This window comes from Limnovirga soli (genome assembly GCF_013106755.1).
Lineage (GTDB): Bacteria > Bacteroidota > Bacteroidia > Chitinophagales > Chitinophagaceae > Limnovirga > Limnovirga soli.
The window spans coordinates 1-115343 of the sequence record NZ_WHPF01000005.1 but is presented as its reverse complement, the minus strand read 5'-3'; the positions used below and the strand labels follow the sequence as shown (position 1 = coordinate 115343).

The following is a 115343-nucleotide window of genomic DNA, read 5'->3' as shown; positions in this document are numbered from 1 at the left end:
ATGATACCATCGTACATAATCAGGGGAACATCTTTACCAAATTTTAGTTTAAAGCGGTACAATTTACCTATCCGCCCCTGCATGGTTGCCCGCTGATGCTTGCGGGTAAGCGTATTGTCGTGTATGTATATGTCGTGCGAATAAGGATTGTATAAACTATCGGTAATAGGATTCTCTGTCATAAAATAACTTACAATAACAACCCCGCCTGTTCGGTTATTGGTAATTGCATTATTAAATACTTCTACCTGTTGGGCTGCCAGCAATAACATACCGGTACCTAATGGCACTTTTGCTACAATATTGCCTTTGGGTGCAAAATTGGGATGGTTATTATCGTGAATATTATTATTAAATACCCTTGCCTGCGTACCTGTTTTTACAGGAAGATCGGGTAAATCGAAAACGAGAATGCCACCGGTATTTTCCCATGCTTCATTATCGTACACATCTGCATAAGAAGAGTTTTCTATTTCTATTCCTGCTACATTATGGTAAGCTTTACTGTTGCGCACAATAATGTATTTCGACTGGCCTACATAAATGCCAGCATCAGAAGCGCCAATTGCGGTACAACCGTCTATTAACACATTTTGGCATTGTACCGGATAAAGTGCATACCCCCCGTTTTTGCTGGAGGGCTTGCCGGTCCACTCGGTAGTAATATTTTTAAAACTAATACCATTTACCTGTTGCGCTTTAATACAGTCGCCTTTAGCATCCTGTACGGTAAAATTGGAAAGGGTAATATGTTTGCTATTGCTTATTTTAATGCCTTCGGCACCGGTTACCTGGTTTTTAAACGAGAGTATGGTTTTGCCCATTCCGGCACCATTAATAACTATGTTTTCTTTGCCTTCGAGCGATAAACTGCCGGGCATCGTAAACACACCTTCGGGCAGGGTAATGGTATCGCCATTGGCTGCTTCTATCATTTTTGTTTGCAATTGTTTATACATGCTTTGCTGCGCATGACTGGAACATGCTATACAACAGGAAAGAAAAATAAGAAAATACCTCATGGCTGGTTAGATGTTTGAAGATAAATGTACAAATTAGTTTTCTTTTTGGCCCAGCACTATATGGATGACATTTGATGCCATGAAAGAGGAACCCTGAACCGAGCGTGGCAAGAGTAGCTCCATAGACGTACTATTGCTTGTTCAATAACAATGATTTGGCATAGTAACCCGTTATGTTTACGGCACAAGGTGCCAATTTAAATTATATTTATGCTTTAATTTTTACTATGCTTTGTGTTAGTGCTTTGTATATATACCCGGTAAAATCATTAGGTGGCATTGCTTTGCAGGAAGCCCGTTTGGAAGCACGTGGACTGGCCCTTGACAGGCGTTGGATGCTGGTTGATGCAGCTAATAATTTTATGTCGCAACGCGAAATACCGGCATTGGCATTACTTACAGTAAGGTTGGAAAAAGAAGGCTTATTAATTACCCATATAACATCTGGCCTGCAATTGCTGGCCCCCTATATACCAACCACCGAAAATTTTATGCAAGTTACTGTATGGGAAGATACCTGCCTTGCACAACAGGTAAGTCCATATGCCGATGAATGGTTTAGTGATTTGCTACACTGCCCTTGCAAGCTCGTGTATATGCCTGATCATTCAACCAGATGGGTAGAAGAAAAATATGCAATTGCTGCAGATATTACCAGCTTTTCTGATGGCTATCCTAATTTGTTAATAGGCCAGGCATCGTTAGATGATTTGAACAACAAACTAGCCAAACCCATTACCATGCAACGCTTTAGACCCAATATTGTGTTTACAGGCGGAATGCCTTTTGAAGAAGATAATTTGGCACATTTTACCATTAACGATATTTCCTTTTATGGGGTAAAGCGCTGTGCCCGTTGTGTGGTTACCACCATTAACCCTGATACTGCTGAAAAAGAAAAAGAACCCTTACGCACATTGGCTTCTTACCGGTTATGGGATAATAAAATTTATTTTGGCCAAAACCTATTACACAAAGGCCTGGGCAGTATACATGTTGGCGATGAGCTGAAAGTGCTGCAAAGAAAATAAAGAACAGATTGTTTTGATATTAATACCGGCAATGCCGGTTTTTTTATGCTGATACTTTTCCAGTGCTAACAAAACTTTAAGAAAAATAGACCAATTCTAAAAATCCATACAAGCGCTGCCGCCGTATTTGTTTTTGTTGATTATATGTATCAATCAGTAAATTTTTTAAAAAAACAAACAATTATCAAACCGGCCTGCTATTGGCAGGCAAAAATTTTACATCTATGAAATTAGTAAAAGTATTCGCCCTTGTTTTAGTAGCATTTGTAATGGTAAATACCGCACAGGCGCAGGAAAAAACAGTTACAGTTGGTGGTGCAGCCATGTATCCTTCTAAAAACATTATTGAAAATGCTGTTAACTCTAAAGAGCATACTACACTGGTAGCTGCGGTTAAAGCTGCCGGACTGGTAGAAACATTACAGGGAGCAGGCCCCTTTACCGTATTTGCACCAACCAATGCGGCATTTGATAAATTACCAAAAGGTACAGTGGAAAGTTTATTACAACCCGAGAACAAAGCCACATTAACCAAAATTCTCAAATATCATGTTGTTGCAGGCAAATACGATGCAAAAGCAATTGCAGGGTTGATTAAAAAAGGTGACGGCAAAGCCGTATTAAACACGGTTAGTGGTGGCACTTTAACCGCAACAATGAAAGGAGATGATTTAATGTTAACCGATGAAAATGGTGGTATGGCCATGGTAACCATTAAAAATGTATACCAAAGCAATGGTGTGATACATGTAATAGATACCGTAGTATTACCTAAATAAAAACACCTGAAAAACACCATTAAAAAAGCACCCATTATTGGGTGCTTTTTCTTTATTATTAGCCCGGCTGAAACTTATTTATTGTGCTTTACTTGCGTCGCACACTTGTACGTTCATAACAGGTGGCGGCAAAATACAATGATTAATTAAAGCCTTAAACTACTTGCCCCATTAAAGGGTCGGTAAAACTAGGCTTACCATTTTCTATATGGCCGGCATACCTTTTCTCAAAACCATTATTTCCCTCAATGGTTATTGAAAAATCGTACCAGCCATGGCTTGCATTTACATCTAGTGCAGACAGATGCTGGCTTTTAGCCTGCAAAACAATATTGCGGTCGGCATTTTTATAGGCATTGTCTTTAACAAGTAATTTTAAAACGGTGTTGCCGTTATTGCTAATTGCAAATGCCACGTGAAGCGAATCACCAGGTTTATTTCCATTTGCGGTTTGATACAGGCATTTTATATCTATGTCCGCATCATTGGCATCGCCCCTGAACAAACGATAAAATCCGTTTGGGCCATAAACGCTTAAACAATATTGCTGATGTTCAAAATTGGGTATCAGCCATTGATCGCTTACATTGGTGCCGGGTGCAAGTGCATAAGAACGGTTATGTAATGGTTCATACCCTTTTTTATCGGCTTGTAAATAATTCCCCATGGCATATATGGTAAAGGGTGCACCAGCTGCATTGCTAATAAGGGTATTTCCCGCTTTTAAATCGATGCTAAACTGGTTTTTGGCTGCATTAATATTACCATCTGCATACAATTCATATGGCAATGCACAGGCTGGCCTGATGCCCTTTTCCTGTTGCGGCATATAGGGCGAATCACCAGGGTTTTTATTAATAAGTGCAATTTCCTGTTGTGTTAGGTTTTTAAAATTATCCGGTACATTTTTAAATTTTGATTGGTGTACCATCGTAATAAAAGCATCTTTTTCCAAAGCAACAGGCAAATCAATTTGCTCGCCTTTATAGGGCCTGAAAGTACTGGTAAGGTCTCCGCAAACTGTTCTGCGCCATTTGCTGATATTTGTTTCTGCTACTTTTTGTTTGCTTTTAATATTGATAAATTGTTCTAAAAATTGCAGTGAACTGGTATGGTCAAATACCTCAGAACAAACCCAGCCACCCCGGCTCCAGGGCGATGCAATAATTAAAGGCACCCGATAGCCTAAGCCAATGGGCCCTTCCCTTGCTTCCTCTTTTGTATGTTCTTTTAGTTCCTGTTCCATCGTTACAAATTCATCGGCAGTGTCAATGCCTGCAGAAGCTATGCCGCTATTGGTTTGTAAGGGGTGTGGCGGCACAAAGGGCGGTACATGGTCAAAACAACCATCATTCTCATCGTAGGTAATTATAAAAATGGTCTTTTTCCATACTTCAGGGTTTTGGGTAAGTATATCCATCACTTCCGAAACATACCAGGCGCCATACCATGGCGAAGTAGGATGATCAGAAAAATTTTCCGGAGCTACCAGCCAGGATACCACCGGTAATTCCCCATTTTTAACATCGGTTCTAAACTGATGCAATACATCCCCTTTTGGAACGGCAATTTTTTCTTCCTTGCCTTCATGTGCATAGCTAATAGTATCGAGTTTATGAAAATCCGGATCATTACTATTGGTGGTAAAAGCCTTATCGTGAATATTTTTCTCAATTGCAGATAGCTGATTATATTTTTCGGTAGTATATATTTTTTGCTCTTTTTTTAATTGCTCAGCTATTGCTTTTAGCCCGGCGAGCTCTTTTTGCAGTTGTGTTTTATCTGTTCCCGATGCCCCTTTTAGTTTTTCTTTCAGCGCTTTAATTTTGGGCTGGTAAATACTGGCCGCTTTTTGCAAAAACGCAATATATCCTTTGGATAGTTTTACATGGTATTGAGAAAACCATTCAATAGGGTTATCAGTAAAATTACCCAGCCAGGCATCTTCTTCCCCTTCAAATCCTACCCCAACACTCAATTCATTCTGGTATATTTTCCACGAAATCTGTGCTTCTTCCAAACGTTCCGGAAATGTTTTCCAACCGGCTTCTGCAGTACCATAGTCTGTATCAGCATTTCTTACCCTAGCCTTTGCTGTAGCATCCTCCCTTAATTTGCCGGTCCAAAAGTATAAACGGTTAGGGGTAGTACCTGTAAGTGAGGAGCAAAAGTGCTGGTCGCAAACTGTAAACGCATCGGCCATGGCATAGTAAAAGGGAATGTCTTCACGGGTATAATAACCCATTGTCATGGGTATTTTTTCATAGGGCTTCCCTGGTTTTTTGGCATCCAGCCACTGATTGAATTTGCCACCATTACGGGCATCTACCTGATTGGCCCAGGAATGTGGTAGTGAGCTCATCCAGGTAGCTTTGGTATCTTTTATATTTAACCTGAAAGGAGCAAAGGTTTCACCTGCTTTATTGGTTTGTAACCACACACTGTTTTTGTTTGGCTGTTGCAACACACGGGGGTCATTAAAACCACGCACACCTCTTAAACTGCCAAAACAATGATCAAAAGAACGGTTTTCCTGCATCAGCAATACCACATGTTCAGCATCCTGCCAGGTACTGCCAGGGGCCGGGTTAATGGCCAAGGCCTTTTGTACCGATGGGGGCAACATATTTATTAATCCGGCACCACCCGAAAGCATCGCTGCCTTTTTTAAAAAGTCTCTCCTGTTTTCCATTGCTATAATGATATAATTAATTCAAAAAGGTAAGGTAACTTTTTCTCTTTTGTTCCTGGTACGCAAACGGTTTATCAATTTATTATCTATAACCAGGCTGTAGCAGGCCCATAAATACCAAAACCCATAATTACCTTCTGCAAAATAGAAAAAATGTCCACGATATGGACAAATTAATGGTTTGCCAAATAACAAATAAAAAATTATATATATGATATTCAATAAGTTACAACAGTTTTAACAAATTGGCACAGTAGTTGAAAATAATAAAACTATAAAACCTAATTACTATGATGATCATCACACTAACTATTGTAACTGTATTTATTTACAAATCTGTACAGGCAATCAATACGGCAGCAAACAGTGTTCAAGCCATTAAGGTGATAAACACACACAACAATAACCAGTATTAATATTTTGCAGCGTAACTGTAACTTACTAATACTCCTAACCTAAACAAAAACAGTAAACTGTTTATAAGCGTATAACAACTCTTTTTAATTGTTTTACGTATCTATTTACACGACTGTTTTAAACACTTAAAAAACACGTTATGACAGTCATAAACAATGTATTTGAAATTGGCGACATAGTGTATTTAAAAACCGATGTACAGCATTTGCAAAGAATAGTATTTGCCATTGTATTTTATAAGCATGGCGATATTACATATAAACTGGCCAGTGGTACTACCATTTCAGAACACTATGAATTTGAAATAACAAAAGATAGGGCCGAATTAAAAAAGGAATATTTTATACCAAGGGCGGTATCAGAAAGAGATAATTGAATTAATAATATAAAGTTTTTCATATAGGGTGTACAAAAAAGGGAAAAATCCGGTATTACTAGTAAAACAGGTTGCTTAAAACAACTAAAAATTGAACGGTGAAAAAAGCCGTTCTTTTTTTTGCCCCTATATTAAGGTGCCAGGCTTTGGCACTGGTAAACAGCTTTACTTGCGTCGCACTCTTGTACGGCTATATCATTATGCAGCTTTTCCCGTGGTATAGTGGTAGCGTGGCACTAATCATAAAAAATCGCTATAAAAAATCAAGCAATGCAACGGCTAATACTAATTTATTGTCAGGGGTTAAATTGCATTTAATTATGAAAATCAGCATCCTCATACTTTGTTTATTCCTAATGGCTGTGGCATGTAAAAAAGATACCGCTTTACAAACAATGCAACAACAGGTTACCGGTAAATGGGAACTGGTGCGTTCTATTAGCGGTTGGGGTGGCACCAGAGAATTTGAAGCCGGCAATGGCAATACCATCACTTTTACGGGTAATAATTTTACACAGCAGGTCATCGGTACTGATACCATTTACAATTTCGAAGGCACTTTTACTATTTACACCGCTAAACCCTGCGATTTTGCTGCCGAAACCACCCTCATCAATTTTTCTGGTTTATTTCTCGATACCTACCCCCAGCAAATTAATTTTACTGATAATGGCGAACTCTCCTTTGGTGCTACAGAATGTATAGCCGATGGCGGCACCAGCTTCTATAAGAAAATTAGATAAGACAATTTATATGTTCTAATAATGTTAGGTATAGCCAGCATTTGCAACATGCATATGCTGGCTATTTTATGGTATCAGTAGTTATGCAACAAACTGCACCAGTTTTATACAGCCAATCCTTTCCCCTGGATAATAATATACTATTTTACCCAAAAGTTTCAGTTGCCATTTATTGGTGGCGTACAGGTGTGCGACGCAAGTAAAGCCCCATAGCTTTGTTTTGCCGGCTCCACAAAAAGTATTAAAAAATGCACTAAACTTGTGTGCCCTATTGTTGTTGTACACCATAAATTATTTATTATGAAATACCTGCCGCTGCTGTTGATAGTAATTGCCTTTGCCTGCAACTCAGGCACGCCACAAAACAATGGAATTACTGTAGAAACATATTTTGCCCATACGGATAGCGGGGTTCAAACAGCCGGTATTAAAATGATACCCATTGCCACACCTGTGGGTACTTTTAAAGTGTGGACTAAAACTATTGGCAATAATCCCCGAATTAAAGTGTTGCTGCTACATGGCGGGCCAGCTATGACCCACGAATATTTGGAATGCTTTGAGAGCTTTTTCCCTAAAGAAGGGTTTGAAATGATTGAGTACGACCAACTGGGTTCTTTTTATAGCGACCAACCCACCGATAGCAGTTTATGGACTACCGAACGTTTTGTAGAAGAAGTAGAACAGGTGCGCATAGCCCTGGGTTTGGATAAGGATAATTTTTACCTGCTGGGTAATTCCTGGGGCGGAATTCTTGGGTATGAATATGCCTTAAAGTACCAGCAACACCTTAAAGGACTGATTATTTGTAACATGATGGCTAGTGCACCAGATTATGCTAAGTATAACCTGGTATTACAAAGCCAGATGGATAAAAAAATAGTGGATAGTATTAACCAGATGCAGTCCGCCGGCGATGTGGCCAACCCACGCTATACAGCTTTACTGGAAGGCTATTATAACGAACACCTATGCCGCATTATTCCAAACCCCGACCCCGTACAAAGGGCATTTAAACATCTTAACCCGGTAATTTATACCATGATGCAGGGCCCCAGCGAATTTGGTATCTCGGGCAGATTAGCCAACTGGGATATTAAAGACCGCCTGAAGGAAATTGCCATTCCTGTTTTAAACGTAGGCGCCAAATTTGATACCATGGATCCAGAACATATGAAATGGGAAAGTACACAGGTACAACAAGGCCGTTACCTGTATTGCCCCAATGGCAGTCACCTGGCTATGTGGGATGATCAGGCACATTTTTACCCTGGCGTTATACAGTTTATAAAAGACGTGGATGCCGGTACTTTTACCGCCGATAAACATGAATAGCTGCAGCCAACTTTTTTCTATGATACCTTAACCATACAGGATGATAAAAAAAATCAGTCGTGAAAGGACTTACCAGTTGTATAAAAAATTTCCTTCCAGTTTTTATATCAGCGATCAGTTTACCTATCCGGATTTATTTGAAACCTATGTGCTTACCACGGCTTCAAAATCTGTAAGGGGCCATGCCACCAATATGGCAAAAGCCACGCAGCAATTATATACCGTTTTGCAAATACCATCTCTTATTTTCCTGGGCGATACAAAAGTGCCCTGGCTATCGCAAAACAATGCTTATCCGCCGGTACAGCGGGCCATGCAGTTTTTGGCAACAGGAAAATTGGGTACTGCATTTAATGGGGGCTTGCAGGTAGCCACAAAGGATGTATCAGCTTTTTTTGTACACTTGTTTTGGCTGGTGCGTTGTAATGCTGCCCTCCCCATTTTTTACTGGATGAATGAGGAGCAAACCATATTGGCCAATCTTTGCCAGTATGGTAATATACACCTGTCTACACTTACTGCTGCGGCAGATGCACAATTGCAGGCGGCCATTCCCGCAACCAATCTATATGTTTACGAAGGAGCTTATTGCCAGGAAGCATGGGGTGCCGCTAATAAAATTGGTGGCAGGTCATTAATAGTATAAGCTTAATAAATCATAGCCAACAAAACCTGCCAGGCGGCATCTATCTTGCCGGCATCAAGTAAGCTGGCAGCATATATATGCAATTCCCTTTCCATTTCTTCGGGGTTAAGGGAATAGTAAATAACTATATGTTTTAGCGTGTCATCCTCAAAATTGGGGTCAATATCAGGTATACCCGTAACATTGGCAAGCATACCCAGGTTATTACCCGTTAATACCTTACTATTACGAATATTATCGGGCAGCCCGTCAACACCAATGCCCACTTTGGTATTTGGCTTTGGCACTTTAAAAAGGCTTTGTGCATTCACCACACTATACCAATCGCCACCCAGCCGGGCAATATGTTGTAGTTTGGTTTGGTCAATCATGGTGCGGGTTTCGTTTAAAACACTATCATCAATATGCATGCAAATAACTTCTGCAAACACCAGCTGGCCGGCCCCACCCTCATTGCCCAGACTTTTAATTTCTGTAACCCTGCATTCCAGTTTTACTTTGGCTTCTTTAACCATAGGTGGCCGTACATGTAATGCTTTTTGCTTGGTAAAACCGGCTTTAATAAATTCATCGGTACCCTGTGCAAACTCGCAGCTGCTAAGGCTGGTTTGTTGCACCATATCATAATCGCAGATATTAATTACAACTTCGGGTATGGCGGCTACATTTTGCAGGGTATGTTTGGTGGTATTATCCCTTACCCGCCGGCTGGGGCAAAAAATAACCACCGGTGGTTGGGTAGATACCATATTAAAAAAACTAAAGGGGCTCAGGTTTACATTACCTGCCGCGTCAATGGTGCTGGCCAGTGCTATGGGCCGCGGAGCAATGGCATGCTGAAGCCATTGCTGCTTTTCCATTACGGTTAAACTATGCATATCTATGCTTAGCATATCACAAATAAATTATTGAAAAAGGGTAAAACCATAATCCGGCCAATCCGTTTATTTTTTTAATGCCAGTATCGAAAAATCGCTTTCATCCCGTACAATGGTATTGCTTAGTGTACCTATCCCATCAATTTCCATATCAATGGTATCTCCTTCCTGTAACCATTGAACCTCATAGTCTGGGTTATTTAATTTGCCGGTACCATTCATTTCCAAAAAGCAGCCGGTGCCTGCTGTGCCACTGCCAATTACATCACCGGGGTACAGTGTAACGCCATAAGAGCAGCGTTCTATAATTTCAGCAAAGGTCCAGTCCATATCACCCACATTGGCATTGCTTACCTGGGTGCCATTTACAAAACAACGCATGCCCAGGTTCCAGCTTTTGCCGGTATGGTTTTCTTTGGCAGGTATTTCAAAAGCTGCCAGTTCATCCAGGGTTACAAGACAAGGCCCCAAAACAGTTGAGAAATCTTTACCCTTCGCCGGCCCCAGGTTTAGCAGCATTTCTTCTATTTGCAATCGGCGGGCACTCATATCATTCATAATCATCAAACCGCCAATATAGCTATCTGCTTCGGCAGCACTAATATTTTTGCCGCTTTTACAAATAACAATCGCCACCTCCAGTTCAAAATCCAGTTGTTCAAAATGGTCGGGCATACAAACAATATCCCCCGGCCCCTGTACACTATGGTGATTGGTAAAATAAAATATAGGGTATTGGTCAAACTCGGGTATCATGGGTACATTGCGGTTACGCCTGGCTGCTGCCACATGCTGCCTAAAAGCATAGCCATCCCGGCAACTGGTAGGGAAAGGTACCGGTGCGAGCAATTCCACTTCACTAACCGGAATGCCATTTTGTTTACCCAAACGGCCATCTTTAATAGCCGCATCTACGGCTGTGGCAATGCCAATGGTATCATCCCAATAGGTAAGCAGCATACTCATCGAGGCCGGTAATTCCGGATGCAGTTGGTCTGCATCGTATAACAGGTCATCCACCAAAAAAGCCAGCTGGTCGTGACCCTCTTTCAGGTAAGAAACTAATTTCATAACGTAGTATAGGTATTAAACGCGGTAAAAATAGGTTGTTTTTTTATGTGCCCGGCAAAAGAACCATCAGGCCGCTTTACTTGCGTCGCACTCTTGTGCGGTTGGATACTTAATTCAGCTTTTATCGCAGCGTACATTAAAGCAAAGCCTGTTGGCGGGAACGCCAACAGCGACGAAAAATGACAAACACTCGTCCCCCGAAGTATCATATTCGCCCCCCGAAGCAGCAATTGCCCCCAGCCGCCATTGTATACATCTTATCGCTACACACTTGTAGCATAAGGCTATAATTAAGTGCCGGCCCCATTTATTTTGTGGTATTTTTATGGCCTGTATTGTAAGCCATATTGCTCCATCATTTATTTATTCCTAACAAAAATGACTAACAAAATTGCCATTGTAACCGGTGCAGCAAGGGGTATAGGTCTTGCCACTACCAAACTGTTTTTAAACAATAATTGGAGCGTAGCCATGATAGACCGTGATGAGGACGAACTGGCAAATGCAGCTGCAGCATTAACCGGTGCACTACCTTTTATTTGCGATGTATCTATACCAGAAATGGTAACAACTACCATGGCAACTATATTGGAAAAATATGGCCGCATAGATGCACTGGTAAACAATGCAGGTGTGGCTATTTTTAAACCACTGGAAGAAATGGATGTTGAATGCTGGCGTACCGTAATGGCTACCAACCTGGATGGCGTATTTCTTTGTTCGCAGGCTGCCATACCTGCATTAAAAAAAACCAGGGGCGCTATTGTAAATATAGGCTCTATTTCTGCCGTTAGGGCCAGCACTTTACGGGTGGCCTATGGTACATCAAAGGCAGCAGTGGTGCACCTTACCAAACAGTTGGCCGTAGAACTGGGCGATTATGGGGTTAGGGTAAATTGTGTGTCTCCCGGCCCCGTAAAGACCAAGCTGGCTGCAGCCGTACATACCCCCGATATTATTAAAGCCTATTATGATGGTATTCCACTAAACCGATCGGCCACAGAACAGGATATTGCTGAAACCGTGGTATTTCTATGCTCAGAAAAAGCCGCCTATATTACCGGACAAATGATTGCCGTGGATGGTGGTTTTGATGCTTCGGGTATTGGCTTGCCGGCATTGCGTGCTTCAAGGCAATAATGGCGAGCGGTGGTTTACCCCCTGTAATTATAACAGGCTTTTGTGGCTGTTATCTATCGCTTTGTCTTTTGGTGCATAGTATTACCCATGTACAAGTGTGCGACGCAAGTAAAGCTGCTTTTTTTGTTTAGCCGGGAAACAAAGTGGCATTTTAAAAAACACCTGTTAGTAAGGATACCGCTTGTAAAACAGGTTTTATTGCAGCAAAAAAACACTTGCCCTGTTTTATTAAATATTTTCAAAAAAATGTGTAGGTGGTTAATTAAGATTTGTATTAACAAGGCCCTTTGTGCACAATTCCTTTATTTTGCACCTTCAAAGCAAGGTTATGAAGATGCATAATTTTAATTCGGGTCCGTCTATTTTACCAGCTACAGTATTGGAGCAGGCGGCAGCAGCTATTATTAATTACAATAATACCGGATTATCGTTATTGGAAATTGGGCATCGTGCCAAATGGTTTGAAGAGATTTTGCATGAAGCCATTGGCCTGATTAAAGAACTGATGGAATTGGGTACTGAGTATGAAGTATTGTTTTTACATGGCGGCGCTTCTACACAGTTTATGCAGGTGCCCATGAATTTACTGGATACCAATGATACAGCTGCTTATATTGATAATGGTATTTGGGGTACCAAAGCCATTAAGGAAGCCAAACTTTTTGGTAATGTGGCCGTGGTTAGCTCTACAAAAGATAAAAATCATTCCTATATAGCCAAAGATTTTACGGTACCGGCAAATGCCAAATACCTGCACTTTACTACGAATAATACAGTAGAAGGTACAGAATGGCACCAGTTACCAGCCACTGATATACCACTGGTGGCCGATATGAGCAGTGATATTTTCAGCAGGCCTTTTGCCTATAACCAACTGGGGGTAATTTATGCGGGTGCCCAAAAAAATATGGGTGCTGCAGGCGTTAACCTATTGGTAATAAGAAAGGATATGTTGGGTAAAATTAGCAGGCCCATACCAGCCATTATGGATTACCAGAATCATATTGAAGCAGGTTCGCTATTAAATACACCGCCGGTTTTTGCCGTATATGTGGCCATGCTTACCCTACGCTGGATTAAGCAGGAAGGAAGTTTGGCTGTTATGGAGCAAAGAGCTAAAGAAAGAGCCAACCTGTTTTACAATACATTGGATGCTTTGCCGTTTTATACACCGATAGTTGCCAAAGAAGACCGCAGTTTAATGAATGCTACTTTTGCCATTACTGATGCCACACTGGAAAAGGAATTTTTAGACCTGTGTAAAGAAAATGGAATGGTGGGCGTTAAGGGGCACAGAAGTGTGGGTGGTTTAAGGGTTAGCATGTACAATGCCCTTCCCTTAAGCAGTGTAGAAGCCATTTGTGATTTGATGAAAGCATTTGCAGCCAAGTATGCCTGATAAGGAAATTTGGTTGTATACCATATAGAAGTTCGTACCAATACACTTAAAAAATTAGCCTGCTAAAGGGTTTATAAAACCTGTACAGGGGAAAACACAAACAAGAGTTCATGAGTATTATTAAACCATTTAAAGCTTTACGTCCACAGGCACAATTTACCAAACAGGTAGCCAGCCGCCCTTACGATGTATTAAGCAGCGCAGAAGCAAGAATAGAGGCCAGGGGTAATCACAGTTCATTTCTGCATATTACCAAAAGCGAAATTGATCTTCCGGAAAATATAGATACCCATAGCCAGGAAGTATACGACAGGGCGAAAGAGAATTTAACTGCATTTATAAAACGCGATATCCTGTTTAGGGAAGACAAAGAATGTTTTTATGTTTATCGTTTAATAATGAATGGCCGCAGCCAAACCGGTTTGGTATGTGTAAGCAGTATTGATGACTATGAAAACGATATCATCAAAAAGCATGAATTTACCCGTCCTGAGAAAGAGCAGGATAGAATTAATCATATTAAAACAACAGGTGCCCAAACCGGTAATGTTTTTTTGGCCTATCGCAATGTGGCAGAACTGGACGATATGATTGAAAAATGTGTGCAAACCAAAACGGCTGTATACAATTTTATTGCTGATGACGATATTGAACACGCCGTTTGGATTTTGAATGATACTGATACCATTCACCAGATTGAAACTATTTTTAAAGAGCAGGTTCCCTGCACTTATATAGCCGATGGCCATCATCGGGCAGCATCGGCAGCCAAGGTTAAAAAAACCTTACCGGCTGATAAATTAACAACCGGTGCCAATTATTTTCTTACCACCTTGTTTCCAGCCAGTCAGTTGCAGATTATGGATTATAACCGCGTGGTTAAATCCCTGAATGGATTAACCCTGCCGGCATTTTTAACCGCACTTTCTGCCGATTTTGATATAGAAGAAATGGGCAATACTGCTGTAAAGCCTGCCCAATTACATGAGTTTGGTTTGTATGCAGATAAAACCTGGTATAAGTTAACTTCAAAGCCGGGTACATATACAGAAGATCCAATTGGCATTTTGGATGTAACTATTTTGCAGGATAATATTCTTGGCAAACACCTGAACATTCAAGACCAGCGCACCGATAAAAACATAGATTTTGTGGGTGGTATACGTGGCCTGGCTGAATTGGAAAAAAGAGTAAACAGCGGCGAAATGGCAGCAGCATTTAGTTTATATCCGGTAAGCATAGAACAATTATTTACCATTGCCGATACCGGCAACGTAATGCCACCAAAAAGCACCTGGTTTGAACCTAAGCTAAGAGATGGTTTATTAACGCACCTTATTTACGAATGAGATATCTGATACGCACCATAGTTGTTTGTTTTGTATGCTTGTGTGCAACCAACACTGCACATACGCAAACACAGGATCCTGCTATTTTACAGGAAACTGCAAAAAGCCTGATGCGTCAGGGCGATTATGACAATGCTTTGCAGGTATTGGATAAGGCACTTGCCGCCAAACCCGATAATATTGATATTTTAAAAGACAAAGCATTTACCTACTACCTGCAAAGAGATTTTGCCAATGCCATTGCCACCGGCAAATACATCATTTCAAAGCCCGATGCCGATGTGCAGAGTTACCAGATTCTGGGGCTGGCCTATAAAGCTATTGCAGATGATAAGGAGGGGGATAAAATGTATAAAGCTGCCCTTAAAAAATTTCCGGAAAGTGGGGTTTTATATAGTGAGTATGGCGATTTACTGGCCACAGGCAATGCTCCCGATCTTGCCATAAAGCAATGGGAAAAAGGCATTGAAGCCGATCCCAATAACAGCAGCAATTATTACTATGCATCCAAATATTATGCACAAAAGGGTAATATAATTTGGGGGCTTTTATACGGCGAGATTTTTGTAAACATCGAAAGCCTTAGTAACCGCACCAACGAAATAAAAAATATTCTTTATGGCGGTTACCAGAAACTGTTTAGCACACCGGCTATTTTAAATATTGCCAAACAGAATGGAACGCCGTTTGAAAAAATGATTGCTACCAATTTGTCTAAGCTAACATCGCAAATGCAATATGGGGTATCGGCAGAAAATCTTACTGCATTACGTACCCGTTTTATACTTAACTGGTTTAACAGCAATGCAAGGCAGTTTCCCTGTAAGTTGTTTGAGCAACAGCGGTTTTTTTTGCAGCAGGGTATGTTCGAAGCCTATAATCAATGGCTGGTGGGCCCTGTGGCCGATACGCAGCAATTTCAGCAATGGATGCAAGAGCATGCTGGTGAAGCCAAACAATTTCAACAGTTTCAGCGCAGCGTAATATTCAAAATTCCTACCGGGCAGTATTACATGCATTAATACGGTTATTTTTTTGGGCCCGGCAATTCAATCACATATCAGCTTTACTTGCGTCGCACACTTGTGCTGCATTAACTATATGACACTTTTAACAGCCTAAGTTGTTTTAATCTACCTATATATTCGCCAATATTGCCGCCATAAATGAGGAACCCTGAACCGAGCGTGGCAAGAGCAGTTACCTATTTGTTCAACAGTTGGGTACATAAAAAAGCACCAACAAAATTGTTGATGCTTTTGAAATTAGTTGGCAGTGTATTACCAGATTTTTATTCTTTTATCTTCGGGCACAAACATTTTATCTCCTTCTTTTACATTAAAGGCTTTATAAAATGGTGCAAAGTTCATTAATGGTCCATTAACCCTAAACTCGGCAGGCGAGTGTGGGTCGTTATTTATCTGGCTAATCATGGCTTCGTCTTTTTCTTTATCTCTCCATATTTGCGCCAGGGAAATGAAAAAGCGCTGGTCTGGTGTAAAGCCATCAATTTTCACGGTGTCTTTACCCTGGGCCGTCATTTTAAATGCATCATAGGCAATATTAATACCGCCAATATCTGCAATATTTTCACCCTGTGTTAAGGCACCGTTGATGTGCATAGAATCTAATACGGTAAAGCTGCTATACAGGTCTACCACCAATTTAGTTTTAGCCATAAAGCGCTCATTATCAGCAGCACTCCACCAGTTTTTAAGGTTACCATCCTTATCGTATTGTGCACCCTGATCGTCAAAACCATGTGTCATTTCATGGCCAATTACCATACCTATAGCACCGTAGTTAATGGCATCATCTGCGGTAGCATCAAAGAATGGAAACTGCAAAATACCGGCAGGAAAAACAATCTCATTAAAGGTAGGATTGTAATAGGCATTGATGGTAGAAGGCGTCATACCCCATTCAGTTTTATCAACTGGTTTGCCTACTTTACTTAGCTGGTAAGCATATTCATTTCTGGCACAAGACTGCAGGTTATCAAAGAACTTATTCTTATCAATATTCACCTTACTGTAATCTCTCCATTTATCGGTATATCCTATTTTCTTTAAAAATGCATGTAGTTTTTCTTTTGCGGTGGTTTTGGTGCTATCGCTCATCCAGTCTAGCTGGTTAATACGGTTTTCAAATGCTATTTGCAGGTTGTTTACCAATTCGTTCATGCGCTTTTTGGCATCTTCGGTAAAATATTTTTTTACATAAAGCTGGCCAAAAGCATCACCCAAATTCATATCGGTTCTTTGTACCATTCTTTCCCAACGTGGTTTTAATTCCTGCTGGCCATTGATGGCTTTACCAACATAATTAAAACGGGCATTTACAAAATCACTGCTAAGTGCAGATGCAGCATCATTAATGGTATGAAAACGCAGGTAGGCTTTCCAGGCAGTAACCGGAACTGATTTTAATAAGCCATTTAATGCCATATAAAAATCAGGCTGACCCACATTGATAGAATCAACATTTATTTGTAAAGTAGACAGTGTGTTTTTCCAGCCAAATATCGGCATTTTCTTATCCAGATCTGCCACAGCCATTTTATTGTAATTGGCCTGTGGATCTCTTAATGCCACATTGGTGCGGTGGCTGGCAGCTATTTGCTTTTCCAGGTTATATACCTGCATCATTTTGGCTGCAGCGGTAGCTGAGTCATCGCCGGTTAGGGTAAATAAATCCTGTATATACTTTTGATAGGCTTTCACCACCGATTGGGTGGCGGCATCGGTTTTAAAATAATAATCCCTATCCGGTAATCCTAAACCTCCCTGAATAAAAACCGCAATATTCATACTGCTGTTTTTTTCATCGGCAGCTACATAAAAAGGGTATAAAATATTGGTACCCTCCAGCTGGGCATTATTGGCATAAGACATTACACCTGCAGCATCAGTAATACCCTCAATTTTTTGTAATGCCGGTTGTATAGGCGTATAACCCAATTTTTCTATAGTAGTGCTATCCATACCCGAAGCATAAAAATCACCCACTTTTTGCTCTATGCTGCCTGGTTCGGTTTTGCTGGCCGCCACATCATCTAATATGGCTTTCAGGTTTACCTTGGTGCGGTTGTACAGATCCAATCCGGCACCTGCACTTGATTCAGTTGGTGGAATAACAGCCGTTTTAAGCCAGCCGCCATTCACATACAGGAAAAAATTATCACCCGGTTTTACGGATGGGTCCATCGCCGTGGTATCAATATACATTTTTTGCTGGGTACTGGCTGTTTCACTACCGGTACCACAGGCATATAGCGTTACAGACAAGGATAGTATGCCTGCAAATGCCTTTGTAACTTTATTCATATGCATTTATTTGTTGAAGTTGTAAAACTAAAAAACTTCCCGCGGAGGGAAGTTTTTAAATGATAAACAGTCCTATATCTTATTAAGTGGTTATACCAGGTTTATATCAAAGTTTACCAGTTGCACAAATTCAGACAGGCGGGTATCAATATCTGCCTTGGTAATTTCCCGTAAACGGTCCGGACCAAATTTTTCTACACAAAAGCTGGCCATGGCGCTACCCACAATAATGGCTGTTTTCATGTTCTCGAAAGAAATATCTTTTGTACGTGCCAGGTGTCCAATAAAGCCGCCTGCAAAAGTATCGCCGGCACCAGTGGGGTCAAACACATCTTCCAATGGTAGTGCGGGTGCAAAAAACACCTGTTTGCCATGAAATAATAAAGCACCATGTTCACCTTTTTTTACAATCAGGTATTTGGGGCCCATGGTTAATATTTTGTTGGCCGCCTTTACAATCGAAAATTCACCGGTTAACTGGCGTGCTTCGCTGTCGTTTACCAGTAACACATCTACCATGGTAAGCACTTCTTTCAGGTCTTCCAAAGCAATATCCATCCAAAAATTCATGGTATCGGCAACAATTAGTTTTTGCTGGCCGCTCAGTTGTTCAATTACTCTTTTTTGCAGGGATGGCATCAGGTTGCCCAGCATAACAAATTCAGCATCTTTAAAACTATCGGGAAGTATGGGATTAAAATCGGCCAGTACATTCAGGTCGGTAACCAAAGTATCGCGGCTGTTCATATCCATATGATATTTGCCACTCCAGAAAAACGATTTTTTATCGGGCACTATTTCTACACCTTCCAGGTTTACACCACGGCTTTGCAGCGATTCCATTTCTTCCTGCGGAAAATCATACCCTACAATAGATACCTGTTGCACGGGTTGCACAAAATTGCTGGCTGCATAAGCTACATAAGTGGCAGATCCGCCAATAATTTTATCCGTTTTGCCAAATGGGGTTTCTATGGCATCAAAAGCCATGGTACCAACTACTAATAAAGACATATTGCTTATTTTTTAACGGCGGCAAACCTATTGCATTTGCGCCAAACCTGTTAGATTATTTTGAGCCCGGCAGCAGTCCATTATATGGGCACCGCTTGCGTCGCACTCTTGTGCTGCAGCAACAGACGCAGCTGTTTAAAGGCATTGTTGTTTTTGCTCAGTAGCCAGAAAGCCGTACAAGAGTGCGACGCAAGTAAGCCGGATAGCAGTACTTGCGCCGGGTTAATACTATTATATCATTTCGCTTTGCAGCAAGGGATTTTTTATTTGCAGGTGTTGCTCGTTATGTTTTTTCATGGCTGCAACAAAATGCACAAATAGCGGGGCTGGTTTTTCAACAGTGCTCTTTAATTCGGGGTGGTATTGTACGCCAATAAAAAACGGATGAGATGGTATTTCCATAATTTCTACCAGGCCGGTATCGGGGTTGGTACCACTGGCCATCATACCTGCCTCTTCAAATTGCTGTAGATAATCGTTATTAAACTCAAAGCGGTGGCGGTGCCTTTCGCTGATATTGGTATCCTCGTAAATGGTATTGGCCAAGGTGCCCTGTTTAATTTCGCAAGGGTAAGTACCCAGGCGCATGGTGCCCCCCATCATTTTTATTTTTTTCTGCTCCTCCATCATATTTATAACAGGATGCGGGGTTTGTTCATTCATTTCGGTAGAATGGGCATCTTTCAGGTTAAGCACATTACGGCCAAATTCAATAACGGCCATTTGCATACCCAGACAAATACCAAAAAATGGCATGCCATTTTCCCGGGCATATTTAACCGCAATAATTTTACCTTCTATACCGCGGTTACCAAAACCGGGGGCCACCAGCAAACCATCTAAACCTTCCAGTTTTTCTGAAACATTTTCATCAGTTATATGCTCGCTATGTACATTTACCACCTGCACTTTTACTTCGTTCATAGCGCCGGCATGTATAAAGCTTTCCAAAATGGATTTATAGGCATCCTGCAGCTCAATGTATTTACCAATAAGGCCTACGGTAACCTTGCTTTTGGGGTATTTTAATTTATCTAAAAATCCTTTCCATTTTTCCAGATTAGGTTCAGGGAAAACAGCAATCCCCAGTTTACGCATAGTAATTACGTCTAATTTTTCACGTAACATGGCCAGGGGAACCTCATAAATGGTGGGGGCATCCATGGCTTCAATAACCGCTTCTGGTTTAACATTACAGAACAGGGCAATTTTGCGTTTAATATCATTACCCAGTGGTTCTTCGGTACGGGCAACAATAATATCGGGGTGTACGCCAGTTTCGCTCAGCATTTTTACACTGTGCTGGGTAGGTTTTGTTTTAAGTTCTTTTGCTGCTTTTAAATAGGGGATTAAAGTAAGGTGTATCACTACCACATCGTCTTCGGGTAGTTCCCATTGTATTTGCCTAACAGTTTCTATAAATGGTAAACTTTCTATATCGCCTACAGTACCGCCAATTTCGGTAATTACAATATCAAATTTGCCGCCTTTACCCAATAATAGCATGCGGCGTTTAATTTCATCGGTAATATGAGGCACCACCTGAACGGTTTTACCCAAAAAATCACCATTTCTTTCGCGGTTAATAACGGTTTGGTAAATACGGCCGGTAGTAACATTATTGGCCTGTGTGGTAAACGTATTTAAAAAACGTTCGTAGTGGCCAAGATCCAAATCGGTTTCTGCACCATCTTCTGTAACATAACATTCCCCATGCTCGTAGGGGTTAAGGGTTCCCGGGTCTACATTAATATAGGGGTCAAATTTCTGTATGGTTACAGTAAATCCTCTTGCCTGCAAAAGTTTTGCAAGACTTGCTGCTATAATTCCCTTACCTAAACTACTTGTTACACCACCTGTAACAAAAACGTACTTGGCCATAATTGTATGGTTAAAAATGAATATTAAAAAAATCAAAAAACCTTAACGCAAAATGTATCGACAAAAATGATTGTCCGGATAATTGGCTACAACAATTGCTGAATAGTCTTCTTTCAGACCTAAGCGGAGAAAAATAAATTCTCAGAGGTCATGCAAACCTAAAGCTATTTTCCCGCCCAAAAAAATCTGGATATACACGCTGTGAAAAAATTAATTTTTGCAGAACTATTATACTATTAATATGTTGTACTTTTTCAATCATTTTCACATCTTTTAAAACTACCTGAATGAAAAAAATTGCTTTTTTATCCATGCTTTTGCTGCCTTTTTTAAGTAGTAAAGCTCAAATGAACATGAGCTGTTGCATGCCCACCACTGCCACAGAAAAATATGCGTTAAACCTTAACGATAAGAATTTTGTAAGCGCCCATGCCGAGCCCCTGCCGTATACCTATACCGGCGCCGGTGCTGATATAAGCTATAAAGCCGCCGATGGCACAGATGCCCATGCCTGGGAAATAAAAGCCGCCAAACCAACTCCTTATTACATTTTTGTAATACACGAATGGTGGGGCTTAAACGATTATATTAAAAAGCAAAGCGAGCAATTGGCCAACGATCTTGGTGTAAATGTAATTGCACTAGACCTGTACGATAAACAAGTAGCGTCCACCCGCGAAGATGCAACTAAATATATGCAAAGCGTAAAAACCGAAAGGGCAATGGCCATTATTAAAGGCGCATACAACTATGTAGGCAGCAGCGCCAAAGTATTTACCATTGGCTGGTGTTTTGGTGGCGGATGGAGCCTGCAAACCTCAATAGAAGGGGGTAAACAGGCAGTTGGATGCATGATGTACTATGGCCAACCCGAAAAAGATGTAAACAGGTTAAAAACCATAAACTGCGATATTGTCGGATTTTTTGGTAACCTGGATCAATGGCCAAGCCCTGCAGTGGTAGACCAATTTGTAAAAGATGCAGCTGCTGCAGGCGTAAAATTATCGGTAAACCGTTACGAAGCCAATCATGCATTTGCTAATCCAAGCAACCCCAATCATAATCAGGCGGCAACTGATGATGCGTATGCCAAAGTGTTGGCATTTGTAAAGGCAAGAATGAACTAAAAGTTTATCAATATAATATAGTTTAAAGGCCATTTATTGCAGATGGCCTTTTTTTTGTGCCCGGCCAATAGCTTTGGGCAACACCGCTTGCGTCGCACTTTTTGGGGTTCTGTTATATAATGGGCAGGATAAGAACAGCAATTAAACCAGCATCAAGGTGTAATTTTTAAACCCGCAGTTTAAGTACAGAAAGCTGTATTGTTGATATTTTGTAATTAACTGTGCATACATTAACCTGACTGAGGTTTTATCTTTGCGGCCATGTCTGCAGAGAAAATAATAGGCGATTGGAAAAAAAAGGTATTTAAACCAGTGTATTGGCTGGAAGGCGAAGAGCCTTTTTTTATAGATACCGTTATAGACCATGCAGAACACCATATACTAAGCGATAGTGAGGCCGGTTTTAATCTTACCGTTTTATATGGCCGCGATACAGACTGGGCTACAGTGGTAAATGCCTGTATGCGTTATCCCATGTTTGCCGAAAGACAGGTAGTATTGCTAAAAGAAGCCCAGCATATGAAGGAAATAGATAAGCTGGAGCATTATATTACCAAACCATTATCCAGTACTATTTTGGTAATTGCCTATAAAGATAAAAAAGTAGATGGCAGAACTGCTTTTGGGAAACTGGTAAAAAAAACAGAGTATTTCTCTTTTAAAAAATTTTATGATAACCAGTTGCCCGAGTGGGTTGCCGGTATGGTTCAGCAACAAGGCCTAACCATTAATGCCAAAGCCCAGGCATTATTAATAGACCATATAGGTAACGATTTAAGCCGGTTAAGAAATGAAATTGAAAAACTTACTATTAACCTGAAAGGCAGAAAAAATATTACAGAAGACGATATTGAAACTTTTATTGGTGTAAGTAAAGAGTTTAATGTATTTGAGTTACAGGATGCTATTGCACAAAAAAACCTGCCTAAAGCTATTCGGATTATTCAATATTTTGCGGCTAACCCCAAGGCGGGGCCCATACAAATGATGTTACCTGCTCTTTACAGTTATTTTAGTAAGATTTATACCGTTTTTGGTATGGATAACCGCAGTGAACAGGCATTATTTCCGGTATTTAAAAATTCTTTTGCTGTTAGAACGGCATTGGGGGCTATCAATAATTATGGCTATACAGGAATTGAAAAAATATTATTACTGCTGCACCACTATAATTTAAGAAGTATTGGTATTAATGATGCCGCCACAGAAGATGCAGACCTGATGAAGGAGTTGGTGGTAAAAATTATGGCTTAATTGTTTGGGGGCCTTATACCTTGTTTTGCTGCCCAAAGTACCGGCAGTACAAGAGTGCGACGCAAGTAAAGCCCAATTTTTGTACTGTTAGCCGGGTACAATAGCTTAGTCCTTAGCCTGATCTAAATATTGCAGGGCAGCTAACTTATCCAAAGCCAGTTGCGCCTGTAAGGCAGGCAAGCCGTTAAATTTAACCTCGCCACGTAAATATTTTTTTAGGGATACCCTTACGGTTTTGCCATAAATATCTGCGTCAAAATCAAAAATATTTACCTCAATCATTCTTTTGGTGCCATCTACAGTTGGGCGTACACCAATATTCATCATGGCATTATGGGTAAAAAAACCATCTGCGGTGGCAAGCGTAGCGGTTACGGCATAAACACCATTACCAGGAATTAATTTTTCTTCGTTTTCTATTAATAAATTGGCCGTTGGGTAACCAATTGTGCGGCCCAGTTTATTACCTTCTACCACCATTCCTTCAAAAAAATAATCGTACCCCAGGCATTCGTTGGCGGTAACAATATCGTTTTCAAAAAGGGCTGATCTTATTTTAGTAGAGCTAACGGTAATATTATTTAATACGTGTTCGGGAATGTCTTTTACCGCAAAGCCCAGTTCTTTGCCATAGGTTTCAAGAAGCTGATAATCGCCCTGCCGGTCGCGGCCAAAACGATGGTCGTACCCAATAATTACTGTATGCGGGTGAAAACGGGCAAATAAAAAGTCTTTTACATAAGCTTCGGCAGATTGCCTTGCAAAATCGTCGTTGAATGCCACCACCACCAGGTGGTCTATACCTTTTGCCTCGAGCAGTTCAATTTTTTCTGCCAGCGTATTAAGCATAAAAATGGGCTTGCTGGCAATTACTTTACGGGGATGTGGGTGAAAAGTTATGATAACTGTTTCGCCGTTTATAGCAGCAGCTTCCTGTTTTAACTGGGCAATTATTTGCTGGTGGCCCGTATGCACGCCATCGAAAGTACCAATGGTAATAACGGCATTTTTAAATTGTGGTAAAATATCTGAAAGCTGATGAACCTGCATAAAGTGGCGCAAAACTAATGTTTACCGGCTAAATAAGAAAGTGATTGACAACGAAAGCGCTACAATTGTACATTTGCAAACAGAAACATTTTACAACCAGCAATTCAAAAGAGAATGTCATTATATTCAAAACGCGGGGTATCAGCACAAAAAGAAGAAGTACATGCAGCCATACAGAAACTGGATATGGGTTTATTTAAACATGCTTTTTGCAAAATGTACCCAGACTTTATAGGAGGCGATACGAATTTTATCAATATCATGCATGCGGATGGAGCTGGTACTAAAAGTATTTTGGCCTATCTGTACTGGAAAGAAACCGGTGATGCCAGTGTTTGGAAAGGAATTGCCCAGGATGCGGTTGCCATGAACCTGGATGATTTATTGTGTGTGGGTGTATATGATAATATCTTGTTTTCTTCTACCATCGATAGAAATAAATCTTTAATTCCTGGTGAATTACTGGAACAGGTTATAAACGGAACCCAGGAGTTTTTTGATACTTTAAAAGCTTACGGTGTACAAATTCAATACCTGGGTGGCGAAACTGCAGATGTGGGTGATGTGGTAAGAACTATTGCAGTAAATGGCACTATGATGGCCCGCTGGCATAAGGATAATATAATAACCAATCAGCTGATAGCACCGGGTGATGTAATTGTTGGCTTTGCCAGCGATGGCATGGCCAGTTATGAAACCAGCTATAACAGCGGCTTAGGTAGTAATGGATTAACCAGTGCCCGCCATGATGTGTTAAGTAAATACTATGCTGCCAAGTATCCTGAAACATTTGAAGCTACCCTGCCGGAAGAAGTAGTATATATTGGCAATAATAAAATGACTGACAGTTATACACTCCCTGATGGCAGTGTAACCAATATTGGTAAGCTTTTGCTTAGCCCCACCAGAACCTATGCCCCATTGATGAAAGTATTACTGGAAAATAATTTTAGTGATATGCATGGGGTTATACATTGCAGTGGCGGCGGACAAACCAAGTGCATGAAATACCTGCCTCAGCCATTGCGAATTATTAAAAACAATTTGTTTGAGGCACCGCCTATTTTTAAACTGATTCAACAAAACTCAGGTGCAGATGACAGGGAAATGTACCAGGTTTTTAATATGGGTCACCGGTTGGAAATTTTCACCTCTGCCAGTGCTGCAGCCAACATGATTGAGGTGGCAGCCGGGTTTAATATTCCTGCAAAAATTGTTGGTTGTGTTGAAGCATCCAATACAAAAGAACTGGTATTAACTGTACACCAGCAAGAGATTGTTTATTAATCTGGTGCTATAATATTACAGTTTTTAGATAAATACAAATCACCGCATCTTATAGTTATTTAGGTATGGATGCCGCTTATATTTGTTAATGCCATATGGCATTTTTACCTTCCAGCTTATTGGTATATTCTATGGAGCCTAGCCTGAATTTAAGTGGTATTTTTGTGGTTTTTTGCAGTTGCAATTCTTTTTTACAGAAAAACCCTATGTTGGTGGCGTAGTAATTAGCTGGCAAAATGCGTAAACTAAAATATTGAGAACTATCTTTTACAGGCTTAAAGCTATTATTTGCCGGCGCCGGCGCCGTTTGTGCCTTAGATGCAGTAGCACTTATTAGCAATAAATTCACAAAGAAACAAATAATCTTCACCGTTTTCTACCATTTATTTGTACGTAAATTTACAGCAGCCACAATTAATGTGCCGTTTAATTTTTTTGTGTTGTTTGATGCGTAGCACCCCAAACGTACAAGTGAGTGACACAAGAGGCGTTGAGCAGCGATTTATTGCTGGCTAACAATTACTGTAAAGTAGAAGAAGGATAACACCATACAATGTCACTAAGTCAGTCATTACAACAAAAGCTATTACAAAAACTTTCTCCCCAGCAGATTCAGTTAATGAAACTGCTGCAAATACCTACGGCCAATTTAGAAGAACGGATTAAAGAAGAGCTGGAAGAAAACCCTGCACTGGAAACCGGTGAAGAAGATAATGGCGATGATGATTTTGAGCAGAAAGATGATTATGAAAGTACAGAAGAAGAGTACGACAGCCAGGAAGATGATTATGGCAATATTGATATAAGCGAATATGTAAGTGAAGGAGATGATGAAGTAGCAGATTATAAAACAAAAGATGATAATTACCCCGAACTGGATGAACATCAAACCATACCCCACCGGGTAGAGAGTAGCTTTCATGAACAATTGCTAGACCAGCTAGGCATGCTTTCGCTGGAAGAAAAAACCTATAAAATTGCTGAACAGATTGTAGGTAGTATTGATGATGATGGCTACCTGCGCCGCGAACTGGCTTCTATTGCCGATGATCTGGCTTTTAGGCAAAATATTGAAGCAACTGAAAAGGAAATTGAAAATATTATTAAGCTGATACAGGAATTTGACCCTCCTGGAATTTGTGCCCGTAACCTGAAAGAATGTTTGCTGCTGCAGTTGCAGCGCCAGAAAGCATCGGGTAAAAATGTGCTGATGGCCATACAGGTATTGGATAAATATTTTGATGAGTTTACCAAGAAACACTACGAGAAAATACAAAGAGGCCTTAACCTTACCGATGATGATTTAAAAGCTGTTATTGGGGCAATTATAAAATTAAACCCAAGACCAGGTGGCAATATGGGCGAACTGAATATTGCCGAAAGCTATATTGTGCCCGATTTTTTTATTACCAATACCAATGGCATACTGGATATTACGCTTAATAGCCGCAATGCACCCGATTTGCGCATAAGCGAGGGTTATAGAGATATGCTAAAAGAATACGAAAAGGGCAGTAAAAAAGATAAGCGCCAGAAAGAAGCAGTTTTGTTTATTAAACAAAAAATAGACTCTGCCAAATGGTTTATTGATATGATTAAGCAAAGGCAACATACTTTGCTGGGTACCATGGGGGCCATTATGAATTATCAGGAAGAGTTTTTCTTAACCGGTGATCAAACCAACCTTAAACCCATGATTTTAAAAGATATTGCTGAAATAACCGGTTTGGATATATCTACCGTAAGCCGTGTGGCCAACAGCAAATTTGTACAAACCGAGTTTGGCACTTTCAGGCTGAAATTTTTCTTTAGTGAATCGTTAAGTACCGATAGCGGCGAAGAAGTAAGTACCCGTGAAGTAAAGAAAATATTAAGTGATTTTATTGAAGGCGAAGACAAAAGAAAACCATTAAGCGATGAAAGCCTTACCGAAATGTTGCAGGAAAAAGGCTATAATATTGCCCGCCGTACTGTAGCCAAATACAGGGAACAATTAAATGTGCCCGTAGCCCGGTTACGTAAAGAATTATAACACTGGTAACCATTTATTATGCAGCAACCAACCGCACAAAGTACACAGCAACCAGCCGCTTTAAAGGCAGTTGCCAAACTGGTTTCTTACCTGTTTCACCCTTTATTTTTACCTACTTATATTTTTTTCTGGGTATTACTTCGGTTACCTTTTGAGTTTGCGGGCATTACGCCATTAACCTTATTTGCCCGTAAAATAACCGTTTTTTGGATGACGGCTTTTTTCCCAGCCTTCTCGGTTTTTTTATTGTGGCGCTTAAAATTTATTGACAATATTTTTTTAAAAACACAAAAAGAAAGAATTGCCCCCTACATTATTACCATGATTTTTTATTGGTGGATGTGGTACCTGAGCCGCAATTTTACTGATCAGCCCATTGTGCTAAAATTCTTTTTCTTTGGCATATTTACCAGCACCATTTTTGCCTTAATACTTAACAGCTTTTTTAAAATAAGTATGCATGCCATGGGTATAGGCGGTGCGCTGGCTTTTGTAATTATTACCGGCTTTTATTATGGCGTATATCTGGGTACAGATATTACCATTATGGTATTATTGGCGGGCCTGGTTTGTACCGCCAGGCTATTATTAGGCCACCATAATAACCTGCAAATTTATGCCGGACTGATACTGGGTATTCTATGCCAGTTAATTGGTTATTGGGCAGGTACCTGATTTTTTTTGAGCCCGGCTAATTGATGATCTGTTCAGCTTTACTTGCGTCGCACTCTTGTGCGCCGGGATGTTTTGGCAGCAGGTAATTAGGAATATATGGTATGAATAGGCAACAGGTAAATTCCCCGGTTACCGATGTTAGATAAGCACAATTTTTTTTTACCAGACATTATGCTTCCCGTGCATTTTGATTTTTACTGCTGCCCTATAGGCAACCGTATAAGTGTGCGACGCAAGTAAAGCTGCTATTGGTACAGGCTGCCGGGTACAAAATAGCGGTTGTTTTATTAGGCTACAACAATAATATTATCGCTGTTTAACAGTGGCATATGTCTGAAACGAAGTACCACATTGGCCACCACCACTACATCGCGCTGGCAATATTCTACTATACGGGGCAGGTTATTTTCCTGATAGTACACCTGTTGTACCTTGCTGCCATCAATATCAGTTTTAGAGGTGGGAATATCTAAAACGTTAGCCAGTAAGTTAAGAGAAATATAATTTTTATAATCGCCAAATTTCCACCACTGCAGGGTATCTACCATTTTTACATCCCATGGTTTGGCACCTTGTAATTGCATGCAGTTGGGTAATTGCATATGGTTAATTAACATTCTACGGCATAGGTAGGGTATATCAAATTCGCGTATGTTGTGGCCGGCAAATTCAAAATTTTTATTGTGCTTATGCAGTTTGTCTATAAGCTCGGTAAACGATGCCAGTACCTCTTTTTCATCGTGGCCAAATATGCTTTTAATGCGTAGGGTAAGTCCTTTGTTTTCGTCGTGTGTAAAAAAGCCGGTACTTATACAAATTACTTTACCAAACTCGGCCAATATTCCGGCTTTTTGGGTGTACGATTCCTGGGGTGTTGTATTTTCTGGCACGGTTTTGGAAATCTTCTGCCACCAGAGGTCTTTCCATGTATCGGGTAACTGCGCATAATCCGGATATTGTGGAACGGTTTCAATATCAATCATCAGTAAATCGTAAATTGAAGGGTTATTATTCATCACATTGCTAGCATTCGTTAAAAAATAATTTTATGAGCTATTCTAACTATCCAAGCACAGGCGGTACCACAACCCCGCAACAAACACCCAAAGACAACAGAAAACTTATCTATGGTATTTTAATTGCTGCCCTGGTACTAACCTGGGGGTATATAATTTATGATAAGGGTAAATCTAAAGAAACAATTACACAATTACAAACAGATTATTCCAATGTAGATTCTTCACGAAATGCCATACAGCAGGAGTATAATGATGCATTGGCAAGAATGGATTCACTATCAGGCTCTAATGCTGAACTTACAGGAGAGCTTGCAGAGCGCAAAAACGAAATTGACCGTATGAAAGCGCAGATTAAAAGTGAACTGGGTAAGAAAAATGCAGACCTTGCCAAAACAAGATCTATGATTGGTGAATTAAATGGAAAAATTAATGACCTGCTTACACAGATAGAACAATTAAAAGTAGAAAATCAACAGCTGACCGTTGCTAACCAAAACCTAAGTACAGAAAGAGATACCATTGTATCGCAGAAAAAAGTAGTTGAAAAAAATCTGGCCAACACCCAGGCAGAAAAAGCCCGTGTGGAAGATATTGGCTCTACCCTGCATGCTTCCAATATTAATATTACCGGTATAGATGTAAAGGGTAGTGGCAAGGAAAAATCTACCTCTACAGCTAAAAAGGTAGACGTGTTTAGAATTTCTTTCGATCTTGACGAAAACAGGATAGCGCCAAGTGGAAATAAGCAATTATATGTATGTGTATATGCACCCGATGGTAAACCAATTACCATTCCATCCAATGGCAGTGGCAGTTTTCAAACAAGGGATGAAGGCGAAAAAGTATATACCAGTAAAATGGATGTTAAATACGAACAAGGCGTTCGTACACCCGTAAGTTTCGATTGGAAACCAGAGGGTGGCAAATACCAAACAGGTAATTACAAAATTGAAATATACCAGAATGGCTATAAAATAGGCTCAGGTACAAAGGATTTAAAGAAAGGTGGATTATTTGGTTAATACCTCTATAATCTGCATAGGTTCAGGTCTTAAGAAAAACAAACCCCGTATTTATGCGGGGTTTTGTTTTTATGGCATATAAACATTGTCTATTTTAGAAGTATGATTCAACAATGGTTAAATGGTAAAACTGTTTTATTTCTTGTAGCAGTGGCAATTGTTACCGCTACTATATTTTACTCCCAATATTTATCCCGTAAAATTGCGGCCGATGAGAAAAACAAAGTAGAAATATGGATTGAAGCCCAAAAAACCATTGTAACGGCCACAGACCAGGCCAGCTTTAACCTTGCTGCAAAAATTTCATCAGAAAACAAAGAAATTCCCATTATTGAAACAGACGAAAATGATAAGATAAATCCCGGTAACTGTGTAAACCTTGATAGCAATAAAATTAAAACGGATTCTACCTATCTGCGCAAAAAATTAAAAGAATTCAAACATCAGCATAAACCAATTGTGGTGCCATTTACAATAGGCAATAAAACCATTGCAGTAAATAAATACTATTATGGCGATAGTGTTTTACAACAGGAAGTAAAGTACTATCCCATTGTACAGCTAATAGTAGTTGGGCTATTTATTGTTATAACCGTTATTGCCCAAAAATCAGCATTTAACAGCACACAAAATCAGTTATGGGCCGGTATGGCTAAAGAAACGGCCCATCAATTGGGTACACCGGTAACCAGTTTAAAAGGTTGGGTAGAAGTACTGCGCGATATAACCGGTACCGAGTCTATGGTTACCGAAATTGAAAAAGATGTAAACCGCCTCGAACTTATTTCCGATCGTTTTGGTAAAATAGGCAGCCAGCCGCATTTGGAAGAAACCAATATTATATTACAGGTAAGTAATATGGTAGATTACATGAAAAAGCGGGCCGGTAATAAAATAGATTTTATTATTACAAAGCCTCAAAACGAAGAACTTACCGCCATGATTTCTCCGCCATTGTTCGATTGGGTAATAGAAAACCTCCTCAAAAATGCACTCGATGCCATGGAAGGCCATGGTACAATAACGGTTCAGTTGCACGATAATATTACGCAAGTCATCATCGAGGTGACAGACACAGGAAAAGGTATTGCAAAAGCCAACCTGCCCAACGTATTTAAACCCGGTTTTACTACCAAAAAACGTGGGTGGGGACTGGGGTTAACACTTACCAAAAGAATCGTAGAGCAATACCACAAAGGGCATATCTATATAAAGTATACAGAGCTGGGTAAAGGAACCACTTTTAGAATAGAACTAAACAAGGGTTAACAGTTGCAACATTTCCCCTAAACCTATACATTTGCATTCCCAAAGATGCGGAGGTGGCGAAATTGGTAGACGCACTACTTTGAGGTGGTAGCGCCGTAACTGGCGTGGGAGTTCGAATCTCCTCTTCCGCACTGCAATCCTTTCTGGTTTATACGGGAAGGATTTTTTTTGGCCCATCATTTTGCACAACAAGCAACATCCTTGCGTCGCACACTTGTACTGTAAAACAATAGGCAGCTAAGAAAATAATTAGTACCTGGCAAATAGTAAAAAACGCTTATTGTAATACCTCGGCCAGCTTTTGTTCCAGTGCAGGCCCCCTTAATGAAGAAGCTATAACTTTCCCTGTAGGATCAATCAACACATTAAAGGGTATAGCATTAAAATAATATAACTGCGGAGCCACGCTTTCCCATTCTTTCAAATCGCTCATATGATTCCAGGCCAATCCATCTTTTTGAATCGCTGCCTGCCAGGCGGCTTTATCTGTATCTAAAGAAACGCCTAAAATGGTAAAGTTTTTATTTTTAAAAGTATTGTAGGCTTTCACCACATTAGGGTTCTCAGCGCGGCAGGGTCCACACCAGCTGGCCCAAAAATCTACCAATACATACTTTCCTTTATAACTGCTTATACTTACCGTTTTACCATTTATATCAGTCATGGTAAGCTCTGGTGCCTGTTGGTTTAATAAGGGGTAAGCTGCCTGTTGGCTATTGGCATTGCTGGATGAATTATTGGCTGCAACAGCCTGTGTAAGCAAAGCTTTAAAAGCTGCTAAGCCTGCATGTTCTTTAAAAGTTATAATTGCTTGCTGGGCCAGAGAATCAATTTCTTTTAAAGGCATTACTTTTTTAGAAGCAGCAATATTTAAAGCATAAAATATAGCAGCAGGATATTTTGATTCACCAACATACTTGCGCATATAGGCATTCAATGATTGCATTACCTGTGTGCCATCAGCCTGCAACATCAGAATAGTACTATCATTTGGGTTAAGTTTATACAACGAGTCCATTTGGTTAAATATAACGGCCAATATCGAATCTTTCTCCCTAAAAGTGTTTAAAAAGCCATAAATGCTTTTGGTAGCATCGCTATTACTAATGTAGGGGGTGCGTAAATCTCTCTGTAAGTCGGTACTAATTTTAATATCACTGGCATCATTAATAAAAACGGCAAATGAATTATGGTTAATGGTTAGCAGGTACAGGCTTTGTTCTTTTGCAATACCTTTTAAACTATAACTGCCATCTGCTGCAATGGTAACAGAATCAATCACTTTTTGCCCTGAATTATCGTAACTAACCTGCTCCAGATATAAGTTTTTTGCAGGTGCATTATCAATTTTACCACTTACTGTAAACTGGTTGGCATCTCCACTTTGGGTGCAGGAGGCTGCCATTATAAAAGCCAATACTACAAATGCCGTTCTTATACGCATGGTCGTTTTTTGTAAATTATTTATTCAGTTTTTGTTCCAGTAAAGTGGTAACCACTTTTGGGTCGGCTTTGCCTTTGCTAAGCTTTTTCACCTCACCCACAAACAGGCCAATCAATCCTTTTTTACCTTTTTGGTATTCCTTCACTTTATCGGGCATATTTTCTAATGCTTGTTCTACCCATGCTTCCAGTTCATTGGTATCGCTAACCTGTAAAAGATTTAGGCGGCTGGCAATATCTGCTGCATTGCTGTTGGACTCTGCCGCCAAAACCGGTAATATTTTAGTAGAAGCTACTGAAAAATTAACCTTACCACCTTCCACCAATTCAATAATGCCAGCCAATTGTTGTGCACTTAATCCAAATTGCTCTAATAGTATTTTATGCTCGTTTAAATAAGATTTTACAGGCCCGTTTATCCAGTTAGCAACAGCTTTGTAGTTTTTTGTAAAAGCAAGTGTGCCATCAAAGTATTCGGTGGTGGCTTTATCCATACAAAGCTGTGCAGCATCATATTCACTAAGCCCTAATGCATTTTGGTATTTATGTTGTAAAGCCTGTGGCAATGCTGGTAAACTTTTTTGAACGGATTCAATAAAAGTATCGCTTAAAATAAAAGGTGCCAGGTCGGGCTCGGCAAAATAGCGGTAATCGTTGGCTTCTTCCTTATCGCGAATAGAAAAAGTTGTATCTGTATCGGCATCAAAGCTGCGGGTTTGTTGTATTATTCTTTCCCCGGCTTCTGCCATTTGTATCATTCTTTCAACTTCGTACTGTATGGCATGTTTTACATTACGAATAGAATTCAGGTTCTTTACTTCTACCTTGGTACCTAATTCAGTTTCTCCTTTCAAACGGATAGATACATTGGCATCGCAACGCAGGCTGCCTTCTTCCATATTGCCATCACAAACACCAATCCATTGCACCAATCTGCGTACTTCGGTAACATATTGGTAAGCCTCTTCGGCGCTATGTAAATCTGGTTCAGTAACAATTTCAATAAGGGGGGTACCGGCACGGTTATAATCTACATAGGTATACTCATCATCCATGGTATGAATGCTTTTGCCGGCATCTTCTTCCATGTGAATGCGGTTTAACTGTACATTTCTGGTACCACCATTTTCGGTTTTAATGGTTATATAGCCACCCTTGCAAATAGGCGTTGTATGTTGCGATACCTGATATCCCTTGGGTAAATCAGGATAAAAATAGTTTTTGCGGGCAAAATAATTGTAGCGCTCAATTTCGCAATTGCAGGCAATACCCATTTTAATAGCGTATTCAACCGCTTTTTTATTGGTTTTGGGCAATGTGCCGGGGTGGCCTAATGTTACCGGGCTAACATGTGTATTAGGTGCTGCACCAAAAGCAATACTATCGCCACAAAACAATTTACTTGCTGTAGCCAGCTGGGCATGTACTTCTAAACCTATTACCACTTCGTATTTATCAGCAGTCATATTCATAAACAGCTGCAAAAATAACCTGATGGGCTGTTATAGAAATTTTATTTTTTGTAGCCAGCCAATGCACTGCTATCAGCACCGCTTGCGTCGCACTCTTGTACTGTATAACTGTATGCAGCCAAATGTAAAGCCTTTGGCAGGTTAGTATTTGCTGTTATGGCTGGCCACTATTTGCGTGAGGGATTGCAGCGTAAAGCCCGCAGGCACGTCCGGCAACGGCGGGCCGAGGACTTGCAGCGGAAAGCCCGGCCCGCAGGGACACGCCCTGTTTTTCACTGCCTTTTATATGGCAAACTATATATTCCTATCATTTTCACCTAAATAAAATGGTTGCTATTTGGCGATAACTCTATTTTTGGCTTCTCTATCATATTTAACAGCGGATCTATGTTTTTTGGTGGCAACTATTACTATATTATTCTCATTTTACAGGCTATATGCGTATTTCATTGCGTACGCAGGGGCAAGGAACAAAAATGGATTTGGATTATTGTTTTTTTGCCATTAATAGGTTGTATTGCTTATATGTTTACCGAAATGTTTTCTGGTGGCGATATACAGCAGGTAAAATCGGGTGTTAGCAGTATTATTAATCCCGGCGGGCAAATTAAAAAGCTGGAAGCGCAGCTGGCGTTTACCGATACTTTTAATAATCGGGTACAACTGGCCGATGCCTACCTGACAACAGGCGCCACCGATAAGGCAATTGCCTTGTACGAAAGCAGTTTAACAGGCACTTTTACCGAAAACGAGCATGTTATTTACCAGCTTATTCTGGCCTATCAGATAAAGCAGGATTATACAGCCATTTTGCCATTGGCTAAAAAATTATATTCCCGCCCACAATTTGCCAGGTCTAAAGCGCATATTGCCTATGCCATTGCATTAGAACATTGCCATAATATTACGGCAGCCGAAGAAGAGTTTAAAACCATGAAAGCCCGTTTTTCTGATTTTGAGGCCAGATATCATTATGGGCTGTTTTTAATACGTAATCAGCAGCCCGACGAGGCCAGCCAACTATTTAACACAATGGCTGCCGAAGAGAAAATGTTAAGCCGTACCGAACTAAAAAATAAGCGGCAATGGATAAGCCTTGCAAAAGATGAATTAAAAAAAATGCACCACGCAAAACAAGCTGATTAAAGACAATTTTGTGCGCCTGAATTATTGGGGATGATTTGTTTTTTGCAGTTGTTTAAAATATATATACGAGTAGCCAACGGGTATCAAAGCCATAATAGCCACGGTTACCATTAGTACATAAAATGCATATTCAGCCGGCAGAAAGAAGCTAAGAGCAGCCAATAGCAAACCACCAAAAAACCAAATTTTACCAGCTAACTGGTGTGTTTTGCGCCAGGTTTCTTCACTTTCCAGGGTCCACGGTGTGCGTATGCCTACAAAATAATTGGGTTTAATATTATGCATAAGATTGCCCATAACAGCAAAAAATACGCCCAGTAAAACAGGCAACATATTGCCCATTTCAAAACGGCCCACCTGGGCCGCCCTAATTATTAGGCAGCTAATACCACTTACCAGCACTGCAACGGCAATAGCAATTTTGTTATAGGTAGCGGTAGAATATTGCACGTTTTTTTTAGGATCTATTTTTGGCAAAAAGCGTATAAGCAAATACGAAAATATACTAACACCACCCAGCAGGCAAACTACAAACCATAAGGTAGATTTATCCCCCGTTTGATCGGGCTTGCCGTCAATACCAAAATGGGTGGCTACGGTGGCTGGCAGTGATGCGTATACACTGGCCAGGTAAAGGCATGGTACTATAATGCAGGCAATTACCAATGCATCATACAAATGAAATTTAGATTTCATGTTATTTTTTCTTTTTTGTGAATTGCATTAACCACTTTAACATCTCATCCATCACAGTGGTATTGATGGAGTAAAATACATACTGCCCTTCTTTAACGGCTACCACCAAGCCCGCCCTTTTTAATAATTCCAGGTGGTGCGATACACTTGGCCAGGACATATTAAACTGCTCGGCAATTTGGCCGGCGGTTAAATCCCTGTCCCGCAGCAGTTCCAAAATTTCCCGACGCGTAGCATCGTTCATTGCTTTAAAAAGAAGGTTCACTAATTAGATATTTAGACAAATGTCTAAATATTATTCCAAACCAACAAGCATTTATTATTACTGGTTAATTTTTAATTTTAATGGAAATTATTCCGATAGGCTGCTACTGGCATTGCCTTAAAAAGTCAAGAATGCCTTCATATATTTTTACAGCTGTAGTATGTTGAAATTGGGGATTTAAAATATTTTTTTCATCGTCTACATTACTTAAAAATCCAATCTCCAGTAGTGAATTAGGAAAATCTGTTGGCTGGTTTAGTAAAAAATTAAAATTACCTACGTTGCCATAATCAGCCATGCCGGCGGTAAACATTTGCTGCAAAATGCTCATACCCAAGGGCCTGAAACCAATATGTTTATAATAGGTACTACTGCCTTTTACTGTGTCTTCGTCAGAGGAATTCAGGTGCAGACTTATTAAAATATCCGGCTGGGCCTGTTGCAGCCACAACACCCTGTCTGTATTACCAATGGTAGTATCTGTCATCCGGGTCATAATCACATCCTCAACCCCTTTGGAGCATAAATATTTCTCCAGTTCTCTGGCAAATTCTATAGTAATTTTTTTCTCGGCAATTTTAGATTTTACACCTGCAGCACCTGTATTGGTGCCTCCATGACCGGCGTCAATGGCAATGCGCAGGTTTTGAATAGCCAATACTTCCGGCTGTCTTTTTACCATTACCACCAATCTGCCATTTATATAATGAATGGTATATCCCCAGTGCTGGTGATGTTTTAATTCAATGGTTACCCGCACCACATCATCTTCGGCTTGTACAAAATAAATATTGCCAATTTCCTGTAGGGTAGATGTTACCTGCGTAATCCAGTTGGTATTAGATTGAACCCCATATAATTCAATTACAATTCTCGATGGATTTATTTCCATCCAGCTTTTATAGGGCAGCCGTTCATCCATTGTAATAAAAAGCGAATCATATTTGGCGTCACCGCCAATAGCACGCCAGCGGTTGGTAAGATAAAATGGTTTGGGTACAAATGCCGAGTCCCTTGTTACATCGGCTTTGGCAATATAGGCAGTATGATATTTAGACAATTGTATTTGATACCGTTCTTTTACCGAGTCAATAATTTTTAACACAACGCCGGTATCAATATAGCCCATTTTGGCGCCGCCCAATCTATCCTCGCCCAAACCGTAAGCAATTTCGGGTAATTTACCTCCCGACCTCCCATACCAATAGGGTTTGGTCGTATCCTGTGCGCATAACGATGTGACACAAATGGCCATGAACCAAACAAGTATCCATTTCATGGCGTGAAGATAATACAGTAAAAACAAATGGTGTTACCAGCAGGTCATTCACCTAGTAAGCTTTACTTGCCACGCTCGGTTCAGGGTTCCCCCTTCGTGGCGGCAATGCAATACAGTTGTTATGGGCGTGTCCATTGCATTTTTGTGGCCTTATTTTTAAAAGCGTTGGTAGTTTGGTAGGTGTAATTATTATGATCAATTCACAATCAATACCTGATTGCTTAGCTGCAATAAGTTATGCCGTACAAGAGTGCGACGCAAGTAAAGTTGCCTATTGTACTAAAGGCCCGGCTAATTATTATCTTTTGCTTATAAGGTTTGCTTTTCCAGTGCAGTAATTACCATTTTTATTTCGCCATAATCGTGGTATAGTGGTAAATTTTCTTTTAATAAACGCAGGCTTGAAGTGCCATATTGGGCAATAGCCTGTTTTATTTCCAGTTGCTTTTTTTGGCTTACCAAATCATTTATATCCAGCTCGCCAAAGGTTATGTAGGCGCACAAATGTGTTTCTATGGTTTGTAAAGAAAGGCCCCTTATAGCAGCAATATCTTTTACCGCATTGCCCTGCCTGAAAAGGTTATAGGTTGTACGCATAGTTTCAGTTGGCTTGCGGTTTATATGGGGTGTTTTGGGTTTGCTTTCTTTTTTGGGTTCTTTTAAATGTATGCGGGTTGGTATGGCTTGTTGTATACAATAATCCTGCACCATATTTAAAAATGGCATGCCATATTTTTCTATTTTAAAGGCGCCAAAACCAGAGATTTTTGGAAGATCGGATTTGGTAATGGGCAGGTAGGTGGCCAGGTCTAATAAACTACTATCGCTAAAAATAATATAGGCCGGCACATTTTCTTCGTGCGCAATACTGTTGCGTAATTTTTTTAGTGCTTCAAACAACAACTGTTCATATGGGTGTTGCTGATAAATAACCGGCTCTTTGGCAATAACCACCTGCACCGGTGCTGTTAGAAACACTTTTTCTTTCTGGTATAAAACGCCATGGCTTTTTGCTGTTAGCTGTAACACAGGGTATTCAGCATCGCTTGTTTGTAAATAGCCAAAATGCAAGAGCTCTTTTATATAATGCAGCCATTCTTCTTTGGGCAGGTCTTTACCAATGCCATAAACCGTTAACTGTTTATGTTCGTTGCGTATTTTCTCGTTATTGCTGCCGCGCAAAATATCTGCCACATAGCGTATACCAAAAGCCTGGTTTAACCGGGCAACTGTACTTAAAATTTTTTGGGCAATAATGGTAGCTTCTTTTAAATCTGGTTTGTTTAAACAGGTATCGCAGCTGCCGCAAAAGTCTGGTGCTTCTTCTCCAAAATAGTTTAAAAGGTATTTACGCCTGCAGGTTTTTATTTCGCAAAGCCGGCTCATTTTATCCAGCTTTTGCAACATTATTTTAGATTGGTTTTCGTTGCCCTCTACTTTGGCAAAGCTTTTTAGTTTTAGCACATCGCCGGCGCTGTAATATAATATGGCCTCGCTATTTAGTCCATCCCTGCCGGCACGGCCGGTTTCCTGATAATAGCCTTCAATGTTTTTTGGTAAATCGGCATGTACCACAAAACGTACATTGCTTTTGTTTATACCCATACCAAAGGCAATGGTAGCCACCATTATATTAATATCGTCGCGTAAAAATTGTTCCTGCCTTTCTTCGCGAATGCTTTTATCCAGACCGGCATGATAGGCAGCCGCATTAAAGCCATCATCAATAAGCTCCTTTGCCAGTTCTTCGGTACCATTGCGGCTAAGGCAATAAATTATACCACTATCAGTTTTGTGTTGGTCAAGGTATTTACGCAGGTCTGTATAAAAGTTTTTCTTTGGTTTTATATAATAAGCAATATTGGGCCGGTTAAAGCTGTTTTCAAAAAGACGGTATTGGGTAAACTGTAGTTTATCAATAATATCGTTACGGGTAAGTTCATCCGCCGTGGCTGTTAATGCCAGGGTGGGAATATTAGTAAAATGTTTTTTTAGTTCTCCAAGTACCAGGTATTCGGGTCTGAAATCGTGGCCCCATTGCGAAATACAATGCGCCTCATCTATTGCAAATAGCGATACCTGTATTTCTTTTAAAAAATGAATAAACTGTATTTCGTTGCCCAATAAACGTTCTGGCGCCAGATACAATAGTTTAAGCTGATTATTACGCAGTTGCTGCATAATATAAACCTGCTCGCTTTGGCTTTGGGTACTGTTTAAAAATGCTGCAGCTATGCCATTTACTTTTAAGGCATCTACCTGATCTTTCATCAGGGCTATTAGTGGACTAACCACTATAGTTACACCAGGTAAACAAAGTGCGGGTACCTGGTAACATAAACTTTTGCCACCGCCGGTGGGCATTAGTACAATAGCATCTTTGCCATTAAGGATATGTTCAATAATGGCTTGCTGGTTATGCCTAAAGCTGGCATAGCCAAATACAGATTGCAGAATAAGTTGCGGGTTAGCGGTAGCAGTACTCATGAAATTTTAAAAAATAGATATCTTTTTTGGATTGAAACCTGCTACAAAATAAATGTATGTTCTACTAATATGGTTTAAATTTTGTACCCGGCTGTAGTATTGCTATTAAGCTTGGTTGCGTCGCACACTTCGGCGCTTTGTTTGCTATTTGGCAGGGTCTGCTGCTTAATGTAATACACCATTAAGCAGTTATTTCGGCTAATACATTTTGTATGCGTAGCTGCAAAGTTTCAGCATCAGTAAAGCCATTGGCTACCAGGTAAAATTTATTATCCGTTGCCTGTATTAAAACTGCCGGATAACCATTTACCCTTAATTGTTTTACCAGCGAAAACTCGTAATAAGCTTTTTCTTTATAGGCCTCACTGTGTAGTTTTTTATAAAAAGAGATGGGGTCTATGGTATATTTTTCAAGTAAATGGCGGTAGGCTTCATCATCTGTTAGGTCGCGGCCTTCGAAATGTAATGCATATTGTACATCGGCAGCAAATCCTATGGCATCATCGGGATATAATTCCTTAAAAACGCATAGGGCTATAGCCGGTTTTTCTGAATTGGGAAACCAATCGCTTTTATCGGGGTTAAGAATATGCCATAAATAATCCTGGCCAAACTGAATACCGGTATATTCTTCTACGCGTTTATAGGCATCTTTAATATAGCCTGCTGTAGCACTAATATGTACCGGTGCTTCGGGTAAAATCATACCGCCGGATAATACTTCAGTTTGTAACTGTGTACTAAATTGGGCTGCAATTTTTTTTATTACCGGACTAAAGCCATAACACCAGCCACAATAGGCATCATAGCAATAGATTAAAAGTGGTTTCATGTGTTTGTTTGTTTTATTGGCCGTGGGTAGTATGGTTAAATAGTAACAGTTGTTTTGTTGCCATAAAACCGGAACGTACAAGTGTGCGACGCAAGCGGCGATTAACCAATGATTTGCCGCCGGGCACCAAAAAATTAAAGCTTAAATGGCACAATGCTCGTGATAATTTTCCAGCACAATGGGTGTTTGTTCTATTTCTACGCCCTGGTAATGGGTAAGCACTTCGTTTAGTACTTCTTCTACCTCGGGCACAGTTTTTAGTGTAACCAGACGGTTGCGGTATTCTTTTATTCCGGGTAGGCCTTTTAGGTAATTGGCGTAGTGTCGGCGCATTTCGTTTATACCTGCGATGGGGCCTTTCCACTCAAAAGACTTGTGCAGGTGTTTTTTGGCAACGGCTACTCTTTCTTCTAATGTGGGTGCGGCGGGCATTACGCCATGTTGAATATAATGTTTAATCTCGCGGAAAATCCAGGGGTAGCCAATAGCAGCACGACCAATCATAATTCCATCTACCCCATATCGGTTTTTATATTCCAATGCTTTTTGCGGACTATCAATATCGCCGTTACCAAAAATGGGAATATGGATGCGTGGATTGTTTTTTACTTTGGCAATCAGTGTCCAATCGGCCTGGCCTTTATACATTTGTGCACGTGTACGGCCATGTATAGCAAGTGCTTTTATACCTATATCCTGCAGTCGTTCGGCTACTTCCTCAATGTTCTTACTGTCTTCATCCCATCCGAGACGTGTTTTAACGGTAACGGGCAGGCGGGTAGCTTTAACCACGGCATCGGTTAATCGCACCATCAGGTCAATATCTTTTAAAACGCCGGCACCTGCGCCCTTGCAGGCTACTTTTTTTACGGGGCAACCAAAATTAATATCTAATAAATCGGGGTTGGTAACGTCAACAATTTTTGCAGCCATTGCCAGACTATCCTCGTCGCCTCCAAAAATTTGAATACCAATTGGGCGTTCATAATCGAAAATATCCAGTTTTTGCTCGCTTTTGATGGCATGGCGTATAAGGCCTTCGCTGCTGATGAACTCGGTGTACATCAGGTCGGCACCATTATCCTTACAAACGGCACGAAATGGTGGATCGCTTACATCCTCCATTGGAGCCAGTAATAAAGGAAAATCAGGCAGTTCAATTGTATCAATCTTTACCATTACTCAATAGCCGTTTACCAAAAAAATACTTGTTTACAATAAAAGAGTTGCAAATTTACACTCTTATTTTAAGAAAAGCATATGATGCAGGAGCAAAGATTCAATGCTGTAAGCCGTTTTGCGATATTATTAAGTTTGTGCGGGCTGGGAATTATCATCAGTTCCATCGCAACAGGCGTTATTGGAAATACGGTATTGCATGTTGATATTCAACACTTAGCCGATGAATTGATGAAGCCAGCGAATACCGAAATTTCACGCATTTTACAAATACTTACCAGTTTTTTTATCATGGCCATGCCTGCACTTGCTATGGGTAAAATAGCAGGTTTTGAGCCCATGACTCAAATGGGTTTTAGAACAAAAGGTAATATTGTACAATTAGGTATGGTTACTATTATTGTTGCAGCCAGCCTTTTATTGGGCGGGGCGCTGGCAGAATTAAACAGCATGATACCCATACCCGTAAATGCCGAAACCTATTTTAAAGGACTGGAAGATGCCTACAACAAACAGGTAATGAGTATGGCCAATATGCACAATGCAGCAGATTATTTTTATTCGCTGATTGTTTTAGTATTGGTACCCTCCATATTTGAGGAAATGCTTTTCAGGGGTACACTGCAACCTATTATGATTGATATGGTTAAAAAGCCATTTTGGGGTATTTTTCTAACGGGTGTATTGTTTAGCCTGATGCATGTCTCCTATTATGGATTCCTTTTCAGACTTTGTTTGGGGATGACACTGGGGTATTTATATTATTACAGTAAAAACATGTGGATGCCTATTGCAGCGCATTTTTTAAACAACGCTTATACATTAACCGTTATTTATGCGCTAAGCAGCTCAGGTAAATTAACCCCCGAAGCTATTAGCGACACATACCCTTTATATTATGGTATTATTGGTGCTGTAATAATGTATGCCTTATTTAAACTGTATAAAAAAGAATGCGACAGGGTATTGGTAACCACCATAACTGAAAACAACATAAATACAAGTATATGAGCGGATGGCAAATGATATTTAAAAGCAGCAGTTTTGCAGATGCCAGTATTTATAAAGGCATGCTGGAAGATAATAATATTGAGGTGGTATCTATGAATAAAATGGATAGCAGTTATCTTACTTTCGGTTATATAGAATTATATGTGCATCCAGATAATGCTGCCCAGGCCAAAACTTTGCTGGATGCTGCTGCTTCAGGCATTTCAGCAACCAATGATGATGAGGTATAAATTTTTTGCCAGCATTATTAACTTGCAAATAATTGTATTAACAATAAATCCTGCCAATGGCGTTTAATTTTCAAACATTTAAGACCCGTGCATTAACTGCTATTGTTTTTGTAGCGGTAATGCTTTGTGGATTATTAATCAATCACTGGACATTTTTATTGCTTTTTTCCATCATCCATTTTGGTTGCTGGATAGAATACCAGCGATTGGTAGGTTTAATTGATGCCGACTATAAAACCATTAATTTATTTCATAAGTATGGTGTTATGCTTTTAGGCTGGGGCTTTATGTTATGGATGACCAACAAGGCCTATACTATTGGCAGTATTTCAGTTAGCGAAGTAGGTTGGTGGCTTATGCTGGTAACAGCTATTGGCCTGCCGGTAAGCGAAGTGTTATTAAGCAGACAGCTTAGTACAAAATCAATCGGCCATTCCATTATAGGGCTGCTCTATATTTCATTAGCATGGGGTTGTATGATTGGCTTACGAAATGTAGGGATGGCTTTTAAAGGCACCATGTTATTTTTTGATTTTGGCTGGGCAATACCCATCACCCTTATTGCCTCTATTTGGATAAACGATACCATGGCCTATATTGTAGGCTCATTTATTGGTAAAACACCATTCTCAAAAATCTCCCCAAAAAAAACCTGGGAGGGCACAGCCGGCGGCGCCATTCTGGCCATTGCTACCGTAAGTTTGTTAGGGTATTTTGTATTTGAAATGCAGGATTATGTATCACTTATCGTAATCTCTTCTCTGGGTGCAATAGTAGGTACAACCGGCGATTTATTGGAAAGCAAATTAAAAAGGCTGGCCAATGTAAAAGATAGCGGTCAAATTATGCCCGGCCACGGTGGTTTTCTCGACAGGTTCGATTCCTTATTACTGGCCACTCCATTTGTTTGGGTATATGTCATCTGGTTTTTGTAAACCTGCACCCCTCTACTTACATACAGCAATATGTTGAGCCCGGCTTTGGTAATTAATTGCCAGCCCGGTTGCGTCGCACTCTTCAGGGTTCTGTTCGCTATTGGGCTAAAGGCAAAACAGGCAAAGATGCCGGCTACCTGCTAAAATTATTCCCATTCTAACACTGCTTTGCACCTTCTATGTCTTAGCCTATATTTGCCATTCAAATTTATTGCATGACAATTCATAGAGAAGGATATCAATCCATTGGCATCGGTGCTTTACTGTTTGGAATAATTAATATTGTTTCCTTTAATTTTTTAAGTGCTGCCATGCCCTGGCTGGCAGTAGCAATTTTTATTGTAACCTTATTTGTGTTTCTGTTTCTCATTTCTTTTTTTAGAATTCCCAACAGAAAATTAACCATTAACGATAACCAGATTATTTGCCCCGCAGATGGTAAAGTGGTAGTAATTGAAGAAATTACCGATGTTGAATACTTTAACGATAAAAGGGTGCAGGTAAGCATTTTTATGAGCCCCGCCAATGTGCATGTTAACCGCAACCCTATTAACGGTGTAGTAAAATATAGCCAATACCATAAGGGCAAATATCTGGTAGCCTGGCATCCTAAATCTTCAACTGAAAATGAAAGGCATAGTGTGGTATTAGAAAATGCCAAAGGCACGATATTGGTAAAACAAATTGCAGGCGCACTGGCCAAAAGAATATGTAACTATCTAAAAGTAGGTACAGAAGTAAAGCAATGTAACGAAATGGGTTTTATAAAATTTGGCAGTAGGGTAGATGTATTGCTGCCGTTAGGAACCACTATTAATGTACAACTTAATCAGGTAGTGCAAGGTGGCGTTACTGTATTGGCTACTTTTTAAGTGAATTTTTTTACTGTTATCTTATAAAAAATAACCTGTTATGAAAAAATCACTCCTCTGGCTTGGGTTAATTTTATTGGTTGCGGTAGAAATATTGCGGGTGTATTTTATTATGCCATTTCCCGGTAGTCAGCAAGCCAATACTATTGATATTGCCTATTTTTTAGACCAGTACATCTGGTATATCCGTATTATTTTATGGTTGCTTTTAGTTATACCACTGGTAATTGTAATACCCAATAGCAGCAAATTAAGCAAAGCATTGCTTCTCATTTTTTTTGTAGTGTATGTGGGCATATTTTATGCCTTTAATTTTAAATTTCTGGCCGATAAAATGTTTTATCAGCCCACCAACAAAAACCTTGTTGGCATTGCCGAAAATAAGGTTGATCCCGATAAATTAGTCATAGGCATAGCCATAAATGGTCAGGCCAAAGCATACCCCATTGAAATAATCGGGTACCATCACCAGGTACAGGATACCATTGCCGGCATACCTGTTATGGTTACTTATTGTACCGTTTGCAGAACCGGACGTGTATTTAGCCCCATGGTAAACGGAAAAAAGGAGGAGTTCAGGTTAGTTGGCATGGATCATTTTAATGCCATGTTTGAAGATGCTAGTACCAAAAGCTGGTGGCGGCAGTCTACCGGCGAAGCCATCACAGGCGCATTAAAGGGCACAAAACTTAGCGAATTTCCTTCTCGACAATCCACATTAGCGGCATGGCTACGTGTATATCCTGATTCAAAAATTTTGCAGCCCGATAGTTTATATACCAAAGAATACGACAGCCTTGCCGGTTACGATAAAGGCATATTGAATAGCAGTCTGGAAAAAAGAGATACAGGATCCTGGAAAATGAAATCATGGGTGGTAGGGGTAACGGCACAGGGTATTTCTAGGGCTTACGACTGGAATGATCTGGTGCAGGCCAAAATAATAGAAGATAATATTAATCAACAGCCGGTTTTAATAACTATAGAAAAAGATACTGCTACTTTTCATGTGTGGAGCAGGATGGTAAATAATCAGCCTTTGACGTTTGCTATAATAAAAGATACTCTTACAGATTATACCACACAATCTAAATGGAACAATGATGGTATTTGTATTAGCGGGCCATTAAAGGGGCAAAGCTTACAAGCCCTTCCTGCTTCTCAGGAGTTCTGGCATTCCTGGCTTGCTTTTCAGCCTGCTACGCAAAAATATATAGCTAAGAAAAATTAACCAGATTAACTATCTGTTCAAGGTATTGTTGGTCTATAGTATCAAAACTGTTTAGTGATGAACTGTCCACATCAAGCACTGCTACTACTTCGTTATTGCGCAGTACAGGTACTACAATTTCACTTTTAGATAAACTGCTACAGGCAATATGGCCGGGAAACTGTTCTACATCTGGTACAATTAAGGTGGTGGCCTGTGCCCAGCTGCTACCGCAAACGCCACGGCCTTTACGAATACGTGTACATGCTACCGGCCCCTGAAAAGGGCCTAACACCAACTCTTCATTTTTTACGATATAAAACCCTATCCAAAACCAACCAAATTGCTCTTTTAAGGCGGCTACGGTATTGGCCATATTGGCAACCAAATCTGGTTCGCCCTGCAGTAATGCTGCAATTTGGGGTATCAGGGTTTTGTATTGTTCTTCCTTAGTTCCCAGAATAATGTGTAAATCCTCTGCCATATAAATAGTTTGGCCCTAAAGATACTAATTAACAAAATGTGCTTATTGTTGCCAGGCGTGCAACAGTACAAGTGAGTGACACAACGATGCCAGGCCTTAGTACAAAGCCTGTAAACAAGTACAACTATTTAGTAAAAAGAACAGGAAATGGTTAAACAAAACCAAATAAAATTGATGTGGCAGTAAAAGGCTAATTGTTACACTATCATTTTTAGCAGCACCAGACTAAGTATGGAATAGTACACAACAGAGAAAAGTAATAAATTTCTTCTGCTAATATGCCTTGGGCTTAATTTGGGTGGGTATTGTTTACCTGTGTTTGATTTGTAAAATGTTACATGCGAAAAACTATTGGCATGCAAAGCATTTAAAAATGAATTGGCTTTCATATACGGCAATTTGGGTACAATAAAAAGTATGGCAATCGTTAAAAATCTAATAGCTCTCGCTTAATTCTACTGTATGCAATTTACGTATTAATTGTTTGTTTAACGATAAAAAATATTATGATTCTTATCAACAGCAAATGCAAGCCAGATAAGCGTTTAAAGCTAACAATTGTTATTGTCGCAGGCTATTGCTAATCAATTAATTCTCAATGAAATTCTGTTTTATAAAAGCCATTTGATTTGCCTTGTCAAAAAGTGAGTGAAAAGAAAAACATGACGGGAATTAGTATTTTAAACATTTTACTATTTGTAAGGCGGTATATTTTTTTTAATAAAATGGGCTTTTTTGTGGGCCGGGCTAATAAAAATGCCCGGCATCCGTTGCGTCGCACACTGCAGGGTTCGGTAAAGAGCCAGTCAATTTGGACACTCATGTATAATTAGCGGTGCTGTTGCTGCAAAATGCTATCTACTGCTTTTTTAATGTTTACATGGAAAACTTCCTCCTTCATCGCAACTGTTGTATCGTTGGTGCTGCAATAAATGTCCACTGAATCCTGCGTAATTTGTCGGATATCGATATGGGTAATTTTTTCCTGTGCAATGTTGATTTTACCAAAGGCGTTCAAGTTAATCTTAATCTCTCCCTTATCAGTAGCCACAAATAAATCTGGTGATGCCTTATAGTAGCTAAATAAATTCTTTTTTCGAATGGTGTAGATGTCTTTACTGTATAGTATTTCTCCACTGTTATCCAATAGAAAGCAGCTGTTAAACACCACACCGCAGATGAATATGAGTACTAAAAGGGCGAATCGATAAATAGCTAAGCGCAAAGTGATAATGGTTGCCATATTTTTTATTGCTGCACTAATATAAGAAATACAGTATATGCCAAACTACCCGCTACAGGGTATTAGCTTTTAGTAAAGCACAAACATCTCTGGCATATATTTGCATGTATGCAATTACCATCTTTACTACTTGAAAATGCTGTAAATGAATTTGCCAAGCTGCCCGGTATTGGAAAGAAAACAGCATTGCGTATGGTATTACACCTGTTAAAGCAGGATACAGAAATTGTAACGCATTTTAGTGAAACCATTGCCAAAATGCGTAAAGAGGTAAAGTTTTGCCGCCGTTGCCACAATATAAGCGATGGCGATTTTTGCGCAATTTGTGCCAATAGTGCCCGCAACCAGCAAATGATTTGCGTAGTAGAAAATTTGCGAGATGTTATTGCCATTGAAAGTACACAGCAGTTTAATGGTACCTATCATATTTTGGGGGGCATTATCTCTCCTTTGGATGGTATTGGGCCAGATCAATTGAATATTTCATCCCTTATCCATAGAATTGAAACCGAATCAATCAGCGAGTTGATATTTGCCCTAAGCCCAAATATTCAGGGCGATACCACCATTTATTATATTCAAAAAAAGCTGCAGAACACACCATGTACGGTAACCACCATTGCCAGGGGTATTGCATTTGGAGGTGAACTGGAATACGCCGATGAAATGACGCTGGCCCGAAGTTTGGCCAACAGGTTACCGGTGCAGCAGTATGTTAAATCATAGTTCTAACCCCATCTTTTACCGGTTTAGCGGTATTTTTTGCCGTCTCGGTTTAGTACAGTTGTACAATCCTCAAAACTGGCATTATTTTGTCATACAATATAATTATGAAATCTAAAAAGAAAATAGCACTTATAGTAGTTCTGGCCACAATATTATTTGGTAGTATTTATGGCTATTATATGTGGAATAAACCTGCCAGAAATGTAGCTGGTGAAAAGGGGCTGGAGATTACCGCTATTGCTATTTTCGATTCTTTTAACCTAAGCGAACAAAGAGCTAATGCCCTTTATCTCAATAAAGCTATTCAGGTTACCGGCGAGGTAACCGAAACCAAACAAAATCAGGCGGGTGAAACCGTTGTTTACTTAAAATCAAACGATCCTCTATTTGGCGTGAATTGTACATTTAAAGAAAACCCTGGCACAATTGCTAAAGGCAGTACTATTACTTTTAAAGGTGTTTGTACCGGCTTTTTAAGCGATGTTATTATCAACCAGGGCATCATTGTTAAGTAACCGTTTTAAAATTCATGTCATGAAAAAGCCAATTATGCTGATTGCATTAGTTGCAGGTTTGTTTTTTGCCTGTAAACACCAAGTAGTAAATCCTGATGATTCCGGAAGCGGAGGAGGAAATAATAACGGAGGAGGAACCGACACTACAGGAACCGGTGGTGGTACAGGAGGTAGTTCTTTGGTATGTTTTGAAGGTGATATTTTACCTCTATTTCAAAGTGGCTGTGCTATTAGTGGTTGCCATGATAGTAAAACAAAAGCTGAGGGTTATGTATTTGACACTTATGCCAATATCACAAAAAAGGGCGTAAAGCCAGGTAACCCCGATGCAAGTAAGATTTTGCAGGTAATTAAATCAGGAGAAATGCCCCCCAAAGGATATACTGATTTTACTGCCGACCAAATTAGCCTGATTAGTAAATGGATAGAGGAAGGAGCTCAAAACACAACTAATTGTGCAGGTTGTGATAGTGCTGTTTTTTCATATAGTGGTGCTGTTGCGCCAATAATGACAACAAATTGTACAGGCTGCCATTCGGGTACCAATGCAAGTGGCGGAATAAATCTATCAACTTATGCTGGTGTTAAAACTGTAGCATTGAATGGCCGTTTAATGGGTGCAATTAACAAAGCACCAGGTTATATTGCAATGCCCCCATCTGGTACATTAAGTGATTGTAATATACAACAATTGCAAAAATGGATTGATGCCGGAACGCCCAACAATTAATAACATAATTTGAAGTAGCGATATGATGGGCTATGACTTTGATAATCACTAAATTTGTAATAACTAATGCGCTTATGCAAAACCTGAGTTAAGATATTTTAACTACTTTGTAAAAGACAAATCCAAACAAATTTTCTTCAACCATAAATATTTCAATCCGACTTGTTCATTAAATAAAATTAAAAAATGAAAAAGATTTCAGTAATTGGGCTCCTCACTTTTATTTCACTTATATTCTTTAATAGCTGCTATTACGATAAAGCCGATGTGGTTTATCCGGCAGTTACCTGCGATACAACTACCGTTAGATTAAGCGTTGAACTGGAAAATATTATGGCAGCATCATGCTATAGCTGCCATAGCGGTACTGCCGATTTGGGTGGTGGAATTGTACTTACAGATTATGCAACTATAAAAGATTATGCAGATTTTGGCATATTAATGTCGTGCTTAATACAAGACGGCTCAACATCTGCCATGCCTAAAGGTGGCGCCAAGTTGTCTGACTGTGAAATAAATAAATTTAGTGCCTGGGTTAACAGAGGCGCTCCACAAAATTAAATTTCAATCTTAAAATAAATGTTTATGAAAGCAATAGCAATATTAGTTTGCCTTTTTGTTACAACACATGTAATGGCACAGGATTATATTACCCGAAATGGTAGTATTTCTATCTATTCGCATACCGAAATGGAAGATATTAAAGGCAATAACAATGAAGTAGTTAGCCTGTTAAATAGCACTACCGGTACATTTGATTTTAAAGTAGCTATTAAAAGCTTCCATTTCCCAAAACAAGCCATGGAAGATCATTTTAACGATGAAAACTATATGGAAACCGATAAGTTTCCTAAAGCGGGTTTTTCTGGTAAAATAACTGATATTTCGGCTGTAAACTTTGCTAAAGATGGATCTTATAATGTGGTGGTTAGTGGTAATTTAACTATTAAAGATGTTACCAAACCAGTAACTGCAAAAGGCGTAATTACCATAAAAGGTGGTAAGTTAAATGCACAATCAGTATTTAACGTAAATAGAAAGGAATATAAAATTATGGGCCAGTCTTTTGTACAAAGCAAATTATCCGATAATATTCAAATTACTGTTAATTGCGATTTCGAAAAAAGATAATCAACCCCAAAAAAATAGACCATGATAAATAAAAAATTCATCGTTTCCATCCTAACTGCTCTTTTAGTTGGGCATACCTATGCGCAAAACGTAGACCTTGATTCTTTGCTGGATGCTGAAATGAAAAACAAAACTAAAAGTGCTACACAACGCACCGAAGCTACATTTACCACCAGCCGTTTAATTAATTCTCATACACTGGAAACAACGCAGGCCGGCGTATTAGATTTTAAGGTATCGCACCGTTTTGGTACGCTTAACCAGGGCTTTTATAATATTTTTGGGTTTGATTATGCTTCTATGCTTATTGGTGCAGATTATGGTATAACCAACCGCCTTACTGTAGGTGGTGGAAGAAGTACATTTGAAAAACAATACAATGGCTTTTTAAAATACAGGTTGTTATGGCAATCTTCAGGCAAAACAAATGTGCCGCTTTCTGTAACCCTGTTGGCAGGTGTTATGTATGCTACTGATACTGCTGCTGTAAAAAGAAATTTAGGCATTACAGTAAAACCTCGTGCCAGCGATAAAACAAGTTATGTATATCAGGCGCTTATAGGTCGTAAGTTTGGAAACGGCTTTTCTTTACAGGTTATGCCTACCATGGTACATTATAATACAGTTGCCACCAGCAATATACCCAACGATTTATACTCAATTGGAGCAGGGGTAAGAATAAAAATTACCAAAATGACCAGCCTTACCGCCGAATACTATTATCAATTGCCCGATAGTAAAATGCCTGGTACATACAACTCATTATCTGTAGGGTACGAAATTGAAACCGGTGGTCACGTATTTCAGTTTCAGTTAAGTAACAGTACCGGTATGACGGAAAGAACATTTATAAACGAAACCACCAATAGTTGGGGCGATGGTGGCATTCATTTTGGCTTTAATATAGCCAGGGTATTTACCATTGTAAAGCCAAAAACTACCCCTTAATATGGGGCAAAATTTCTCAACTATCTAGGTAGTTTAGGTAGTTAATTTGGGAGCCGGCAGTTGAATATAAATAATGCTTTACTTGCCACGCTCGGTTCATCGTTCTACGCTTTGGGCATCATATAAAAAACACCGGTATTACGTGTTAATGTATACCGGTATTTTTTTGCAGAAAAAGCGAATGGAATTAACCATTTAACCTCTTTTATAACAATATTGCCGCCATAAATGAGGAACGGTGCAGTGAGTGACATAAGCGGCGATGCCAATGGTTATACAGCCGGGTACAAATGCAATGAATTTTTAACGATTGAAGTTGATTAACATCAGCTTATAATGCCTTTTTATGCATTGTTTTATACAGGTAAATATGTTATGTTTGAGCATACTTAAACAGGTATAATGCATTACAGGCATAAAATATCAATTACAACCTTACTTGTGTTTCTAATTACAGGCTTAACTGTTGTTGGGCAAAATAATGCCATTTTTCAAACAACCAACGGTTTGGTAACTTTTAGGTCTGAGGCACCAATGGAATTAATTAAAGGCACATCAAACCAATTAGTGGGTTTTTTAGATAACAATAAAAGGGTATTTACATTCAAAATAAATGTGCGCACATTTGAAGGTTTTAATAGCCCCTTGCAACGCATACATTTTCATGAAAATTATGTTGAGGCAGAGAAATACCCTGAGGCATATTTTAAGGGTAAGTTGATTGAAGATCAGGATCTTACACAGGATGGCATTTATGAAATAAGGGCAAAAGGAGTTTTTACATTACATGGTTTATCTAACGAAAGGATTTTAAAAACAGAAGTTACGGTTAAAAATAAAAAACTGTATATCAAAGCTAAGTTTACCATATTACTAAGTGATTATAACATACCTATTCCCAGGGTAGTATATGAAAAATTAACTGATGAGATTAAAGTAGAAGTAAATGCAATTTTGCAACCCCGATAATGGTTAAATGCTGTGTATATATTATTGTATTTTTTTTAAGTATTGTAACTGCCTTTTCTCAGTCGGCAGGAAGCAAAATATACACTTTACTGGCAGATAATTCTCAAAGCATTATACAAATAAATACCCTTTGCCAGCTGAGCTCAGGTTATATAATGGTAGGCGCATCAAATGGTTTATACCGGTTTGATGGTATTAATTTTTTTAAGATAAACAAAGCAGCCGGGGTAGCTGATGATGTAACAGCTATTTGTGAGATTAGTGCAAAAGAAACCCTGATTGGTTATAAAGATGGCAGCATTGCTATACTAAGGCAAAACAATAAAATTGAGGCTTTTAACTTACAGGAAGGTTTCCCCAAAGTTGCTATAAATAAAATTATTGTAGATAAAAGTGGTATAATCTGGTTTGCCACTGCGGGAGAAGGAATATATTTTTATAAGCAAAAAATTTTATATCAAATTAGCCAGGAAGATGGTTTAACGGATAACTATATTTACGATATAAGCTTACTGCCGGGTAATAATGTACTTGTTTCTACTGACCATGGCATTAATTTTTGCAGTGCCGACCTAAGGCATAAATTCATAAAATCATTTACCTCTAAAAATGGGTTGCCCGATAATATTGTAAAATCCATTTACCCGGTAAATAATAATAATTTTTGGATTGGCATGCAGGATGGTGGCGTAACCATGTATAATAACTTCTCTGATAGTTTGGGGAAGCCGGGTGCCTGGTTATATGGTGAAGTTAATGATATGCTGGGCATTGGTTCAAAAGCCTATATTGGAACAGATGAGAATGGGATTATTCAAGTTAGGTACGACGATGTAAACAATACTATTTATGTTGAAAAGCAAACCCTGCAAATTAAAAAGGTAAGTTGTTTATTACGGGATAAAGAAGGCAATATATGGGCCGGAGGAAATAATCAGCTATTGCGTATGGTAGGCAATGAGCTACAGTATTTGTTTTCCTTTAATACAATTGCACCCGAAGATCTTCATATGTTGTTTTACGACCAAAGTGGTACATTATGGTTTAATAAAAGAAATAAACTGTTTAATGCCATCCTACAACCTGATGGTAGTTGGCAACAGCAGGAAAGTATTATACCACTTATAAGTCAGCAATCTGATATTACTTCCATGTATCAGGATAAATATGGGATGATTTGGGTTGGCACCATGGGTAGTGGGATAATATTACTTGATCCCAACACAGGTAAAACCAGGGTGCTTAAAGAGTATCCCACCTTAATAAACAGCAGCATATTGTCTATTTCAGGAAAAGAAAATACTGTTTGGATAGCCAGTTTAGAAGGTGCAATTGAATGCCGGATAAAAGAAAATACAACTGATTCGCCCGGTGAGGAAACATACAGTTTTACCAATTTTGCCGAAGATAAAAATCTGGGCAGTAAATATGTATATGATATTTTTACCGACAGCCATAACAGGGTATGGTTTGCAACAGATGGCAAAGGGACCATTGTGTTGGAAAACAATGTTTTTAAACCCGTAAAAGGTTTATTGGAAAGTGATGTGATATATAAGATTGTAGAAGATAAACAAGGTAATTTATGGTTTAATACTTTTAATAAAGGCTTGGTTAGATATGATGGAAAGCATTTTACAGTTTTTTCAATTCAACAAGGGCTTACCGATTTAAATATTACCTCCTTAATTGTTTCAGGTGATTATTTATTGGCAGCACATAAAAAAAGTATAGATATTATAAATACCATTACCGGAACAATTAGTTATCTCAACGAAGAACAGGGCTTATCCAATATCAACTCAGATTTTAATACGTTTACCAGGGGCAGGGTACAGGATATTTATTTCTCCAACGAATTCTCGGTATATAAATATCAGCCCGGCTATCAGTTACAACAAAAGCCATCTATTGTAATTGATAAAGTGCAATTATTTTTAACCGATACATTGGTTCAAAACGGTCATGTATTTTCTTCGGATGCCAATAATATAAGTTTCTATTTTACCGGCCTTTTTTACGAGCAGCCAGAGAAAATTCAATACCAATATAAACTGGAAGGGTACGATAAAGACTGGGTAATTACCAAAGACCATATGAAAAACTTTCCCCGCCTGCCCAGTGGAACATATACATTTAAAATAAGGGTATCACTTAATCAGAATTTTAGTAGTGCGCCAGAGGCTTCCTTTGTATTTACCATTGAAGAACCTTATTGGCAACAGCTTTGGTTTATATTACTTGTGTTGGTGCTTGTAATAAGTATTTTATTTCTTATTATAAAGCAAAGGGAGTGGTCAATAGAAAAACTCAACAATCTGGAAAAGCAAAAAATTCAATCGCAGCTGGAAACTTTGCGTAATCAAATAAATCCTCACTTTCTGTTTAATAGTTTTAATACCCTCATTTCCGAAATAGAAGAAAACCCCGAAAGGGCAGTTGTTTATGTAGAGCATTTATCCGATTTCTACCGCAGCATCGTATTACAAAAGGATAAAAATCTTATTAGCCTTGAGGAGGAAATAGACATTTTAAAAAACTATTTATTTATACAACAAAAACGTTTTGGTCAGGCTTTATTAATAAGTATACAACTTACTGAAAACCAACAAAAAAGCTTCTATATTGTACCACTTGCGTTACAACTTTTATTTGAAAATGCGGTAAAACATAATGTGGTTTCACTTGAACATCCCTTGCATATAGAGTTGTTTATAAATGAAGAGCAACAATTGGTAATACGTAATAATATCCGCGAAAAATTTACTCCCGAGAAAGGCAGCCATACTGGCTTATTAAATATTCAGAGGCGATACCAGCTATTAAGCGGCAAATCGGTTACCATTGAAAATGATACTGTTTATTTCACTGTTAAAATCCCCTTGTTAGACCATGAATAAAATCAGGATACTCATCATCGAAGATGAAGAAGCCGCATCAAAACGATTGCAAAAAATGATTGCCGAGCTAATGCCCGAAGCCATTATAATTAATGCCATTGATAGTATTGAAACCGCCGTAAAATGGTTTAATACCTATCCGCAGCCAAACCTCATATTTGCCGATATTCATTTGGCAGATGGTTCCAGCTTTGAAATTTTTAAGCAGGTACAAATAGACTGTCCTATTATTTTTACTACAGCTTACGATCAATACGCCTTACAGGCATTTGAACTAAACAGTATTCATTACCTGCTTAAGCCAGTTAAAAAAGATGATCTTACCAAAGCCATAGAAAGGTTTAATAAATTGTATGCCAATACACAAACACCTGCACAGGATATTTCTAAGGTGTTATCTGCTTTAAGCAAGCAGCCTACCACTTATAAAGAGCGTTTTGTAATAAGGTTTGGCGAACATATTAAAACCATAGAAACCCACGATATTGCTTATTTCTATACCGAAAATAAAGCCAATTTTGCTGTACTAAAAGATGGTAAAAGATACCCAATTGATAATAATCTTGACGAGTTGGATCACCTTATTAACCCTAAAATGTTTTTTAGAATTAACCGGCAGTTTATTATCAGTTATCCCAGTATTGCCGAAATGGTAAGTTATTCAAAAGCCAGGGTGCTTATTAAATTAAATCCACCATCTAAGTACGAAACCATTGTAAGTACAGAGCGTTCTCCACAGTTTAAGCAATGGTTAGCAGGTGAATAAAAAAGCACAACAGCGAACAGAAACCCCAAGAGTGCGACGCAAGTAATGCCTAATCTATGTTTTACAGCATGGCCCAAAAAATACAAGTTTGTTGGCCGGCAGTTGAATAACTATTTAGCTTTACTTGCCACGCTCGGTTCAAAGTTCCTCTTTCATGGCATCATTAAATACATGGCTTATTGGTTAAGCATTAAAATATAAAACCCCGCTAACAGGCGGGGTTTTTAGTAGTCAGATATTTTAGAATTTTAATGGGCAACAAGAAATTGTACCCTTTGCTTTTCATTGTTATTATTTACTTCCACATAATAAACACCAGCTGCAGCATTACCCACATTAAAGCTAAAATTGTTACTGCCTTTAATAGCATTTACTGTGTTGGTAAGTATGGCTTTACCAGTAATGTCGTACACAGTAATATTAGCTTTATTGTTACTGTTGCTTAAATATTGTACTGTAACCAAATTGTTAGCCGGGTTTGGATATACAGCAATTGCACCTGCTTTTTCTGTAGCACTATTTAAATTGTTGCCATTGATATTACTGCCTGCAAAACAGGTTTTGGTAACTTTTACTCCGGTAGATTGTTTATTGCAATTACTGCTATTGGTTACCACTACATAATAGGTGCCAATACTGGTAGCGGTATATTGTATGCCGGTAGCACCGCTAATTAGGGTACTGCCTTTTTTCCATTGGTAAGTTAAGCCTGCACCACTGTTGGCTTCCAATAAAACTGAGCCTGAGGCACAAATATTTAAATTACCTAATGCAGTTATGGTAGCTGTAGGTCTACTGGCCGTTGAAACAGTAGTTTTAGCCGAAAATGCGCTGCAACCCTCTGCTGTAGTTTCTTTTACCGAATAACTGCCTGCCTGTGTAACTATTAGGGTAGCACTGGTAGCTCCGGTAATGGCAACCCCATTTTTATACCATTGAAAACTGGCTACATTATCGCTGTTTGCCGATAATACAATACTGCTGCCAGAGCAAACCGTTGCAGTTATACCCTGATTAATTACTGGCATAATCCCATTTTCATCCACAAGTCCATTGCAGTTATTGTCTATGCCATCGCATATTTCAATGGCATTGGGGCTAATGGTTGCCAGGCTATCGTTACAATCTACATTGTTGGTAACATAACCAATGGGCTGATAACAACCTTTAAACTGGCTGATGGTTCCGCCAAACCCGTCACCATCTTTATCTGCATAATATAAAACTGAATCGCAGGCAGGTGGTAAGGATTGTATATATCCGTTGATTCTTATATTTCTTAAAGAGTCAAGTGCCGAAACAAATTCGGGAATGATGGCCAGGTTATTATACTCATTGGGGTCGTTAAGTCTATCGTACAGTTCCTCACCATATGGCCCCCAGTAATTATAATGATACTCATTTGTGTATATGCCTTCTGCCTTTGTAACCAGCGGAAATGATGCCCCTGGCCTGGTTTGGGTATATGCTGCTTTTTTCCAGGGTTGGTTTGGATTATGCAGTAATCTTACAAAACCAGACCCCTCCATATTGGCAGGGGTGGGTAGTTTACACAATTCCGTTAGCGTGGGGTAAACATCAACCAACTCAACAATATTATTACAAATGGCAGCAGGCTTGCCTGGTGCACAAACAATTAGGGGCACTTGCATAGACTCGTTAAACAAAGAATTTTTATACCACATACCACCATGTTCCCCTAAATGTTGCCCATGATCGCTTACAAAAACAACTACAGTGCTATCCCACATGTTTTTACTATCCAGTGCATCAAGCAAAATGCCCAGATTTTTATCCAGTATCGATACTTCGCCATAATAGGCTTGCACTGTACTTCTCCATTCACTATCCGAAACGGGAATGGTACTGTTTAGGAAAAAAGCCGCTGCGGGAATATCATCCCTGTCGTTAGCAGGGGTGTTTGGCAGTAGTATATTTTGTGCACTATTTCCCAATACGGTGCTGGCACTATGCCAGTAAAGTAAGTTTTCTAAAGTGTCTGACTTACCATATAAATTCCAATAAGTAAGGTTAGGTGTAAACGGACTATGTGTAGACGTTAACCCAATGGCCATAAAACGAGGCTGTTCATAGGGTACATTTAAAGAGGCCACCAGCCTTGTTGCCATTAAAGAATCGGGGTTGGTAAAGTTTTCATCTTTAAGAATGCCCCATAGATCTGTTTTATCCTGTGGCGTGGTAATACTGCCAGCATTGGCATCAAAGTCTGAGGTATCGGTATAATTCTCGGCAAAATCCCAGTTAAACTCATACTCAAACTGGCCATGGTATATTTTGCCATAACGTTCGGTACGGTAACCAAAAGAGTGAAAATAATCCTGTAAGTATTGCACATTATTGGGCACCTGCTTTTTGGGATCGGTAGCATTGGAAAATATTTTGGTTTTATCCGGCCGCCAGCCCGACATCATTGATACCCTGGAAGGGTTGCAAATAGCAAACTGGCAATAAGCTTTGGTAAAAGCGGTGCCGTGCTGTAATAATCGCTGCAGGTTAGGTGTAAGTACTGCAGGGCTACCCAGATAATCTACTTTATTATTCATGTCATCAGCATAAATAAGTAATACATTATTTCTTTTTACAGGTGCCTGTGCCTTTACCAGCGTAAATGGTATGCATGCCAGCATACAATACAGAATAAGAGAATTGTAAAAAAATTGCTTTGTAAAAGGGTATTTCTTTTTTTGTGTTAGGCAGGTTACGGCGGGCTGTTGAATGTATAAACAGCTCTGTTGTAGAGTTGAGTGAATCATGAAAAAAAATTGGAGGGTAATTGAAATTGTTTCGGATTAATTTGAAAGTTTTCTTAATTGTTTCTTTGTTTTTTCATGCATGCCGTTTTAATTGTTAGGGAATAAATTTTATAGCGGAAGTTCCATTTTTTTTAATAGCAGCCAATATTAAAATACCAGCTATTAATGGTTATGGCAGCTTTACTTGCGTCGCAATCCTTTCATCTGTATAACCATTTGCAGCAGATAATACATTGAAAAATGATAGTTGCCAGTTGTTGTTGAACAGTATTACTGCCGTACAAGTGTGCGACGCAAGTAAAGTTGCTGCTTTTGTTAAGTTTGGCTCAAACAAATAGCAATTAATTAGGTACGCCTGCAATACTTATCGTTCTACCGTAAATTTAATTCTTTGTGTGGCCTTATTATTCAAAAGTTCCAGGTAATACATGCCGCTAACCAAATGCCCCAATTGTAACATAATACTGTTGTTTCCCTTAACTGCCAGCTCGGTTGACGTGTATACCTGCTTACCTGTAATATCGTATACAGTTAATTTTATTTTACCATTATATTCACTGTAAAAACTGGTAACAACCTTACCCGTTGTTGGGTTTGGAAACAGAGACAGTTTTGCAGCATTTATTTGTGCCAGATTTAAAGACTGGGTAGCATTAGCAATAGGTGCAAAGCAGCTTTTGGTAACTTTTGTGCCCTTGGATTGTTTGATGCAATTATTACTGTTTGTTACCACCACATAATAGGTGCCAATACTGGAAACCGTTAGCTGGGCATTTGTGGCACCTGGTATATTGGTGGTTCCTTTTTTCCATTGGTAGCTAAGCCCTGCGCCGGTGTTTGCCTGTAATGTAACCGAGCCTGTTGCACAAATATCTAAACTGCCTAATGCTGTAATGTTTGCAGCCGGATTTTTTACCGTACTAACAGCAGTTACTGCCGATGTATCTGAACAATTAAATGTGTTGGTTTCACTTACAGTATAATTACCGCTTTTGGTAATGCTAAGCTGGGCCGTGGTGGCACCTGCAATAAGTACACCGTTTTTATACCATTGATATGTTATGCCTGTACCGGTATTTGCTGTAAGTACCAAACTGCTGCCTGAACAAAGTTTAACACTGCCCGCAGGTGCTATAGATGCTAAAAAACCAATACAAGGATCTCCAGCTGTGCATATCCCGGAAGAATCAGGGTATATAGCAGGGTTGGAGTCATCACAATCACCCCCGTTTATACTATAGCCCAATGGTTGATAACAACCTTTAAATATGCTGTCGGTATTGCCAAACCCATCACCATCATTATCCTGATAATATACAACAGAATCGCAGGGTGGCGGTAAGGCATTTTGCCAGCCGCCCGTATAAACTGAGCGCATATATTCCAGCGCCGATGTATAATTGGAGTTGCCTGCCAGATTTGTATATTCTTTGGGGTCGTTTATTCTATCGTATAATTCCTCGCCCTTGCTTTCCCAATTGTTATAGTGGTATTGATTGGTAATTACCGCACCCGCTTTTAAAACCAAATAAGAAGGAGGGGTTTTTAGTTGTGCGAAGGCGGCGGTTTTCCATGTTTGTGTGGGGTTATCCATTAATCTAACCAAACTGGTACCTTCTAAATTTTTTGGAGTAGGTAGTTTGCAAAGCTCAGTAAGTGTTGGGTAAACATCTACTTCTTCCACTAACTTATCGCAAATAGCCGCAGTTTTACCGGGTGCATATACTGCAAGTGGAACATGTAATGATTCGTAGAATAAAGTGTTTTTAAGCCATAGGCCTTCATGTTCACCAAGTTGCTGTCCATGGTCGCTTACAAAAATAATTACGGTATTACTCCATAGATTGTCACGATCCATCTCGTCTAAAAGCATGCCCAGGTGTTTATCCATTCGGCTAACTTCACCATAATAAGCCTGAACAGTTTTTTGCCATTCAGAATCTGATTTAGGTACAGTATGGCCGGCAAAAAAAGCAATCGAAGGTACATCTGCCCTATCATTCGCTGGTGTAGATGGTATTGCTATATTGGCTGAGCTGTTACCCATGATGGTAGAAGTACCGCCATAAACCGGTATGTTAACCTTTGTGTTTGAATCGCCATATAAATTCCAAAAATCAATAGTGGGTGTAAATGGGTTGTGGGTAGTAAGTCCTAATGCAAAAAACCTGGGTTGTGAAGAGGGTTGCTTTATGCTATTAATTAAGTTCACCACTAAAGTATAATCGCCGTTTGTGGTATCATTGGTAGGGTCTATACCCCAGGTGCCAGCTACTTCTCCACCTGAATTAGCGGGTGCAGCAATGGCAGATTCATCCCCATTATGTTGAAAGGCAGCATTGCCACCACCTTCTGAATAGTCCCAGTTAAATTGGTATTCATAAGCGCCGTGGTAAATTTTGCCATATCGTTCGGTTCTGTAGCCAAAGCTGTGGAAATAATCCTGCAAATAATTAGCACCAGCCGGAACAAATTGCAGGGGATCCTGCCCATTGCCAAGAACTTTAGTTTTGTCTGGGCGCCAGCCGGTCATGATTGAACTTCTGGAAGGATTACACAATGGAAACTGACAATAGGCATTGGTAAAAGCCGTACTCTTACTAATTAATCTTTGCAAATTGGGAGTTAATACCTGCGGGTAGCCTAAATAATTAGTTTTATCGGCCATATCATCCAATGAAATAAAAATTACATTATACCTGCTACCCGTATTTTGTGCTTTTGCATAGCTAACTGCAACACCATTAACCAATAAAAGGCAAACTGCTATTTTGAGTAAGAATGATTTATGGCTATTCTTTATAAACCTGGTGTTATTACCATACGTTTTCATAATTAAATGCTTTATATAGAGTTAACTAATGTTGTTATTAAAACGTTCGGTGGTTTTATGTAGGAGTAGGCTAAACATATGCACCAGAAACAACTATTTTATAAAATAGTTTCATTCAGTCATATACATTCAACAAAAATATACATACGCAGTCAGTACCAAAAACAAGGCTTTAATATTAATGATACATTAAGCAGATTTGAAGTGAAAATTAATGTACAAACCTAAAACCGTTTGTTTTGGTAGTTGCTTTATTGATTATGAGTGGTAAATAGGCAGTGGGCCAAACAGTTAGTAGGGGCTATTATGGATATTTTACCTTAAACTTTTGCTAAACAGATGGTATAAATACAGATAATGATTGGCCCGGCAATAGTACTAGTGCAGCTTTACTTGCGTCGCACACTTGTGCTGTAAAACAATTATCAGCAATAATACATATGGGGGAATTTGCGGATGTGCAAATGGTGGATATGCAAATGAGAGGATATGCAAATGAGAGGATATGCAAATGAGCGGATGTGAAAATAAGAGGATGTGCAGGTGTGCGGATTCCTGGGCGAAGATTTGAGTAACTTCTGGCATTTATTATAGCTGCCATAAAAGTGGAACCCTGAACCGAGCGTGGCAAGTGCCGATGCCATATAAATATGGGCTGGAGCCTCCATCCAAAAAACTGCTGAAAAATTAACCCGTTACAAATTAGTATAGCACTGGCTACGGGTAATTGATTGGCACTTATTGGTATTGGGCAGCAAATACAGATACCCTTTTATTGAGTGCATCTTCTTTTTGGGTAAGCAGTTGTAAAAGTGTTAGTTGATTAATGGCTCGGTGCAGGTTATGTAATTCGTAACTGGCACCATAGTAAATATTGTTATTCAGGTAATCGGTTAAAAAACGTAGTGCCTGCATGTAAATCATAAATTTACCGGCATAAACAAAGTATTTTTTTTCTTCGGTGGTGAGTTCCGTATTCATTTGGCTAAGGTATCCCTGTACAATAGCATCAAAATAGGGTTCGCGTACTTCTATTTTGGTCATATCGGTTTCTTCCTCGCCTGCGGGAGACAGGTAAGTACGCATCATATCGCCCACGTCACTTATAAAATAACCGGGCATTACCGTATCTAAATCAATTACACAAATGCCTCTATTGTGGCTATTAAAAAGTACATTACTTATTTTGGTATCGTGATGTGTTACCCTTTTTTTAAACAATGGGTTGGCCAAAATGGTTTCGTAGGTTTCAACAATATGCACATAGGTATTGGCAATGGTAATGGCCTCTTGTGCTATGGAAAGCCTTGCTGCACTGCTTGTAGCAAGTGCAGTTGTGTACTGGGTATACCGTAACGATAAGTTATGAAACCCGCTTAGTGTAATTTTAAGTTGCGAACTATCAAAATCGGCCAGTAACTTGGTAAATTTTCCAAATTGCTGGGATGCCTCAAATGCCAGCGCAGGGTTTTCTAATACCGTATAGGTATGCGAATCGGGTATAAATTCAAAAAGCCTGAAATAGCCCTCACCGGGTATATGTATCAGGCTTTTGTGGTTGCTGGTAAATACCGGTGCAGTAAAAATATATTCAGGGAAATGACATTTTAAAAATTGGTTTATGGCATTGATGTTCTCGTCAATGGCGGCAGGATTGGTAAAAACATTATCATTAATGCGCTGAAGAATATATTTATTGTCTACCGTATCAACCACCCAGGTTCTGTTTATAAGTCCGTTTCCAAAAATGGTATAATGGGTAACAGTATCGGTAAGGTTAAATTGCTGTAAAAGGTTTTTAATCATATTGTATCGTTATTAATACAAGGCGCTTAATGTATCAAAGCTAATTTATTGCAGTATGCTGCCGGTAAACAATCGTTTGCATTATATTCTGCTACTGCTTATACTCAACCAAATGGCTATCTATAATAATTTTGTACGAACTATTGTCGGTTTGATCTTCTTCTTTTTTTTGTAAAAGCTCCAACAGCATTTCTGTGGCTTTTTGCCCCTGTAAATAAGGGTTTTGTTCAACCGAAGCCATTGGGGAATATTTTAAATATTCTACCATCGGCAAATTAGAATAACTAACAAAGCATACATCTTTATTAATAGCAACCTGTTGCGCATCGGCATATTGCATGGCATCCAGTGCCACATAATCATTAAATGTTACTATAGCGGTAACTTTTCTTTTGTGTTCTAATAATTCTTTTACGGCTTTTCTGCTTCCCTCTTTGGTAAGATCGCTGTTTACAATAAGTGATGGGTCGTATTTTAAGCGGTGTTTACTCATGGCAATCTGGTAACCTTCCTGTCTTTGTTTGCTGGCATATAATTTCTCAGGCCCATTAATCAGCCCAATTACTCGGTGCCCGTTTTTTAGTAAAAAACTGGTGGCCTGCACTGTTCCCGATACCATATTACACGCTACATAATGTATATCTGTCATGTTGGGAATACAATCAAAAAATACTACCGGTATGCCCGATTGGCGCAACCTGTTAAAATGCTCGTAATTGGTTGTATGTTTCGAAATTGAGATAATAATACCATCCACACGATGTTTTTTCATCGTTTCAATAATATGTTTTTCTCTGTTGGCATCATCTCTGGACTGACCAAGCAAAACTGTATATTGGCTTTTAACGGCTACATCTTCTATACCACTTATGGCCGAAGAAAAAAACAACTCAGATAAAAAAGGAAGAATTACACCAATAGTAAAAGTTTTTCTTTGCTGAAAAAAAATGGCTGCCTGGTTTGGCTCGTATTTCAATTCTTTGGCAAGCTCTTTTACCCTTGTTTTAGTGCGTAAACCAATACTGGAATGGTCATGCAATGCCCTGGATACTGTTGAAATGGATATATTCAACCTTTTGGCAATTTCTTTTATAGTTGGTTGTTTAGCAGACATATCGGTAAAATTATTGGTATTTATACAAAATGGCATCTATAAATATCAGAACTATGTACCCGGCTTTTTGTACAATTTGCTGCACCTGTTGCGTCGCACACTGCGGCTGCAACAAAAATACCAGGCATCGCTATTATCAAAAAAGCAAATTGTATCATCAGCTGTAAATACCTCATAATAGCCTGCGAAACTAATTTTCAGGTGTAAACATACATCCTCAAAGTGCATCGATCATAAGTAAAAACGCGCTATACGCGGTTTTGCAAGTGCGGGATTGTGAGAAAAAATCTTTGTTTAAAAATTCAAATTAACGCAAACGTTTGCGTTCTTAATTTGTTTCTAATTCGTGTTCAAGAGGTTACATTTGATACACTAACTGTTTGATTTATTAATATATAGGCTTGAAAATTACACTGTAAATCTGTGCAGCGTTAACTATAATTCTCATGTCTCTACCAAAATACTCGAATTAGTTAGCTGCTTGATTTTTTTGTTTCATCTAAAACTTCCACTGTTATGAGAAAACTACACAAACTGGTTTTTATTCTCTTTCTCTTCACGTGCATGGTTGCACATGCACAAACAAGAACCGTAAAAGGAAAGGTTCTTAACGCACAGGGTAATTTGCCTATTGCCGGTGCTTCTGTACTTGTAAAAGGCAAAACAAACGGAACGGCTACAGCCAACGATGGTTCATTTTCTATTAATGTGCCAACCGGCAATGTAACATTGGTAGTTTCTTACATCGGTTTCGCAACTGTTGAAAAGTCAGTTGAGGCAAATCTGGCAGATATTACAATCACCTTATCTGAAGCAAAATCAGATTTAGGCGAAGTTGTTGTAACAGCCTTGGGTATCTCCCGCCAAACAAAAACATTGGTGTACGCTACCCAATCAGTTAAAACTTCTGAACTTACTGAGGCCAGGGATGCAAACAACGTGCTTAACTCTTTACAGGGTAAAGTAGCAAATGCAGTAATTACTCAGGGCTCTGGTGGTCCTGGTAGTGGTGCAAGAATTGTATTGCGTGGTAACCGTTCTATCCAAGGTAGTAACAATGCCTTAATAGTTGTAGATGGTGTGCCTATTCAAAACAATACCAACGGAACAGGTACCAGTGACTTTGGTTCTGTTCAGGGTTCAGATGGTGCTTCAAACATCAACCCGGATGATATTGAATCTACCACAGTATTGCGTGGTGCATCTGCAGCTGCCCTTTATGGTAGCCAGGCTGGTAACGGTGTAATTGTTATTACCACTAAAAAAGGTAAGAAAGACAAAATGGCTGTTACTGTAAATTCAGGTGTATCTACTGAATCTCCATTTGCTTTGGTTAAAACACAAAATTTATATGGCCAGGGTAATGGCGGTGTTTTAGATCCAACATCTGGTGAAAGCTGGGGTGCAAAAATGACCGGACAGTCTTTTACCAATTACTTAGGTAATAGCAGTTCCTACACTCCGCAAACAGACAATATCAGAAACTTTTTCAGAAATGGTTTGGCATTGAACAATTCTATCGGCGTATCTGGTGGTAACGATAAAATGCAAACCTATCTTTCTTACACTAACAACTATGTAGAAGGTATTATCCCAAAAAATAACCTTACAAGACATACTGTTAACTTAAGAATCAGTAATCAAATCAGCAAGAAATTTTCTACTGATGCCAAGATTACTTACATCAATCAGGATATTAAGAACAGACCACGTACCGGTGAGGAAAACTCTCCAGTAAGTAATATTTATCAAATTCCAAGAAACGTATCTACTGCAGATGCTGAACAATTTGAATTTATTAACAATGTGGGTATTCCAACGCCAACTCCTTGGCCTTCTACATTAAGTTCAATTTATCAAAGTCCTTATTGGGTAATTAACCGTACCGAAATCAATGAAACCAGAGATCGTATCATTGGCTTCTTGTCTGGTAAATACAAAATTACTCCATGGTTAACTTTATCAGGAAGAGCAAACCTTGACAGAACTTTCGATCAGGGTGAAAATAAAATCTCTCTTGGAACAATTCTTTACAGCAGAGACGGTGGCGACTATTCTAAAAATACAGTTGTTGTTACTGAAAAATGGTTTGACGCGATGTTAGAAGGTAACAATAAAATCACTAAAGATCTGAAAATTGATTACCGTGTAGGTGCCATCTTCCAGGACAGCAAATACGATTACAATGCATCTGGTGCAGGTGGTTTAAATGTAACCAATAAATTCAGCTTGAACTTTGCAAAAGCACCATCTTTAAGTTCTGCTTTCTCAGAAGTTCAAACACAATCTTTATATGGTCAGGTAAACCTTTCATTCAAAGATTATTTATATCTGGATGCAAGTTTACGTAACGACTGGGATTCACGTTTGCCAGCTCCTTACAGCTTTAGCTACCCTTCTGTTGGTATATCAGCCATCTTATCTGATATGCTAACACTTCCTACTGCTTTTTCTTTCCTGAAAGCCAGCGTAAACTATGCTGAAGTAGGTAATGGTGGTAAATTCGGTTTATTAAATACAGTTTATAATTATGGTCAGGGTGCAGGTAATGGGTTTTTACAAAGAAGTTCTACTTACCCAATCCCAGGTTTGAAACCAGAAATTGTTAAAAACCTTGAATTTGGTATTGAAGCAAGATTCTTAAATAATCGTATTGGTTTTACTGCTACTTATTACAAGAGCAACTCATTTAACCAATTATTACAGGTTAGCTTACCTGTAGCTACAGGTTATTCCAGCCAATACATCAATGCTGGTAATATCCAGAACAGTGGTTTTGAATTTGTAGCAAATGGTACTGCAGTTAAAAACAAAAATTTTACATGGGATGTAGCTTTAAACTTTGCAGCTAACACCAATAAAATTGTTGAATTAAGTGATCAGGTTAAAATTTTCTACCTGGGTGGTGGTTTCGGTCGTTCTGCAACTCCAGTTGTTCAGGAAGGAAAGAGCTATGGTGATTTATTGGCCTTCAAATGGGCAACTGATGCCAAAGGCAATCATATAGTAACTGCAGATGGCAAACCTTCTATTACCAGCGCACAAGAGTTTATTGGAAACTTTAATCCTAAAGCAACCATTGGCTTTACAAATACGTTTACCTATAAAGCATTTTCTCTTAGATTGTTAATGGATGGTCGTATCGGTGGTACAATGGTATCTGGTACTGAAATGAACCTTGCATTTAGCGGTATAACTGAAGGAACTGCACAATACCGTGAAGGTGGTTTGAACCTGGGTGGTGTATATGCTGATGGATCTGCAAACAGTAAATCTATTACTGCACAGGATTTCTGGCAAATTGCTTCAGGCAAACGTTATGGTAACGGTGAATTCTTTGCTTACGATGCAACCAGTTTCAGGGCAAGAGAATTAACTATTGGTTATTCTATTCCTGTTAAGAATACTACCATTGTAAAAGCAATTAAAGTTTCTGCAGTTGGTCGTAACTTATTCTGGTTATATCGTGGTAGTTCTAAACTTAATATTCCAGGTCTTGAAACACGCAAAATGTGGTTCGATCCAGATATGAGCTTGGGTAACTCAAACTGGCAGGGTGTTGAATATGGTGCATTGCCATCTACACGCAGCTTTGGTGTTAACCTTCAGGTTACTTTTTAATTATTCAAAAATAATTTAGTATGAAAAAAATTAGTAAACTTTTTACCTCACGTATTCCACTGGTATTTATCAGCTGCACAGTTATGCTGGCATCCTGTACTAAAAAGTATAGTGATATAAATACTGACAGAAACTCTATTGCCACTGTTGGTGCATCAGAGTTACCATTCCTTTTCTCTAAAGCAGAAGCTACAGCTGTGCCAAATATCTGGAACTACCAGATTGCACAAAACCTGTTTGCTGATCAATATGCTCAATACTTTGCATGTACTGCTACTTATTTCCCTTCTGATCGTTTAAATATCAGGATGGATTGGGTTGGTGCTGCATTTAATCCTATCTATACTGATATGGTTCCTCAGCTTCAAACCATTTTGGAAAACTCTGATCCTTCATCTGCTGAAAATGCATTGGCAAATGTTATTTGGGTTTTAGGTTTCCACAGGGTTACTGATTATTGGGGTCCTATTCCTTATTTCAGCGCTGGTCAGCCAGGTAACTCAGTACCTTACGATGCGCAGGATAAAATTTATGATGATTTCTTCAAACGTTTAACTTCAGCTGCAGCGGTGTTAAAAACCAAAACCGGCGAAACTCCGTTTGGAAGCTACGATATCATCTACGGTGGCGATGTAAGCAAATGGCTTAAATTCACCAACACACTGCGTTTACGTTTGGCTTTAAGAATTTCAAAAGTAGACCCAGCACGTGCTAAAGCTGAAGCTGAAGCAGCCGTAGCTGATGGTGTATTAAGCAGCAGCCCATCTGATGATGCTTTATTAAAGAAAAGCTCTAGTGGTTCTGATAATAACGGTCTTTCTCAAATGTCTGACTGGAATGAGTTCCGTATGAGTGCTACCATGGAATCTGTTATGACAGGTTATGCTGATCCAAGGTTAAAAGAATACTGGTTACCAGCTGGTGTTACTGGTTCTGATCCTGTAGGTACTGGTACTTATGAAGGTTTAAGAAATGGTTTAACCTCTACCCAATTAACTGAAAATGCAAACAAAGCAACTGCAAATTCTAAAATTGGTAAAAGATGGTCATCTCCAAGCTTTGGTGGTAATGCAGATTATTTAACCACTCCTCAAATTATCATGGGTTCTGCTGAGGCTTATTTCCTTCGTGCAGAAGGTGCATTATTAGGTTGGAATATGGGCGGTACTGCTAAAGATTTATATGCTTCTGGTATTACTGCATCTATGAACCAATGGGGTATTACAGATGATGCAGCTATTCAGGCTTATATCAACAGCTCTTCCGTTCCTGTAGCACCAAACGATTATTTAAATTCTCCTGCAGTTTCTTCTGCTCCAATTAAATTTGCATCAGATCTTGCTACTCAAAAAGAGCAGGTGGCTATCCAAAAATGGTTGGCATTATTCCCTGATGGTAACGAAGCATGGGCTGATTACAGAAGAGGCCGTAGCTTTATCATGTATCCGGTGGCTAATTCAGATAATGCTGATATCACCAATACAACTACTCAGTGGATCAGAAGAATTCCGTTCCTGCTTTCAGAAACACAGAATAACGGTGCTGCCGTTGAAGCTGCTGTTCCTTTGCTAGGCGGTCCGGACAAATTAACTACTCCGCTTTGGTGGGATAAGAATTAGTTCCCACACATACATACTTAGCTAAAAAGATTCCACCATAGACCAACATCTTGGTGGAATCTTTTATTTTAGCCATTTACAACTTTCTTTTTGTACCGTAGCATTACTGCAGTACAAGAGTGCGACGCAAGAGTAGTTGCATTTACTACAAAAGCCCGGTACATAATTGTATTAGGTATTTTATTAACCGGCAATTATATCAATATGCAGCTTTACTTGCCACGCTCGGTTCATGGTTCTGTTTTCATGGCGGCAAAAAAGCAATATGTATGCTAATGTAAAACCTGTTATTTTAGCAGCCATTTTCACCATATGAATCGGCAACCATATATTTTCTTATCGTTTATAATTTTATAAGCTATGCATCGCCTAACTTCTATAGTTTTATTGGTTATTGGTTATATTTTCTTTGCAGCATGTACTGGTAATAAAAACCAGCTTTTTACTGCTTTAGATAAAAGCAACACCAATATTAATTTTCAAAACACACTATTTGAGGATGGCCCTTTAAATGTGGCCAATTATATTTATTTCTATAATGGTGGTGGCGTTTCTATTGGCGATATAAATAACGATGGGTTACAGGATATTCTGTTTACCGGTAATATGGTGCGCAACAGATTATACCTGAATAAAGGCAATTTTACCTTTGAAGATATTACTACCCAAAGCGGTGTTGCAGATAAACAAGGCTGGTGTACAGGTGCCACTATGGCCGATGTTAACGGAGACGGTTTGCTGGATATTTATATTTGCCGCAGTGCCGATATAAATCCGGCCATGCGTACCAACCTGCTGTTTATGAATAATGGTAACCTTACTTTCTCTGAAAAGGCCGGTCAGTATGGACTTGCTGATACAGGTTACTCCACCCAATCTGCTTTTTTTGATTATGATAAAGATGGTGATTTGGATTGCTTTATTATCAATCACTCACTATCAAAATATACTGCTGGCGTGCAGGATAATCCTGAACTAAGAAATGAGCATAACCCGGCTTTTGCAAACAAACTATATCGCAACGATAATGGCCATTACAGTGATGTAAGTGGCGAAGCAGGTATAACATCCAATGTACTAACTTTTGGTCTTGGACTGGCAGTTACAGATTTTAATAATGATGGCTGGCCCGATGTGTATGTATCTAACGATTTTAATGAGCCGGATTATTTATTTATGAATAACCGTAACGGCAGTTTTACAGAATCCCTGCGTACCTCTATGGATGATATTTCATTATACTCTATGGGTTCTGATGCAGCAGATTATAATAATGATGGTTTACCAGATTTGGTAACACTGGATATGATGCCCGAAAGTAATTTTACCCAGAAAATGCATAGCGGGGCAGAGAATTTTGATAAGTTTCAATACCTGTTTAACCAGGGGTTTTATTTTGAGTATAGCCGCAATATGCTTCAAAAAAATAATGGCGATGGCACTTTTAGCGAAGTAGCACAATTGGCCGGTGTATCTAATACCGACTGGAGCTGGACTGCGCTATTTGGCGATTATGATAATGATGGTAATAAAGACCTGTTTATTACCAATGGCTATGTAAAAGATTATACAGAGATGGACTTTTTAAAATACTCCGTTGATAGGGTGGTGCGTAAAATGCATGGCGATTCAGTAGATGCTATTACTGAGTATATTAGAAAAATGCCAACCCTGGAAATACCAAATTATGTATTTCAAAATAATGGTAACGAAACCTTTACCAAAAAAACTTCTGAATGGGGTTTAGATCAGCCGGGTGTTTCAGCTGGTGCCGCTTATGCAGATCTTGACAACGATGGCGATCTGGATTTGGTAGTAAATAATACCAATAATTTCGCAGGCATCTATAAAAACAATAGCGAAGCAATAGGCAAGAATAATTACTTAAGGGTACAATTGGCGGGTACGGCAACTAACCCAAGGGCAATTGGTACCAAGGTTACACTTTATTGTAAGGGGCAGCAGTATTATCAGGAAGAATCTCCGGTTCGTGGGTTTCAATCCTCCTCAGATCCTGTACTTTCATTTGGGGTGGGTTCCAATGCGGTAATAGATTCAGTATTGGTTATTTGGCCAAATAATGCCTACCAGCTGCTTACAAATGTTAAACCCAATCAAACGCTTTCTCTTAAAATGACCGATGCAAAGCAATCATGGGTATACGACACGCTTAAGAATACAAACACTGTTTTTACACAAAGTATTGCATCGAACATAAAGCACACTGAAAACAGTTTTAACGATTTTACAGTGCAGCTCTTACTGCCCAACTATTTGTCGCGGCAAGGCCCCTGTATTGCAACAGCAGATGTAAACAAGGATGGGTTGGATGATATTTTTATGGGAGGTGCAAAAGGCAAAGCCGGTCAATTATTTTTACAAACTGCAGCCGGAAGTTTTGTAGCCAAACAAGTGCCTGAATTTTTACAAGACTCGGTGAGTGAAGATGTAAGCGCAGTGTTTTTTGATGCCGATAATGATGGCGACCCGGACTTGTATGTAGCATCTGGCGGTTATGAATTTGACGAATTTGACCCTGCTTTTCAAGATAGATTATACCTGAACGATGGTAAAGCTAATTTCACCAAAAGCGTAGATGCTTTGCCCAAAATGTTATGTAGTAAAAGCTGTGTAAAAGCCGCAGATATAGATGGTGATGGAGATATTGACCTTTTTGTTGGTGGCAGACTGGTTCCTGGTAAATATCCAACAGCACCCCGCAGCTTTATTCTTGCCAATAATGGGAAAGGGGTGTTTATTGATGTTACGGCTTCGGTGTGTAATGCATTAATGCAACCGGGCATGGTAACAGATGCCGCTTTTGTAGATGTAAATAATGATAAAACGCAAGACCTTGTTATTGTAGGCGAATGGATGCCAATTCAGGTATATACAAATAAGGCTGGCAAGTTCACCGATGCATCTGCCAGCTATATTCATTTTGCCAGTACTGGTTGGTGGAATAAAATTTATACGAATGATATAGATGGCGATGGCGATGCAGATTTAGTTATTGGCAACTGCGGTTTAAATACCCAGTTTAAAGTAAGTGAAAAAGAACCTATGAATCTCTATTATAAAGATTTTGATAATAATGGTTCTATCGATCCCATACTTTGCTATTTTATACAAGGTGTTTCTTATCCGGCTAATTCAAGAGACGATCTTACCGATCAACTACCGGGTTTAAAAAAGAAATTCCTGGAATATAAGGGTTATGCCAGTGCTACCATTAATGATTTGTTTACCCCCGAAGTATTAAAAGATGCCAAAATACTAAAAGTTGAAACCATGCAAACTATTTATCTGGAAAACCAGGGACCTGCGAAGGGTTTTGCATTACATAATTTGCCGCAGGAAGCACAGTATGCACCTGTATTTGGTATGGTGGCCGAGGATTTTAATAATGATGGTAAAAAGGATTTACTATTAGCCGGCAACGAAACCTGGACAAGAATTAAATTTGGCCGTTACAGGGCCAATCACGGTGTACTGCTACAGGCAGATGGTAAGGGTAATTTTACCTATGTGCCACAAACCAAAAGCGGCCTGCAGCTAAACCAGAATGTTAAAGTATTACTTCCAATAAAAACCGGCAACAAAAAAACTTTTATTGCCGGCATTAATGATGGGAATGCTTTGTTTATAACAGCCAACTAAATAAGTTATAGCTTAATTTTTACTGCAATACACCATGGTATTACTGTTGTTTACATCAAATATCTGTTGGCTGTATTGCAGTATTTCTTTTGTGGTTATGGCCTGGTACCTGCCCATTTCTTCGTTCATGAGGTTGGCATTTCCCAGTAGCTCATAATTGGCAAGGCTGCCCGCCCTGCTTAAAATGGTCATATCTTCAAAAGTGATCAGGCTTTCGGTTTTGTTTTTTACTTTTTGTAGTTCCTGTTCGCTAACCAATGTAGATTTTATTTTGTCTAATTCTTCTTCTATGGCTGCTTCTGCTGTAGAAGGGTTAATGCCTTTAACCAGTTTACCTTCAATGGTTACAATGCCGGGGTCTATACTTCCAAACTGGTAACATTCAATATTGCTAAACAATTGTTTTTCTTTTACCAGGGCTTGGTATAACCTGGATGATGCACCACCACCCAGTATTTCTGTAATTATTTCGGCTGCATAATAGCCCTTGTCTAAACGTGGGCCCATATGCCAGGTTTTATAAATAGCATCCAGGGGTACATCGGCAATTACTTCTAACCGGCGGGCGTTAGTTTGGGCAGGCTCTTGTGGCAGTTGGCGCACATATTTTTCACCCATGGGTATATTGCCAAACCATTTTTCGGCAAGCCTTTTAACATCCTCGGTTTTTACATTTCCGGCAACCACTACAATAGCGTTTATGGGCCGGTAATGTTTAAAGAAAAAGTTTTTTACATCATCCAGTTGCGCATTTTCAACATGGCTTAGTTCCTGCCCGATGGTCATCCAGCGATAGGGGTGTACTGTATAGGTTAGGGCCCTCATTTTGTGCCACACATCGCCATAGGGCTGATTTATATAATGCTCCTTAAACTCTTCGCATACCACTTTGCGCTGTACTTCCAGGCTTTTTTTACTAAAAGCCAGGCTAAGCATACGATCGCTTTCCAGCCAAAAAGCGGTTTCGATATTTTGAGCGGGTAACTGGCAATAATAATTGGTAAGATCATTGGTGGTATAGGCATTGTTTTCTCCACCGGCACGCTGTAATGGCTCATCATAATCTTTTATGTTAATGCTGCCACCAAACATGAGGTGTTCAAATAAATGCGCAAAGCCTGTTTGCGCGGGGTTCTCGTCACGGGCACCCACATCGTACATCACATTTAAAACGGCCATAGGGGTGGCTGTATCTTCATGCACCAAAACGCGTAAACCATTATCTAGCACAAATCTGTTATAATGTATCATAATTGTAAATAGGGCTGCAATTTACATAATCAAAAGTGTACGCAAATACAAAACAATACTTGCTGCATATTGCGATGCCGTACAAGAGTGCGACGCAACGGCTGCTGATGGCTTTACTACTGCCGGGTACAAAATGCTTTTTTGCCAGACTAATAGCTACAATGATGCTTTACTTGCGTCGCACTCTTGTGCTACCGTAATACTGCGCAGCAAACAGCCTCTACCTGCTGATAATTAATTTTTGAACCTGCTGCATACTGTTGGCCGTTTGCAGTTTTACAAAATAACTTCCGGCGGGCAACTGAGCTACGGACAATGTAAGTGTATAATTGCCTGTATTGCAAGGATAATTGGCTACCAGCTTGCCCTGTACATTGTAAATTGCTATTGTTGCAGGTGTTACGGTTGGTAAATTAATACTAACCGTAATTACATTATTTGCCGGGTTGGGCGCTACTGTAAAGGTTTGGTTCAGCGGAATATGGATGCTAAAAATTTCACTATAGGTAAAACTGTCATCCTTATCTTTCTTCTTAAGACGATAGTAAATTCTGCGGCCTGTTTCTTTGGCTATATTATCGGTATAATTGTAATTGCCCGAATTATTTGCATTTACAAATGCGGTTGTAAAAAATGTAGTACCGTTATAACTTTTTTCAACGTCGAAACCCGCAAGGTTAACGGCATTGGCGGTTTTCCAATTTAATAGTATTTGATTGCCATTTAGTTTGCCGGTGAAATATATAATATCAACAGGCAGTGTACCCAAACCCGGGCAAGAGCCATTCCAAACCTGGCCAACATATTCAGGATGGTCAATAAATGGGTTGCGGTTATTTTGGTAGGTATATGCTGCATTATTTCTGTCAATTTCCTTTTGGCTTACGGGGTCTTGGGCATTCCATTGCAGCAACATTTTTAAATAGAAGATATTGATGGAGGGGAAAGTATCCTTTGAAAATGCTTTTGAATTATTGCTCCAGCCAATAATATTATCCTGATAACGGGTAACAAAATAAAAAAATGCACGGGCTACATCGCCCTTATAAGTATCAATTGGTTCAAACACATCGCCGGTTATCCCAGCTATGGCCGAACTTCCCATTTTACTTCCGTTTTTACTGGTAAAACTAGCGCTGGCTACCTCGCCAAATTGCAGATTGCCCCGTTTACCATTAACAAACCCATCGGTTGGCATAATATGCAAATAGTCGCTACCTGGTGTAGTTTCACTGTTAAACCAGCTTTGAGGTACGGTATGCTCCCTGTTAAAACAATCACCTTCTTTACTATAATTGCCGCAGCGATCGTTGGTAGGGTCGTAATTATAAGGGTCTTTACCACCGGGCACATCTGAATAAATATCCCAAATTGCGGTTACGGAACCGGCCCCGGTTTCGCGGGGTTTTACATCGCTGATTTTGTATTGATTGTATAATTCATCGTAAGCACGGGCATTATAGCCTGTAGTGATGATTTTCTTCAATGCAGATTTTAAAGCGGCGCAATTTTTATTGGAGGCATTGCTATAATAGCCATCGGGTATTTGGGCAGTAACCTGTAAACAAAAAATGGCAAGAAAGCAAACAAGTAAATATTTTGGCATCCAAAAAAATTGAGTAGCAAAAATACACGAATACCTCTTGTGCGATATTATGATAGCCTTAAACTTAATAGATACTTCGGACCTTGATAGGTACAATTATCAGTTCTCCATTGCGGCTTACCAATACTTTTACCTTTGTTCTGGCATTTTGTAAAAGTGTTTTATAGCTCTGGATATTACCCGAAAGGTCGTTTTCAACACCAATAACCACATCCCCTACCTGAAAGCCTGCTTCTTCAGCTGGCGAGTGAGCCATTATTTCAGTTACTGTTATGGCGCCATTTATCAAATACATCCCCAAACCGGTATACGAGTAATCGAAAGAATCTGTGTAATGCTTGTTTGGTCTAATATAAATCTGCTGCTCAGGATAATTAAGTATTACATTAAAACGGCGAAGTATATCGTTTCCTATCAACCCACCCAACACCGGGTAGGCAGTTACATTAAACTCATCATCAAAAATATATACCGGTACATTTCTAAACTTGTATGGCCCCACCCTAACCTCCTTAATTACCGTTAGGTTCATTGCTTTTTTACCACCCAGGCCTTCTGCCTCGGTAGGGTAAATTTTCTTTTTTGACTTCAATAAACTGCTGTCCTGTACCATTTCAGCATTTAATAGCATGCATAAGCCAGCACCGGTATCAAAATAAAACTTGCCATTTACCAGTGTATTGTCTCTAACAGTAACGGGTTGCATAGGCAATGTAGTAAACTGGGGCCTTAATAAATAGCCACCCCTTGGATATTTAAATGTGCCGGGGGTAAATACTTCCAGTGTCATAATATCGTAGTTTACCATTACAATAAACCTGCGTAAAAAACTATATCCAATAATACCGTCTATGCGTATACCATAGGCACTGGTTAGAATTTCATAATCGTTTATATGAAAATCAAGATTATCAACGGTTAACCCGGTTAAATGAAGGGAATGGTTATAGGTAAACTCCACCTGCTTCATACCGGCAATGCCCCTAACGGTTTTGTCGCTTAATTTTTTGGGTAGTGCCAGATAATCGCATGTTGCAGAATCAAGCGATATGCCGCCACTGCCGGTATCGAGTACAAAATTGAGTGAATCTTTAAAATTATCTAAGGTGGCGTGTAAAATAATGATACCACCGGTAAGCATGGTAAACGAAATAGAAGTTATATGAGTGGCCGGTGGTGGCACAAATTCTTCCTGTGCCTTTGTTGGCATAGCAAAAAACAGCAGGCATGTAAAAGCAAAAATTTTGCTTCCGGGCAAATAATTAAAAAATGGTCGCATGTAATAAGCAGTAGTATGGCAAACGGATAAAAAGGGAAACCACATTGAAGTTAAACCGTTCTGCAATAAAACCCAAACCTATAATAGGGGTATTTTACAGTGCATATTTAACTTAACTGTCAATTTGCAACTACCATGCCTTAATTTTGTTATTGAAAACAAATTATACACATGAACCTTTCAGCTTTATACCAGCGGGCATTGAATTTTGAATTTTTAAGTGTAGAAGAAGGTGTTTACCTGTTTCATAATGCCCCCTTAACCGAATTAATGTTTGTGGCCGATGAACTGCGCAAAAAGCAGGTACCCCATGGTAAAGTAAGCTGGCAAATAGATAGAAATGTTAATACCACCAATGTATGTATAGCCAATTGCAAATTTTGTAATTTCTACCGCATACCGGGCCATGCAGATGCCTATATTACCGATATGCCTACCTATCGCCGTAAAATTGAAGAAACCTTTAAGTATGGCGGCGATCAATTATTATTGCAGGGAGGGCATCACCCCGAGCTGGGACTTGATTTTTATGCCAATACCTTCCGACAGATTAAACAGGAATACCCCACTTTAAAACTGCATGCACTGGGGCCGCCAGAAATTGCCCATATCAGTAAAATCTCTAAAAAAAGCCATGTTGAAGTACTAACCACTTTAAAAGAGGCAGGTTTGGATTCTTTACCTGGTGCCGGTGCCGAGATTTTAATCGACAGGGTGCGCCGTCTCATCAGCAAAGGCAAATGCGGTGCAGATGAATGGCTGGATATTATGCACGAAGCACATAAACTGCATATTACCACCAGCGCCACCATGATGTTTGGCCATGTAGAAACCATTGAAGAACGGTTTATACATTTGGCCCGCATACGCGAAGTGCAGGCCAAAAAACCAGCAGAAGCAAAAGGGTTTTTAGCATTTATTCCATGGACTTTTCAGGATGTGGATACCTTATTGGCGCGTATACGCGGTGTACAAAACCTAAGCACACCCGAAGAATATATTAGAATGATAGCACTTAGCCGCATCATGCTACCCAATATAAAAAATATACAAGCCAGCTGGTTAACCGTAGGCAAACAAACTGCCCAAACCTGTTTACATAGCGGCGCCAACGATTTTGGAAGTATTATGATTGAAGAAAATGTGGTAAGTGCCGCCGGTGCGCCACACAGGTTTACTTATAAAACTATACAACAGGCCATAAAAGAAGCTGGTTTTGAACCACAATTACGTACACAGCAATATACCTGGAGAGATATTCCTGCAGCCATTGAAGAGCAGGTGGTAAACTATTAAGCCGCAATACATTAGCTGCATTAAAAGCCATTGGTACCTGTTGCTGATGGCTTTTTTTGGCCCGGCAAAAACCTGCAAATGGGGCTTTACTTGCGTCGCACACTTGTACGGCTGGTAATACTATGCAGCAGAATATTATGGCAGGCCAACAAACCAAATGCCCTTAAGGGAAAGCTTTTTACAAAGAATTATTACATTTGCCCACACGCAAAACAACAAAACATGAAACTACTAGAAGGAAAAGTGGCCATCGTTACAGGTGCTGCACGTGGCATTGGTGCTGCAATAGCTATCAAATTTGCTGAGCAGGGAGCCGATGTGGCTTTTACATATGTAAGTGATAGCAGTGCCGAAAAAGCAGCTGCACTTGAAGCACAATTGGTAGCATTGGGTGTTAAAGCAAAAGCCTATAAAAGCAATGCCGGTGATTATGCAGCCTGCGAAACTTTTGTAAACGACGTGTTGAAAGAGTTTGGTAAAATTGATATTTGTGTTAATAATGCAGGCATTAGTAAAGATAATTTATTGCTGCGCATTACACCCGAACAATGGGATGATGTAATGGATATAAACCTGAAAAGCGTTTTTAACATGACCAAATTGGTAATGCGCCCTATGATGAAAGCAAAATCGGGCAGCATTGTTAATATGAGCTCTATGATTGGTATGCGTGGCAATGCAGGTCAAAGTAGTTACGCAGCCAGTAAAGCAGGTATAATTGGCTTTACCAAATCGGTAGCGCATGAACTGGGCAGCAGAAATATTCGTTGCAATGCCATTGCCCCTGGGTTTGTAGAAACCGATATGACAAGTTACCTAACAGAAGGCGAAGCAGGCGACAGCTATTTAAAGCGTATACCTTTAGGGCGTTTTGGCGCATCTGAAGAGGTAGCCAATGCTACATTGTTCCTGGCCAGTGAAATGAGTTCTTATGTAACCGGGCAGGTATTAAGTGTTTGTGGCGGATTAAATGTATAATACTAAAAACTAATATAAATAAGTGCAGCTATATCTGGCTGCGCTTTTTTTATGCCTGTAAACCAAGGACGTATGAAGCCTTTTGCTACCTGTAATTTGCTGCCATACAACCGGAACCCCGAACTGAGCGTAGCAAGCGGCGCTGCCATGAAACAGTTAGCTGGTAACATAATGGTTGTTTTAAACTGCGCCCATGAAAAAATCTTTCTGTTAAACTTTTTGAAAAGCTTTGTGTTATAAGGCTTACACATTTTCTTTGCAACGATGTTATTGAGAAAAATTATAACCTGCATTCTACTGCTTACATTATGCATACAGATTTTACCTGTACGGCAAATGGGTGCATTGTTATTCAGTAACCAGATAAATGAAGAATTATCGCATGACCTTATTTCGCTTAAAGAGGTTAAATTAAAATGTACCGATAGCGAGTTTATGCTTACTTTTTGTGCTCCGGCAATCAATGCAAATTGTCAAAATGCAAGTGCATATCTGCACTATGCTGCTGTTATCCCCAATAATCATACAGCCGAGATTCATACACCCCCTCCAAATGCAATTGCCTAAAGCAATTGTTGAGCCCTTTTTTGGATCTGGTTTTTTGTGTATTCGTGTTAAAACAATCAAATGAAAAATATATTTAAGTACGCAGGTGCTGATTTATCAGCATCGGTAGTGGTTTTTTTAGTGGCTTTGCCGCTTTGTTTGGGTATAGCTTTGGGTGTAGGAGCTCCTTTGTTTTCAGGTATTATTGCAGGCATAGCCGGTGGTATTGTGGTAGGTGCGTTTAGTGGTTCGCAGCTAAGTGTAAGTGGGCCGGCGGCAGGTTTAACAGCCATTGTAGCTACTGCCATTGCTAAAGTGCCCAGTTACGAAGCTTTTTTATTATCTGTTGTGGTAGCTGGTATAATACAGGTTATTTTAGGCTTTATTAAAGCCGGGGTATTGGGCGATTATGTACCCACAAGCGCTATTAAAGGTATGCTTACTGCCATTGGCATTATTCTTATTTTAAAACAAATACCACATTTGGCCGGCTATGATGCTGATTATGAAGGTGATTATGAATTTTTTCAAACAGATGATAAAAATACTTTTAGCGAAATATTTTACACATTCAACAAAATAACCACTCTTGCTTTAGGTATCGGGTTGGTATCAATAGCTATTCAGGTTTTGTGGGATAAGGTACTGGTGCATAAAGGTAAAATATTTCAGTTGGTACCGGCACCATTGGTAGTAGTGTTGGCGGGTATTGGCATCAATCAGCTGTTTGCTGGGTCATCTTATTCATTACAACACGATCAGATGGTTAACCTGCCGGTAGCCGGTAGCATGCAGGAATTTTTCACGTTTTTTACCATGCCAGACTGGAGTTTTATCAGTGCCTCTGAAACATGGGTGGCAGCCATTACCCTTGCCATAGTAGCCAGTTTAGAAACCTTATTGAATATTGAAGCTGCCGATAACCTGGATCCATATAAACGAGTAACACCCACCAACAGGGAATTAAAAGCCCAGGGTATGGGTAATATTGTTTCTGGTTTATTGGGCGGTTTACCTGTTACTTCGGTTGTAGTAAGAACATCGGCCAATATTCAGTCGGGCGCTAAAACAAAGCTTTCGGCAATAAGCCATGGTATATTGTTATTGTTATCTGTGGCTTTTATACCATCTTTATTACACCTAATACCACTTTCTGCACTGGCTGGTATATTAATTTATACTGGTTATAAATTGGCAAAGCCATCTATCTTTAAGGAGTTTTATAAAAAAGGGCTCGATCAGTTTATACCCTTTATCGTAACCGTTATAGCTATCATTTTCACAGATTTGCTTATTGGTATTATTATAGGAATTGTGGTTGCCTTATACTTCGTTTTACGGAGTAACTTTAAAACAGCATTACTAGTAGTGCACGATGAGAATAAATATTTATTCAGGCTTAGAAAAGATGTATCTTTTTTAAACAAGCCTATACTAAAAGCAAAACTGGAAAAAGTACCTGCTAATGCGTATGTGCTGATTGATATTTCACGTTCAGATTTTATTGATAAGGATGTAATTGAGGTTATTAATGAGTTTCAAAAACATGCCTCGCTTAAAAATATTGTGGTAGAAATAAAGAAAAGCGCTATAAAAAAAGACCATCAGCTGGTAAATATGCCTGTAACTGGCATATAAGTAAATGTAGAAAAAGGGTATTCAACACATAACCATTTAAATTATTTAGTATGACCTCGTACGAAAAATTACTATTGGAAAATAAAGGCTGGGCTAAAGAAATGGTAGAAGATGATCCCGATTATTTTAACCGTTTGGCGCACCTGCAAACACCTGAATTTTTATGGATAGGATGCAGCGATAGCCGCGTGCCTGCGAATGAAATTACCGGTACACAGCCAGGTGAAATTTTTGTACACCGCAATATTGCCAATATGGTTGTACATACAGATTTAAATATGTTAAGTGTACTGGAATATGCAGTAGTGCATTTAAAAGTAAAGCATGTAATTGTATGCGGCCATTATGGTTGTGGGGGTATAAAAGCATCTATGACAAAACATAATTTTGGCATCATCAATAAATGGCTACGCAATATAAAAGATGTATATCGTTTTCATAGAGACGAAATAGATAGCATAGGAGATGAAGAACAGCGTACAGATCGCCTGGTAGAATTAAATGTAAGGGAACAGGTAATGAACCTTGCCAAAACTTCTATCATTCAAAAAAGCTGGATACAAAACAATGCACCTCATTTACATGGCTGGGTATATGGTTTAAAAGATGGACTTATAAAACCCGTTTTTGAAATGGACCCAGCCACACATATTGATGATTTATACGAATTTGATGACCTTTAAATTCATGTAATCAACTATTGCTTTTTTGTTACAGACTTATGTACAGTAATTACACATCGTTGTGTCACTCACTTGTACAGTTGTAATCCTATGCAGCAATATAAAAGCAGTAAAAAAAATTACTCAATAAAAATCTTATAAAATACAATTATGGCAACTGTGTCTGGCAAACAGTCTTTAGTCGCTGCACTGTCAAAATTATACAGGTTACTGGTGCTCGACAGAAAGGATATTTACGCAATTTATGCATTTGCAATATTTAGTGGCTTAGTACAACTTTCTGTACCATTGGGTATACAAACCATTATAGGTTTTGTATTGGCTGGTTCGGTTTCTACCTCAATCATCATACTCATATCACTGGTAGTGGCAGGTGTTTTTTTTAGTGGCTTTTTGCAAATAAAACAAATGCAGCTTACAGAGAAGGTAGAACAGAAAATATTTGTGCGGTATTCATTTGAAATAACAGATCGCCTGCCGAAAATGAATATTCAAAAACTGGATAACTACTACCTGCCCGAACTTATCAATCGGTTTTTTGATACCATGTCTCTGCAAAAAGGCATCTCAAAATTATTAATTGATATTCCGGCAGCAACCATACAACTGATATTCGGGCTAATATTATTGTCCTTCTATCATCCGGTATTTATTGTTTTTGGTTTGGTTTTGTTTCTGGTGCTGCTGCTTATTTTACGGTTCACCTCTATCAAGGGTATGGAAACTAATCTTAAAGCCAGCGATTATAAATATAAGGTAGCGGCCTGGTTGGAAGAAATTGCCCGTACCATAAAAACTTTTAAATATTCAAAAGGTACCTCGCTGCATTTAAAAGAAACCGATAAACTAACCATGGGCTACCTCCATGCACATACAGCCCATTTTAAGGTTTTGCTTAAACAATACTGGAGCCTGATTGCATTTAAAGTAATCATCACCGCAGCAATGCTTATAGTAGGTGCTGTTTTATTGGTAGATCAGCAATTAAATATTGGCCAGTTTGTAGCGGCGGAAATTGTAATTCTAAGCATAATAGCAGCTGTAGAAAAATTTATCGTAAGTCTTGATAAGGTATACGATGTACTTACTGCCTTAGAGAAACTGGGCAAAATAACCGAAAGCGAAACCGAAACAGAAGGTAGTTTATCATTGCCTCTTAAAACTCAGGGAGTAGCAATCAATTTTAATAATGTTCATTTTCAATATCCGGATGGTAATAGTGTACTAAATAACCTTTCTATTGATATAAAGCCGGGGCAACATATTGCCATAATGGGCAAATCAGGTGCAGGAAAATCTACTGTATTACGCCTGCTTACAGGTGCTTTTAAAGAATTTACCGGTAATGTTTTAATTGATGAGGTGCCTGTAGGAAATTATAACCTTCACTCACTTCGTTCACAAACGGGTATCTTATTAAATGCACAGGATATTTTTAAAGCCAGCCTGTTAGATAACCTAACCATGGGAAATACAAACATCAGCCTGGAAGAAGTAGCCGCTTTATCAGCCATCACAGGGTTATCGCAGTTTGTTCAACATCAACATGATGGGTATGATACGATTCTCGATCCAACAGGTAAGCGTTTGCCCAAAAAAGTAATACAAACCATTTTACTGATGCGTGCATTATTGGGGCGGCACCGTTTGCTGTTACTGGAAGAACCTATCCACGATATTGATGCAACCTATGCAAAACAAATACTTGACTTTATAAAGAACGATATTGATGCCACGATTATCATTGCCACTTCAAATCCTGTTATTGCCGGTGCCTGCGATAATGTGTACTGGTTACAGGATGGCACTGTAACAGCATCTGGTAACTGGCAAGACATTCAAACACAAAAAATTGACTGATGAATACTTTTTTGCACAACGAAATAGCTGGTAAAGAGGAGCATTCACTATACCAGTCCTTCAATAACATCTATGCCATCCATAAAAAAACAACCGTAAAAAAATGGATGTTTGGCATATTGCTTATCATACTGATCATCTTGTTTTTACCCTGGACACAAAATATCCGTGCTAAGGGTACTGTAACTACTTTAAGACCCGAACAAAGGCCTCAGGAAGTAAATAATATTATTGCCGGTAAAGTGTTGAACTGGTATGTTAAGGAAGGCGATTATGTAAAAGCCGGCGATACCATTCTGCAATTGGGCGAGGTAAAAGTAGATTATATGGACCCCGAATTGCTAAACAGAACCAAACAGCAAATAGATGCTAAAACAGCATCAGCAGATGGGTATAATAATAAGGCCGCTACTGCAGAAGTGCAGGTGCAGGCATTAACACAGGGCCTGCAATTGAAGCTAAACCAATTGGATATTAAATTAAAGCAACAGGCATTAAAAGTGCAAACCGATAGTATGGATTTGGGTGCAGTATTAAACGAACTTTCCGTTACCCAACGCCAGATAGATGCGGCAAAGCAAATGCTGGATAGTGGTGTAATTTCATTGGTAGATTTTGAAAGAAGAAAAGTAACTTATCAAAATACACTGGCTAAAAAGTTAGGTACCGAAAATAAATTATTGCAATCAAAGCAGGAGCTTATCAACCTGCGTATAGAAAAAAACAGTGCAGAACAAGAGTATACCGATAAAATATCCAAAGCCGAAGGTGATAGGTTTAGTTCTATTTCCAATGCCGCATCTACAGCAGCCGATATTTCTAAACTGCAAAATATATATGCCAATTACGATATACGCAATAAGCAATATTATGTGCTTGCCCCACAAAGCGGGCAAATTGTAGCCGCCAAAAAAGCAGGTATTGGCGAAGTGTTGAAAGAAGGTGATATGATTGTAGAAATTGTTCCCGATCATTTTGAATATGCGGTGGAATTGTTTATATCACCAATGGATCAGCCTTTAATTACACCGGGGCAAAAAGTGCGCTTTGTATTCGATGGTTTCCCGGCAATTGTGTTCTCAGGATGGCCTGCTGCTTCTTATGGTTCCTTTGCAGGTGTGGTAGTGGCGTCAGAAAATAATACCAACAAGGATGGTAAATTTAGGGTTTTGGTAAAAGAAGATCCTGATGCAAAACCCTGGCCCAAACAATTACGGATGGGTGGAGGCGCAAATGGTATAGCGTTGTTAAAAGATGTTCCAATTGGATACGAACTATGGCGTAACATTAATGGCTTCCCGCCGGATTATTATAAGCCGGCAACAGATACTAAAACGGATAAAGCAAAATAATACAACATTTAAATACAGGGTGATTGGCCGGTCTGTAGTATCCTAAAGCAGCATCCTTGTGTCGCACACTTGTACGTTTATAACTTAGCCCGGCTGTTGGCTGTTGTTTTGTAAGCTGCCTGTTGGTTTGCAGCACAAGAGTGCGACGCAACAATGTTTTTAATTACAACCAAAGCCAGGCTCATAAAATAATTTAAACAATGAAAATAAATGCAGTTGTAATAATTTTTCTTCTGCTGGCTGTTACAGCTACTGCGCAACAAAACAATGCCACATTGTTTTCAGTTGATGCATTTATACAACAGGTAAAATCATATCACCCGGTGGCAAAGCAGGCCAATATATTGGTAGATAAAGCAGATGCGCAACTGATGGCATCACGAGGTAATTTCGACCCCACATTTGCCATGGATGCCACCCGGAAAACATTTGACGGGAAGAACTATTATTATCATACAAATCCCGAACTTAAAATACCTACCCGTATTGGCGCCGATATAAAAGCCGGCCTTGAAAATAATGGGGGCGCTTACATGAATCCGGAATTAAGTACCGGTAAAACCAGTTATCTGGGGATTGAAATGCCCCTGCTAAAAGGTTTGGTAATGGATAAGCGGCGTGCCGCACTACAACAGGCCAAAATATTTCAAAGTCAAAGCAATCAGGAAAAAATACAGGTAATTAATAATTTGTTATTTGATGCCTATACGGCATACTGGCAATGGGCGGGTAATTATCAGTTGTATATGTTGTATACCCAGTACCAGCAAGTAGCAACAGCACGTTTCAGATTGGTACAAATAGCCTATGCCAATGGCGACAGGGCTGCAATGGATACCCTGGAAGCTTATACACAGGTACTTAATTTTCAAATGCTGCAGGCCGATGCCATGCAAAAAATAAATGATGCCGGCATAGAATTATCTAATTATTTGTGGCAGGAGAATGATGTGCCTTATCAGGTACCGCAGGAATATAAACCTGATACCCTTCAATTTACTATGGCTGTTATGCCCCAACCTATTGATGAACTGGTTACCAAAGCAGCTATTGAAAACCCTGCATTAAGAAGTTATACCTTAAAGTTAGATGCGCTGGAAGTAGAGCGTAAATTAAAACTGCAAAGCCTGCTACCTGTTTTAAATGCTAAAGCAAATCTGCTGAATAAGGATTACTATGTTTTGAAAGGGGTGAATGCCGCATTTGTAGAAAATAATTATAAATGGGGTATTGATTTTAAACTTCCGTTGTTTTTGCGTGAAGGCCGCGGAGATTATAAAACGGCAAAGCTAAAAATTCAGGAAACTAATTATGCATTTGCTGCCAAGCGATGGGAAGTGGAAAATAAAATTAGAAGTTACTATAACCAGTTTATTCAAGTGAATGCTCAAATTGAAATCACAAAAAATGCGTATACGGGTTTGAAAGGATTATTAAGGCAGGAAGAACTTAAACTAAGCAATGGAGAGAGTAGTTTGTTTATGGTAAACTCCCGGGAAAACAAACTGATTGAAACTGCTCAAAAGCTGATAGAATTGAGGATTAAATACCAAAAATCCTATTATGCCATATTGTGGTCGGCGGGTTTATTACGATAGTTAATGGCAATTTTTCTATGCCATAGTAAAATGTGTTAATTTTCCGATATCAACTTTTGTATATGGGCAGAGTTAAACGCATTTTTTTGTTAACCTTTTTTGCTGTTGTTGCCTGTGGACTTAATGCTTTTGCCCAACAACAGGAAATTACAGACACTTCTAAACCAATAGTTGATACGCCAAAAGCAGTTAAGAAAGCAACGCATGCCAATAAAAGAAGTGATACGGCTGTTTCAGGGCTGTTACAAAAAATAGAAATTGTAACTGCAGTTATTAATGACGCCAATAATTTGCTGGAACGAGGTTTTGATACCCTGGATATAAGTGACGGATTACCTGATGTGGAAGCCATTATAAGTACCTATAGCCAGTCCGGTAACGAAAAACTGGAAAGTTTTAGAAGTTTAAAAGCCAGTAAAAGCATTTTGCTGGAAACTACTTATAAGCTTAAAAAATGGCAAGCCAGTTTAGCCGAAATGAGCCATAATTTGGCTGAAATACACGACCGTCTGCATGTTTTAAGCAGGGATAGCAGTTGGCTGGTAATGCCCGAAGATTCAGTTTTAAGAGAATTGTATATATACCAGCTGGGTAGTATTGTGCAAAAATGGAAATCCTGCGATTCGGCAAATAAGCAGTGTGTTTTGCGTATTGGCATTTTACAAAACCGGGTTTCCTCCACATATTTAAATACCGATGCAGCACTTACAAAAGTAAATTATCAGATAGAGCATTTTCAAAAGCGCTTATGGCGCCCGGAAGAGCCATCCATTTGGAAAGCCAATGAAATTAATACACCGCGCAGTTTTTTTGAGGTGATAACAATTTCGCTGCAGGGCATGCAAAAGGTTATTGGTGCTTATTTGTCAACAAATAGTTCGCATACCATTGGTGGCTTTGTATGTATCTTATTGCTTTTTGGCTGGTTTGTGTTTAATATGAAGCGTATTCGCAATTACAATGAAAACAGCAAAGCCGTTCTATCCAACCTTGTTATTATTCAATTGAACCCTTTTCTGGCAGCAGCAGTATTTGTAATTACATTTTTACCCTTTACTTACCTGCATCCCCCTCCCTCGTTTATCACCCTGCAATGGTCGTTATTAGCAATTGTATATACGGTACTTATATGGAAAACCTTTTTACATTGGTTTAGAAAATACTGGATCACCTTTGTGTTGTTGTTCTTAAGTGTAAGCTTTATGAACATCATCTATTTTACCACCATTGCAGAACGCTGGCTGCAATTGTTATTAGTTGTGGCAGCCATTATTATGGGTATCATTACGTTTATTAAGCTGGAAAACCCGGGCAGGGAATTACCACGTTACGCCAGACCCGTATTGATATTTTTTATTGCACAAATGAGTTGTGCCCTTGTTGCCAATTTGTTTGGGTGTTATATATTGTCCAAGTTTTTTGCCAGCAGTGCAGTGTATAGCATTTTATCTGCTCAGGCATTGTATGCCTGCGTACAAATAGTTGTAGAAGCCATATACTTACAGTTTGAAGCCTACAACAAGGTTTCTTTTTTTGTTTCCTATTTTAATTTTCATGCCATCAGGCAAAACCTGTTAAAGGGATTAAATACAGTTGCCATTATTGCCTGGTTAATTATACTTTTTAGTAATCTAAACCTGTACGATACCATTGCCGAAACGGTAAAAGATTTTTTAACCGAGGAAAGAACGGTAGGCAATACCACATTCAACTTTCAAAGTATTGTTATATTCTTACTGGTTATATGGGTAGCTTCTTTCCTGAGCAAGCTCATCGTTTTGTTATTCGATCATAATACAGCAGGCGGTAGTATTAAGCGTAATAAATGGGGTAGTGCGCTTTTGTTAATTAGGTTGGGTATTTTTTCGTTGGGAATATTATTTGCCTTTGCTGCATCCGGTATTCCAATGGATAAACTCACCATTATTATAGGTGCCCTGGGTGTAGGTATTGGTTTTGGTTTGCAAAATATTGTAAATAACCTGGTAAGTGGTATTATTATCGCTTTTGAAAAACCTATTCATATTGGCGATAGTATTGAAGTAGGTGGCCGTTATGGCACTATTAAGGAAATTGGTATCCGCTCCAGTAAAATGTCTACCGTAGAAGGCTCAGATGTAATTATCCCCAATGGAGATCTGCTCTCGCAACATATTGTTAACTGGACACTTAGCAGCCAGTTTAGACGGGTAGAAATTTTAGTGGGGGTTTCCTATAGCAGTAACCTGCGGCAGGTTGAAGATATCCTCAAACAAATTGTATTCAATCAGGAAGGCATAGAAAAGAACCCTTCATCGCTTATTCTGGCACACGAATTTGCCGATAGTGCTGTTAATTTCCGGATGCTCTTCTGGTGCGATAACAACAACTTTATTGTAATTAAAAGCCAGGTATTAATACAGGTGCACGAAGCCTTTAAACAGCATAATATCGAAATTCCATTTCCACAAACTGATGTTCATCTACGGTCCGATATACCAGTTTTAGCCCCGGATAAGGATGCAACCGACAATCAAAGCAGCAAGAAAGAAATTTCAACAAAACCAGCGAAAGAATAAATAACCTCCAATAAATAGGGGTTTAAAAACACAAACATTCATTGGTTTTGTAAATTTTACAAAAGCTTTTTAAAAAAAATGTCTCCACATTTTATAAACATCATTATTTTTGCACCGAATTAAAAAATAAGCATCACCATTTTATTCAGAACTGAAGTTGAAAAATAACACAACACATATATACCATTTGGCTTTCCATCCTTTTGCGATGGGTGTTGTTGCTTTGCCTAACCCTTTCTGCCCCCGACCGGTGCGACGACCCAGAATCTGATATTCCACCAGCACACCAGCATTTTAATGCGGAATATCAGCTCTTACACCATTCCCGGCAGCCTAATGCTAGCTGCACAGGCACATAATTTTCAATCATCAGTTTTATCAATTTACAGCAGTGGAACAACATATTATCGTTCGTGTAGCCCATAGTGGCGATATTCATTACGCAGACACGATTACCAACGAAATGGAATCATCGGCCAAAGCCCGTGGTACCGGTATTGCCAAAAGAAGCCCCCAATATATTGCCGATAAAATGAAAGAAGGCAAAGCCGTTATTGCTTATACCGCCGATGCTACATGGGTTGGCTTTTGTTATATAGAAACCTGGAGCCATGGCAGCTATGTTGCCAACAGCGGTTTAATTGTAGCCCCCGAGTTTAGAAAAAGTGGAGTAGCCAAAAATATTAAAAAACGAATTTTTGAACTAAGCCGCGAAAAATACCCCGATTCTAAAATATTCGGACTTACCACCGGATTAGCTGTTATGAAAATAAACAGCGAACTGGGTTACGAGCCCGTAACCTACTCTGAGCTAACACAGGATGAAGCTTTTTGGGCTGGTTGCAAAAGCTGTGTTAACTACGATATTCTAATGGCTAAAGAAAGAAAAAATTGCATGTGTACCGCCATGCTATTCGATCCTGCTGATCATTACGAGCCAACAGAAACCAAAGAGCAGTTTGAAAAAGACAGTAAAGTATACGAGCGCTTACTAAGGCTTAAGCAGCGCATTTTTGGTAAAAAAGAAAAAGAAACCATTGGCGCCTCCAGACCAAAATCGTTAATGCATTATTTCTTTAACTTCTAACAATACAGCCTGTATGGGCCCGTCTTTGGTGGGGTAATACAGCTTTACTTGCGTCGCACTCTTGTACTGCATAGCTTATGGCAGCAGTTAAATGCATTAGAACCAAATTGTATACATGTCTGGCTGCATAATGTACCAGGCGTACAAGTGAGTGACACAACAAAGCCCAATAGCAGCTATTAGCTAAGTACCAAACCCAGGCCCTTTTAACACAATAGTAAAAGCATTCTTTAAAACGTATAATTGTAGCAATGAAAAAAGTAGTACTTGGTTTTTCGGGCGGTTTAGATACCACCTATTGCGTAAAATACCTTAGCGAAGACAAAGGATATGAAGTGCACAGCATAATTGTAAACACAGGTGGTTTTGATGCAGCCGAACTGGCCCGTATAGAAGCACATGCCTATGCACTTGGCGTAAAAACCCATACTACTGTAGATGCCGTAAAAACCTACTACGACCGCATGATTAAATACCTGGTATTTGGTAATGTGCTAAAAAATAATACCTACCCCCTTAGTGTTAGTGCCGAGCGTTTAATGCAGGCACTGCATATTGCCGAACATGTAAAAACGCATCAGGCCAATGCCGTAGCGCATGGTAGTACGGGTGCCGGTAACGATCAGGTAAGGTTTGATATGATTTTTAATATCATGATTCCCGGCGTTGAAATAATAACTCCCATCCGCGATTTAAGGCTTAGCCGCGAAGAAGAAATAACCTACCTGAAAAACAAAAAGGTAGATATGAATTTTGATAAAGCTGCCTACTCCATCAACAAAGGTTTATGGGGTACCAGCGTAGGTGGTAAAGAAACATTGCAATCTAAAGGCATGTTGCCCGAGGAAGCATGGCCTACACAGGTAACAAAAACTACCGGCGAAGAAGTAAGCCTGACCTTCGAAAAAGGTGAATTGATAGCTGTAAATGATGAAACCTTTTCTCACCCGGCTGATGCTATTCAGCACCTGCAATCACTGGCCGGTCCATTTGGTATTGGCAGAGATATACATGTTGGCGATACCATTATAGGCATAAAGGGCCGTGTAGGCTTTGAAGCCGCAGCCCCAATGGTAATTTTAAAAGCACACCATGCACTGGAAAAACATGTGCTTACAAAATGGCAGCTAAGCTGGAAAGATACCATTGCCAATTTTTATGGTAACTGGATGCACGAAGGCCAGATTTTAGACCCCGTAATGAGGGATATTGAAGCCTTTTTGCAAAGCGCCCAGCAAAATGTAAGTGGTAAAGTATTTGTACAACTGATGCCTTATCGTTTTCAGGTAATAGGCATTGAAAGCAAATACGATTTAATGAACAGCAAATTTGGTAAATACGGCGAAATGAATAACGGCTGGACGGGAGATGATGTGCGTGGGTTTAGCAAAATTTTTGGTAATCAAACCGCCATGTTCCATATGGTAAAATCTGATGCGGATGAAAAAGATTAAAGCAGGTATTATTGGTGGGGCCGGTTATACCGGCGGCGAATTATTGCGTTTGCTAATTCACCACCCGCAGGTAGAAATAAATTTTGTACACAGCAATAGCAATGCCGGCAACCCACTGCATAAAGTACACCACGATCTTATTGGCGAAACCGCCATTCATTTCACCAGCGAATTAACAGATGCCATTGATGTACTTTTTTTATGTACCGGCCATGGCGAAGCTAAAAAGTTTTTAGCAGCCAATACCATTGCCCCGCATATTAAAATAATTGATCTTTCCAACGATTTTCGCCTCGCAGCCAATGCGCAATTGGGTACCCGTAATTTTGTTTATGGCCTGCCCGAATTAAACAGGGCAGCAATTACTACGGCTCATAATATTGCCAATCCCGGCTGTTTTGCAACTGCTATTCAGTTGGGTCTGTTGCCATTGGCCAAAGAAGGATGGCTAACTGATGTATATACAACAGGTATCACCGGCTCTACAGGCGCAGGACAAAGCCTGGCAGCTACCTCGCATTTTAGCTGGAGGGCAAATAATATACAGGCATACAAAACACTTACCCACCAACATTTGGGCGAAATTGGTGAATCGCTGGCCCAATTACAATTATCGGGTGCTATTGATATCTCCTTTGTACCATGGCGTGGCGATTTTACCCGCGGTATTTTTGTAAGCTCAACCCTTCACTGCGATGCACCAATAGAATCAATTAAAAACATATACCATCAGTTCTATGAAGGTCATCCGTTTACCATTGTAAGCGATGATGCCATCTTTTTAAAGCAGGTGGTAAATACCAATAAGTGCGTAATTCAATTAGAAAAAATTGGAAATAAGCTGGTAGTACATAGCGCTATTGATAATCTTTTAAAAGGGGCATCAGGGCAAGCCGTACAAAACATGAACCTGCTATTTGGACTGGAAGAAACAGCCGGTTTGCATTTAAAAGCCATCGGGTTTTAAATGCAAATTATGCCCTGGTATATGTTTATATGCCAGCGGCTAACAAATAAAACATAAAAAGTACATCTTACAACATGACATTATTCGACGTTTATCCACTTAACAATATCACCATCCTAAAAGCACAAGGCTCTTATGTTTGGGACGAACATAACACCCAATACCTGGATATGTATGGCGGCCATGCCGTTATAAGCATTGGCCATACCCAGCCACATTGGGTACAGCGCATAGAAGATCAATTGCATAAAATTGCTTTCTATTCTAATTCTATTCAAATTCCCATACAACAGGAACTGGCTACAAAACTGGGTAACGTAAGTGGTAAAACCGATTATCAGTTATTCCTTGTAAACAGTGGTGCCGAGGCAAATGAGAATGCCTTAAAACTGGCTTCATTTTATACCGGCCGCAAAAAAATCATTGCCTTTAGCAAAGGGTTTCATGGCCGAACATCATTGGCAGTTGCGGCAACCGATAATCCCTCCATCATTGCACCGGTTAACGAAACCAGCAATGTAGATTTTCTGCCCTTTAACGATGCAGATGCCCTGCAAGAATATTTTAATCAGCACGGAAATGACGTAGCAGCGGTAATCATCGAAGGTATACAGGGCGTTGGCGGTATTAATGTAGCCCACGATACTTTCCTGCAGCTCATTCGTTCATTATGCAATCAGTATGGAGCAGTGTATATAGCTGATAGCGTACAATGTGGTTATGGCCGCAGTGGTAAATTCTTTGCACACGATTATGCCGGTGTTTCGGCAGATATATATACCATGGCAAAAGGAATGGGCAATGGTTTCCCTATTGGCGGTATCCTCATTGCACCCCATATAAAACCTAAATATGGCATGTTGGGTACTACTTTTGGGGGCAATCATCTGGCATGTGCAGCCGCATTGGCCGTGCTAGAAGTAATTGAACAGGATCAACTGATAGAAGCGGCTTTACAAAACGGCAACTACTTAATCAGCAGGTTGCAGGCAACCACAGGTATTGCCAATGTTCGTGGCCGCGGTTTAATGATAGGCTTTGATGTGCCCGATGATATTAAAGACCTGCGTAAAACACTATTGCAGCAATACCATATTTTTACCGGCGAAGCCAAGCCCAATACCATACGTTTATTGCCATCGCTGGCAGTAAGCAAGGCGCAGATAGATGTTTTTGTTGATACTTTGCAAAAGGCCATAGCGGCTTTAAAATTGTAAGCAGCAATAAAAAATGGCAATCTGTGCCGTCTAAGTATGGACCCGGCATATTGTTTTTCAAATCATCACCGCTTGCGTCGCACTCTTGTACGGCACAATGCATGGCAACAAAAAACAGCATAACTGTAAAAGCAAAACGTTGGGATGGATTTTAAGGGTAATTGGCAACAGGCAAAAATTAAAACAAGCAATACAACCAAGCAATATTTAAAATTTCAGGTAAGGTGAAACAATTTATCTCCGTTAACGATGTAACTGATATCAATGCACTGGTGCAACAGGCATTAGTCTATAAATCAAACCCCCTGGCGGATAGAACCTTGGGTGCAGATAAACGTATTGGCCTGCTGTTTTTAAACCCCAGCTTACGCACCCGTTTAAGCACGCAGGTAGCTGCGGCCAACCTGGGCATGGAAGCCATTGTATTTAATGTAGATAAAGAAGGCTGGGCACTTGAATTTGAAGAAGGTGCCATCATGAGTGGTAATACGGTAGAACATATTAAAGATGCAGCACCTATACTAGGCAGTTATTTTAATATGCTTTGCATAAGAACATTCCCCTCCCTCAAAAACCGCGAAGACGATTATAGTGAATTATATATTTCACAGTTTATAAAATATTGTGGTGTACCGGTAATTAGCCTGGAAAGTGCTACCCTTCACCCACTGCAATCTTTAACCGATATTGTTACCATTCAGGAATGTCTTATGGCAGCACCCTTGCTTACAAAGGCCAAACCTAAAATTGTACTCACCTGGGCACCGCATGTAAAACCATTACCACAATGCGTGGCCAATAGTTTTGCCCAATGGGTAAATGCCTGGGGCGGTGCTGATTTTGTAATAACACATCCGGAAGATTATGAGCTGTCCACGAATTTTACCAATGGCGCAACCATTACTCATAATCAGGATGAAGCTCTGCAAAATGCTGATTTTGTATATGTAAAAAACTGGAGCACCTATACAGATTATGGTAAAATTTACGAAAACGATCCCCGCTGGATGCTAACAGAGCAAAAGATAGGCTTAACCAATAATGCCAAAGTAATGCACTGCCTGCCCGTTAGAAGAAACATAGAGTTAAGTGATGAAGTGCTGGATAGCCCCAACAGTATTGTAACCCAGCAGGCCGCCAACCGGGTATGGGCTGCACAGGCTGTAATAGCAGCTATACTGCGCAACAATAAATAAATCATGGAGCCACTATACGTAATAAAAATAGGCGGTAATATTATCGATGATGAAGCACAACTTTCTTCATTTCTAACTGCATTTGCCGGTATTGAGGGTAAAAAAATACTGGTGCATGGTGGCGGTAAACTGGCCACAAAACTGGCTGCCCAGTTAGGTGTTGAACAGCAAATGATAGAAGGCAGAAGAGTAACCGATGTTGACACCCTGCGTATTGTTACCATGGTATATGCCGGTTATATTAATAAAAATATAGTGGCACATTTACAGGCTAACCAATGCAATGCCATTGGGCTTTGTGGTGCAGATGGTAATATTCTTCAGTCGCATAAAAGACAGCATGCCACCATTGATTATGGTTTTGTTGGTGACGTAGATAAGGTTAATACACCCGTTTTACAAAGCCTGCTGGCACAACAGGTAACAGTGGTAATGGCACCTATAACACATAATATGGAAGGCCAGTTATTAAATACCAACGCCGATACCATAGCACAGGAAATTGCTCAGGCCATGAGTGCTCTTTACCAGGTACATTTAATTTACAGCTTTGAAAAAGCAGGGGTATTACTTAATGCCGATGACGATAGTACCGTAATCCCCGCTATTACACAGGCATCGTATGCGCAGTTAAAACAGCAAAACATCATTTTTGCCGGCATGATACCAAAACTGGACAATGCATTTGCCGCATTAAACCGCGGAGTGCATCGGGTGGTAATTGGTAAAGCAGAACAATTGCAGCAATTAATTCAGCAACAATCAGGTACAAGTATTATACATGAGTAACCAACAATTAGATTCACTGTTTGCAGATGCAGTTGGCCTTTTAAAAAAGCTCATCAGTACTCCTTCATTCAGTAAAGAAGAAGATAATACCGCAGAAATTATTGAACATTTCCTGGAGTCTAAGAATATTATCCCCCATAGCTATCTCAATAATATCTGGGCAAAAAATAAATACTTTGATGAGAGTAAGCCCACCATACTTCTCAACTCACACCACGATACGGTAAAGCCCAATAAAGCATATACACTCGATCCCTTTACACCGGTGGAGAAAGATGGCAAATTGTATGGCCTGGGTAGCAATGATGCAGGTGGTTGCCTGGTATCTTTAATTGCCACATTTATTTATTATTATAACGAGCCTAACCTAAATTATAATCTTGTTATTGCCGCCAGCGCCGAGGAAGAAATTTCGGGTCATAACGGGGTAGAAATTTTATTACCCCGCTTACCTAAAATAGATTTTGGCATAGTTGGCGAACCAACATTGATGAATATGGCCGTTGCTGAAAAAGGCTTGCTGGTACTGGATTGCACCACCCATGGCAAAGCCGGCCACGCTGCCCGTGAAGAAGGCGATAATGCCATTTACAAAGCATTAAAAGATATTGAATGGTTCCGCACCCATACTTACGAAAAGGTATCAGATTTGCTTGGTCCCATGAAAATGAGTGTTACCATTATTAATGCCGGTTCGCAGCATAATGTGGTACCGCATGAGTGTAAATTTACTGTGGATGTTCGGGTAAATGAACTCTACACATTTGAAGAAGTGCTAGGGGTAATTGCCGCCAATACCAGTTGCGATGTACAGCCCCGCAGTTCAAGACTAAGATCTACCGCCATTTCATTAGATCATCCATTAATTAAGGCAGGTGTTGCATTGGGCCGTACCTATTATGGCTCGCCTACTACCAGCGATAAGGCGCTCATGAATTTCTCTACCTTAAAAATGGGCCCCGGCGATAGTGCCCGCAGCCATACCGCAGATGAATTTATTTATATAGAGGAAATACGAAATGGTATTGACCTCTATATTCAGTTATTGGATAAAATTTTATAATCGCTTGCAACAATTTCCGGCAGCAGGGTGCTGTGGGGGTTGGAGTTGGCAGTAAGTTGTAACATGAAACTCTGGGCAAAAAATACCGTCTCTTTAAAAGAAGTAGAACACTTTACAGTGGGTAACGACCGCGACTTTGATTTGTTGCTGGCACCATACGATGTATTGGGAAATATTGCTCATGCCAAAATGCTGGCCACCGTAGGGTTATTAACCCTGGAAGAAGCTGCCATGCTAACTGCCGAGCTAAAAAATATTTATACCACTACCCAACAGGGCGCTTTTACCATAGAAGATACTATTGAAGATGTACACTCACAGGTAGAATACCTGCTTACACTAAAATTGGGCGATACAGGTAAAAAAATACATGCAGCCCGCAGCCGTAACGATCAGGTATTGGTAGATGTAAAATTGTTTTTACGTGCCCAGGTAGAACAAACCGTGCAATCGGTACAATCTTTATTTGAATTACTGATAACACAAAGTGAGAAATTTAAAAACGATTTATTACCTGGCTATACGCATTTACAACTGGCCATGCCCTCTTCTTTTGGGTTATGGCTGGGTGCTTATGCCGAAAGTCTGGTGGATGATACCATACAGCTGAAGGCCGCTTACGATATGGTAAATAAAAACCCATTGGGTTCTGCGGCTGGCTATGGCTCATCATTTCCTATTAACAGAACACTTACTACCCAACTGCTGGGATTTGCCGAACTAAATTACAATGTGGTTTATGCGCAAATGGGTCGTGGTAAGGCAGAAAGAATCGTAGCTATGGCACTGGCCAATGTGGCCGATACACTGGCCCGTTTATCAATGGATGCCTGCCTGTACCTGAACCAGAATTTTGGCTTTATCAGTTTCCCGGCCGAGCTTACTACAGGCAGCAGTATTATGCCCCATAAAAAAAATCCCGATGTATTTGAACTCATCCGTTCAAAATGCAACCAGATAAAAGCCCTGCCCAACGAGATTATGATGATGACCACCAACCTGCCCAGTGGTTACCACCGCGATTTGCAATTGCTAAAAGAACATTTGTTCCCAGCATTTGATACCCTGCGCAGCTGTATAGATATGATGGGTTTAATGCTCACCAATATGCAGGTAAAACAAGATATACTACAGGATGAAAAATACAAATACCTGTTTAGTGTAGAAGAGGTAAATAAACTGGTATTACAGGGTACACCTTTCAGAGATGCGTATAAACAAGTGGGGCTGGCCATAGAAGCCGGTAATTTTACTTACGATATTCACCTGCAGCATACACACGAAGGCAGTATGGGTAATTTATGTAACCCACAAATACAAGCCATGATGCAACAGGTGCTAAGTGGTTTTAATTTTACCCAATACCACAATGCTATTAATGCCTTACTGGCTGAGTAAAGTGATGGCGTACAAGAGTGCGACGCAACCGGGCTTCCTATGGGTTATATTGCCCGGCCAATAAAAATACTTGCCAGTATTTGATTGTATAACTTATGGGCCCGGCATGGGTAATTTTGGCGGCTGCACTTGCGTCGCACACTGCACCGTTCTTCCCTTGTGGCAGCAAAACAGCCAATATTAATTTTACAATTGATCCATTTGCTCCAAAGCCGTGGTAGCTTCAATCATTTCTGCTATACTGGCGGATGCAAAAAACTCCCCCTCTGTTTTAAGCAGGTGGGCGCCAAATATAGTGCTGCCGGTTATTTGGGTATCAATATCAATGATAGAAGTGCATTGCAACAAGTGAAATTTTTCGTCAAGAAAATTATATACAACCAATCTTAAATGTTCGTCTTCTATATTGTGCTGCAGCGATAAAAACACCGGAAAATCAAAAAGCGGTATCATAATCTGCGCATCCAGGTTGGCATCAAAATACCGGTAATACCAAATATGCGAACGAATATTTTTTTGGGTAAAAGCAGTATGCAACTGCTGTAATTTTTCTACCATTATTTGCAGCGGATTGGCCGCTGCATTAAAATTTGCAATAGGCAGCCAAGCCTGTTTGGTAATGTGCAAGTATTGCATACCTGCAGTACCAATGGTTAATTTATAATCAAACACACCATAACCCGGCGCAAAATAACCCGGGTAAAAATAGTGCAGTCCCAACCCCTTACAGTAATCCATTTTTAAATGAATAAGTAGTTTGCCGGGGCTGTATTTTTTATAATCAGGGTGGTAAATATTGGTAATACCTTCTGCGCTGTGTTGTCCAATATCAAAAAAGCCTGCGGCAATCAACAGGTCTCCATCATAAATATGTACGGTATGCGTATTAAAACGATTATGGGTTTCTGTGCCCTGTAAATGTTTCTCCAGTGTTTCTGATAATTCAAAGCTAATCTGTTCCAGATACAGGCTATATAAAGTCTCCAGCTCAGGGGTTATTACTGTGGGTGCCACCACTACCCGAAACCGGTTTTTTAGTTTCTTTTGTTCTTTGGGTAAACCAATATTGGCCAATACCACCCTTAGCCAAATAGCGTCGTAAAACCTGTTTTGAAAACAAAGAAAATGTGTGGTAAAAACGGTTTGCCGCATTCTAAACCATCCTTTCTCCAACAAGGTATCCAGGGCAGCAGGTGTTATAGTTGCCGGGTAAATAATTTGAGCAAACATGATAATTCCTTTCTTTCTTTTGTGGAAAGTTAGCCAATACCGCACATATTTTAGTGCATGGTTTACATATATCTGTATTTGTATTGTGTTGTAAAATAGCAGATGAATTACCCTGCCATAAAACAACCATTACCATGTTGCCTAAAATAAACCCCTTTGTCTGCAACTTAATAGCACTAATATTGTTTAGTGTGTAATCTAAGCAGTATTTATATGAGCAAAGTTTATTCCATAAAAACAGTACAGCAAATTCCGGTAGATATTGATACTGCCTGGGAGTTTTTTAGTCGCCCCGATAATTTAAAACATATTACCCCGGCCAATCTGGGTTTTAATATCATCAGCAATCACCATGGCGATACCATGTACCCCGGACAAATAATTGAATATACCGTAAAACCTGTTTTGGGTATTCCCTTATACTGGATGACGGAAATAACCCATGTGCTGGATAAACAATATTTTGTAGATGAACAACGCTATGGCCCCTATAGCATGTGGCACCACCAGCACCATTTTAAACCCATAACCGGTGGTGTAGAAATGACGGATATTGTACATTATAAAATTCCATTTTGGGTAGCCGGCGATATTGCCCATACCTTGTTTGTAAAAGCGCAGCTACAGCAAATCTTCAACCACCGTTTTATAGTGGTAGAAAAGCGTTTTGGCAAAGTGCCGGGACAGGTAAATACGGTAATATTCAGTTAATTTAGGCAGGGCATTCGGACAACTGTATTATTTTGGGGTAAAACTGCGGCACCATGTCTATCTTAAAAATATTTGGCAGCAACCCTTCGGGCAAACACCTCGAAGCATTAATGCAATCGCCCAATTACCAAAAATCAGGCTTTACCAATATTTCCGTAACACCGGTAATGAGTGAGGATGGTTCATTTATAAAAACTACCAGAGATTATATCAATAAACCCAAAACCACCGCACCGCCAGCGCCATTGCCGTTTATAAAAACCAATTTGCACCAGTTAAATGGCACAGATCCGGTAATTGTATGGTTTGGGCATTCTTCTTATTTCATCAGGGTTGGGGGCAAGAATTTTTTAATCGACCCGGTTTTTAGTGGCAATGCCGCACCGTTTTCTTTTATGGTAAAAGCATTTCCCGGCAGCAATGAATATACCGTTGCCGATATGCCGCCCATCGATTACCTCATCCTAACCCACGACCATTACGATCACCTGGATTATCATACCATTATACAATTACAGCCAAAAGTCAATTCAGTATATTGTTCGCTGGGTGTAGGTGCACACCTGCAATTTTGGGGTTATCCCGCAGCTATTATACACGAGATGGATTGGTGGCAAACCCATCAACTAGACACAGGTATACAGCTTACCGCAGCCCCGGCCCGGCATTTTTCCGGTAGGGGCATGGTAAGGGCAAAAACATTATGGTCTTCCTTTGTGCTCGAAGCCGCCGGTTACCGCCTTTATCTGGGTGGAGATTCTGGTTACGATACCCATTTTAAAGCAATAGGCAACCGCTTTGGTAGGTTTGATATAGCCATTCTCGAAAGCGGCCAGTACAACCCCTCCTGGGCGCATATACATATGATGCCCGAGCAAACCGTACAAGCCGCTGCCGACCTGAATGCCGCTCTGTTACTCCCCGTGCACTGGGCAAAATTTACGCTGGCCCTGCATCCCTGGAACGAGCCGGTGCAACGCGTACTGGCTCATGCAGCCCAATTAAATATACCCGTAACCACACCAAAAATAGGCGAGCCGGTCATCATCAATCAGGCTCATCCCAATAGCCATTGGTGGCAATTTTAGATGGTAATTATTGGCCAGGCAAAAGCACTGCTATTTTACTTTACTTGCGTCGCACTCTTGTACGGTAGGATACTTTGGGCGGCTTAACAAACAGCCGAATGAGTATTTGACGTTGGTAGTATAATTCTATTCACAGGTGTAAAGTATAAAAAAGTCTTTCATAAATGAGGTAGTAATTTTAATCAATCGAGAGGCTATTTTATGTTATTGATTATAGCTACTAAATTTGATTTACAGGCGTATAAAAGCTATCCTTTCTTTTATGTTTAAACTTCTCTTAAAAACATTTTATTACCAGAAAATAAATTATGAAGTAAACTATCCTAAAGAGAAACTAGTAGAAAGGATCGACTCCTTATTCTCCGATAAAAGTGGCCTATTTCAATCTCCAAACTTAATCGGAGAGTTTATTAACTTCCCGAATAGTTTTTCATTAGTACCAAAAAGGTCTCTTGCAGTAATTAGAAATTTTGAAAGGAGCGCCGCATATTTAAAAGGCACTATTGTGGAAACGGTTAATGGGAAAACCAAAATTGAAATTTTATTACGACCTAATTCAATTTTTGGAATGTTTTTTCTGTTTTTTGTTCCATTCAGTATGTATAATGTTTGCATTTATTTTTCTACAGCCGGAACTCCAAATAATTTGTATGTCGGGTTATTTATATTAATTGTTGCTCTACCGCTACAATTTGTCCTTGCAAGAGTTATGGCAAATGGATTGAGAAAAAATTTTGAAAAATACTTTAGTGCGCATAGAAAGGAAGGTGAGTAAAAACAGAAAATAATTGGTTTGCTGTAATAATTGCAATCAATTTTATATTACTATCAGCAATTAGCCGGCTATTTTAATGCTGTAAGGCTTATTCTTATTAACTTCCGTTGAATGTTTTCAATTCGCTGTGCTAATTCATAGGTTTTTTTAAAGCACTTTAATTGCATTTGGCTTTTTCGTTTTAAAGCGGCTTAAATACCACCATACCATCCAATAAAATTGATTATTTTAAATAATATGAAACAAATTCTTATCGCCATCCTAACAATAACCAGCACATTCCATTGCCTGGCACAAAGCAATAACAAAGCAATTGATGCTTTAAAAAATGAAACGGCACTATCTATTCAATCAGGGTTTGATGCCTATAAAAAAATTGCATTTAATATTTGGGAATATGCAGAACTGGGGTATAAAGAAAATAAAAGCGCAGCACTGCTGCGAAGTACATTAAAGGAAAATGGATTTACCGTAGAAGTAGGTGTAGCTGGTATTCCTACAGCATTTGTGGCAACCTATGGCAGCGGTTCGCCGGTAATTGGCATACTGGCTGAGTATGATGCATTGCCGGGACTATCACAGGATAATTCCCCTACAAAAACACCGGTTGCCAATAAAAATAGTGCACATGCCTGCGGCCATCATTTATTTGGCACCGGCTCCGTTGCTGCCGGAATAGCCATCAGCAAATTATTGGAAGCGGGCAAAATAAAAGGTACAATTAAAGTATTTGGTTGCCCTGCAGAAGAAGGCGGAAGCGGGAAAGTGTATATGGTAAGAGAAGGCCTATTTCAAAATGTAGATATTGTATTGCATTGGCATCCCAGCGACCACAATTCAGTAATGTATACCAGTGTATTGGCAAATAAATCAGCCAAATTCAGATTTTATGGCAATGCATCCCACGCATCAGTATCACCAGAACAGGGGCGTTCTGCATTAGATGCCGTAGAAGCAATGGATTATATGGTAAACATGATGCGGGAACATATACCACAGGAAACCCGTTTGCATTATGTAATTACCAATGGGGGCAAAGCACCCAATGTAGTACCCGAATTTGCGGAAGTATATTATTATGTAAGGCACCCGGATAAAACCATGGCTGTTTCTATTTTTGACAGAATTACCAAAGCAGCAGAAGGCGCAGCTATGGGTACAGAAACTAAAATGGAGTATGAAATTATTGGCGGTACCCACGACCTGCTGATTAATAAAACCCTGGCAGAAAATATGCAAACCAATTTGGAGAAAGTAGGTGGTGTAACCTATACTGCAGATGAAATTGCTTTTGCCAAAATCATTCAAACCAGTTTTTTAACCAATGAAACGCCCATCAATGCAGCTGCTACAGTACAGCCTTTGCATATCCAAAAAAACCAGGGATCAACCGATGTGGGGGATGTAAGTTATGTGGTACCAACAGTAGGTTTAGAAGCTGCTACCTGGGTGCCGGGTACCAGTTACCATAGCTGGCAGGCAGTTGCCTGTGGCGGCACCGATATTGGCATAAAGGGCATGATGATTGCTTCAAAAACAATGGCTTTTACAGCCATTGATTTATTTACAAATCCCGAATTAATAAAAAAGGCAAAACTGGAATTCCTTCAATCAAAAGGCAGTTACCAATACAAGGCTTTGCTGGGTGATAGAAAACCGGCATTGAACTATAGGGATTAATCCTACTATCATATCCATAACTGCCATGGTGCATCTATGCAAAAGGGTGCTGTATTGGTTTAGTAAGTGGTGTGCATAATTGCTTTTGGCATAGTTCTTATTAAGTATCATCCTAACAAATTATTGGGGGATTGAGGTAAGTGTACTTTTTTGTTAAACCCGCCATAATTTCTATAATATAGCATCAATCAAGGCCTTGCCCATACCGTTAATATTAAAGAGCGTATATAAATTCACAATACATTTACCAGCAATGACAACTACTATTATTATCACATTTTGTGTTTTGCTTTTAATCGCTTATGTTTTTGATCTTACATCATCTAAAACAAAAATTCCTGCTGTAATTCTTTTATTACTGTTAGGTTGGGCAGCCAGGCAACTTGCACAAGGGTTTAATATACAACTTCCTGATTTTTCTCCAATACTTCCTGTTTTAGGAACAATAGGGCTTATTTTGATAGTATTGGAAGGTTCATTGGAACTCGAACTTAATAAATCCAAATTTAAATTAATCAGGCAGTCGTTCTTCGGGGCTTTAATTCCGATGATGGCTTTGGCATTGCTGCTGGCATTTGCTTTTAGCTATTTTGGACACTTTAATTTTAAAGACAGTTTAACCAATGCAATTCCATTTTGTGTTATTAGCAGCGCTATAGCAATTCCAAGTGTTCGAAATCTTTCCTCCCACAGTAAAGAATTTGTGATTTATGAAAGCAGTTTTTCCGATATTTTGGGCGTGCTTATTTTTAACTTTCTGGCATTAAATGAAACAATTGATGCTGTTTCATTTGGCCACTTTGCCTTGCAACTGCTACTTATTATCATAGTATCTTTTGTTGCCACCATTGCACTTTCTTTTCTGCTGCATAAAATTGAACATCATATCAAATTTGTTCCTATTATTTTGTTAGTGGTTTTAATTTATGCTGTTTCCAAAATCTATCATTTACCCGGATTAATTTTTATTTTACTGTTTGGTTTATTTATTGGCAATCTTGATGAGCTAAAACAATTTAAATGGATAGAAAAATTCAAACCCGATGAATTGAATGTAGAAGTACATAAATTCAGGGAGTTGGTAGTAGAAGCTGCTTTTTTAATAAGGGCCCTATTCTTTTTGCTTTTCGGGTATTTAATAGAAACCGCTGAAGTGCTTAATACAAGCACCATTGTTTGGGCGGTAGCCATCGTATTTTCTATTTTCCTTTTTAGGGCTATTCAGTTAAAGCTTTCTAAACTTCCTGAGCAACCATTGTTATTTGTGGCTCCAAGGGGGCTGATAACTATATTGCTTTTTTTATCTATTGAAGCAACACAAACTATTTCACTTGTTAATAAAGCACTTATTATACAAGTCATTATACTTAGTGCTTTCATTATGATGATTGGATTAATGGCAAATAAACCCCAGCAATAATATACGGGGACAGATATATTCTACTTTTGTAACAATTGTGAAAATGAATGAATGGTCAGGAACGCTATTTGCTAAACCAGTTGCAACTTTAAATAGCTTCTATATGCCAAAATCACTTAAAATGATGACGAAGGGTAACTTGAAAATCTACACCTTTATCACACTCTTTTCGTTGATTCAACTGTAAAATAGAAACCATGACTCCGAAACAAATAGAGAGGATTCAAAAGAAAATTGCACGCATCAGGCAAACACTGGCCGCAGAAAAAAGAAGGTTTGGTTGCTATGATGACAGCAGGGGGCTGCGATACCTGTCCACACAGTATTTTATACAACTAGGTGATTATGCTGGCGGTTTGAGATATACCCGTTGGTTTGAAAAAAACTTTCCTGACGACTGTGGTTTCCCAGCTTTTTTATTTGAGTGGACAATCATTTTGTTTAAAACCGGTAAAACTAAAGCCGCAGAGAAAAAAGCATTTCAAACCTTTTGCAGTAATATATGGTTGTTCGATAAATATTTTGGTAAAATCACCATCCCTTTTGGCAAATTGGAAGGTTCAAACAAGGCGATACCTGCATTTATCGAAGATTTTCCTTATTCAAGCGAACAAGTTGAATTAGCAGACTTTTCTAACTGGCTAATTGCGCTCCTGAATACACCTGATTTTATCCTTTTAAGTAAAAAATATATTGATATTCAAATACGGCTAATTACAGAACGGGATTTAGATACCCGCTATTATTTGGTGCATACCGCAACTGAATTGGAGCAAACATTTAAACTGTAAATAATTATTGCCCCCGGGGGTAACTATTCCCTAAACATATAAAGCATATCCTTTAACAAATTCACATTTTTATTTTCAGGAATGCCTTTCAAAAAATACTTAACAACCCAAACGCAACTTAATGCGATACCTTAGCTATTTCAGTATAAAATCACTCCTAATCGGGTAAGTGCTGCACTTTATTTATCCATTCACCAGCAAAAGTTAACTTATGAAAATCTACATTAAAAATATGGCTTGTGAAAGCTGTAAAATCGTTGTTAAAGAAGCACTTGAAGAACTTGATATTGCCACAGCAAAAGTTGAGTTGGGTGAAATTGAAACCAAACAGGATGTTTCTGATGAGGAAAAAATGCAATTGAATAAAAAAATTAAAAAAGCAGGATTGGAGTTATTAGAGAAAAAGCAGGGCGTATTAATTGAACAAATCAGAAAAGTGATTATTAATTACATCTATAATTCCGATGAAAAACCTACTATTAAGTTTTCTGTTTTATTAAGCAAAGAGTTAGATCATACCTATACCTATTTATCTAATTTCTTTTCAGAGGTGGAAGCCATTTCTATTGAACAATATATGATTGCTTTAAAAATAGAGCGCACAAAAGAATTGATCATTTTTGGAGAAGATACTTTTTCCGAAATTGCCTATAAGCTACACTATAGCAGTGTTGCGCATTTATCAGCCCAGTTTAAAAAAGTAACCGGACTAACACCATCGCATTTTAAAGCATTAAAGAATAAAAGAAGAATCACCATTCAAAACATATAACTATTTAAATGCTTTCAAATTAGAGTACAGCTAGCTGCATAGCATTACCTGCGCACAAGAGTGCGACGCAACTGGGCTGCCATAGGTACAACTGTTTGGTACCCACAAATAAATAAGATGATGATTATTTGTCTATCCGAACAAAATCCAAAAATGCCAGGTTAGCACCGGCATTATATTTTAGTGTTAATAGTTGCAAACCTGCTGTAGGAAAATAAATTTCTCCAATGGTAGCCTGGGTCCAATAATGCCAGTTGCCGGTATCTTCCGGGAGTTTTAGCTGTACAGCCAGTTGGCCATTGAGCCATAGAGAAGACCGATTGTCTTTGTAGCCATAAACGGTGATGATTTTATATTTACCCGGTGCTTTCACATCTACTGTGTAATTGGTCCATTCACCATCTGCCTCCCACCCAATATATAATTGATTTACGGCCGGGTCTACTTTATTGGGATGGTTAAAATCAGCCCAATCTTTGGTATATGAAATATCAACCCCTTCGTTCTCTCTGAAAAAAGCGGTATAGTCGGTAATGCCCGGGCGTTTATGGCTGCCATAATCGTGCACTTCATGATTTAATTTGGCGCCTTCATTTTCTGGGGTGCTATCGTGGTAGGCAATGCCTTCACCGCCCAAATCATAGTAGGCAAGTTGCACCCTGCCTGGAATTGTCTGCGCACCCAATTGGTAATATTGATCCTTAAAAGGTTTGCCCTTATAGCCGGCAGGTATTTGTGCAAAAATTACACTGGTGCTGGCTGGTATAATAACCAAACAAAAGCAAATACCAAAAAGTACACGCATATGCATTATTTAAAAGGTTCGTAATTGGTAAGTTTTATATTATCAAACCAGGCTTCTATATAGCCTTTGGGGCTGCTGGCGCCTGATCTTAAACCCACTTCAAAGCACCTGCCGGTTGTTGTGTTTAAATCAAAATCAGCGGTAATTTTACCCCAGTTTTCATAGGTTAAATCGGCAAAACGTATTTTATAAAAGGTCCATTTATTGGCCACCACGGGCACCATGGTGGTAGCGCCCCATTTGCTGCTATGCCCCTTACTTAATACCAGATAATGCAGCAGTAAACTATCGCCCTGCCCGCCCTTGCACCAGAAAGAAAGCCAGGTGTTTTGCCGGAAAGCCGCCCAGCTGGCTTGCATACCTTCTACGGCAAATGTATCTGCTTTTAAATCGGTAAACCAGGTATGGGGTGGGTGGCCAGTAGTAGAATCCCACCGTACATAAAGACAAGTTTTTGAATGCTTATTTACCTGTTGGGTATTGTCGTCATAAGTAAAATGTACATTTCCGTTATCCCTCCACCATAATGTGGTGGATGGTTTGTTTTCAAAATCATTGATCATTATGGTTTGTTGATGCTGCCCAAACACCTGCGGCATAAACAGCACTATCATTAAAATATGTATCAGTAAAAATTTCATGTATTTTATAACGATTTTTATGGTGCTTACAGGTTCGGTTAAGGAACCAAACTAATAACTACCCTTGAAGATAATTAAAATACTATACCATTACTCACCCCCCCCCGCTGCATAGCATTACCCAATGCACAAGAGTGCGACGCAAGTAAAGCTGCACTATGCAACCACAGCCAGGTACAAACAACATCTCAATAATTGTACACTGCCAAAAATCTTGCTTTTAGCAATGCTGCCAATGTAATAAGCAAAAAAAAATGCCACCATTTACCATCCAGCCGCAAGCCGGTTGCTGTATTATATTTACCCTTGGCGCCCTTATATCAATGTCAAAAATTATTGATTTTCTTTACCTTGCCTACCACTGTTAAATGTTATTCAGCCAGGTACTACCAAACAAACAGTGCTATCAAAACAGCAGAAGAACTATTGCAATGCCAAACCATCAGTAAATTAAACAAGTAAATAATGACCATAAAGGGCATAGAATATCAGTTCACGGCAAGCCCCTGGCAATATAATGCGCCTGGCGGCTGGTATTTTGTGTCCCTGCCTGTAGCGCTGTCTGCCGAAATAAGAACTGCGCTTAAAATGGAAGAAGAAGGTTGGGGACGGTTGAAAGCAACGGCTTGCATTGGAAACAGCGAATGGAAAACAGCTATTTGGTTTGATACCAAACTAAATACCTATTTGCTACCGCTTAAAGCAGCCATTAGAAAAAAGGAACACCTAATACCAGGTATGCAGGTAAATATTGTGCTGTGGGTTTAAAAAGCAGTTCCGCTTCTTAGTCAAAGTTCCTGCCCCCTTCACCCCTCCCCACTCTCCCCCTAACCACTCACCCCTCACCACTCACCATCATATAGTTTCTCTCTATCAGAAAATAAATTAAATAGATAAACTCCTTTGTACAATCAGTGATAACTTTACAACTATTCCACACATTTACTTAAAACAAGAACATATGGATACGAACAACAATGCTGCCGGCGCCGTTGAAACCAGTGCCGCTAAATGCCCTTTTCATGGCGGGGCCCTTAAACAAAGTGCTGGCAACGGTACCAGAAATACCGACTGGTGGCCTAACCAGCTTAAATTAAACATCCTGCGACAGTATTCTTCCCTCTCCAATCCAATGGGCGAAGATTTTAACTACGTAGAAGCATTTAAAACACTTGACCTTGCTGCCATTAAAAAAGACATTTTTGAATTAATGACCACCTCTCAGGACTGGTGGCCAGCCGATTATGGCCACTATGGCCCTTTCTTTATCCGCATGGCCTGGCATAGTGCAGGCACTTACCGTATTTCTGATGGCCGCGGCGGTGGCGGCTTTGGTACCCAACGCTTTGCACCTTTAAACAGCTGGCCCGATAATGCCAACCTGGATAAAGCCCGTTTACTGCTTTGGCCTATTAAACAGAAATATGGCAAAAAAATCTCCTGGGCCGATCTAATGATCCTCGCCGGTAACTGCGCCCTGGAATCTATGGGACTAAAAACCTTTGGCTTCGCCGGTGGCCGTGCCGATGTTTGGGAACCTGCCGAAGATGTATACTGGGGTGCCGAAAAAGAATGGCTGGGCGATCAACGCTACACCGGCGACCGTGAACTGGAAAATCCGCTGGGTGCCGTACAAATGGGTTTAATATATGTTAACCCCGAAGGCCCCAATGGCAATCCTGATCCATTGGCATCGGCCCGCGATATTCGCGAAACCTTTGGCCGTATGGCTATGAACGATGAAGAAACCGTGGCATTAATTGCCGGCGGCCATACATTTGGTAAAACCCATGGCGCTGCCGATCCTGGCAAATACGTAGATAAAGAACCTGCCGCAGCCGCTATAGAAATGCAAAGCCTTGGCTGGAACAATACCTATGGTACCGGTAATGCCGGCGATACCATTACCAGTGGTTTAGAAGGTGCGTGGACAACCACCCCCACCAAATGGAGCAATAACTATTTCGAAAACCTCTTTGGCTTCGAGTGGGAATTAACCAAAAGCCCTGCCGGTGCCCAGCAATGGAAACCAAAAGATGGTGGCGGTGCAGGCACCGTGCCCGATGCACACGACCCTTCAAAAAAGCATGCGCCATTTATGCTTACAACGGATATTGCCCTAAGGGCCGATCCTGTTTATGAGAAAATATCCCGGCATTATTACGAAAACCCGGATGTGTTTGCAGATGCTTTTGCCCGTGCATGGTTTAAACTAACCCACCGCGATATGGGTCCAAAGGCCCGTTACCACGGCCCCGAAGTACCGGCCGAAGACCTCATTTGGCAGGATCCTATCCCCGCCCTTACCCATCAGCTGGTAAACGATGCAGATATTGCTGCACTTAAAAACAGTATATTGTCATCTGGCCTAACCGTATCGCAAATGGTATCAACTGCCTGGGCATCTGCCTCCACCTTCCGTGGGTCAGATAAACGCGGTGGTGCCAATGGTGCCCGCATACGCCTGGCGCCACAAAAATATTGGGAGGTAAACAACCCCACCCAATTATCCCATGTACTGTCAACCTTAGAAGGCATACAACAGGCATTTAACAATGCGCAAACCGGTCGTAGCATTTCTATGGCAGATATGATTGTGCTGGCAGGTTGTGCCGGTGTAGAACTGGCCGCAAAAAATGCAGGCCACCAGGTAACCGTACCATTTACACCCGGCCGTACCGATGCTTCGCAGGAGCAAACTGATGTGGAATCATTCGCTGTACTCGAACCCAATGCCGATGGTTTCCGCAATTATTTAAAACCCAAACACCGCGCTTCGGCCGAGGAATTGCTGATAGACAAAGCACAGCTACTCACCCTAACGGCACCCGAATTAACGGTGTTGATTGGCGGTATGCGGGTATTAAATACCAACTACAACCAAAGTGCACACGGTGTATTTACCCACCGTGCCGAAACGCTTACCAACGATTATTTTGTAAACCTGCTCGATCTGGGCATTAAGTGGTCTGCCACTACCGATGCGCAGGATACCTTTGAAGGCCGCGACCGTAAAACCGGCCAGCATAAATTTACCGGCACCCGTGTAGATCTTATAATGGGCTCCAATTCCGAGCTGCGTGCCCTGGCCGAAGTATATGCCTGCGAAGATGGTCAGCAGAAATTTGTAGCAGATTTTATTGCCGCTTTCACCAAGGTAATGAACCTGGACCGTTTCGATCTGGCATAAACCTACACATACAAATGCACATGCATCATACCTAAAAGGTGGTTTGGCAACAAGCCACCTTTTTTATGCCCGCCCCATCCGCCCCAACAGCAGTACCACTAAAATTATTGTAATAATTATGTACCCAGCAGCAGATCAATAATCAGGCATCCTTGCGTCGCACTCTTGTACGGCATGGCTTTGAGGGGCGGGGGGTGATGAATTATCTTTTAAGTTTATATGGGGAAACCTGAAATGATATTATTCTTTAAAAAGATTGTTATGAATTTTCAATAATTCCTTCGATGGCAAAAATTTATCTGGTAAAAGAATTGCTCTTCCTTCTAAGTTTGAAAAATTCTCTTGCAACATTGAAGGGGCATTTTTTAATTTGAGTTTTTTGGAAATTTTAATGGTATAATCATCTGCTGAAACTGTAATTAAGCATTTGTCAAATGCTCTATCGTGTAAAGCGTTTAAGCACAAGCCATTCATCGGATTTAGTCTATTTTTTTCATCTTTACTCCAAGCAACAATATGACTCGCAATTAATAAATCAGGATTAGTAATTCCACTTATACAACATGTATTATCATAGGTAGCCAAAATAATTGATCTAAAAATTGATTGGTTTACTCTTGTTTTTACCAGTCTTTCTTTTTCTACCCCTTCTCTTATTATTTCACTTATATCAATCTTATTTAACTTCTCGATAGTTGTATTTTTTGCTCCAGCTAATAGTTTTTCACTTTCAATTAAAGCTTCATCCCAATTATTATAAAACTCATCCCAAATTTGTTTGTCAAGCTTACTTGCATTTGATGCACCTTTTATTCCTCGTTCCTTCAGTGTTGGATCAAAACTTGCGAAATTTCCAAGTTTCAAAGCTATAGATGAAGGTGTTCTACCTATTAATCCAGCAAATTGTATTATCTCTTTATTGCCTTTATGCATTTTCCCAAATGGCAATTTGCAATAGAGATTAACAGCAAGTATCAATTCTTCTTTTGTCCATAATTTCTGCCCTTCTTTCATTGCACTTAAATTAGTTTACACAATTTAAGATAATAATCATTCCTCTTGCACTGCACAAATAAAGCCACACGATTTATTTAAACATTGATGAATAAGAAGTTTTGCATTGGTATGATAAAAGTCTGCAAGTGACTCACATCTTACACCACAAAATGGGCAAGTAAACGGTTGTTTATTCATCAAAAAAATTTGCAGTGCATTTAAATTATTTCGTTCCATCTTTTATTAGTGCAGTATTAAAAAAAGTGATTCCAACATTAATGTAAAAGAGTGAAATGATATTTGCCTTTAAGTCATCTTTCCTTCCATGCTTGTTCGTGTCATCGTCACTACTTCTTCTGCCTTATAGCAATTCTCAATTCAGCAAAAAGTAATACAAATGCATACTGCAGTAGTAAAAAAATAAACCAGCCAGTATTTCCAAATCCACTTACACAGAGGGAGGCGTGAGCCCGGACCAATGCGCGGAGCGTTCATGTGGTCCTTGATTTTTCTTTGGTTACTTTCTTTGCATCAAGGCAAAGAAAGTGACAAACACCGCAAAGAAACCACTTACAAAAAACAAAACAAGGCTTGATTCAAAGCACAAGCCTTAACAGTTTATTTAACTTAAAAGAAGGTAATATTTACACGCATCAAGATCAGGTGCTTGTTCTTTTTTGCTTGTCCAAAAAAGAACC

92 protein-coding genes and 1 tRNA gene (1 of these 93 running past the window's edge) are annotated in these 115343 nt (G+C 39.5%); 61 read left to right on the top strand and 32 right to left on the bottom strand.

Features of this window, described 5'->3' with window-relative positions; all coding sequences use genetic code 11:
* Positions 1-1022: the 5' portion of a parallel beta-helix domain-containing protein gene (locus GD597_RS07750; protein WP_171607263.1), read on the bottom strand. 163 nt of this gene lie to the left of the window's left edge; 1022 of the gene's 1185 nt are visible here — the first part of the coding sequence; the start codon lies at positions 1020-1022; its stop codon lies beyond the left edge, outside the window.
* 173 nt (positions 1023-1195) lie between these two features.
* Here GD597_RS07750 and GD597_RS07745 point away from each other — a divergent pair, with 173 nt between their 5' ends.
* The gene (locus tag GD597_RS07745; protein ID WP_235954218.1) at positions 1196-2053 is read left to right on the top strand and encodes an MOSC domain-containing protein; all 858 of its coding nucleotides are present in this window, start codon (positions 1196-1198) and stop codon (positions 2051-2053) included.
* Between the two features lie 224 nt (positions 2054-2277).
* On the top strand, positions 2278-2832 hold the full coding sequence (locus GD597_RS07740; protein WP_171607262.1) for a fasciclin domain-containing protein: 555 nt from the start codon (positions 2278-2280) through the stop codon (positions 2830-2832).
* 154 nt (positions 2833-2986) lie between these two features.
* Here GD597_RS07740 and GD597_RS07735 read toward each other — a convergent pair whose 3' ends face one another.
* On the bottom strand, positions 2987-5524 hold the full coding sequence (locus GD597_RS07735) for a phosphocholine-specific phospholipase C (RefSeq protein WP_171607261.1): 2538 nt from the start codon (positions 5522-5524) through the stop codon (positions 2987-2989).
* 556 nt (positions 5525-6080) lie between these two features.
* Here GD597_RS07735 and GD597_RS07730 point away from each other — a divergent pair.
* The 4 genes from GD597_RS07730 to GD597_RS07715 all read left to right on the top strand — a co-directional run bounded on the left by GD597_RS07730 (position 6081) and on the right by GD597_RS07715 (position 9041).
* Positions 6081-6317 carry a hypothetical protein gene (locus GD597_RS07730; protein ID WP_171607260.1) on the top strand — a complete coding sequence of 79 codons (237 nt, stop codon included), beginning with the start codon at positions 6081-6083 and terminating at the stop codon, positions 6315-6317.
* A gap of 320 nt (positions 6318-6637) precedes the next feature.
* Positions 6638-7060, top strand: coding sequence for a hypothetical protein (locus GD597_RS07725; protein ID WP_171607259.1), 423 nt, complete (start codon positions 6638-6640; stop codon positions 7058-7060).
* 300 nt (positions 7061-7360) lie between these two features.
* Positions 7361-8395 (top strand): proline iminopeptidase-family hydrolase, encoded by a 1035-nt coding sequence (locus GD597_RS07720; protein WP_171607258.1) that lies wholly within the window; start codon positions 7361-7363, stop codon positions 8393-8395.
* Positions 8396-8435: 40 nt separating this feature from the next.
* Positions 8436-9041 (top strand): hypothetical protein, encoded by a 606-nt coding sequence (locus GD597_RS07715; protein ID WP_171607257.1) that lies wholly within the window; start codon positions 8436-8438, stop codon positions 9039-9041.
* A gap of 2 nt (positions 9042-9043) precedes the next feature.
* Here GD597_RS07715 and GD597_RS07710 read toward each other — a convergent pair whose 3' ends face one another.
* Together GD597_RS07710 and GD597_RS07705 are read right to left on the bottom strand one after the other, a co-directional pair.
* On the bottom strand, positions 9044-9934 hold the full coding sequence (locus GD597_RS07710; protein ID WP_171607256.1) for a flavin reductase family protein: 891 nt from the start codon (positions 9932-9934) through the stop codon (positions 9044-9046).
* Between the two features lie 51 nt (positions 9935-9985).
* Positions 9986-10990: a fumarylacetoacetate hydrolase family protein gene (locus GD597_RS07705; RefSeq protein ID WP_171607255.1), complete on the bottom strand. Its 1005-nt coding sequence runs from the start codon at positions 10988-10990 to the stop codon at positions 9986-9988.
* A 378-nt stretch (positions 10991-11368) separates the two neighbouring features.
* Here GD597_RS07705 and GD597_RS07700 point away from each other — a divergent pair, with 378 nt between their 5' ends.
* From GD597_RS07700 to GD597_RS07685, 4 genes are all read left to right on the top strand, one after another.
* On the top strand, positions 11369-12130 hold the full coding sequence (locus GD597_RS07700; protein WP_171607254.1) for an SDR family NAD(P)-dependent oxidoreductase: 762 nt from the start codon (positions 11369-11371) through the stop codon (positions 12128-12130).
* A gap of 328 nt (positions 12131-12458) precedes the next feature.
* Positions 12459-13529 carry a 3-phosphoserine/phosphohydroxythreonine transaminase gene (gene serC, locus GD597_RS07695; RefSeq protein WP_171607253.1) on the top strand — a complete coding sequence of 357 codons (1071 nt, stop codon included), beginning with the start codon at positions 12459-12461 and terminating at the stop codon, positions 13527-13529.
* A gap of 110 nt (positions 13530-13639) precedes the next feature.
* Entirely contained in the window at positions 13640-14878 is a 1239-nt protein-coding gene (locus tag GD597_RS07690; protein WP_171607252.1) for a DUF1015 domain-containing protein, read from the top strand.
* Positions 14875-15900 carry a tetratricopeptide repeat protein gene (locus tag GD597_RS07685; protein ID WP_171607251.1) on the top strand — a complete coding sequence of 342 codons (1026 nt, stop codon included), beginning with the start codon at positions 14875-14877 and terminating at the stop codon, positions 15898-15900. The genes GD597_RS07690 and GD597_RS07685 overlap by 4 nt, the downstream gene beginning before the upstream one ends.
* Positions 15901-16158: 258 nt before the next feature.
* Here the strand turns inward: GD597_RS07685 and GD597_RS07680 are convergent, their stop codons facing one another.
* From GD597_RS07680 to GD597_RS07670, 3 genes are all read right to left on the bottom strand, one after another.
* Entirely contained in the window at positions 16159-18204 is a 2046-nt protein-coding gene (locus GD597_RS07680; protein WP_216368536.1) for a M13 family metallopeptidase, read from the bottom strand.
* A 90-nt stretch (positions 18205-18294) separates the two neighbouring features.
* Entirely contained in the window at positions 18295-19218 is a 924-nt protein-coding gene (locus GD597_RS07675; protein WP_171607249.1) for a PfkB family carbohydrate kinase, read from the bottom strand.
* A gap of 231 nt (positions 19219-19449) precedes the next feature.
* Entirely contained in the window at positions 19450-21099 is a 1650-nt protein-coding gene (locus GD597_RS07670; RefSeq protein ID WP_171607248.1) for a CTP synthase, read from the bottom strand.
* A 287-nt stretch (positions 21100-21386) separates the two neighbouring features.
* On the opposite strand from GD597_RS07670, the gene GD597_RS07665 reads away from it, so the two are divergent.
* Both GD597_RS07665 and holA read left to right on the top strand, forming a co-directional pair.
* The gene (locus GD597_RS07665; RefSeq protein WP_171607247.1) at positions 21387-22226 is read left to right on the top strand and encodes a dienelactone hydrolase family protein; all 840 of its coding nucleotides are present in this window, start codon (positions 21387-21389) and stop codon (positions 22224-22226) included.
* Positions 22227-22487: 261 nt separating this feature from the next.
* The gene (holA, locus tag GD597_RS07660; protein WP_171607246.1) at positions 22488-23480 is read left to right on the top strand and encodes a DNA polymerase III subunit delta; all 993 of its coding nucleotides are present in this window, start codon (positions 22488-22490) and stop codon (positions 23478-23480) included.
* A gap of 105 nt (positions 23481-23585) precedes the next feature.
* Here holA and GD597_RS07655 read toward each other — a convergent pair whose 3' ends face one another.
* Complete coding sequence (locus tag GD597_RS07655) at positions 23586-24542, bottom strand: bifunctional riboflavin kinase/FAD synthetase (protein WP_235954217.1); 957 nt, start codon at positions 24540-24542, stop codon at positions 23586-23588.
* Positions 24543-24644: 102 nt separating this feature from the next.
* Here GD597_RS07655 and GD597_RS07650 point away from each other — a divergent pair, with 102 nt between their 5' ends.
* Positions 24645-25817: an AIR synthase related protein gene (locus GD597_RS07650; RefSeq protein ID WP_171607245.1), complete on the top strand. Its 1173-nt coding sequence runs from the start codon at positions 24645-24647 to the stop codon at positions 25815-25817.
* A gap of 85 nt (positions 25818-25902) precedes the next feature.
* Here the strand turns inward: GD597_RS07650 and GD597_RS07645 are convergent, their stop codons facing one another.
* Entirely contained in the window at positions 25903-26166 is a 264-nt protein-coding gene (locus tag GD597_RS07645) for a hypothetical protein (RefSeq protein WP_171607244.1), read from the bottom strand.
* 204 nt (positions 26167-26370) lie between these two features.
* Between GD597_RS07645 and rpoN the strand changes: the two genes are divergently transcribed.
* Positions 26371-27849: an RNA polymerase factor sigma-54 gene (gene rpoN, locus GD597_RS07640; RefSeq protein ID WP_171607243.1), complete on the top strand. Its 1479-nt coding sequence runs from the start codon at positions 26371-26373 to the stop codon at positions 27847-27849.
* 18 nt (positions 27850-27867) lie between these two features.
* The gene (locus tag GD597_RS07635; protein WP_171607242.1) at positions 27868-28524 is read left to right on the top strand and encodes a hypothetical protein; all 657 of its coding nucleotides are present in this window, start codon (positions 27868-27870) and stop codon (positions 28522-28524) included.
* A gap of 287 nt (positions 28525-28811) precedes the next feature.
* On the opposite strand, the gene GD597_RS07630 is transcribed toward GD597_RS07635, so the two are convergent.
* Positions 28812-29540, bottom strand: coding sequence for a ribonuclease H-like domain-containing protein (locus tag GD597_RS07630; RefSeq protein WP_171607501.1), 729 nt, complete (start codon positions 29538-29540; stop codon positions 28812-28814).
* A gap of 32 nt (positions 29541-29572) precedes the next feature.
* Here GD597_RS07630 and GD597_RS07625 point away from each other — a divergent pair, with 32 nt between their 5' ends.
* The 3 genes from GD597_RS07625 to GD597_RS07615 all read left to right on the top strand — a co-directional run bounded on the left by GD597_RS07625 (position 29573) and on the right by GD597_RS07615 (position 31965).
* Positions 29573-30565: a coiled-coil domain-containing protein gene (locus GD597_RS07625; protein WP_171607241.1), complete on the top strand. Its 993-nt coding sequence runs from the start codon at positions 29573-29575 to the stop codon at positions 30563-30565.
* Between the two features lie 102 nt (positions 30566-30667).
* Positions 30668-31834 (top strand): sensor histidine kinase, encoded by a 1167-nt coding sequence (locus tag GD597_RS07620; protein ID WP_171607240.1) that lies wholly within the window; start codon positions 30668-30670, stop codon positions 31832-31834.
* Between the two features lie 47 nt (positions 31835-31881).
* A tRNA-Leu gene (locus GD597_RS07615) sits at positions 31882-31965 on the top strand.
* 146 nt (positions 31966-32111) lie between these two features.
* Here the strand turns inward: GD597_RS07615 and GD597_RS07610 are convergent.
* Positions 32112-33278: a TlpA disulfide reductase family protein gene (locus GD597_RS07610; protein WP_171607239.1), complete on the bottom strand. Its 1167-nt coding sequence runs from the start codon at positions 33276-33278 to the stop codon at positions 32112-32114.
* Positions 33279-33294: 16 nt separating this feature from the next.
* On the bottom strand, positions 33295-34749 hold the full coding sequence (gene gatB, locus GD597_RS07605; protein ID WP_171607238.1) for an Asp-tRNA(Asn)/Glu-tRNA(Gln) amidotransferase subunit GatB: 1455 nt from the start codon (positions 34747-34749) through the stop codon (positions 33295-33297).
* A gap of 330 nt (positions 34750-35079) precedes the next feature.
* Between gatB and GD597_RS07600 the strand changes: the two genes are divergently transcribed.
* Positions 35080-35895 (top strand): PLDc N-terminal domain-containing protein, encoded by an 816-nt coding sequence (locus GD597_RS07600; RefSeq protein ID WP_235954216.1) that lies wholly within the window; start codon positions 35080-35082, stop codon positions 35893-35895.
* Between the two features lie 21 nt (positions 35896-35916).
* Here the strand turns inward: GD597_RS07600 and GD597_RS07595 are convergent, their stop codons facing one another.
* From GD597_RS07595 to dusB, 6 genes are all read right to left on the bottom strand, one after another.
* Positions 35917-36591: an SdpI family protein gene (locus tag GD597_RS07595; RefSeq protein ID WP_171607237.1), complete on the bottom strand. Its 675-nt coding sequence runs from the start codon at positions 36589-36591 to the stop codon at positions 35917-35919.
* Position 36592: 1 nt separating this feature from the next.
* Positions 36593-36856 carry an autorepressor SdpR family transcription factor gene (locus GD597_RS07590; RefSeq protein WP_171607236.1) on the bottom strand — a complete coding sequence of 88 codons (264 nt, stop codon included), beginning with the start codon at positions 36854-36856 and terminating at the stop codon, positions 36593-36595.
* Between the two features lie 103 nt (positions 36857-36959).
* Positions 36960-38135 (bottom strand): N-acetylmuramoyl-L-alanine amidase, encoded by a 1176-nt coding sequence (locus tag GD597_RS07585; RefSeq protein ID WP_171607235.1) that lies wholly within the window; start codon positions 38133-38135, stop codon positions 36960-36962.
* 309 nt (positions 38136-38444) lie between these two features.
* Positions 38445-40622 (bottom strand): DNA helicase RecQ, encoded by a 2178-nt coding sequence (gene recQ / locus GD597_RS07580; RefSeq protein ID WP_171607234.1) that lies wholly within the window; start codon positions 40620-40622, stop codon positions 38445-38447.
* A 181-nt stretch (positions 40623-40803) separates the two neighbouring features.
* Complete coding sequence (locus GD597_RS07575) at positions 40804-41454, bottom strand: DsbA family protein (protein ID WP_171607233.1); 651 nt, start codon at positions 41452-41454, stop codon at positions 40804-40806.
* A gap of 141 nt (positions 41455-41595) precedes the next feature.
* A complete protein-coding gene (dusB, locus tag GD597_RS07570) occupies positions 41596-42633 on the bottom strand; it encodes a tRNA dihydrouridine synthase DusB (protein WP_171607232.1) in 1038 nt (345 codons plus the stop codon).
* Positions 42634-42714: 81 nt separating this feature from the next.
* Between dusB and GD597_RS07565 the strand changes: the two genes are divergently transcribed.
* The 5 genes from GD597_RS07565 (at position 42715) to GD597_RS07545 (ending at position 46912) form a co-directional block, all read left to right on the top strand.
* Positions 42715-43644, top strand: coding sequence for a CPBP family intramembrane glutamic endopeptidase (locus GD597_RS07565; RefSeq protein WP_171607231.1), 930 nt, complete (start codon positions 42715-42717; stop codon positions 43642-43644).
* A complete protein-coding gene (locus tag GD597_RS07560; RefSeq protein WP_171607230.1) occupies positions 43641-43874 on the top strand; it encodes a putative signal transducing protein in 234 nt (77 codons plus the stop codon). Before GD597_RS07565 ends, GD597_RS07560 begins: the two co-directional genes overlap by 4 nt.
* Positions 43875-43930: 56 nt before the next feature.
* Positions 43931-44809: a phosphatidate cytidylyltransferase gene (locus GD597_RS07555; protein ID WP_171607229.1), complete on the top strand. Its 879-nt coding sequence runs from the start codon at positions 43931-43933 to the stop codon at positions 44807-44809.
* Positions 44810-45024: 215 nt separating this feature from the next.
* Positions 45025-45681, top strand: coding sequence for a phosphatidylserine decarboxylase family protein (locus GD597_RS07550; protein ID WP_171607228.1), 657 nt, complete (start codon positions 45025-45027; stop codon positions 45679-45681).
* 40 nt (positions 45682-45721) lie between these two features.
* Positions 45722-46912: a DUF3179 domain-containing (seleno)protein gene (locus GD597_RS07545; RefSeq protein ID WP_171607227.1), complete on the top strand. Its 1191-nt coding sequence runs from the start codon at positions 45722-45724 to the stop codon at positions 46910-46912.
* Here the strand turns inward: GD597_RS07545 and GD597_RS07540 are convergent.
* The 3 genes from GD597_RS07540 to GD597_RS07530 all read right to left on the bottom strand — a co-directional run bounded on the left by GD597_RS07540 (position 46899) and on the right by GD597_RS07530 (position 48618).
* Entirely contained in the window at positions 46899-47375 is a 477-nt protein-coding gene (locus GD597_RS07540; protein WP_171607226.1) for a GAF domain-containing protein, read from the bottom strand. The genes GD597_RS07545 and GD597_RS07540 overlap by 14 nt on opposite strands.
* Before the next feature lie 197 nt (positions 47376-47572).
* A complete protein-coding gene (locus GD597_RS07535) occupies positions 47573-47764 on the bottom strand; it encodes a hypothetical protein (RefSeq protein WP_171607225.1) in 192 nt (63 codons plus the stop codon).
* Between the two features lie 440 nt (positions 47765-48204).
* A complete protein-coding gene (locus tag GD597_RS07530; RefSeq protein ID WP_171607224.1) occupies positions 48205-48618 on the bottom strand; it encodes a hypothetical protein in 414 nt (137 codons plus the stop codon).
* 108 nt (positions 48619-48726) lie between these two features.
* Here GD597_RS07530 and recR point away from each other — a divergent pair, with 108 nt between their 5' ends.
* The 9 genes from recR (at position 48727) to GD597_RS07485 (ending at position 57303) form a co-directional block, all read left to right on the top strand.
* Positions 48727-49344 carry a recombination mediator RecR gene (gene recR / locus GD597_RS07525; RefSeq protein ID WP_171607223.1) on the top strand — a complete coding sequence of 206 codons (618 nt, stop codon included), beginning with the start codon at positions 48727-48729 and terminating at the stop codon, positions 49342-49344.
* A 104-nt stretch (positions 49345-49448) separates the two neighbouring features.
* Positions 49449-49859, top strand: a complete 411-nt coding sequence (locus GD597_RS07520) for an OB-fold protein (protein WP_171607222.1) — start codon at positions 49449-49451, stop codon at positions 49857-49859.
* A 19-nt stretch (positions 49860-49878) separates the two neighbouring features.
* The gene (locus GD597_RS07515) at positions 49879-50589 is read left to right on the top strand and encodes a c-type cytochrome domain-containing protein (protein ID WP_171607221.1); all 711 of its coding nucleotides are present in this window, start codon (positions 49879-49881) and stop codon (positions 50587-50589) included.
* Positions 50590-50775: 186 nt separating this feature from the next.
* Positions 50776-51150 (top strand): hypothetical protein, encoded by a 375-nt coding sequence (locus GD597_RS07510; RefSeq protein WP_171607220.1) that lies wholly within the window; start codon positions 50776-50778, stop codon positions 51148-51150.
* Between the two features lie 24 nt (positions 51151-51174).
* Positions 51175-51720, top strand: coding sequence for a YceI family protein (locus GD597_RS07505; protein ID WP_171607219.1), 546 nt, complete (start codon positions 51175-51177; stop codon positions 51718-51720).
* A gap of 21 nt (positions 51721-51741) precedes the next feature.
* A complete protein-coding gene (locus GD597_RS07500) occupies positions 51742-52668 on the top strand; it encodes a DUF5777 family beta-barrel protein (RefSeq protein ID WP_171607218.1) in 927 nt (308 codons plus the stop codon).
* 402 nt (positions 52669-53070) lie between these two features.
* Positions 53071-53637 carry a YceI family protein gene (locus tag GD597_RS07495; protein WP_171607217.1) on the top strand — a complete coding sequence of 189 codons (567 nt, stop codon included), beginning with the start codon at positions 53071-53073 and terminating at the stop codon, positions 53635-53637.
* Positions 53637-56537 (top strand): sensor histidine kinase, encoded by a 2901-nt coding sequence (locus GD597_RS07490; RefSeq protein WP_171607216.1) that lies wholly within the window; start codon positions 53637-53639, stop codon positions 56535-56537. The genes GD597_RS07495 and GD597_RS07490 overlap by 1 nt, the downstream gene beginning before the upstream one ends.
* Positions 56530-57303 (top strand): LytR/AlgR family response regulator transcription factor, encoded by a 774-nt coding sequence (locus GD597_RS07485; RefSeq protein WP_171607215.1) that lies wholly within the window; start codon positions 56530-56532, stop codon positions 57301-57303. Before GD597_RS07490 ends, GD597_RS07485 begins: the two co-directional genes overlap by 8 nt.
* A 248-nt stretch (positions 57304-57551) precedes the next feature.
* Here the strand turns inward: GD597_RS07485 and GD597_RS07480 are convergent, their stop codons facing one another.
* The 4 genes from GD597_RS07480 to GD597_RS07465 form a co-directional block, all read right to left on the bottom strand.
* Complete coding sequence (locus tag GD597_RS07480) at positions 57552-59951, bottom strand: sulfatase-like hydrolase/transferase (protein WP_171607214.1); 2400 nt, start codon at positions 59949-59951, stop codon at positions 57552-57554.
* Between the two features lie 490 nt (positions 59952-60441).
* Positions 60442-62910 carry a sulfatase-like hydrolase/transferase gene (locus GD597_RS07475; protein WP_171607213.1) on the bottom strand — a complete coding sequence of 823 codons (2469 nt, stop codon included), beginning with the start codon at positions 62908-62910 and terminating at the stop codon, positions 60442-60444.
* A 738-nt stretch (positions 62911-63648) separates the two neighbouring features.
* Positions 63649-64716: a phosphotransferase enzyme family protein gene (locus GD597_RS07470; protein WP_171607212.1), complete on the bottom strand. Its 1068-nt coding sequence runs from the start codon at positions 64714-64716 to the stop codon at positions 63649-63651.
* A gap of 91 nt (positions 64717-64807) precedes the next feature.
* The gene (locus GD597_RS07465) at positions 64808-65830 is read right to left on the bottom strand and encodes a LacI family DNA-binding transcriptional regulator (RefSeq protein WP_171607211.1); all 1023 of its coding nucleotides are present in this window, start codon (positions 65828-65830) and stop codon (positions 64808-64810) included.
* A 516-nt stretch (positions 65831-66346) separates the two neighbouring features.
* On the opposite strand from GD597_RS07465, the gene GD597_RS07460 reads away from it, so the two are divergent.
* The 3 genes from GD597_RS07460 to GD597_RS07450 all read left to right on the top strand — a co-directional run bounded on the left by GD597_RS07460 (position 66347) and on the right by GD597_RS07450 (position 74730).
* Entirely contained in the window at positions 66347-69451 is a 3105-nt protein-coding gene (locus tag GD597_RS07460) for a SusC/RagA family TonB-linked outer membrane protein (RefSeq protein WP_171607210.1), read from the top strand.
* 20 nt (positions 69452-69471) lie between these two features.
* A complete protein-coding gene (locus tag GD597_RS07455; protein ID WP_171607209.1) occupies positions 69472-71070 on the top strand; it encodes a SusD/RagB family nutrient-binding outer membrane lipoprotein in 1599 nt (532 codons plus the stop codon).
* 360 nt (positions 71071-71430) lie between these two features.
* Positions 71431-74730, top strand: coding sequence for a VCBS repeat-containing protein (locus GD597_RS07450; protein WP_171607208.1), 3300 nt, complete (start codon positions 71431-71433; stop codon positions 74728-74730).
* Between the two features lie 12 nt (positions 74731-74742).
* Here GD597_RS07450 and GD597_RS07445 read toward each other — a convergent pair whose 3' ends face one another.
* From GD597_RS07445 to GD597_RS07435, 3 genes are all read right to left on the bottom strand, one after another.
* Positions 74743-75981, bottom strand: a complete 1239-nt coding sequence (locus GD597_RS07445) for a M16 family metallopeptidase (RefSeq protein ID WP_171607207.1) — start codon at positions 75979-75981, stop codon at positions 74743-74745.
* A gap of 220 nt (positions 75982-76201) precedes the next feature.
* Entirely contained in the window at positions 76202-77587 is a 1386-nt protein-coding gene (locus tag GD597_RS07440) for an endonuclease (protein ID WP_171607206.1), read from the bottom strand.
* A gap of 64 nt (positions 77588-77651) precedes the next feature.
* Entirely contained in the window at positions 77652-78797 is a 1146-nt protein-coding gene (locus GD597_RS07435; protein ID WP_171607205.1) for an aspartyl protease family protein, read from the bottom strand.
* Between the two features lie 240 nt (positions 78798-79037).
* On the opposite strand from GD597_RS07435, the gene mqnC reads away from it, so the two are divergent.
* From mqnC to argH, 16 genes are all read left to right on the top strand, one after another.
* On the top strand, positions 79038-80162 hold the full coding sequence (gene mqnC, locus GD597_RS07430; RefSeq protein ID WP_171607204.1) for a cyclic dehypoxanthinyl futalosine synthase: 1125 nt from the start codon (positions 79038-79040) through the stop codon (positions 80160-80162).
* Between the two features lie 222 nt (positions 80163-80384).
* A complete protein-coding gene (gene fabG / locus GD597_RS07425) occupies positions 80385-81140 on the top strand; it encodes a 3-oxoacyl-[acyl-carrier-protein] reductase (protein WP_171607203.1) in 756 nt (251 codons plus the stop codon).
* A 627-nt stretch (positions 81141-81767) separates the two neighbouring features.
* Positions 81768-83324 carry a SulP family inorganic anion transporter gene (locus tag GD597_RS07420; protein WP_171607202.1) on the top strand — a complete coding sequence of 519 codons (1557 nt, stop codon included), beginning with the start codon at positions 81768-81770 and terminating at the stop codon, positions 83322-83324.
* 50 nt (positions 83325-83374) lie between these two features.
* The gene (locus GD597_RS07415; RefSeq protein WP_171607201.1) at positions 83375-84007 is read left to right on the top strand and encodes a carbonic anhydrase; all 633 of its coding nucleotides are present in this window, start codon (positions 83375-83377) and stop codon (positions 84005-84007) included.
* 150 nt (positions 84008-84157) lie between these two features.
* On the top strand, positions 84158-85867 hold the full coding sequence (locus tag GD597_RS07410; RefSeq protein WP_171607200.1) for a peptidase domain-containing ABC transporter: 1710 nt from the start codon (positions 84158-84160) through the stop codon (positions 85865-85867).
* Positions 85867-87219 carry an HlyD family secretion protein gene (locus tag GD597_RS07405; protein WP_171607199.1) on the top strand — a complete coding sequence of 451 codons (1353 nt, stop codon included), beginning with the start codon at positions 85867-85869 and terminating at the stop codon, positions 87217-87219. Before GD597_RS07410 ends, GD597_RS07405 begins: the two co-directional genes overlap by 1 nt.
* Before the next feature lie 200 nt (positions 87220-87419).
* Positions 87420-88817: a TolC family protein gene (locus tag GD597_RS07400; RefSeq protein ID WP_171607198.1), complete on the top strand. Its 1398-nt coding sequence runs from the start codon at positions 87420-87422 to the stop codon at positions 88815-88817.
* A 62-nt stretch (positions 88818-88879) separates the two neighbouring features.
* Positions 88880-91375 (top strand): mechanosensitive ion channel family protein, encoded by a 2496-nt coding sequence (locus GD597_RS07395; protein WP_171607197.1) that lies wholly within the window; start codon positions 88880-88882, stop codon positions 91373-91375.
* A gap of 391 nt (positions 91376-91766) precedes the next feature.
* Positions 91767-92462, top strand: coding sequence for a GNAT family N-acetyltransferase (locus GD597_RS07390; protein WP_171607196.1), 696 nt, complete (start codon positions 91767-91769; stop codon positions 92460-92462).
* Positions 92463-92713: 251 nt separating this feature from the next.
* Positions 92714-93916, top strand: coding sequence for an argininosuccinate synthase (locus tag GD597_RS07385; protein ID WP_171607195.1), 1203 nt, complete (start codon positions 92714-92716; stop codon positions 93914-93916).
* Complete coding sequence (gene argC / locus GD597_RS07380; protein WP_171607194.1) at positions 93903-94883, top strand: N-acetyl-gamma-glutamyl-phosphate reductase; 981 nt, start codon at positions 93903-93905, stop codon at positions 94881-94883. Before GD597_RS07385 ends, argC begins: the two co-directional genes overlap by 14 nt.
* 74 nt (positions 94884-94957) lie before the next feature.
* Positions 94958-96100, top strand: a complete 1143-nt coding sequence (locus tag GD597_RS07375) for an aspartate aminotransferase family protein (protein ID WP_171607193.1) — start codon at positions 94958-94960, stop codon at positions 96098-96100.
* Between the two features lie 224 nt (positions 96101-96324).
* Positions 96325-97296 carry an N-acetylornithine carbamoyltransferase gene (locus GD597_RS07370; RefSeq protein ID WP_171607192.1) on the top strand — a complete coding sequence of 324 codons (972 nt, stop codon included), beginning with the start codon at positions 96325-96327 and terminating at the stop codon, positions 97294-97296.
* A 3-nt stretch (positions 97297-97299) separates the two neighbouring features.
* A complete protein-coding gene (gene argB / locus GD597_RS07365; RefSeq protein ID WP_171607191.1) occupies positions 97300-98085 on the top strand; it encodes an acetylglutamate kinase in 786 nt (261 codons plus the stop codon).
* Complete coding sequence (locus GD597_RS07360; protein ID WP_171607190.1) at positions 98078-99148, top strand: M20 family metallo-hydrolase; 1071 nt, start codon at positions 98078-98080, stop codon at positions 99146-99148. Before argB ends, GD597_RS07360 begins: the two co-directional genes overlap by 8 nt.
* A 63-nt stretch (positions 99149-99211) precedes the next feature.
* On the top strand, positions 99212-100546 hold the full coding sequence (gene argH, locus GD597_RS07355) for an argininosuccinate lyase (protein WP_171607189.1): 1335 nt from the start codon (positions 99212-99214) through the stop codon (positions 100544-100546).
* A gap of 186 nt (positions 100547-100732) precedes the next feature.
* Here argH and GD597_RS07350 read toward each other — a convergent pair whose 3' ends face one another.
* Positions 100733-101776, bottom strand: coding sequence for a GNAT family N-acetyltransferase (locus tag GD597_RS07350; RefSeq protein ID WP_171607188.1), 1044 nt, complete (start codon positions 101774-101776; stop codon positions 100733-100735).
* 213 nt (positions 101777-101989) lie between these two features.
* On the opposite strand from GD597_RS07350, the gene GD597_RS07345 reads away from it, so the two are divergent.
* The 7 genes from GD597_RS07345 to GD597_RS07315 all read left to right on the top strand — a co-directional run bounded on the left by GD597_RS07345 (position 101990) and on the right by GD597_RS07315 (position 109013).
* The gene (locus tag GD597_RS07345) at positions 101990-102487 is read left to right on the top strand and encodes an SRPBCC family protein (protein ID WP_171607187.1); all 498 of its coding nucleotides are present in this window, start codon (positions 101990-101992) and stop codon (positions 102485-102487) included.
* A 53-nt stretch (positions 102488-102540) separates the two neighbouring features.
* Positions 102541-103575, top strand: a complete 1035-nt coding sequence (locus GD597_RS07340) for an MBL fold metallo-hydrolase (protein WP_171607186.1) — start codon at positions 102541-102543, stop codon at positions 103573-103575.
* Between the two features lie 262 nt (positions 103576-103837).
* A complete protein-coding gene (locus GD597_RS07335; protein WP_171607185.1) occupies positions 103838-104350 on the top strand; it encodes a hypothetical protein in 513 nt (170 codons plus the stop codon).
* A gap of 237 nt (positions 104351-104587) precedes the next feature.
* On the top strand, positions 104588-106030 hold the full coding sequence (locus GD597_RS07330; RefSeq protein ID WP_171607184.1) for an amidohydrolase: 1443 nt from the start codon (positions 104588-104590) through the stop codon (positions 106028-106030).
* 253 nt (positions 106031-106283) lie between these two features.
* On the top strand, positions 106284-107450 hold the full coding sequence (locus GD597_RS07325; protein ID WP_171607183.1) for a cation:proton antiporter: 1167 nt from the start codon (positions 106284-106286) through the stop codon (positions 107448-107450).
* Positions 107451-107647: 197 nt separating this feature from the next.
* A complete protein-coding gene (locus GD597_RS07320) occupies positions 107648-108241 on the top strand; it encodes a hypothetical protein (protein WP_171607182.1) in 594 nt (197 codons plus the stop codon).
* A gap of 211 nt (positions 108242-108452) precedes the next feature.
* Positions 108453-109013 carry an AraC family transcriptional regulator gene (locus GD597_RS07315; protein ID WP_171607181.1) on the top strand — a complete coding sequence of 187 codons (561 nt, stop codon included), beginning with the start codon at positions 108453-108455 and terminating at the stop codon, positions 109011-109013.
* Positions 109014-109137: 124 nt separating this feature from the next.
* Here GD597_RS07315 and GD597_RS07310 read toward each other — a convergent pair whose 3' ends face one another.
* Together GD597_RS07310 and GD597_RS07305 are read right to left on the bottom strand one after the other, a co-directional pair.
* Positions 109138-109818 carry a carbohydrate-binding protein gene (locus GD597_RS07310; protein WP_171607180.1) on the bottom strand — a complete coding sequence of 227 codons (681 nt, stop codon included), beginning with the start codon at positions 109816-109818 and terminating at the stop codon, positions 109138-109140.
* A gap of 5 nt (positions 109819-109823) precedes the next feature.
* The gene (locus tag GD597_RS07305; protein ID WP_171607179.1) at positions 109824-110459 is read right to left on the bottom strand and encodes a hypothetical protein; all 636 of its coding nucleotides are present in this window, start codon (positions 110457-110459) and stop codon (positions 109824-109826) included.
* A gap of 465 nt (positions 110460-110924) precedes the next feature.
* On the opposite strand from GD597_RS07305, the gene GD597_RS07300 reads away from it, so the two are divergent.
* Positions 110925-111227: a DUF1905 domain-containing protein gene (locus tag GD597_RS07300; protein ID WP_171607178.1), complete on the top strand. Its 303-nt coding sequence runs from the start codon at positions 110925-110927 to the stop codon at positions 111225-111227.
* 193 nt (positions 111228-111420) lie between these two features.
* Positions 111421-113649 carry a catalase/peroxidase HPI gene (gene katG, locus GD597_RS07295; protein WP_171607177.1) on the top strand — a complete coding sequence of 743 codons (2229 nt, stop codon included), beginning with the start codon at positions 111421-111423 and terminating at the stop codon, positions 113647-113649.
* Positions 113650-113889: 240 nt separating this feature from the next.
* Here katG and GD597_RS07290 read toward each other — a convergent pair whose 3' ends face one another.
* The gene (locus GD597_RS07290; protein ID WP_171607176.1) at positions 113890-114663 is read right to left on the bottom strand and encodes an HNH endonuclease; all 774 of its coding nucleotides are present in this window, start codon (positions 114661-114663) and stop codon (positions 113890-113892) included.
* Positions 114664-115343 lie beyond the last annotated feature (680 nt).

Bases quoted from the DNA above. Each gene is read 5' to 3' on its own strand.
- GD597_RS07735 (WP_171607261.1), bottom strand. From the start codon at position 5,524: ATGGAAAACAGGAGAGACTTTTTAAAAAAGGCAGCGATGCTTTCGGGT.
- serC (WP_171607253.1), top strand. From the start codon at position 12,459: ATGAAGATGCATAATTTTAATTCGGGTCCGTCTATTTTACCAGCTACA.
- GD597_RS07350 (WP_171607188.1), bottom strand. From the start codon at position 101,776: ATGTTTGCTCAAATTATTTACCCGGCAACTATAACACCTGCTGCCCTG.
- fabG (WP_171607203.1), top strand. From the start codon at position 80,385: ATGAAACTACTAGAAGGAAAAGTGGCCATCGTTACAGGTGCTGCACGT.
- GD597_RS07740 (WP_171607262.1), top strand. From the start codon at position 2,278: ATGAAATTAGTAAAAGTATTCGCCCTTGTTTTAGTAGCATTTGTAATG.
- GD597_RS07565 (WP_171607231.1), top strand. From the start codon at position 42,715: ATGATGCAGGAGCAAAGATTCAATGCTGTAAGCCGTTTTGCGATATTA.
- GD597_RS07340 (WP_171607186.1), top strand. From the start codon at position 102,541: ATGTCTATCTTAAAAATATTTGGCAGCAACCCTTCGGGCAAACACCTC.
- GD597_RS07700 (WP_171607254.1), top strand. From the start codon at position 11,369: ATGACTAACAAAATTGCCATTGTAACCGGTGCAGCAAGGGGTATAGGT.
- GD597_RS07510 (WP_171607220.1), top strand. From the start codon at position 50,776: ATGAAAAAGATTTCAGTAATTGGGCTCCTCACTTTTATTTCACTTATA.
- GD597_RS07410 (WP_171607200.1), top strand. From the start codon at position 84,158: ATGGCAACTGTGTCTGGCAAACAGTCTTTAGTCGCTGCACTGTCAAAA.
- GD597_RS07360 (WP_171607190.1), top strand. From the start codon at position 98,078: ATGAGTAACCAACAATTAGATTCACTGTTTGCAGATGCAGTTGGCCTT.
- GD597_RS07585 (WP_171607235.1), bottom strand. From the start codon at position 38,135: ATGAAATGGATACTTGTTTGGTTCATGGCCATTTGTGTCACATCGTTA.
- GD597_RS07475 (WP_171607213.1), bottom strand. From the start codon at position 62,910: ATGAAAACGTATGGTAATAACACCAGGTTTATAAAGAATAGCCATAAA.
- GD597_RS07610 (WP_171607239.1), bottom strand. From the start codon at position 33,278: ATGCGTATAAGAACGGCATTTGTAGTATTGGCTTTTATAATGGCAGCC.
- GD597_RS07545 (WP_171607227.1), top strand. From the start codon at position 45,722: ATGAAAAAATCACTCCTCTGGCTTGGGTTAATTTTATTGGTTGCGGTA.
- GD597_RS07575 (WP_171607233.1), bottom strand. From the start codon at position 41,454: ATGAAACCACTTTTAATCTATTGCTATGATGCCTATTGTGGCTGGTGT.
- GD597_RS07455 (WP_171607209.1), top strand. From the start codon at position 69,472: ATGAAAAAAATTAGTAAACTTTTTACCTCACGTATTCCACTGGTATTT.
- GD597_RS07470 (WP_171607212.1), bottom strand. From the start codon at position 64,716: ATGATTAAAAACCTTTTACAGCAATTTAACCTTACCGATACTGTTACC.
- GD597_RS07320 (WP_171607182.1), top strand. From the start codon at position 107,648: ATGACTCCGAAACAAATAGAGAGGATTCAAAAGAAAATTGCACGCATC.
- GD597_RS07650 (WP_171607245.1), top strand. From the start codon at position 24,645: ATGTCATTATATTCAAAACGCGGGGTATCAGCACAAAAAGAAGAAGTA.
- GD597_RS07500 (WP_171607218.1), top strand. From the start codon at position 51,742: ATGATAAATAAAAAATTCATCGTTTCCATCCTAACTGCTCTTTTAGTT.
- GD597_RS07395 (WP_171607197.1), top strand. From the start codon at position 88,880: ATGGGCAGAGTTAAACGCATTTTTTTGTTAACCTTTTTTGCTGTTGTT.
- GD597_RS07540 (WP_171607226.1), bottom strand. From the start codon at position 47,375: ATGGCAGAGGATTTACACATTATTCTGGGAACTAAGGAAGAACAATAC.
- GD597_RS07300 (WP_171607178.1), top strand. From the start codon at position 110,925: ATGACCATAAAGGGCATAGAATATCAGTTCACGGCAAGCCCCTGGCAA.
- GD597_RS07485 (WP_171607215.1), top strand. From the start codon at position 56,530: ATGAATAAAATCAGGATACTCATCATCGAAGATGAAGAAGCCGCATCA.
- GD597_RS07745 (WP_235954218.1), top strand. From the start codon at position 1,196: ATGTTTACGGCACAAGGTGCCAATTTAAATTATATTTATGCTTTAATT.
- GD597_RS07460 (WP_171607210.1), top strand. From the start codon at position 66,347: ATGAGAAAACTACACAAACTGGTTTTTATTCTCTTTCTCTTCACGTGC.
- GD597_RS07415 (WP_171607201.1), top strand. From the start codon at position 83,375: ATGACCTCGTACGAAAAATTACTATTGGAAAATAAAGGCTGGGCTAAA.
- argB (WP_171607191.1), top strand. From the start codon at position 97,300: ATGGAGCCACTATACGTAATAAAAATAGGCGGTAATATTATCGATGAT.
- rpoN (WP_171607243.1), top strand. From the start codon at position 26,371: ATGTCACTAAGTCAGTCATTACAACAAAAGCTATTACAAAAACTTTCT.
- GD597_RS07730 (WP_171607260.1), top strand. From the start codon at position 6,081: ATGACAGTCATAAACAATGTATTTGAAATTGGCGACATAGTGTATTTA.
- GD597_RS07440 (WP_171607206.1), bottom strand. From the start codon at position 77,587: ATGCCAAAATATTTACTTGTTTGCTTTCTTGCCATTTTTTGTTTACAG.
- GD597_RS07325 (WP_171607183.1), top strand. From the start codon at position 106,284: ATGACAACTACTATTATTATCACATTTTGTGTTTTGCTTTTAATCGCT.
- GD597_RS07345 (WP_171607187.1), top strand. From the start codon at position 101,990: ATGAGCAAAGTTTATTCCATAAAAACAGTACAGCAAATTCCGGTAGAT.
- GD597_RS07520 (WP_171607222.1), top strand. From the start codon at position 49,449: ATGAAATCTAAAAAGAAAATAGCACTTATAGTAGTTCTGGCCACAATA.
- recR (WP_171607223.1), top strand. From the start codon at position 48,727: ATGCAATTACCATCTTTACTACTTGAAAATGCTGTAAATGAATTTGCC.
- GD597_RS07665 (WP_171607247.1), top strand. From the start codon at position 21,387: ATGAAAAAAATTGCTTTTTTATCCATGCTTTTGCTGCCTTTTTTAAGT.
- GD597_RS07630 (WP_171607501.1), bottom strand. From the start codon at position 29,540: ATGAATAATAACCCTTCAATTTACGATTTACTGATGATTGATATTGAA.
- GD597_RS07435 (WP_171607205.1), bottom strand. From the start codon at position 78,797: ATGCCAACAAAGGCACAGGAAGAATTTGTGCCACCACCGGCCACTCAT.
- GD597_RS07385 (WP_171607195.1), top strand. From the start codon at position 92,714: ATGAAAAAAGTAGTACTTGGTTTTTCGGGCGGTTTAGATACCACCTAT.
- GD597_RS07445 (WP_171607207.1), bottom strand. From the start codon at position 75,981: ATGATACATTATAACAGATTTGTGCTAGATAATGGTTTACGCGTTTTG.
- GD597_RS07375 (WP_171607193.1), top strand. From the start codon at position 94,958: ATGACATTATTCGACGTTTATCCACTTAACAATATCACCATCCTAAAA.
- GD597_RS07690 (WP_171607252.1), top strand. From the start codon at position 13,640: ATGAGTATTATTAAACCATTTAAAGCTTTACGTCCACAGGCACAATTT.
- katG (WP_171607177.1), top strand. From the start codon at position 111,421: ATGGATACGAACAACAATGCTGCCGGCGCCGTTGAAACCAGTGCCGCT.
- GD597_RS07550 (WP_171607228.1), top strand. From the start codon at position 45,025: ATGACAATTCATAGAGAAGGATATCAATCCATTGGCATCGGTGCTTTA.
- GD597_RS07310 (WP_171607180.1), bottom strand. From the start codon at position 109,818: ATGCGTGTACTTTTTGGTATTTGCTTTTGTTTGGTTATTATACCAGCC.
- GD597_RS07400 (WP_171607198.1), top strand. From the start codon at position 87,420: ATGAAAATAAATGCAGTTGTAATAATTTTTCTTCTGCTGGCTGTTACA.
- GD597_RS07495 (WP_171607217.1), top strand. From the start codon at position 53,071: ATGCATTACAGGCATAAAATATCAATTACAACCTTACTTGTGTTTCTA.
- GD597_RS07635 (WP_171607242.1), top strand. From the start codon at position 27,868: ATGCAGCAACCAACCGCACAAAGTACACAGCAACCAGCCGCTTTAAAG.
- GD597_RS07330 (WP_171607184.1), top strand. From the start codon at position 104,588: ATGAAACAAATTCTTATCGCCATCCTAACAATAACCAGCACATTCCAT.
- GD597_RS07715 (WP_171607257.1), top strand. From the start codon at position 8,436: ATGATAAAAAAAATCAGTCGTGAAAGGACTTACCAGTTGTATAAAAAA.
- gatB (WP_171607238.1), bottom strand. From the start codon at position 34,749: ATGAATATGACTGCTGATAAATACGAAGTGGTAATAGGTTTAGAAGTA.
- GD597_RS07515 (WP_171607221.1), top strand. From the start codon at position 49,879: ATGAAAAAGCCAATTATGCTGATTGCATTAGTTGCAGGTTTGTTTTTT.
- GD597_RS07335 (WP_171607185.1), top strand. From the start codon at position 103,838: ATGTTTAAACTTCTCTTAAAAACATTTTATTACCAGAAAATAAATTAT.
- GD597_RS07705 (WP_171607255.1), bottom strand. From the start codon at position 10,990: ATGAAATTAGTTTCTTACCTGAAAGAGGGTCACGACCAGCTGGCTTTT.
- GD597_RS07555 (WP_171607229.1), top strand. From the start codon at position 43,931: ATGGCGTTTAATTTTCAAACATTTAAGACCCGTGCATTAACTGCTATT.
- GD597_RS07625 (WP_171607241.1), top strand. From the start codon at position 29,573: ATGAGCTATTCTAACTATCCAAGCACAGGCGGTACCACAACCCCGCAA.
- GD597_RS07315 (WP_171607181.1), top strand. From the start codon at position 108,453: ATGAAAATCTACATTAAAAATATGGCTTGTGAAAGCTGTAAAATCGTT.
- GD597_RS07505 (WP_171607219.1), top strand. From the start codon at position 51,175: ATGAAAGCAATAGCAATATTAGTTTGCCTTTTTGTTACAACACATGTA.
- GD597_RS07685 (WP_171607251.1), top strand. From the start codon at position 14,875: ATGAGATATCTGATACGCACCATAGTTGTTTGTTTTGTATGCTTGTGT.
- GD597_RS07670 (WP_171607248.1), bottom strand. From the start codon at position 21,099: ATGGCCAAGTACGTTTTTGTTACAGGTGGTGTAACAAGTAGTTTAGGT.
- GD597_RS07490 (WP_171607216.1), top strand. From the start codon at position 53,637: ATGGTTAAATGCTGTGTATATATTATTGTATTTTTTTTAAGTATTGTA.
- GD597_RS07305 (WP_171607179.1), bottom strand. From the start codon at position 110,459: ATGAAATTTTTACTGATACATATTTTAATGATAGTGCTGTTTATGCCG.
- recQ (WP_171607234.1), bottom strand. From the start codon at position 40,622: ATGAGTACTGCTACCGCTAACCCGCAACTTATTCTGCAATCTGTATTT.
- argC (WP_171607194.1), top strand. From the start codon at position 93,903: ATGAAAAAGATTAAAGCAGGTATTATTGGTGGGGCCGGTTATACCGGC.
- GD597_RS07620 (WP_171607240.1), top strand. From the start codon at position 30,668: ATGATTCAACAATGGTTAAATGGTAAAACTGTTTTATTTCTTGTAGCA.
- GD597_RS07595 (WP_171607237.1), bottom strand. From the start codon at position 36,591: ATGAAATCTAAATTTCATTTGTATGATGCATTGGTAATTGCCTGCATT.
- GD597_RS07535 (WP_171607225.1), bottom strand. From the start codon at position 47,764: ATGAAAGCCAATTCATTTTTAAATGCTTTGCATGCCAATAGTTTTTCG.
- holA (WP_171607246.1), top strand. From the start codon at position 22,488: ATGTCTGCAGAGAAAATAATAGGCGATTGGAAAAAAAAGGTATTTAAA.
- dusB (WP_171607232.1), bottom strand. From the start codon at position 42,633: ATGGTAAAGATTGATACAATTGAACTGCCTGATTTTCCTTTATTACTG.
- GD597_RS07480 (WP_171607214.1), bottom strand. From the start codon at position 59,951: ATGCTGGCATGCATACCATTTACGCTGGTAAAGGCACAGGCACCTGTA.
- GD597_RS07675 (WP_171607249.1), bottom strand. From the start codon at position 19,218: ATGTCTTTATTAGTAGTTGGTACCATGGCTTTTGATGCCATAGAAACC.
- GD597_RS07725 (WP_171607259.1), top strand. From the start codon at position 6,638: ATGAAAATCAGCATCCTCATACTTTGTTTATTCCTAATGGCTGTGGCA.
- argH (WP_171607189.1), top strand. From the start codon at position 99,212: ATGAAACTCTGGGCAAAAAATACCGTCTCTTTAAAAGAAGTAGAACAC.
- GD597_RS07465 (WP_171607211.1), bottom strand. From the start codon at position 65,830: ATGTCTGCTAAACAACCAACTATAAAAGAAATTGCCAAAAGGTTGAAT.
- GD597_RS07680 (WP_216368536.1), bottom strand. From the start codon at position 18,204: ATGAATAAAGTTACAAAGGCATTTGCAGGCATACTATCCTTGTCTGTA.
- GD597_RS07710 (WP_171607256.1), bottom strand. From the start codon at position 9,934: ATGCTAAGCATAGATATGCATAGTTTAACCGTAATGGAAAAGCAGCAA.
- GD597_RS07420 (WP_171607202.1), top strand. From the start codon at position 81,768: ATGAAAAATATATTTAAGTACGCAGGTGCTGATTTATCAGCATCGGTA.
- mqnC (WP_171607204.1), top strand. From the start codon at position 79,038: ATGAACCTTTCAGCTTTATACCAGCGGGCATTGAATTTTGAATTTTTA.
- GD597_RS07450 (WP_171607208.1), top strand. From the start codon at position 71,431: ATGCATCGCCTAACTTCTATAGTTTTATTGGTTATTGGTTATATTTTC.
- GD597_RS07720 (WP_171607258.1), top strand. From the start codon at position 7,361: ATGAAATACCTGCCGCTGCTGTTGATAGTAATTGCCTTTGCCTGCAAC.
- GD597_RS07560 (WP_171607230.1), top strand. From the start codon at position 43,641: ATGAGCGGATGGCAAATGATATTTAAAAGCAGCAGTTTTGCAGATGCC.
- GD597_RS07530 (WP_171607224.1), bottom strand. From the start codon at position 48,618: ATGGCAACCATTATCACTTTGCGCTTAGCTATTTATCGATTCGCCCTT.
- GD597_RS07405 (WP_171607199.1), top strand. From the start codon at position 85,867: ATGAATACTTTTTTGCACAACGAAATAGCTGGTAAAGAGGAGCATTCA.
- GD597_RS07290 (WP_171607176.1), bottom strand. From the start codon at position 114,663: ATGAAAGAAGGGCAGAAATTATGGACAAAAGAAGAATTGATACTTGCT.